Source organism: Bradyrhizobium sp. CB2312, from assembly GCF_029714425.1.
Lineage (GTDB): Bacteria > Pseudomonadota > Alphaproteobacteria > Rhizobiales > Xanthobacteraceae > Bradyrhizobium.
The window spans coordinates 57,672-171,333 of record NZ_CP121668.1; the positions used below are offsets into that span (position 1 = coordinate 57,672).

General features: G+C 65.1%; 104 protein-coding genes, 2 tRNA genes and 2 pseudogenes (1 of these 108 running past the window's edge). 53 read left to right on the plus strand and 55 right to left on the minus strand.

The window, feature by feature from the left end:
* The 3 genes from truB to pnp form a co-directional block, all read left to right on the plus strand.
* Nucleotides 1-293 carry the 3' portion of a tRNA pseudouridine(55) synthase TruB gene (gene truB, locus QA642_RS00255; protein WP_283082865.1) on the plus strand. It extends 826 nt beyond the left edge of the window, so the window shows 293 of its 1,119 coding nt (coding positions 827-1,119); its start codon lies beyond the left edge, outside the window; it ends in the stop codon at nt 291-293.
* Nucleotides 294-295: 2 nt separating this feature from the next.
* Entirely contained in the window at nt 296-565 is a 270-nt protein-coding gene (gene rpsO / locus QA642_RS00260; protein ID WP_008540131.1) for a 30S ribosomal protein S15, read from the plus strand.
* Nucleotides 566-1,028: 463 nt separating this feature from the next.
* Nucleotides 1,029-3,191, plus strand: coding sequence for a polyribonucleotide nucleotidyltransferase (gene pnp, locus QA642_RS00265; protein WP_283082866.1), 2,163 nt, complete (start codon nt 1,029-1,031; stop codon nt 3,189-3,191).
* A gap of 119 nt (nt 3,192-3,310) precedes the next feature.
* Here pnp and katG read toward each other — a convergent pair whose 3' ends face one another.
* Entirely contained in the window at nt 3,311-5,476 is a 2,166-nt protein-coding gene (katG, locus tag QA642_RS00270; RefSeq protein ID WP_283082867.1) for a catalase/peroxidase HPI, read from the minus strand.
* A 114-nt stretch (nt 5,477-5,590) separates the two neighbouring features.
* Here katG and QA642_RS00275 point away from each other — a divergent pair, with 114 nt between their 5' ends.
* The 3 genes from QA642_RS00275 (at nt 5,591) to QA642_RS00285 (ending at nt 7,650) form a co-directional block, all read left to right on the plus strand.
* Nucleotides 5,591-6,517, plus strand: a complete 927-nt coding sequence (locus tag QA642_RS00275; protein WP_283082868.1) for a hydrogen peroxide-inducible genes activator — start codon at nt 5,591-5,593, stop codon at nt 6,515-6,517.
* Nucleotides 6,518-6,595: 78 nt separating this feature from the next.
* A complete protein-coding gene (locus tag QA642_RS00280; RefSeq protein ID WP_283082869.1) occupies nt 6,596-7,057 on the plus strand; it encodes a GNAT family N-acetyltransferase in 462 nt (153 codons plus the stop codon).
* Complete coding sequence (locus QA642_RS00285) at nt 7,054-7,650, plus strand: glutathione S-transferase family protein (protein ID WP_283082870.1); 597 nt, start codon at nt 7,054-7,056, stop codon at nt 7,648-7,650. Before QA642_RS00280 ends, QA642_RS00285 begins: the two co-directional genes overlap by 4 nt.
* 107 nt (nt 7,651-7,757) lie before the next feature.
* Here QA642_RS00285 and fabI read toward each other — a convergent pair whose 3' ends face one another.
* The 3 genes from fabI to fabA form a co-directional block, all read right to left on the minus strand.
* Entirely contained in the window at nt 7,758-8,555 is a 798-nt protein-coding gene (fabI, locus tag QA642_RS00290; protein WP_283082871.1) for an enoyl-ACP reductase FabI, read from the minus strand.
* Nucleotides 8,556-8,693: 138 nt separating this feature from the next.
* Nucleotides 8,694-9,917, minus strand: a complete 1,224-nt coding sequence (gene fabB / locus QA642_RS00295; RefSeq protein WP_283082872.1) for a beta-ketoacyl-ACP synthase I — start codon at nt 9,915-9,917, stop codon at nt 8,694-8,696.
* A 39-nt stretch (nt 9,918-9,956) separates the two neighbouring features.
* Nucleotides 9,957-10,478 (minus strand): bifunctional 3-hydroxydecanoyl-ACP dehydratase/trans-2-decenoyl-ACP isomerase, encoded by a 522-nt coding sequence (fabA, locus tag QA642_RS00300; RefSeq protein ID WP_283082873.1) that lies wholly within the window; start codon nt 10,476-10,478, stop codon nt 9,957-9,959.
* Between the two features lie 355 nt (nt 10,479-10,833).
* Here fabA and irrA point away from each other — a divergent pair, with 355 nt between their 5' ends.
* Nucleotides 10,834-11,325 (plus strand): iron response transcriptional regulator IrrA, encoded by a 492-nt coding sequence (gene irrA / locus QA642_RS00305; RefSeq protein WP_283082874.1) that lies wholly within the window; start codon nt 10,834-10,836, stop codon nt 11,323-11,325.
* Between the two features lie 183 nt (nt 11,326-11,508).
* On the opposite strand, the gene QA642_RS00310 is transcribed toward irrA, so the two are convergent.
* Complete coding sequence (locus QA642_RS00310; protein ID WP_283082875.1) at nt 11,509-12,039, minus strand: SH3 domain-containing protein; 531 nt, start codon at nt 12,037-12,039, stop codon at nt 11,509-11,511.
* A 318-nt stretch (nt 12,040-12,357) separates the two neighbouring features.
* Between QA642_RS00310 and QA642_RS00315 the strand changes: the two genes are divergently transcribed.
* Nucleotides 12,358-13,359 (plus strand): D-glycerate dehydrogenase, encoded by a 1,002-nt coding sequence (locus tag QA642_RS00315; RefSeq protein WP_283082876.1) that lies wholly within the window; start codon nt 12,358-12,360, stop codon nt 13,357-13,359.
* 3 nt (nt 13,360-13,362) lie between these two features.
* Here QA642_RS00315 and QA642_RS00320 read toward each other — a convergent pair.
* Together QA642_RS00320 and moeB are read right to left on the minus strand one after the other, a co-directional pair.
* Nucleotides 13,363-13,482 (minus strand): annotated as a pseudogene (locus QA642_RS00320) (LysR family transcriptional regulator); the annotation flags it as partial.
* 38 nt (nt 13,483-13,520) lie between these two features.
* Entirely contained in the window at nt 13,521-14,324 is an 804-nt protein-coding gene (gene moeB / locus QA642_RS00325) for a molybdopterin-synthase adenylyltransferase MoeB (RefSeq protein ID WP_283082877.1), read from the minus strand.
* A 156-nt stretch (nt 14,325-14,480) separates the two neighbouring features.
* Between moeB and QA642_RS00330 the strand changes: the two genes are divergently transcribed.
* Together QA642_RS00330 and QA642_RS00335 are read left to right on the plus strand one after the other, a co-directional pair.
* Nucleotides 14,481-15,842, plus strand: a complete 1,362-nt coding sequence (locus QA642_RS00330) for a serine protease (protein WP_283082878.1) — start codon at nt 14,481-14,483, stop codon at nt 15,840-15,842.
* 123 nt (nt 15,843-15,965) lie between these two features.
* Nucleotides 15,966-17,447 carry an aldehyde dehydrogenase gene (locus tag QA642_RS00335; RefSeq protein ID WP_283082879.1) on the plus strand — a complete coding sequence of 494 codons (1,482 nt, stop codon included), beginning with the start codon at nt 15,966-15,968 and terminating at the stop codon, nt 17,445-17,447.
* Between the two features lie 70 nt (nt 17,448-17,517).
* Here the strand turns inward: QA642_RS00335 and ggt are convergent, their stop codons facing one another.
* A complete protein-coding gene (gene ggt, locus QA642_RS00340) occupies nt 17,518-19,197 on the minus strand; it encodes a gamma-glutamyltransferase (RefSeq protein WP_283082880.1) in 1,680 nt (559 codons plus the stop codon).
* 246 nt (nt 19,198-19,443) lie between these two features.
* On the opposite strand from ggt, the gene QA642_RS00345 reads away from it, so the two are divergent.
* Complete coding sequence (locus tag QA642_RS00345; RefSeq protein WP_283082881.1) at nt 19,444-20,187, plus strand: ParA family protein; 744 nt, start codon at nt 19,444-19,446, stop codon at nt 20,185-20,187.
* A gap of 265 nt (nt 20,188-20,452) precedes the next feature.
* Here the strand turns inward: QA642_RS00345 and mutM are convergent, their stop codons facing one another.
* Nucleotides 20,453-21,334, minus strand: a complete 882-nt coding sequence (gene mutM, locus QA642_RS00350) for a bifunctional DNA-formamidopyrimidine glycosylase/DNA-(apurinic or apyrimidinic site) lyase (protein ID WP_283082882.1) — start codon at nt 21,332-21,334, stop codon at nt 20,453-20,455.
* 81 nt (nt 21,335-21,415) lie between these two features.
* Between mutM and ubiE the strand changes: the two genes are divergently transcribed.
* The 12 genes from ubiE to QA642_RS00410 all read left to right on the plus strand — a co-directional run bounded on the left by ubiE (nt 21,416) and on the right by QA642_RS00410 (nt 39,709).
* On the plus strand, nt 21,416-22,177 hold the full coding sequence (gene ubiE / locus QA642_RS00355; protein ID WP_283082883.1) for a bifunctional demethylmenaquinone methyltransferase/2-methoxy-6-polyprenyl-1,4-benzoquinol methylase UbiE: 762 nt from the start codon (nt 21,416-21,418) through the stop codon (nt 22,175-22,177).
* Complete coding sequence (ubiB, locus tag QA642_RS00360; RefSeq protein ID WP_283082884.1) at nt 22,174-23,748, plus strand: 2-polyprenylphenol 6-hydroxylase; 1,575 nt, start codon at nt 22,174-22,176, stop codon at nt 23,746-23,748. Before ubiE ends, ubiB begins: the two co-directional genes overlap by 4 nt.
* 57 nt (nt 23,749-23,805) lie before the next feature.
* Complete coding sequence (gene coaBC, locus QA642_RS00365) at nt 23,806-25,257, plus strand: bifunctional phosphopantothenoylcysteine decarboxylase/phosphopantothenate--cysteine ligase CoaBC (protein WP_283082885.1); 1,452 nt, start codon at nt 23,806-23,808, stop codon at nt 25,255-25,257.
* Nucleotides 25,254-25,712: a dUTP diphosphatase gene (gene dut / locus QA642_RS00370; RefSeq protein WP_283082886.1), complete on the plus strand. Its 459-nt coding sequence runs from the start codon at nt 25,254-25,256 to the stop codon at nt 25,710-25,712. The genes coaBC and dut overlap by 4 nt, the downstream gene beginning before the upstream one ends.
* 292 nt (nt 25,713-26,004) lie before the next feature.
* Complete coding sequence (locus QA642_RS00375) at nt 26,005-28,509, plus strand: PAS domain-containing sensor histidine kinase (RefSeq protein WP_283082887.1); 2,505 nt, start codon at nt 26,005-26,007, stop codon at nt 28,507-28,509.
* Complete coding sequence (tsaE, locus tag QA642_RS00380; protein WP_283082888.1) at nt 28,506-30,038, plus strand: tRNA (adenosine(37)-N6)-threonylcarbamoyltransferase complex ATPase subunit type 1 TsaE; 1,533 nt, start codon at nt 28,506-28,508, stop codon at nt 30,036-30,038. The genes QA642_RS00375 and tsaE overlap by 4 nt, the downstream gene beginning before the upstream one ends.
* Nucleotides 30,039-30,115: 77 nt before the next feature.
* Nucleotides 30,116-30,433, plus strand: coding sequence for a PilZ domain-containing protein (locus tag QA642_RS00385; RefSeq protein WP_027563887.1), 318 nt, complete (start codon nt 30,116-30,118; stop codon nt 30,431-30,433).
* Between the two features lie 138 nt (nt 30,434-30,571).
* The gene (locus tag QA642_RS00390; RefSeq protein ID WP_283082889.1) at nt 30,572-31,294 is read left to right on the plus strand and encodes a nucleotidyltransferase family protein; all 723 of its coding nucleotides are present in this window, start codon (nt 30,572-30,574) and stop codon (nt 31,292-31,294) included.
* 218 nt (nt 31,295-31,512) lie between these two features.
* A complete protein-coding gene (addB, locus tag QA642_RS00395) occupies nt 31,513-34,659 on the plus strand; it encodes a double-strand break repair protein AddB (protein ID WP_283082890.1) in 3,147 nt (1,048 codons plus the stop codon).
* Entirely contained in the window at nt 34,653-38,162 is a 3,510-nt protein-coding gene (gene addA / locus QA642_RS00400; protein ID WP_283082891.1) for a double-strand break repair helicase AddA, read from the plus strand. The genes addB and addA overlap by 7 nt, the downstream gene beginning before the upstream one ends.
* Before the next feature lie 67 nt (nt 38,163-38,229).
* Complete coding sequence (trxA, locus tag QA642_RS00405) at nt 38,230-38,550, plus strand: thioredoxin (RefSeq protein WP_008540017.1); 321 nt, start codon at nt 38,230-38,232, stop codon at nt 38,548-38,550.
* A 145-nt stretch (nt 38,551-38,695) separates the two neighbouring features.
* Nucleotides 38,696-39,709 carry an ATP-dependent DNA ligase gene (locus QA642_RS00410; protein WP_283087121.1) on the plus strand — a complete coding sequence of 338 codons (1,014 nt, stop codon included), beginning with the start codon at nt 38,696-38,698 and terminating at the stop codon, nt 39,707-39,709.
* On the opposite strand, the gene QA642_RS00415 is transcribed toward QA642_RS00410, so the two are convergent.
* The 12 genes from QA642_RS00415 to aroA all read right to left on the minus strand — a co-directional run bounded on the left by QA642_RS00415 (nt 39,710) and on the right by aroA (nt 51,990).
* Complete coding sequence (locus tag QA642_RS00415; protein WP_283082892.1) at nt 39,710-40,450, minus strand: metallophosphoesterase family protein; 741 nt, start codon at nt 40,448-40,450, stop codon at nt 39,710-39,712.
* A 141-nt stretch (nt 40,451-40,591) separates the two neighbouring features.
* Complete coding sequence (locus tag QA642_RS00420) at nt 40,592-41,935, minus strand: folylpolyglutamate synthase/dihydrofolate synthase family protein (protein ID WP_283082893.1); 1,344 nt, start codon at nt 41,933-41,935, stop codon at nt 40,592-40,594.
* A complete protein-coding gene (accD, locus tag QA642_RS00425) occupies nt 41,932-42,873 on the minus strand; it encodes an acetyl-CoA carboxylase, carboxyltransferase subunit beta (protein ID WP_283082894.1) in 942 nt (313 codons plus the stop codon). The genes QA642_RS00420 and accD overlap by 4 nt, the downstream gene beginning before the upstream one ends.
* 113 nt (nt 42,874-42,986) lie before the next feature.
* Nucleotides 42,987-43,823, minus strand: a complete 837-nt coding sequence (gene trpA / locus QA642_RS00430) for a tryptophan synthase subunit alpha (protein WP_283082895.1) — start codon at nt 43,821-43,823, stop codon at nt 42,987-42,989.
* Entirely contained in the window at nt 43,820-45,037 is a 1,218-nt protein-coding gene (trpB, locus tag QA642_RS00435) for a tryptophan synthase subunit beta (protein ID WP_283082896.1), read from the minus strand. Before trpB ends, trpA begins: the two co-directional genes overlap by 4 nt.
* A complete protein-coding gene (locus tag QA642_RS00440) occupies nt 45,034-45,693 on the minus strand; it encodes a phosphoribosylanthranilate isomerase (RefSeq protein WP_283082897.1) in 660 nt (219 codons plus the stop codon). The genes trpB and QA642_RS00440 overlap by 4 nt, the downstream gene beginning before the upstream one ends.
* Before the next feature lie 64 nt (nt 45,694-45,757).
* The gene (locus QA642_RS00445) at nt 45,758-46,150 is read right to left on the minus strand and encodes a lipopolysaccharide assembly protein LapA domain-containing protein (protein WP_283082898.1); all 393 of its coding nucleotides are present in this window, start codon (nt 46,148-46,150) and stop codon (nt 45,758-45,760) included.
* Between the two features lie 71 nt (nt 46,151-46,221).
* Entirely contained in the window at nt 46,222-46,527 is a 306-nt protein-coding gene (locus tag QA642_RS00450) for an integration host factor subunit beta (protein ID WP_008539997.1), read from the minus strand.
* A gap of 171 nt (nt 46,528-46,698) precedes the next feature.
* Nucleotides 46,699-47,679: a signal peptide peptidase SppA gene (gene sppA, locus QA642_RS00455; protein ID WP_283082899.1), complete on the minus strand. Its 981-nt coding sequence runs from the start codon at nt 47,677-47,679 to the stop codon at nt 46,699-46,701.
* Between the two features lie 365 nt (nt 47,680-48,044).
* Entirely contained in the window at nt 48,045-49,751 is a 1,707-nt protein-coding gene (gene rpsA, locus QA642_RS00460; RefSeq protein ID WP_283082900.1) for a 30S ribosomal protein S1, read from the minus strand.
* Between the two features lie 266 nt (nt 49,752-50,017).
* Nucleotides 50,018-50,656 carry a (d)CMP kinase gene (gene cmk / locus QA642_RS00465; RefSeq protein ID WP_283082901.1) on the minus strand — a complete coding sequence of 213 codons (639 nt, stop codon included), beginning with the start codon at nt 50,654-50,656 and terminating at the stop codon, nt 50,018-50,020.
* Nucleotides 50,653-51,990 (minus strand): 3-phosphoshikimate 1-carboxyvinyltransferase, encoded by a 1,338-nt coding sequence (gene aroA / locus QA642_RS00470; protein WP_283082902.1) that lies wholly within the window; start codon nt 51,988-51,990, stop codon nt 50,653-50,655. The genes cmk and aroA overlap by 4 nt, the downstream gene beginning before the upstream one ends.
* A gap of 169 nt (nt 51,991-52,159) precedes the next feature.
* Here aroA and QA642_RS00475 point away from each other — a divergent pair, with 169 nt between their 5' ends.
* The gene (locus tag QA642_RS00475) at nt 52,160-52,567 is read left to right on the plus strand and encodes a TIGR02300 family protein (RefSeq protein WP_283082903.1); all 408 of its coding nucleotides are present in this window, start codon (nt 52,160-52,162) and stop codon (nt 52,565-52,567) included.
* A 91-nt stretch (nt 52,568-52,658) separates the two neighbouring features.
* Nucleotides 52,659-52,734 (plus strand) — tRNA-Ala (locus QA642_RS00480).
* A 77-nt stretch (nt 52,735-52,811) separates the two neighbouring features.
* Here the strand turns inward: QA642_RS00480 and QA642_RS00485 are convergent.
* On the minus strand, nt 52,812-53,270 hold the full coding sequence (locus tag QA642_RS00485) for a MarR family transcriptional regulator (RefSeq protein WP_283082904.1): 459 nt from the start codon (nt 53,268-53,270) through the stop codon (nt 52,812-52,814).
* A gap of 157 nt (nt 53,271-53,427) precedes the next feature.
* Here QA642_RS00485 and QA642_RS00490 point away from each other — a divergent pair, with 157 nt between their 5' ends.
* From QA642_RS00490 to QA642_RS00530, 9 genes are all read left to right on the plus strand, one after another.
* The gene (locus tag QA642_RS00490; RefSeq protein WP_018645071.1) at nt 53,428-53,853 is read left to right on the plus strand and encodes an organic hydroperoxide resistance protein; all 426 of its coding nucleotides are present in this window, start codon (nt 53,428-53,430) and stop codon (nt 53,851-53,853) included.
* Between the two features lie 176 nt (nt 53,854-54,029).
* Nucleotides 54,030-55,247, plus strand: a complete 1,218-nt coding sequence (locus QA642_RS00495) for a CaiB/BaiF CoA-transferase family protein (RefSeq protein ID WP_283082905.1) — start codon at nt 54,030-54,032, stop codon at nt 55,245-55,247.
* 390 nt (nt 55,248-55,637) lie between these two features.
* Nucleotides 55,638-56,954, plus strand: a complete 1,317-nt coding sequence (gene ugpB / locus QA642_RS00500; protein WP_283082906.1) for a sn-glycerol-3-phosphate ABC transporter substrate-binding protein UgpB — start codon at nt 55,638-55,640, stop codon at nt 56,952-56,954.
* Between the two features lie 48 nt (nt 56,955-57,002).
* Nucleotides 57,003-57,884 carry a sn-glycerol-3-phosphate ABC transporter permease UgpA gene (gene ugpA, locus QA642_RS00505; RefSeq protein ID WP_283082907.1) on the plus strand — a complete coding sequence of 294 codons (882 nt, stop codon included), beginning with the start codon at nt 57,003-57,005 and terminating at the stop codon, nt 57,882-57,884.
* Complete coding sequence (gene ugpE, locus QA642_RS00510; RefSeq protein ID WP_027561588.1) at nt 57,884-58,732, plus strand: sn-glycerol-3-phosphate ABC transporter permease UgpE; 849 nt, start codon at nt 57,884-57,886, stop codon at nt 58,730-58,732. The genes ugpA and ugpE overlap by 1 nt, the downstream gene beginning before the upstream one ends.
* Before the next feature lie 6 nt (nt 58,733-58,738).
* A complete protein-coding gene (locus tag QA642_RS00515) occupies nt 58,739-59,824 on the plus strand; it encodes a sn-glycerol-3-phosphate import ATP-binding protein UgpC (protein WP_283082908.1) in 1,086 nt (361 codons plus the stop codon).
* Between the two features lie 294 nt (nt 59,825-60,118).
* Nucleotides 60,119-60,544: an Hsp20 family protein gene (locus tag QA642_RS00520; protein ID WP_011083554.1), complete on the plus strand. Its 426-nt coding sequence runs from the start codon at nt 60,119-60,121 to the stop codon at nt 60,542-60,544.
* A gap of 50 nt (nt 60,545-60,594) precedes the next feature.
* Complete coding sequence (locus QA642_RS00525; RefSeq protein WP_007598581.1) at nt 60,595-60,867, plus strand: DUF1150 domain-containing protein; 273 nt, start codon at nt 60,595-60,597, stop codon at nt 60,865-60,867.
* A gap of 105 nt (nt 60,868-60,972) precedes the next feature.
* Nucleotides 60,973-61,467 (plus strand): GNAT family N-acetyltransferase, encoded by a 495-nt coding sequence (locus QA642_RS00530; RefSeq protein WP_283082909.1) that lies wholly within the window; start codon nt 60,973-60,975, stop codon nt 61,465-61,467.
* 102 nt (nt 61,468-61,569) lie between these two features.
* Here QA642_RS00530 and QA642_RS00535 read toward each other — a convergent pair whose 3' ends face one another.
* The 3 genes and pseudogenes from QA642_RS00535 to QA642_RS00555 form a co-directional block, all read right to left on the minus strand.
* Nucleotides 61,570-63,093, minus strand: a complete 1,524-nt coding sequence (locus QA642_RS00535; protein ID WP_349253825.1) for a long-chain fatty acid--CoA ligase — start codon at nt 63,091-63,093, stop codon at nt 61,570-61,572.
* Between the two features lie 98 nt (nt 63,094-63,191).
* A pseudogene (locus tag QA642_RS46470) lies at nt 63,192-64,319 on the minus strand (DUF5938 domain-containing protein).
* Nucleotides 64,320-64,357: 38 nt separating this feature from the next.
* On the minus strand, nt 64,358-65,161 hold the full coding sequence (locus QA642_RS00555) for an SDR family oxidoreductase (protein ID WP_283082911.1): 804 nt from the start codon (nt 65,159-65,161) through the stop codon (nt 64,358-64,360).
* Between the two features lie 280 nt (nt 65,162-65,441).
* Between QA642_RS00555 and QA642_RS00560 the strand changes: the two genes are divergently transcribed.
* Nucleotides 65,442-66,080, plus strand: coding sequence for a TetR/AcrR family transcriptional regulator (locus QA642_RS00560; RefSeq protein ID WP_283082912.1), 639 nt, complete (start codon nt 65,442-65,444; stop codon nt 66,078-66,080).
* Nucleotides 66,081-66,252: 172 nt separating this feature from the next.
* Here the strand turns inward: QA642_RS00560 and QA642_RS00565 are convergent, their stop codons facing one another.
* From QA642_RS00565 to QA642_RS00605, 9 genes are all read right to left on the minus strand, one after another.
* Nucleotides 66,253-66,486, minus strand: a complete 234-nt coding sequence (locus QA642_RS00565; protein WP_283082913.1) for a hypothetical protein — start codon at nt 66,484-66,486, stop codon at nt 66,253-66,255.
* A gap of 245 nt (nt 66,487-66,731) precedes the next feature.
* Nucleotides 66,732-67,193, minus strand: a complete 462-nt coding sequence (gene ptsN, locus QA642_RS00570) for a PTS IIA-like nitrogen regulatory protein PtsN (protein ID WP_008141251.1) — start codon at nt 67,191-67,193, stop codon at nt 66,732-66,734.
* A gap of 228 nt (nt 67,194-67,421) precedes the next feature.
* Complete coding sequence (gene raiA, locus QA642_RS00575; RefSeq protein ID WP_283082914.1) at nt 67,422-68,033, minus strand: ribosome-associated translation inhibitor RaiA; 612 nt, start codon at nt 68,031-68,033, stop codon at nt 67,422-67,424.
* Between the two features lie 170 nt (nt 68,034-68,203).
* Entirely contained in the window at nt 68,204-69,832 is a 1,629-nt protein-coding gene (gene rpoN, locus QA642_RS00580; protein WP_283082915.1) for an RNA polymerase factor sigma-54, read from the minus strand.
* 90 nt (nt 69,833-69,922) lie between these two features.
* Nucleotides 69,923-70,936 carry an LPS export ABC transporter ATP-binding protein gene (gene lptB / locus QA642_RS00585; RefSeq protein ID WP_283082916.1) on the minus strand — a complete coding sequence of 338 codons (1,014 nt, stop codon included), beginning with the start codon at nt 70,934-70,936 and terminating at the stop codon, nt 69,923-69,925.
* A 243-nt stretch (nt 70,937-71,179) separates the two neighbouring features.
* Entirely contained in the window at nt 71,180-71,905 is a 726-nt protein-coding gene (locus QA642_RS00590) for an LptA/OstA family protein (protein ID WP_283082917.1), read from the minus strand.
* Nucleotides 71,906-71,910: 5 nt separating this feature from the next.
* Nucleotides 71,911-72,630: an LPS export ABC transporter periplasmic protein LptC gene (lptC, locus tag QA642_RS00595; protein ID WP_283082918.1), complete on the minus strand. Its 720-nt coding sequence runs from the start codon at nt 72,628-72,630 to the stop codon at nt 71,911-71,913.
* Nucleotides 72,631-72,775: 145 nt separating this feature from the next.
* Nucleotides 72,776-73,390, minus strand: a complete 615-nt coding sequence (locus QA642_RS00600) for a ribonuclease D (RefSeq protein ID WP_235542212.1) — start codon at nt 73,388-73,390, stop codon at nt 72,776-72,778.
* 102 nt (nt 73,391-73,492) lie between these two features.
* The gene (locus QA642_RS00605; RefSeq protein ID WP_283082919.1) at nt 73,493-74,827 is read right to left on the minus strand and encodes a UbiA family prenyltransferase; all 1,335 of its coding nucleotides are present in this window, start codon (nt 74,825-74,827) and stop codon (nt 73,493-73,495) included.
* 305 nt (nt 74,828-75,132) lie between these two features.
* Here QA642_RS00605 and QA642_RS00610 point away from each other — a divergent pair, with 305 nt between their 5' ends.
* Entirely contained in the window at nt 75,133-76,404 is a 1,272-nt protein-coding gene (locus tag QA642_RS00610) for an MFS transporter (RefSeq protein WP_283082920.1), read from the plus strand.
* Between the two features lie 115 nt (nt 76,405-76,519).
* Here the strand turns inward: QA642_RS00610 and QA642_RS00615 are convergent.
* Nucleotides 76,520-76,606: transfer RNA gene (locus QA642_RS00615), tRNA-Leu, on the minus strand.
* Nucleotides 76,607-76,755: 149 nt separating this feature from the next.
* Here QA642_RS00615 and QA642_RS00620 point away from each other — a divergent pair.
* Nucleotides 76,756-77,721 carry a complex I NDUFA9 subunit family protein gene (locus tag QA642_RS00620; RefSeq protein ID WP_283082921.1) on the plus strand — a complete coding sequence of 322 codons (966 nt, stop codon included), beginning with the start codon at nt 76,756-76,758 and terminating at the stop codon, nt 77,719-77,721.
* A 142-nt stretch (nt 77,722-77,863) separates the two neighbouring features.
* Here QA642_RS00620 and QA642_RS00625 read toward each other — a convergent pair whose 3' ends face one another.
* From QA642_RS00625 to QA642_RS00635, 3 genes are all read right to left on the minus strand, one after another.
* Nucleotides 77,864-78,604 (minus strand): SDR family oxidoreductase, encoded by a 741-nt coding sequence (locus QA642_RS00625; RefSeq protein WP_283082922.1) that lies wholly within the window; start codon nt 78,602-78,604, stop codon nt 77,864-77,866.
* 3 nt (nt 78,605-78,607) lie between these two features.
* The gene (locus QA642_RS00630) at nt 78,608-79,933 is read right to left on the minus strand and encodes an FAD-binding oxidoreductase (RefSeq protein WP_283082923.1); all 1,326 of its coding nucleotides are present in this window, start codon (nt 79,931-79,933) and stop codon (nt 78,608-78,610) included.
* A 129-nt stretch (nt 79,934-80,062) separates the two neighbouring features.
* Nucleotides 80,063-80,869, minus strand: a complete 807-nt coding sequence (locus QA642_RS00635; RefSeq protein ID WP_283082924.1) for an undecaprenyl-diphosphate phosphatase — start codon at nt 80,867-80,869, stop codon at nt 80,063-80,065.
* Nucleotides 80,870-81,038: 169 nt separating this feature from the next.
* Between QA642_RS00635 and QA642_RS00640 the strand changes: the two genes are divergently transcribed.
* The 3 genes from QA642_RS00640 to QA642_RS00650 all read left to right on the plus strand — a co-directional run bounded on the left by QA642_RS00640 (nt 81,039) and on the right by QA642_RS00650 (nt 83,977).
* Nucleotides 81,039-81,731, plus strand: coding sequence for a glutathione S-transferase family protein (locus QA642_RS00640; RefSeq protein WP_283082925.1), 693 nt, complete (start codon nt 81,039-81,041; stop codon nt 81,729-81,731).
* Between the two features lie 142 nt (nt 81,732-81,873).
* Complete coding sequence (gene queG / locus QA642_RS00645) at nt 81,874-82,989, plus strand: tRNA epoxyqueuosine(34) reductase QueG (RefSeq protein ID WP_283087124.1); 1,116 nt, start codon at nt 81,874-81,876, stop codon at nt 82,987-82,989.
* 199 nt (nt 82,990-83,188) lie between these two features.
* Nucleotides 83,189-83,977: an acyl-CoA thioesterase domain-containing protein gene (locus tag QA642_RS00650; RefSeq protein WP_283082926.1), complete on the plus strand. Its 789-nt coding sequence runs from the start codon at nt 83,189-83,191 to the stop codon at nt 83,975-83,977.
* Between the two features lie 112 nt (nt 83,978-84,089).
* Here QA642_RS00650 and QA642_RS00655 read toward each other — a convergent pair whose 3' ends face one another.
* Complete coding sequence (locus QA642_RS00655) at nt 84,090-84,557, minus strand: nuclear transport factor 2 family protein (protein WP_283082927.1); 468 nt, start codon at nt 84,555-84,557, stop codon at nt 84,090-84,092.
* A 200-nt stretch (nt 84,558-84,757) separates the two neighbouring features.
* On the minus strand, nt 84,758-85,546 hold the full coding sequence (locus QA642_RS00660) for an alpha/beta hydrolase (RefSeq protein ID WP_283082928.1): 789 nt from the start codon (nt 85,544-85,546) through the stop codon (nt 84,758-84,760).
* Nucleotides 85,547-85,797: 251 nt separating this feature from the next.
* On the opposite strand from QA642_RS00660, the gene infC reads away from it, so the two are divergent.
* Complete coding sequence (infC, locus tag QA642_RS00665; RefSeq protein WP_080134054.1) at nt 85,798-86,337, plus strand: translation initiation factor IF-3; 540 nt, start codon at nt 85,798-85,800, stop codon at nt 86,335-86,337.
* 261 nt (nt 86,338-86,598) lie between these two features.
* On the opposite strand, the gene QA642_RS00670 is transcribed toward infC, so the two are convergent.
* Nucleotides 86,599-87,003: a hypothetical protein gene (locus QA642_RS00670; RefSeq protein ID WP_283082929.1), complete on the minus strand. Its 405-nt coding sequence runs from the start codon at nt 87,001-87,003 to the stop codon at nt 86,599-86,601.
* 273 nt (nt 87,004-87,276) lie between these two features.
* On the opposite strand from QA642_RS00670, the gene rpmI reads away from it, so the two are divergent.
* Together rpmI and rplT are read left to right on the plus strand one after the other, a co-directional pair.
* Complete coding sequence (gene rpmI, locus QA642_RS00675) at nt 87,277-87,477, plus strand: 50S ribosomal protein L35 (protein ID WP_008539890.1); 201 nt, start codon at nt 87,277-87,279, stop codon at nt 87,475-87,477.
* 80 nt (nt 87,478-87,557) lie between these two features.
* Nucleotides 87,558-87,917, plus strand: coding sequence for a 50S ribosomal protein L20 (gene rplT / locus QA642_RS00680; protein ID WP_027561620.1), 360 nt, complete (start codon nt 87,558-87,560; stop codon nt 87,915-87,917).
* An 8-nt stretch (nt 87,918-87,925) separates the two neighbouring features.
* Here rplT and QA642_RS00685 read toward each other — a convergent pair whose 3' ends face one another.
* Nucleotides 87,926-88,339: a hypothetical protein gene (locus QA642_RS00685; protein WP_283087125.1), complete on the minus strand. Its 414-nt coding sequence runs from the start codon at nt 88,337-88,339 to the stop codon at nt 87,926-87,928.
* Nucleotides 88,340-88,491: 152 nt separating this feature from the next.
* Here QA642_RS00685 and pheS point away from each other — a divergent pair, with 152 nt between their 5' ends.
* The 4 genes from pheS to QA642_RS00705 all read left to right on the plus strand — a co-directional run bounded on the left by pheS (nt 88,492) and on the right by QA642_RS00705 (nt 93,314).
* The gene (pheS, locus tag QA642_RS00690) at nt 88,492-89,574 is read left to right on the plus strand and encodes a phenylalanine--tRNA ligase subunit alpha (RefSeq protein WP_283082930.1); all 1,083 of its coding nucleotides are present in this window, start codon (nt 88,492-88,494) and stop codon (nt 89,572-89,574) included.
* A gap of 80 nt (nt 89,575-89,654) precedes the next feature.
* Nucleotides 89,655-90,119: an endonuclease domain-containing protein gene (locus QA642_RS00695; RefSeq protein WP_283082931.1), complete on the plus strand. Its 465-nt coding sequence runs from the start codon at nt 89,655-89,657 to the stop codon at nt 90,117-90,119.
* The gene (pheT, locus tag QA642_RS00700) at nt 90,116-92,524 is read left to right on the plus strand and encodes a phenylalanine--tRNA ligase subunit beta (protein WP_283082932.1); all 2,409 of its coding nucleotides are present in this window, start codon (nt 90,116-90,118) and stop codon (nt 92,522-92,524) included. Before QA642_RS00695 ends, pheT begins: the two co-directional genes overlap by 4 nt.
* A 19-nt stretch (nt 92,525-92,543) precedes the next feature.
* The gene (locus tag QA642_RS00705; RefSeq protein ID WP_283082933.1) at nt 92,544-93,314 is read left to right on the plus strand and encodes a sulfite exporter TauE/SafE family protein; all 771 of its coding nucleotides are present in this window, start codon (nt 92,544-92,546) and stop codon (nt 93,312-93,314) included.
* A gap of 176 nt (nt 93,315-93,490) precedes the next feature.
* Here QA642_RS00705 and QA642_RS00710 read toward each other — a convergent pair whose 3' ends face one another.
* The gene (locus QA642_RS00710; RefSeq protein WP_283082934.1) at nt 93,491-94,876 is read right to left on the minus strand and encodes an NAD(P)/FAD-dependent oxidoreductase; all 1,386 of its coding nucleotides are present in this window, start codon (nt 94,874-94,876) and stop codon (nt 93,491-93,493) included.
* A gap of 185 nt (nt 94,877-95,061) precedes the next feature.
* Between QA642_RS00710 and QA642_RS00715 the strand changes: the two genes are divergently transcribed.
* A complete protein-coding gene (locus QA642_RS00715) occupies nt 95,062-96,045 on the plus strand; it encodes a YiiX/YebB-like N1pC/P60 family cysteine hydrolase (protein WP_283082935.1) in 984 nt (327 codons plus the stop codon).
* A gap of 261 nt (nt 96,046-96,306) precedes the next feature.
* On the opposite strand, the gene QA642_RS00720 is transcribed toward QA642_RS00715, so the two are convergent.
* Nucleotides 96,307-96,582: a metal-sensitive transcriptional regulator gene (locus tag QA642_RS00720; RefSeq protein ID WP_007598521.1), complete on the minus strand. Its 276-nt coding sequence runs from the start codon at nt 96,580-96,582 to the stop codon at nt 96,307-96,309.
* A 50-nt stretch (nt 96,583-96,632) separates the two neighbouring features.
* On the opposite strand from QA642_RS00720, the gene QA642_RS00725 reads away from it, so the two are divergent.
* From QA642_RS00725 to QA642_RS00735, 3 genes are all read left to right on the plus strand, one after another.
* Nucleotides 96,633-99,083: a heavy metal translocating P-type ATPase gene (locus QA642_RS00725; protein ID WP_283082936.1), complete on the plus strand. Its 2,451-nt coding sequence runs from the start codon at nt 96,633-96,635 to the stop codon at nt 99,081-99,083.
* 201 nt (nt 99,084-99,284) lie between these two features.
* Entirely contained in the window at nt 99,285-99,728 is a 444-nt protein-coding gene (gene nikR, locus QA642_RS00730; protein WP_283082937.1) for a nickel-responsive transcriptional regulator NikR, read from the plus strand.
* Nucleotides 99,729-99,983: 255 nt separating this feature from the next.
* Nucleotides 99,984-100,724, plus strand: a complete 741-nt coding sequence (locus QA642_RS00735) for a sulfate transporter family protein (RefSeq protein WP_283082938.1) — start codon at nt 99,984-99,986, stop codon at nt 100,722-100,724.
* 6 nt (nt 100,725-100,730) lie between these two features.
* Here QA642_RS00735 and QA642_RS00740 read toward each other — a convergent pair whose 3' ends face one another.
* The 3 genes from QA642_RS00740 to nth all read right to left on the minus strand — a co-directional run bounded on the left by QA642_RS00740 (nt 100,731) and on the right by nth (nt 104,352).
* The gene (locus tag QA642_RS00740) at nt 100,731-102,359 is read right to left on the minus strand and encodes an MFS transporter (protein WP_283082939.1); all 1,629 of its coding nucleotides are present in this window, start codon (nt 102,357-102,359) and stop codon (nt 100,731-100,733) included.
* Nucleotides 102,346-103,485 (minus strand): HlyD family secretion protein, encoded by a 1,140-nt coding sequence (locus QA642_RS00745; RefSeq protein ID WP_283082940.1) that lies wholly within the window; start codon nt 103,483-103,485, stop codon nt 102,346-102,348. Before QA642_RS00745 ends, QA642_RS00740 begins: the two co-directional genes overlap by 14 nt.
* Before the next feature lie 78 nt (nt 103,486-103,563).
* On the minus strand, nt 103,564-104,352 hold the full coding sequence (nth, locus tag QA642_RS00750) for an endonuclease III (protein WP_283082941.1): 789 nt from the start codon (nt 104,350-104,352) through the stop codon (nt 103,564-103,566).
* 22 nt (nt 104,353-104,374) lie between these two features.
* Between nth and QA642_RS00755 the strand changes: the two genes are divergently transcribed.
* Nucleotides 104,375-104,908: a DUF2244 domain-containing protein gene (locus QA642_RS00755; protein ID WP_283082942.1), complete on the plus strand. Its 534-nt coding sequence runs from the start codon at nt 104,375-104,377 to the stop codon at nt 104,906-104,908.
* 54 nt (nt 104,909-104,962) lie between these two features.
* Nucleotides 104,963-105,859 carry a bifunctional helix-turn-helix domain-containing protein/methylated-DNA--[protein]-cysteine S-methyltransferase gene (locus tag QA642_RS00760; RefSeq protein WP_283082943.1) on the plus strand — a complete coding sequence of 299 codons (897 nt, stop codon included), beginning with the start codon at nt 104,963-104,965 and terminating at the stop codon, nt 105,857-105,859.
* Nucleotides 105,860-106,010: 151 nt separating this feature from the next.
* Here QA642_RS00760 and QA642_RS00765 read toward each other — a convergent pair whose 3' ends face one another.
* From QA642_RS00765 to dnaK, 8 genes are all read right to left on the minus strand, one after another.
* Nucleotides 106,011-106,634 carry a 2,3-bisphosphoglycerate-dependent phosphoglycerate mutase gene (locus QA642_RS00765; RefSeq protein ID WP_283082944.1) on the minus strand — a complete coding sequence of 208 codons (624 nt, stop codon included), beginning with the start codon at nt 106,632-106,634 and terminating at the stop codon, nt 106,011-106,013.
* 25 nt (nt 106,635-106,659) lie between these two features.
* Nucleotides 106,660-107,478 carry a 4-hydroxy-tetrahydrodipicolinate reductase gene (gene dapB / locus QA642_RS00770; protein WP_283082945.1) on the minus strand — a complete coding sequence of 273 codons (819 nt, stop codon included), beginning with the start codon at nt 107,476-107,478 and terminating at the stop codon, nt 106,660-106,662.
* 174 nt (nt 107,479-107,652) lie between these two features.
* Entirely contained in the window at nt 107,653-107,955 is a 303-nt protein-coding gene (locus QA642_RS00775; protein WP_283082946.1) for a DUF1330 domain-containing protein, read from the minus strand.
* Nucleotides 107,956-107,977: 22 nt separating this feature from the next.
* Entirely contained in the window at nt 107,978-108,688 is a 711-nt protein-coding gene (gene pyrF / locus QA642_RS00780) for an orotidine-5'-phosphate decarboxylase (RefSeq protein ID WP_283082947.1), read from the minus strand.
* Nucleotides 108,689-108,694: 6 nt separating this feature from the next.
* On the minus strand, nt 108,695-109,273 hold the full coding sequence (locus QA642_RS00785) for an NAD(P)H-dependent oxidoreductase (protein WP_283082948.1): 579 nt from the start codon (nt 109,271-109,273) through the stop codon (nt 108,695-108,697).
* 56 nt (nt 109,274-109,329) lie between these two features.
* Nucleotides 109,330-109,929: an rRNA adenine N-6-methyltransferase family protein gene (locus QA642_RS00790; RefSeq protein WP_283082949.1), complete on the minus strand. Its 600-nt coding sequence runs from the start codon at nt 109,927-109,929 to the stop codon at nt 109,330-109,332.
* Between the two features lie 88 nt (nt 109,930-110,017).
* On the minus strand, nt 110,018-111,145 hold the full coding sequence (gene dnaJ / locus QA642_RS00795; protein ID WP_283082950.1) for a molecular chaperone DnaJ: 1,128 nt from the start codon (nt 111,143-111,145) through the stop codon (nt 110,018-110,020).
* Nucleotides 111,146-111,388: 243 nt separating this feature from the next.
* Entirely contained in the window at nt 111,389-113,290 is a 1,902-nt protein-coding gene (dnaK, locus tag QA642_RS00800; RefSeq protein WP_025033017.1) for a molecular chaperone DnaK, read from the minus strand.
* Nucleotides 113,291-113,662: the final 372 nt, after the last annotated feature.

A 113,662-nucleotide genomic window follows, 5' to 3' on the forward strand; every position in this document is an offset into this window, starting at 1 on the left:
ATAGAGCCGCGTCCGGCGAGGGCAGCCTCGCCGACGCGCTTATGCCCGTTGAGACCGCGCTGGACGACATCCCGGCACTGGCCGTCACTCGGGCTGATGCGGCAAGGCTCCATCGGGGCCAAGCCGTTTTGTTGCGCGGACGGGATGCGCCCACTTGTAGCGGCACAGTCTATGTCACGGTGGCAGGCCGTCTTTTGGCGCTTGCTGAAGTCGGCAATGGCGAAATCATCCCCAAGCGTGTGTTCAACCTGACCGGCCTGACTGCCAGCCCCGGTCGCAACGAGAGAAATTGACGATGTCGATTGCCGCAGAACGCAAAGCGGAAGTCATCAAGACGAATGCCACCAAGGCCGGCGACACCGGCTCGCCCGAGGTTCAGGTCGCGATCCTGTCGGAACGCATCAACAACCTGACCAACCATTTCAAGACCCACGTGAAGGACAACCATTCGCGTCGCGGTCTCTTGAAGCTGGTCTCGACCCGCCGCTCGCTCCTCGACTACCTCAAGAAGAAGGACGAGGCGCGGTACAAGGCGCTGCTCGAGAAGCACAACATTCGTCGTTAAGTGTTCCTGCGCGCGCCATTGGCGCGCGTTTTCGCGTGGTTTCGAACGAAAGCACTTATTTAAAGGTTTTTGATCGAGGCTGCGTGCGCGTCGGATGCAGGCCCAAAGCGCGATAAGAATCGCACTTTGGATTGTTGTTTGAGCATGATCTTTCCGGAAAGCCCGCTTCGCACTTTTCCGGATCATGCTCGAGTGACGGCAAGCATCCGAGGCACGATCGGCGAGGACCGCGGTTCGGTGTTCGCGTTCGTGCCGACTGACAGTCCAGCAGCAATCCGGCGGCTGGGCACAACGGGCAAGGCGCCCGTATGACCCGAAAGGATGGACGCCATCCGACATCCAAAAACCATGGCAGGATCGCAGGACGCTGATCGCCCGCTTCGATCAGCGTCCCGCAATCTTGCGCATGGTTTTTGTTTTTCGAGCCGTCCCTTCTTTCGAGAACCCATGAAAGAAGACCTCTATGTTCAATAAGCATTCAGTCGAGATCGACTGGGGCGGACGCCCTCTCAAGCTCGAAACCGGCAAGATCGCGCGCCAGGCCGACGGCGCCGTCATCGCCACCTATGGCGAGACCGTGGTGCTCGCCACCGTCGTCGCGGCGAAGGCGCCGCGCGAGGGCGTCGACTTCCTGCCGCTGACCGTCGACTACCAGGAGAAGACCTACGCCGCGGGCCGCATTCCCGGCGGCTATTTCAAGCGCGAGGGTCGTCCGACCGAGAAGGAGACGCTGGTCTCCCGCCTGATCGACCGTCCGATCCGCCCGCTGTTCGTCGACGGCTGGCGCAACGAGACCCAGGTGATCGTCACCGTGCTCTCGCACGACATGGAAAACGATCCCGATATCGTCGCGATGGTCGCGGCCTCCGCTGCGCTGACGCTGTCCGGCGCGCCCTTCAAGGGCCCGATCGGCGCCGCCCGCGTCGGTTTTGCCAATGACGAATTCGTCCTCAACCCGACGCTCGACGAGATGGTCGACACCCAGCTCGACCTCGTCGTCGCCGGCACCGCCGACGCCGTGCTGATGGTGGAATCGGAAGCCAAGGAGCTCAACGAAGACGTGATGCTCGGCGCCGTGATGTTCGGCCACCGCCACTTCCAGCCGGTCATCAACGCGATCATCGATCTCGCCGAGAAGGCCGCCAAGGAGCCGCGCGAAGTCACCGTGATCGACAATTCGGCGATCGAAAAGGAAATGCTCGGCCTGATCGAGCAGGAGCTGCGCGCCGCCTACGCCATCCCGGTGAAGCAGGACCGCTATGCCGCGGTCGGCGTCGCCAAGGAAAAGGTGATGGCCCACTACTTCCCGGAGGGGCAGGAGCCGAAATACGACAAGCTGCGCGTCGCCGGCGTGTTCAAGGAGCTCGAAGCCAAGATCGTCCGCTGGAACATCCTCGACACCGGCAAGCGCATCGACGGCCGCGACGCCAAGACCGTGCGCAACATCGTCGCCGAAGTCGGCGTGCTGCCGCGCGCCCACGGCTCGGCGCTGTTCACCCGCGGTGAGACCCAGGCGATGGTCGTGACCACGCTCGGCACCGGCGAGGACGAGCAGTACATCGACGCGCTGTCCGGGACGTACAAGGAAACGTTCCTGCTGCATTACAACTTCCCGCCCTACTCGGTCGGCGAGACCGGCCGCCTCGGCGGCGCCAAGCGCCGCGAGATCGGCCACGGCAAGCTGGCCTGGCGCGCGATCCACCCGGTGCTGCCGCCGCACCACGAGTTCCCCTACACCACGCGCGTGGTGTCGGAGATCACCGAGTCCAACGGCTCCTCGTCGATGGCTTCGGTCTGCGGCGCCTCGCTCGCGCTGATGGACGCCGGCGTGCCCTTGAAGCGGCCGACCGCGGGCATCGCGATGGGCCTGATCCTCGAGGACAAGCGCTTTGCAGTGCTCTCGGACATCCTCGGTGACGAGGACCATCTCGGCGACATGGACTTCAAGGTCGCCGGCACCGAGCAAGGCATCACCTCGCTCCAGATGGACATCAAGATCGAGGGCATCACCGAGGAGATCATGCGCGTCGCCCTTGGCCAGGCCAAGGAAGGCCGCATCCACATCCTCGGCGAGATGGCCAAGGCGCTGACCGCTGCGCGCGCCGAGCTCGGCGAATACGCGCCGCGCATCGAGACCTTCAAGATCCCGACCGACAAGATCCGCGAAGTGATCGGCACCGGCGGCAAGGTGATCCGCGAGATCGTCGAGAAGACCGGCGCCAAGGTCAACATCGAGGACGACGGCACCGTGAAGGTCGCCTCCTCTGACGGCGAGGCGATGAAGGCCGCGATCAAGTGGATCAAGTCGATCGCGTCCGAGCCGGAAGTCGGCCAGATCTATGACGGCACCGTCGTCAAGGTGATGGAGTTCGGCGCCTTCGTGAACTTCTTCGGCTCCAAGGACGGCCTCGTCCACATCAGCCAGCTCGCGGCCAATCGCGTGCAGAAGACCTCCGACGTCGTCAAGGAAGGCGACAAGGTCAAGGTCAAGCTGCTCGGCTTCGACGATCGCGGCAAGACCCGCCTGTCGATGAAGGTGGTCGACCAGACCACCGGCGAGGACCTCGAGGCCAAGGACAAGGCCGCCGAGGGCGAGAAGGCCCCGCGCGAAGCGGCCGGCGAGTAAGCCTCGCCGCTGCATCAGAAACACGAAGGGCGGCCGACAGGCCGCCCTTTTTGTTTGTGTTTGATCCGGGAAAGCTGTGCCACCTCTCCCGCATGCGGGAGAGGTGGAGCGGCACCGCCTCACGCTGCGATGTCGTACCGGTCGAGGTTCATCACCTTGGTCCAGGCCTTGGCGAAGTCCTTGACGAACTTCTCCTTGGAGTCCGAGGTCGCATAGACCTCGGCGAAGGCGCGGAGCTGCGAGTGCGCGCCGAAGATGAGATCGGCGCGGGTGCCGGTCCACTTCACCGCATTGGTCTTGCGGTCGCGTGCCTCGTAGGTGCCGTCAGCCGCCGGCGTCCACTGCGCGCTCATGTCGAGCAGATTGACGAAGAAGTCGTTGCTGAGCGTACCTGCCTTGGCGGTCAGGACGCCGTGCTTCGAACCGTTCGCATTGGCACCGAGCACACGCAGGCCGCCGACCAGCACGGTCAACTCGGGGCCGGTGAGCCTCAGAAGCTGCGCGCGATCGACGAGCGCCTCTTCCTGCTGCAGGAACTGATGCTTCTTGCCCACATAGTTGCGGAAGCCATCGGCCCGGGGCTCGAGCGGCGCGAAGGACTCCGCGTCGGTCTGCTCCTGCGAGGCGTCCATGCGGCCCGGCGTGAAGCCGACCTTCACCTCGACGCCGGCATCCTTGGCGGCCTTCTCGACCGCGGCGGTGCCGCCGAGCACGATCAGGTCCGCAAGCGAGACCTTCTTCGCACCGGTGCTGAACTCCTTCTGGATCGCTTCGAGCTTGCCGAGCACCTTGGAAAGCTGGGCCGGCTGGTTCACCTCCCAATCCTTCTGCGGGGCAAGGCGGATGCGCGCACCATTGGCGCCACCGCGCTTGTCCGAGCCGCGGAACGTCGAGGCCGACGCCCAGGCGGTCGAGACCAGCTCGGAGACCGAGAGGCCCGAAGCCAGGATCTTCGTCTTCAGCGCGGCGATGTCCTGTTCGTTGGCCAGCTCGTGATCCACTGCCGGAATCCGATCCTGCCAGATCAGCGCTTCCTTCGGCACCAACGGGCCGAGATAGCGCTGGATCGGACCCATGTCGCGATGGGTCAGCTTGAACCAGGCGCGGGCAAAGGCATCCGCGAACTGATCGGGGTTTTCTAAGAAGCGACGCGAGATCTTCTCGTAGACTGGATCGAATCGCAGCGAGAGGTCCGTCGTCAGCATTCCGGGAGCGTGACGCTTCGACGAATCGTGCGCATCCGGTACCGTATTGGCGCCCGCACCACCCTTCGGCGTCCATTGGTGTGCACCACCAGGACTCTTGGTCAGTTCCCACTCATACCCGAACAAATTCCAGAAGAAATTGTTGCTCCACTTCGTCGGCGACGAGGTCCACGTCACCTCGAGACCGCTGGTGATGGCATCGCCCGCGCGGCCCGAAGCGTGCTTGCTCTTCCAGCCGAGGCCCTGATCCTCGAGTGCGCCCGCTTCCGGCTCCGGACCGACCAGCGACGGATCACCCGCGCCATGGGTCTTGCCGAAAGTATGACCACCGGCGATCAGCGCGACGGTCTCCTCGTCGTTCATCGCCATGCGGGCGAACGTCTCGCGGATGTCCTTGGCCGCCGCGACCGGATCCGGCTTGCCGTTCGGGCCTTCCGGGTTGACGTAGATGAGGCCCATCTGCACGGCGCCGAGCGGCTCGGCGAGTTGGCGTTCGCCGCTGTAGCGCTCATCGCCGAGCCAGGTGCCTTCCGGACCCCAATAGAGCTCTTCCGGCTCCCACACGTCGGCGCGGCCACCCGCAAAACCGAACGTCTTGAAGCCCATCGATTCCAGCGCGACGTTGCCGGCGAGCACCATCAGATCGGCCCAGGAAAGCTTGCGGCCGTATTTCTGCTTGATTGGCCACAGCAGCCGGCGCGCCTTGTCGAGGTTGGCGTTGTCAGGCCAGCTGTTCAGCGGCGCGAAGCGCTGCTGACCGGCACCGGCGCCGCCGCGGCCATCGGTGATGCGGTAGGTACCCGCGCTGTGCCAAGCCATGCGGATCATGAGGCCGCCATAGTGACCGAAGTCCGCGGGCCACCACTCCTGCGAATCCGTCATCAGGGCGGTCAGGTCCTTGATGACCGCATTCAGGTCGAGCGTCTTGAATTCCTTGGCATAGTCGAAGCCCTCGCCCATCGGATCGGACCGATCGGAATTCTTGTGCAGCATCTCGATGCTGAGCTGGGTCGGCCACCAGTCGCGGTTCACGCGCGTGGGTTTTCCGCCCGAAAACGGGCACTTCGAAGTGTCATCCATGATTACCTCCTCTGGTGGCGTCGAACTCGCGCCTTTGACCAGGTAGAAGCACTCTAAGCGTCGCCTCCTATCAGGGGAAGTTGACTTTAGTGATCGCTGCGATAGGATTTTCTGATGATCAATCTGACGCTGCGCCAGCTCCGCTATTTCGACGCGCTGGCGCGTCACGGTCATTTCGGCCGCGCGGCGGAGGCCTGCTCGATCTCGCAGCCGGCCTTATCTATGCAAATCAAGGAGTTGGAGGAAGCGCTCGGCGGCCTCTTGCTGGAGCGCAGCGCCCGGCAGGTGGCGCTGACCCGGTTCGGCGAGGAACTCGCCCAGCGCGTCCGCGACATTTTGCGCTCGGTCGACGAACTCGGCGATTTCGCCCGGGCGTCGCGGGACCGTTTTGCCGGCCGCCTGCGCATCGGCATGATCCCGACCATCGCGCCCTATCTGCTGCCCAAGATCACGAAAAATCTCACGCGCCTGCATCCGGAGCTCGACATTCGCGTGCGCGAGACGATGACGCCGCGGCTGATCCAGGAGCTGGTCGAGGGCCGGCTCGACACCGCCATCGTGGCGCTGCCGGTGTCGGAGCCCTCACTGACCGAGGTCGCCTTGTTCGACGAGAAATTCTTGCTGGTACGGCCGGGCTCCGATGAAGGCACCCCGGTGCCGTCACGCGAGATGATGCGGGAGATGCGGCTGCTGCTGCTCGAGGAGGGACACTGCTTCCGCGACCAGGCGCTGTCCTTCTGCAACATGCAATCGGCGCCACCGCGCGAGATGCTGGATGCGAATTCGCTGTCGACGCTGGTCCAGATGGTCAGCGCCGGCATCGGCGTCACACTCATTCCGGAGATGGCGGTGCCGGTGGAGACACGATCGGCCTCGGTCTCGCTGGCGCGCTTTCGCGACCCGCAGCCCTCGCGCACCATCGGCATGGTCTGGCGCAAGACCAGCCCGCTCGCGCGCCAGCTCCTGCAAATCTCCGAGGTGGTGTGCCTGTCGGCCGGCAAGGCGCGTCCGAAGCAAGCCGTGCGCAGCCAACGGGCCTGAAGCCGGAATTTTTCGAGACAGTCGGGATCATTCAAGTGACCTCCCGTGCATGGCGGGCCGATCGAACCGAGAGTACCGATGCCTGATCCGATCATCCGCCCCGCCCGCACCGACGAATATGACGAGATCGGCCGCGTCTGGATGGAGAGCTGGGTCTCGACCGGTCTCGCCGAAGCCAGCGACTTCCTGCTGGCGAACCTGCGCGCCCGGATCCGGCGCGAGATCGAGAACGGCTGGAGCCTGTACGTCGCCGACGACAACGGCACCATCGCCGCGATGCTGGCGCTGCATCTGCCAAAGCTCTATCTCGACATGCTGTTCGTCGGACCTGCATATCAGGGACAGTCACTCGGGCGGAAGCTGCTCGCCTTTACGCGCACGCAAATGCCAGACGAAATGTACCTGCGTTGCGTTCGTGAGAACGAAAAGGCCTGGCGCTGGTATGAGCGCGAAGGTTTTGTGTTCGAGAAGGAAGAGGTCGAACCGTCGAACGGGTTCATGATGAAATACTATCGGTGGAAGAAGGGAATCCCGCCATGATCAAGCTCTATTGGTCGCCACGCTCGCGCTCGTTCACGACGCTTTGGCTGATGGAAGAGAGCAGCCTTCCCTATGAGCGCGTGCTGACCGACATCTCGACCGGCGCGCAGAAGGCGCCGGACTATCTGAAGATCAATCCGATGGGCAAGGTGCCGGCGCTGACCGACGGCGATGCCGCGCTCGGCGAAGCCGCGGCGATCTGCGCCTACGTCGCCGACCGCTATCCCGAGACCAAGCTCGCGCCCGCTGTGACCGATCCGCGCCGCGCGCGCTATCTGCAATGGCTGTTCTTCTCGCCGGGCTGCATCGAGCCCGCCATCATCCAGATCTTCACCAAGATCGAGATCCCGACCTCGACCGCGGCGTGGGGCAGCGCGACGCAGGTGTTCGACGTGCTGGAGGTCGCGCTCGACAAGGGCCCGTGGATTCTCGGCGAGGATTTTTCCGCCGCCGACGTCACGGTGGGCTCGGGCCTGAATTTTGCGGTGCGCCTGTTCAAGATGGTGCCGTCGCGGCCGGCGTTCGATGCCTATTTGGCCCGCTGCATGGCGCGGCCGGCATTCCAGCGCGCGGAGAAGATCGCGGCGGGTTGAAGCGGATCTCGTAGGGTGGGCAAAGCGGAGCGTGCCCACCATCTGCAATTATTGAGAGATGGTGGGCACGTCGCTTGCGCTCCTTTGCCCACCCTACGGAATCGTGTCTATTCCGCCTTCAGATCGTCCGGCCTCGGCATCAACACGATGTTGTAGCCGGAATCGACATAGTGAATTTCGCCGGTCACGCCGCCCGACAGATCCGACAGCAGATACAGCGCCGAACCGCCGAGCTCGTCGAGCGTGACGCCGCGGCGGAGCGGCGAATGCTTCTGCATGAAGGCAAACATCGCGCGCGCCTCGCCAATGCCGGAGCCGGCGAGCGTGCGGATGGGGCCGGCGGAGATCGCGTTGACGCGGATGCCGCGCGGTCCGAAATCGGAGGCGAGGTAACGCACCGAGGCTTCCAGCGCCGCCTTGGCCACGCCCATGACGTTGTAATTCGGCATCGCACGCTCCGAGGCACCGAAGGTCAGCGTGATCATGCTGCCGCCCTCGGACATGAGCTCGGCCGCGCGCTTGGCCACCTCCGTGAACGAGAAGCAGGAGATCACCATGGTGCGCGAAAAGTTCTCGCGGCTGGTGTCGGCGTAGCGGCCCTTCAGCTCGTTCTTGTCGGCAAAGCCGATCGCATGGATCACGAAGTCGAGCTTGCCCCACTTTTCGCGGAGTGCCGCGAAGGTCGCATCGACGCTGGCGATGTCCTCGACATCGCAGGGCAGCACCAGGTCGACACCAAGCTGCTCCGCCAGCGGCTTGACGCGCTTGCCGAGGGCTTCGCCCTGGAAGGTGAAGGCGAGCTCGGCGCCGTGGGCATGCAGCGTCTTCGCCATGCCCCAGGCGATCGAATGATCATTGGCGATGCCCATGATCAGACCGCGCTTGCCTTTCATCAAACCTTCCATTGCCGAGCGGCTCCTATCATTCCGATGTCATCGCCCGCGCAGGCGGGCGATCCAGTATTGTAGAGACAGCAGTTATAGGCCGAGATGCCACGGCGTACTGGATGCCCCGCCTTCGCGGGGCATGACGGCGTGCTGGGATCACACATCCAGCCGGCTGAACACCAGCGTGGCGTTGGTGCCGCCGAAACCGAACGAGTTCGACAGCACGGTGCCGATCTTGGCATTGTCGATGCGCTTGCGCACGATCGGCATGTCGGCAAACACCGGATCGAGCTCCTGGATGTGCGCACTCTCGCAGATGAAGCCGTTGTTCATCATCAGCAGCGAGTAGATCGCTTCCTGCACGCCGGTCGCGCCGAGCGAGTGGCCGGTCAGCGCCTTGGTCGCCGAGATCGGCGGGCACCTCTCACCGGCGCCGAACACGCGGCGGAGCGCATCGATTTCCGGCGGGTCGCCTGCTGGCGTCGAGGTCGCGTGCGGATTGATGTAGTCGACCTTGGTCTTCACCGTCGACATCGCCATGCGCATGCAGCGCTCGGCGCCTTCGCCTGAGGGCGCGACCATGTCGTAGCCGTCAGACGTTGCGCCATAGCCGACGATCTCGCCGTAAATGCGCGCGCCGCGCGCCTTGGCATGCTCGAGCTCTTCCAGGACGAGGACTCCCGCGCCGCCGGCAATGACAAAACCGTCGCGGTTGAGGTCGTAGGGGCGCGAGGCGGTGGCGGGCGTGTCGTTGTATTTCGAGGACATCGCGCCCATGGCGTCGAACAGCACCGACAGCGACCAGTCGAGCTCCTCGCAGCCGCCGGCGAAGATGACGTCCTGCTTGCCGATCTGGATCGTCTCATAGGCGTTGCCGACGCAGTGGTTCGACGTCGCGCAGGCCGAGGAGATCGAATAGTTCACGCCCTTGATCTTGAACCAGGTCGCAAGCGTTGCCGACGCCGTGGACGACATCGCCTTCGGCACTGCGAACGGACCGACGCGCTTCGGGCCCTTGGTGCGGGTGATGTCGGCGGATTCGACGATGGTACGCGCCGAGGGGCCGCCGGAGCCCATGATGATGCCGGTGCGGATGTTGGAGACTTCCTCAGGCGACAGGCCGGAGTCCTGGATCGCCTGCTCCATCGCGACGTGATTCCACGCCGCGCCCTGGCCGAGGAAACGCATCGCACGCCGGTCGACCACCGTCGAAGGATCGAGGGTCGGCGCACCCGCGACCTGCGACCTGAAGCCGAGTTCGGCATATTTCTCAGCCCGCGAAATGCCCGACCTCGCCTCGTGAAGGCTCGCAAGCACTTCCTGGGTGTTGTTTCCGATGGACGAGACGATGCCCATCCCGGTGACCACAACCCGCCTCATGACAGCCTCGCCTTAATCGTTGTCTTCTTGCTAATGCGCTCAGCCCAGGCTCGTGCCCTGCTTGAACAGGCCGACCTTCAGTTCCTTGGCGCGATAAATAATCTGGTCATCGACCGAAAGCCACCCGTCGGCGATACCGAGCACCAGCTTTGAACGCATCACGCGTTTGATATCGACGTTGTACACAACCTTGCGGGCCTCGGGCAGCACTTGGCCGCCGAACTTCAATTCGCTGAGGCCAAGCGCACGGCCGCGACCTTCGCCGCCGACCCAACCCAGATAGAAGCCGACCATTTGCCACAGCGCATCGAGGCCGAGGCAGCCCGGCATCACCGAATCGTTCTTGAAGTGGCAGCCGAAGAACCAGAGATCGGGCTTCACGTCGAGCTCGGCGCGGACCAGGCCCTTGCCGTACTCGCCGCCGGTTTCACTAATTTCCGTGATGCGGTCGAACATCAGCATCGGCGGCAACGGCAGCTGGGCATTGCCCGGACCGAACATCTCGCCGCGGGCACATGCCAGCAGATCTTCGTATTCGTAACCGTTGCGCTTGTTCAGCATGCACGAGCCTCTGTTCTAATCCCGATTGAGCGGCGTTTTTTGGCGAAAATGGGCCCCGTCGCGATCGGAGAGCAACGCCAATTGCCACCGTCGGGCGCCGTTCCCGCAAGGCCGCCCAGAATGGACTGCGGGCCGGGCTTCCACGCCTGACCGCGCCAAAATTGGCTAGCGGAACCGCGCGCTCTCTAACACAGGCCATTTCGGTGGCAAAGCGCTGTCATGAAGGTAAAATGACGGGTGTCCTCGCCCAGTTCCAAGGTTAATTAGAAGCTCTCTAGTTGCGAGAAACTTGCATCTGCATCTATCTGTCCATATATTGCAGATAGATAGTGTCAATGCGTGCCGAAATCTGGAAATGAGCGAGAATACACCGCATCATCAAGACGACGATGCCCACACGGCGGCCCTTCTGTCCGGCCGCCAGCCGGCGCTGACCGGCTGTCCGTGGCACGACGTTAACGAAATGCTTCAGTCGGCCGGCCTTCGCCCGACGCGTCAGCGCATGGCGCTCGGCTGGCTGCTGTTCGGCAAGGGCGCGCGCCACCTTACGGCTGAAATGCTCTACGAGGAAGCGACCCTCGCCAAGGTTCCGGTGTCGCTGGCGACCGTCTACAACACGCTGAACCAGCTGACCGATGCCGGCCTGCTCCGCCAGGTCAGCGTCGACGGCACCAAGACCTATTTCGACACCAACGTCACGACCCACCACCATTATTACCTCGAGAACAGCCATGAGCTGGTCGACATCGAGGATCCGCATCTGGCGCTGTCCAAGATGCCGGAGGTGCCGGAGGGTTACGAGATCGCCCGCATCGACATGGTCGTGCGGCTGCGCAAGAAGCGCTGAGATCGTCCTAAGATCGGATTGAGATCGTCATGGCCGGGCTTGTCCCGGCCATCCACGTTCTTAGGGCGAGCGCGGAAGCGCGTGGATGCCCGGGACATAGGCGAGCGGAAGCGACGCCGTCCTTCGGACGGCTATGCCCCGGCATGACGGTGGAGGCAGCGGCCTTACCAAACCGCCTTCGGGTCAATTCACTTGCTCGTCCGAATAGACGCCCCAGAGGCGTTCCTGCTGGATCCAGCCGTCAAAACCGTTGCCGGTGACGCGGCACCAGCTTGCTACACACTTCTTGACCTGCGTGACGACGCCGGCCTGGAGCCTTGCTGCAACCGCACTGTCGGGATCGGCGCGATCGTAGATCGGCGCCAGGTCGTCCTTGTGCTTCATGGTGACGACCGCGGTGCGGCGGCCCGACAGCAGCGAATGATAGACCCAGCCCTCGGCGCCCTCGGAATCACGCACCCGGCGCCAGTTCTCGAACTCGGCGGTGATTTCGACCGGCAGGCCGGCGCGGGTATAGACCCAGGCGACGTCATTGTCCTTGGTCGGACCGGCGCGGACGTTGACGTGGTCGGACTTCAGGCTGACATAGCGCGGCACGGGCAGCCCGCTGGCGGTCTGGGGCGTGTTGTCCTTGGCCGAATGCGAGGGACCGACCGAGGCGCCCAACCAGGTGCAAACGAGGGCCATCACCGAACAAAAACGCCCCAACGCCATCAACCCGTCTCCTGTCGAAGACCCGGCCCGGCCGGATCCTCACGCCAAATTGCAATCTCTGCCGTGCACCCCGCCCGCCCCACGCGGGTGTTCCCGAAGCTGACCCGTGGTTCTTGTCTTGGCCCGGCCTTCTGCTAGAGAGGACGGGCACTTGAACAACCAGTTTGCCCCGATTTTCCGGCCGGAAATGTCGGGAGAGCTTGAAGGAAACGCCGGGGACGACACGGCAAGGGCAGTGTCGAACAACCGGGTTAATGAGGCCTGAACGGCCGGCCTTTGGTGACAGAGGCGGCAGCCAGCGCCTCATGAGGGCAGGACATGTCGGTGAAGAAAAAGCCCCTCGTCGTGGTGACGCGCAAGCTGCCGGACTCGATCGAGACGCGGATGCGCGAGCTGTTCGACGCGCGGATCAATCTCGACGACACGCCGATGTCGGCCGAGCAGCTCGCGGAAGCCGCGCGCACCGCCGACGTGCTGGTTCCAACCGTCACCGACCACATCACCGCCGACATCGTCAACCAGCCGGACTGCAAGCTCCGCCTGATCGCCAATTTCGGCAACGGCGTCGACAATATCGACGTCGAGGCCGCCCATGCCCGCGGTATCACCGTCACCAATACGCCGAAGGTTCTGACCGAGGACACCGCCGACATGACGATGGCGCTGATCCTGGCCGTGCCGCGCCGGATGATCGAAGGCGCCTCGATCCTGACGGAAGGAAAGCCCTGGCCGGGCTGGTCGCCGACCTGGATGCTTGGCCACCGCATCGGGGGAAAACGTCTCGGCATCATCGGCATGGGCCGCATCGGCCAGGCGGTGGCGCGCCGCGCCCGCGCCTTCGGCCTTCAGATCCACTATCACAACCGCCGTCCCGTCGCGCCGAAGATCGCCGAGGAGCTGGGCGCGACCTATTGGGAAAGCCTCGACCAGATGCTGGCGCGGATGGACATCATCTCAGTGAACTGCCCGCATACGCCGGCGACCTATCACCTGCTCTCGGCGCGCCGGCTGAAGCTGATCCGCAAGGACGCCTACATCGTCAACACCGCGCGCGGCGAGGTCACCGACGAGGACACGCTGATCAAGCTGATCGAAGGCGGCGAGATCGGCGGCGCCGGCCTCGACGTCTACGAGCATGAGCCTGCGGTCAATCCAAAGCTGGTGCGGCTCGCCAAGGCCGGCAAGGTGACGCTGCTGCCGCATATGGGCTCGGCCACCATCGAAGGCCGCGTCGAGATGGGCGAGAAGGTGATCATCAACATCCGCACCTTCCTCGACGCCCACAAGCCGCCGGATCGCGTGCTGCCGAGCATGCTTTGAGATTTACTTCCCGCGCCCTTCGCGCTTGCGCCAGTCCGCGACGAAATCGATGAAGGCGCGCAGCGCGGGCGGCGTTTGTCGGCGGCTCGGGTAATACAGGAACGGGCCCGGAAACGGCTCGCACCGCACCGGACTTCACGGCGACGAGGTAGCGCCAGCAATCAGGTGCGATGAGCGCTGAGGTCGGTGATCACAGGCCCGTCGCCATTGAGCGGATTGGCGGGATCGCGCGCGTAACGCAGCGTCTCGAAGCGCATCGCGCGCGCATCGATCATCAGGAGGCGGCCGATAAGGCCGTCGCCGAAGCCGACGATCTCGCGGATCGCCTCCAGCGCCATCATCGAGCCAAGCACGCCGGCGAGCGCGCCCATGACGCCGGCTTCCGCGCAGGCCGGCACGGTACCGGGCGGCGGCGCTTCCGGAAACAGGCAGCGATAGGTCGGGTTGAACTCGCCCTGCTCATTCCTCTCATGCGCGCGGATGGTGGTGAGCGAGCCGTCGAAGGTGCCGAGCGCCGCCGTGATCAGCGGCCGCTTCGCGAAGAAGCAGGCGTCGGAGACGAGATAGCGCGTCGAGAAATTGTCGGAGCCGTCGAGCACGAGGTCGTAGTCGCCGATCAGCGAGAGCGCATTGTCGGCATTGAGCCAGGTAGCGTGACCGACGAAGCGGACATGCGGATTGAGCGCGGCGATCCGTTCCGCCGCACTCTCGACCTTGTGCCGGCCGATATCGGGCGTGGTGTGGATCACCTGGCGCTGCAGGTTCGACAGCGAGACCACGTCGTCATCGACCACGCCGAGCGTGCCGACGCCAGCCGCAGCCAGATACATCAAAGCGGGCGCGCCGAGCCCGCCGGCGCCGATCACCAGCACGGAGGCGCGCTTCAACGCAGCCTGGCCGGGACCACCGACATCGCGCAGCACGATGTGGCGGGCGTAGCGTTCGAGTTCGTCCGGGCTCAGCATCCTTCGTTCCTCTCAACCCTCACGGTGAGGAGGCGCCAACGGCTCCTCAGGATGAGGGTTTGGCCCTTATTGCAGGCCTGAACCACCCCAACATTGTTCGCGACCAACGAGATGTGCTTCAATGCCATGGCGTTCAATGGGCTGGCTGGATTTGTCATGAGATCGATGTTTGCGGCAACACTGATGTTGGCGTCTGCCACGGCTGCGAACGCCCAAATGACGACGCCACAGGTCCCCGGCACCAAGCCGAAAGTCGTCCAGACCGTTCCGATCAAGCCGCCCGCCCTCCAGACGCCATCGGAGACCGCGGACGGCATGACGCAGGGAGAGCGGCTGGCGCTCCAGTCCGATCTCGCCTGGGTCGGCCAATATAACGGTGCCATCACCGGCGATGTCAGCACGCGGATGGTCGAGGCCATCAAGGAATACCAAAAGCTCAAGGGTGGCAAGCCGACCGGCGTGCTCAACCCGCAGGAGCGCGCCGCGCTCGCCGAGACCGCGCGGCGGAAGCAGGACAGTGTCGGCTGGAAGATCGTGACCGAGATGACCAGTGGCGCGCGGCTCGGCATTCCCGCAAAACTGGTGCCGCAGCAAGTGACCGACGCCAACGGCTCGAAATGGACCTCGCCGACCGGCACGGTGCAGGTACTGCTCAGCCGCCGCAAGGAGGCGAACCCGACCACCGCGAAACTCGCGGACGCCGAGAAGAAGGAGCCGGCCGGACGCAAGGTCGACTACACCGTGGTCAAGCCCGACTTCTTCGTGTTGTCGGGATTGCAGGGCCTGAAGAAGTTCTACGTGCGCGGCACCTTCAAGGGCGACGAGGTCCGCATCATGACGATCCTCTACGATCAGGCCACCGAGAACACGGTCGAGCCGGTCGTGATCGCGATGTCGAGCGCGTTCAATGCGTTCCCGTCAGGACTGCAGGCCGGGCCGCCGCCACGCAAGACCGTCGAATACGGCACCGGTATCGTCGTCAGCGACGACGGCGCTATCGTCGCCGATCGCCTCGTCACCGACAGCTGCCTCGCGATCACCATTGCCGGCTATGGCAGCGCCGACCGGCTCGCCGAGGACAAGGAGCACGATCTGGCGCTGCTACACATCTACGGCGCGCGCGGCCTGAAGCCGCTCAGCCTCGCCGGAGGCGGGATGAAGACGGGTGTCGATATCATCGGCATCGCCGATCCCCAGAGCCAGGGCGGCGCGGCGGGCGTCTCGAGCCTCAAGGGCGCACTGGCGCCGGTCACATCAAGCGATTCCGCGCTCTCTCCTCCACCCGCGGTCGGATTTTCAGGCGGCCCGGCGATCGACGGCGACGGCAAGTTCGCCGGCATTGCGTTGTTGAAGCCGGCAATGGTCGCGGGACCCGCGACGGCAGTGCCGGCATCGCAGGCGGTAATGGTCTCCGCGGAGACGGTGCGCGATTTCCTGAAGGCGAACGCGGTCGCGGCGAACGGCACATCGACCGACGCGAAGGCCGCCGTCGTGCGCGTGATCTGCGTACGGAAGTAGACTGGCGCGACAAGCGCAGGGCAGCCGCAACTTTTGTGAGTGGCTTCGCCGCAACGAAGTCATGGAAGCCGTGATAGCCTCCCCTCCAGCCGCAATCATAATGCGTCCGGTCGGGAGGACTTCATGAAGACCTATCAGCTCTACATCAACGGCCAATATGTCGACCCCGCCAATGGCGAGTGGTTCGACACGGTCGATCCTTATCAGGGCAAGCCCTGGGCAAAAATTCCCCGCGGATCGGCTGCCGACGCCGACAGGGCCGTGAAGGCCGCCAATGAGGCGATGTGGCGCGGCCCGTGGGCGAAAATGACGGCCTCCGCGCGTGGCAAGGTCATGCGCAAGCTCGGCGACCTCGTTGCTGCAAACGCGGAACGTCTTGCCGAGATCGAAGTGCGCGACAACGGCAAGCTGATGGCGGAGATGCTGGGTCAGCTTCGATACCATCCGGAATGGTGGTGGTACTTTGGCGGACTGGTCGACAAGCTGGAAGGCGGCCTCGTGCCGATCGACAAGGCCGACACCTTTGCCTACACGACGCATGAGCCTGTCGGCGTCGTCGCCGCGCTGACCGCCTGGAACTCACCGCTACTCTTTGTGGCGTGGAAATGCGCCGCAGCCCTCGCCGCCGGGTGCGCCGTCGTCGTCAAGCCGTCGGAATTCACCTCGGCCAGCACGCTCGAATTTGCGGCGCTGACGAAGGAAGCAGGTATTCCCGACGGCATCTTCAATGTCGTCACGGGCTTCGGCCCCGAGATCGGCAGCGAGCTGATCTCGCATCCCGGCGTCGCCAAGATCACCTTTACCGGCTCGGACACGACAGGCGCGCGGGTTTACGAGACCGCCGCGCGCAGCCTGAAGCGCGTGTCGCTCGAGCTCGGCGGCAAGTCGCCCAACATCGTGTTCGAGGACGCCGATCTCGCCGCGGCGGCCGCCGGCGCCGTCTCCGGCATTTTCGCCGCGACCGGCCAGACCTGCATCGCCGGATCGCGCCTGCTCGTACAGCGCTCGATCAAGGACAAGTTCGTGGACCGCCTGCTGGAGCTCGCGCGCTCGGCCAAGATCGGCAATCCCATGCAGGCTGACACCAACATCGGCCCCGTCACGACGCCCGCACAGTACAAGAAGATCCTCGACTATATCGACATCGCCAAGGCCGAAGGCGCGCGCTGCCTGCTCGGCGGCAAGCCGGCTACAGGCGAAGGCATCATCGGCGGCCAGTTCGTCGAGCCGACGATCTTTACCGATGTCGACAATACGATGCGAATCGCGCGCGAGGAGGTGTTCGGTCCGGTGCTCTCGATCATCGCCTTCGACACCGAGGAAGACGCCATCCGCATTGCCAATGACACGATCTACGGCCTGGCGGCAGGCATCTGGACCCGCGACCTCGCGCGCGCCATCCGCGTGCCAAAGCAGCTGCGTGCCGGAACCGTATGGGTGAACACCTATCGCGCCATCAGCTACATGATGCCATTCGGCGGCATGAAGTACTCCGGCGTCGGCCGCGAGAGTGGGATCGACGCAGTGCGCGAATATCAGGAAACCAAGAGCGTCTGGATCTCGACCGCGACGGACGTGCCGGCCAATCCGTTCGTGATGCGGTAGCGAAACGCGATGTCGCGGTCTTCACCTCTCCCGCTTGCGGGAGAGGGAGCGCTGACCTTCCGCGTGTTTGCTAGCTCAGCCTGAATCGTATCCCGCTCTTCGCGAGCCCACCCGAGATCCCAACTGGCGTGCCGTCGGCACGCCAGCAGGCGGCGCCGGTCATGGTGCCGTCGTCGTGGAAGGCGATGCCGTTCATGCCGCCGGCGACCGTAGCGACCGGTTGCACCTCGTGGCCGAGCGCGGCGAGCCCTGAACGCACGGTCTCCGGAATGGTCTGCTCGACCTCCAGCGCATTGCCCTCGGTCCAGACCCGCGGCGCCTCGACGGCTTCCTGCAAGCTCATGCCGTGGTCGATCAGATTGACCAGCGCCTGCATCGCGCTTGGGAAGATGCGCTTGCCGCCGGGCAGGCCGAGCGCATAGCGCAGCTTGCCGTCACGCAGCGCCATCATCGGCGACATCGAGGTCGTCACGCGCTTGCCAGGCGCCAGCGACAGCGCATGGCCCGGACGCGGATCGAACAGGTTCATGTAGTTGTTGGCGATGGCGCCGAGCCCCGGGATCATGATCTTGGCACCGAACAGATTGTTGATGGTCTGCGTGGTCGCGACCACGTTGCCGAAGCTATCTGCCGCCGTCATATGGGTGGTGTGCGCGCCTTCGAGCTGGGACACGCCGGCACCCCAGGCCTGCGCCCGTGCCGGATCGATGGCGCGGCGGCGCTCTTCTGCGTAGGCTTTTGACGTCAGCTTCTCCACGGGCACGCCGACATAGTCAGGATCTCCGCTGGCGGCGGCGCGGTCGGCGAAGGCGATCTTCAGCACTTCGGCAAGGTAGTGGATAGTCTCGGGCGTGCCGAAACCGAGGCCGCCGATGTCATATCCTTCGAGGATGTTCAGCATCTGCGCGATATGCACGCCGGAGGCCGCTGGCGGCGGCGGGCCAAAGATGGCCCAGCCGCGATAGTCGGCGCGGATCGGCTGCCGCTCGACGGTCTTGTAATTGCTGAGGTCGTGGCGGCGGATGAAGCCGCCGGTCTTCTCCATATAGTCGACGAGAGCGTCGCCGAGCGGACCCTCATAGAGGGCCTCCTCGCCGTGGTCGGCGATGTAACGGAGCGTCTCGGCATATTCCGATTGCACCACCCGCTCGCCGACCTTCAGCGGCTCGCCATCAGGCAAGTAAATCGCCGCGATCGGCTTGTCCTTGCGCATCTCGGCGGCGCTCTCGCTGATGCATTCGTGCAGATAAGGCGTCGCCGCATAGCCGCGCGCGGCGTGCTTGATCGCGGGCTGCATGACATCGGCGAGCGGCATGGTGCCGAACCTTTGCAGCGTCTCGCACCAGGCCTTGAGCGAGCCCGGCACTGCGACCGCCTTCGGGCCGTTGAGGTTCTCGTTGCCGACGGTATCGAACACGTCATGCGCCGAGCCCGGTTTCGAGGTGTAAGTGGTGTCACGCACCGCGGCCGGCACGGTGCTCTGACCGTCGATGAAGCGGTGGCTGCCGTCGGCCAGCCGGATATGCGCCATGCCGCCGCCGATGATGCCGACCATCATCGGCTCGACCACGGTCAGGGTGAACAGGGTGGCGATCGCGGCATCGATGGCGTTGCCGCCGGCCGCGAGCATCTCGGCGCCGGCGCTGGAGGCCAGCGGGTGGTTGCTGACCACCATGCCGCGGCTCGAGACCGCCGGCATCTTCTGGCATTCAAAGGTCGTTGCCGTCCGGTCGCGCCAATTTCCGCTCATGCCGCCTGCCCTTCTTGTTCACGACGTCGAGCACATCATGCGCGCAAGTACGGGTCCAGTGTTGGTACGGATTGGCTGGCATTCCCGATTCTGCCATCATTGTTACCGTTGATTCAGACATCCGCGGTCCCCTTTGGATCGGGCAGGGCACGTCCTGAGCGAGAAGAGCTCAGCATCGAGAAGCGATGCACGTTCGCGTGTGGCGTTACCCCAAAGACCCAGGCATTCCAAAGGAATTAAACTTCCATGCATACGATCGTACTGGCCACCCAAAAGGGCGGCAGTGGCAAGAGCACGCTCGCCATCGGCCTCGCGCTGGCAGCCAAGCAGGCCGGCTTCACCGTCCGCCTGATCGAGACCGACCCACAGGGCACGCTGTCGAACTGGTTGCGCCGGCGAAATACGGACGACGTCGTCGTCGAGCCGATCTATCACGCCGCCGATTTCGAGCCACGCCTGAAGATGCTGGCCGACAGCGGCCTGCAGCTGGCGATCGTCGACACCGCGGCCGGGCTGTCCGCCGTGACCACCGCCGCGATCCGCCATTCCGACCTCTGCCTGATCCCGTCCCGCCCGACCGTCGCCGACATCGAGGCGACCGTCTCCACCCTCAGCGTCGCGCGCGCCTGGAAGCGGCCCTACAGCTTCGTGCTGAACCAGACGCCGATTCGCGGCCAGCGCATCGACAACGCTGCGGGCGCGCTCGCCGAGGAAGCCGCGCTCGATCTCGCCGAGGTGCTCGCGCGTCCCCTGATCGTGATGCGCAACGACCACCAGGACTCGCTCGCCTCGGGCCTCGCCGTCAGCGAGTTCGCGCCGAACGGCAAGTCGGCGGACGAGATCCGCGGCCTCTGGCGCTGGATCGAGAACCGGCTCGAGCTCGAGGCCACGACCAATGTCCTGATCGACCAGGTCATCTCGGCCGCCAACGGCGTGTTGCACGTCGCTGCCGGGTTTGCGGCGGACGAGACCACGACACTGGCGTCCTGAGCGGGGCGATCGCTCAGGCCGCAGGCGGGCTCTTTGCTGTCCGGCGAATGAGCCCAAGCGACGAAGCATCTGGCCACCAGCCCGGCCGGATTGCTTCGCTTCGCGTGTTTGGCGAAGGCTCTATTCACCCGTCATTGCGAGCGCAGCGAAGCAATCCAGAATCCCTTCGCGGAAAGACACTGGATTGCTTCGCTGCGCTCGCAATGACGGCGCGGTGGGGTCATCGCCTTCGCCGAGACTCGCGACCTCCCGGCTGCGATCCCTCTCACTTCTGACATTTCGGACACCAGAAGGTCGACCGGCCATTCTGGGTGAAGCGCTTAACGGTGCCGCCGCAGCCGGGCGTCGTGCATTTCTCGCCCTCGCGGTCGTAGACCTTGAAGGAGTGCTGGAAATAACCGAGCTCGCCCGAGGTCTGGCGGTGATCGCGCAGTGACGATCCACCGGCCTTGATGGCATCGTTCAGCACGGTGTGGATCGCACCGACCAAACGCTTGGCATGATCCGTCGGCTCGCCCTTCTTGGTGGACAATGTCGCGGCAATGCGCCTCGGCGACAGATGTGAGCGGTGCAGCGCTTCGCAGACATAGATGTTGCCGAGACCCGCGACCACGCGCTGGTCGAGCAGCGCCGCTTTGAGGCTCGTGGTCTTGCCTTCGCAGGATCGCGCCAGCATCGCAGCGTCGAATTCGTTGCCGAGCGGCTCGGGTCCAAGCCCGCGCAGCAGCGGCTCATCCTCGAGCGCATTGCGCGCGATCACCTTCATGTAACCGAAGCGGCGCGGGTCGTTGAACACGATGTCGGCGCCGGAGGACATCCGAAACAGCACGTGGTCGTGTGCCGAATCCTTGCCCTTGGGATAGTGAAACTCGCCGGGTGCCGCCTCGTTGTCCGGCTTGACGACGCGGAACGAGCCCGACATGCCCAGATGCATCAGCAGCACGTCGCCGGAGGCAAGATCCGCCATGAGATATTTTGCGCGGCGGCCGAGGCCCGTGACGACCTGCCCCTTGAGCCGGGCCACGAAGTCCGGCTGGAACGGAAAGCGCAGATCAGGCCGGCGGGCCTCCGCCTTGAGGATTTTTGCGCCCTCCATGACGGGCTGAAGGCCGCGGCGGACGGTCTCGACTTCGGGCAATTCAGGCATGGTCAGGCATTCACCTTATGAGGGCGGTGTGATAGCGCCATTGCGGCGGGCGCGCTATGGTCCGCCTCGTGGAGTAGAGTAATGGATCGGCCGGGCGAAACCACGCATTTTGGCTTCAGGGACGTGCCCCTGGGGGACAAGCAGACGCTGGTGAACGATGTGTTTCACAGCGTGGCGTCGCGCTATGACCTGATGAACGACCTGATGTCCGGTGGCCTGCACCGGGTCTGGAAGGACATCATGATCAACACCCTCAATCCACCCAGGGGCGACCGGCCGTTCGCGCTGCTCGACGTCGCCGGCGGCACCGGTGACATCTCGTTCCGCGCCGCCAAGGCGGCCGGTGCGGGCTTCCATGCCACCGTCTGCGACATCAATCCCGGGATGCTCGACGTCGGCCGTGAGCGCGCCGTCAAGCAACATCTCGACGCCCAGGTCGATTTCGTTGAAGGCAATGCCGAGGCGCTCGCCTTCGCCGACCGCAGCTTCGATGCATATACGATCGCTTTCGGCATTCGCAACGTACCGCGGATCGACCTTGCGCTGCGCGAGGCCTATCGTGTGCTGAGGCCCGGCAGCCGTTTCCTGTGCCTGGAATTCTCCACCGTCGAGGTGCCCGGGCTCGACCGAATCTACGATCTGTTCTCGTTCAAGGTGATCCCGCCGCTCGGCCGCATGGTGACCGGCGATGCCGAATCCTATCAGTATCTGGTCGAATCGATCCGCAAGTTTCCAAAGCCCAACGCCTTCGCCGACATGATCCGCGACGCCGGCTTTGCCCGCGTCAGCTGGCAGACATTGTCCGGCGGCATCGTCGCTCTACATTCGGGCTGGCGTTTGTGATCTCTGCCTTCACCCACATTGCGCGCCTCATCCGCGCCGCGTTCGTGTTCGCGCGCGAGGGCGTGTTCGGCTCGGTCGATCCCAGCCTGGTGCCGCCGCCCGGCCAGCTCGCGCTCAAGCTGGCGCGCATCGTCGAGCGGCGAAGCGTCAAGCAAGGCCCGCGGATCTCCCGCGCGCTGACGCGGATGGGCCCGGCCTATCTCAAGCTCGGCCAGTTCCTGGCGACGCGCCCCGACGTGGTCGGCTTCAACATGGCGCGCGACCTGGAAAGCCTTCAGGACCGCCTGCCGCCATTTCCGCAGGCGGAGGCGGAAGCTGCCATCGCGACCTCGCTGGAGCGGCCGCTCAAGGACGTGTTCGTCAGCTTCGGTCCGGCGGTCGCGGCCGCCTCGATCGCGCAAGTGCATCGCGGCGAGGTACTGCGCGACGGCATTCGCAAGCCTGTCGCGGTCAAGGTGCTCAGGCCGCACGTTGCCGCGCGCTTCCGCCGCGACCTCTCCGACTTCTTCTTCGTCGCGCACAAGGCCGAGACCTATTCGGCCGAGGCGCGGCGCTTGCGCCTGATCGAGGTCATCAACACCATGTCGCGCTCGGTCGCGATGGAGATGGACCTGCGGCTGGAGGCCGCCGCGCTGTCCGAGATGGCGGAGAACACGCAGGGCGATCCCGATTTCCGCGTACCGACCGTCGACTGGGACCGCACCACGCACAACGTGCTGACCATGGAGTGGATCGACGGCATCGCGCTGAACGACCACAAGCGCCTGGAAGAGGCGCAGGTCGATCTGCCCGATCTCGGCCGCAAGGTGATCCAGAGCTTCCTGCGTCACGCGCTGCGCGACGGCTTCTTCCACGCCGACATGCATCCGGGCAATCTGTTCCTGGACGAGGCCGGCCGCCTGGTCGCGGTCGATTTCGGCATCATGGGCCGGCTCGGCATGAAGGAGCGGCGCTTCCTCGCCGAGATCCTGCTCGGCTTCATCACCCGCGATTATCGGCGCGTTGCAGAAGTGCATTTCGAGGCGGGCTATGTGCCCGCGCACCACTCGGTCGAGAATTTCGCGCAGGCGATCCGCGCCATTGGCGAGCCGATCCACAACCGCACCGCCGAGGAGATTTCGATGGCGCGGCTGCTGACGCTGCTGCTCGAGGTCACCGGCCTGTTCGACATGACGACGCGGCCCGAATTGATCCTGCTGCAGAAGACCATGGTGGTGGTCGAGGGCGTGGCGCGCGCCTTTGATCCCAAGCTCGACATCTGGAAGATCGCCGATCCCGTGGTGCGCGAGTGGATCGAGCGCAATCTCGGACCGATCGGCCGGGTGCAGGGCGCGCTGGCCGGCGGCGGCGACCTCGCCCGCCTGCTGATGCGCCTGCCCGACATTGCCCAGCGCTCGGTCGCGGTGCTCGAGCAGCTCGAGACCATGACCCGGGAGGGCATCCGCCTGTCGCCGGAGAGCATCGCGGCCATGGGCCGCAGCGAGGGCCGCAAGAACCGTTGGCGCACCGTGGCGCTCTGGATCATCGCCGCGACGTTCATCGGGATCCTGATCGCCGTCCGGAATCTGTGATTGCATTGCAATCACGCGGATGATAGCATCGCTATCATTCCGTGCTGGAGGGGCGTCATGGCAAGCCTGACCATCCGCAAGCTCGATGAGGGCGTCAAAACCTATCTGCGGCTGCGCTCGGCCAGGAACCGTAGGTCGGTCGAGGAAGAGGTCCGCATCATCCTGGGCGAGCTGGTCCAGGGCCATGAGGAGCCGCTGACGCCGATGGCCGCTCCCCCGGATCATGCGCCGGCTCCTGCCTCCCAGCGCACCGGCGCCGTCCCAGAGGCCAGCGTCACCCTGATCATCGGCGGCGGCATCGCGGCCTATAAATCGCTCGACCTGATCCGCAGGCTGAAGGAACGGCGTGTCGAAGTCCGCTGCGTGCTGACCAAGGCCGCGCAGCAATTCGTCACGCCGCTCGCGGTCAGCGCGCTGTCGCATGAGCGCGTCTATACTGACCTGTTCGATCCCCAGAGCGAGTTCGACGCCGGCCACATTCGTCTGGCGCGCGACTGCGATCTGATCGTGGTGGCTCCGGCGACAGCAGACCTCCTGGCCAAGATGGCCAACGGCCATGCCGACGATCTCGCCAGCGCCATCCTGCTCGCGACCAACCGAAAGATCCTGCTGGCGCCGGCGATGAATCCGCTGATGTGGAACAACGCGGCGACGCGCCGCAATGTCGCCCAGCTCCAGCGTGATGGCGTGGTACTGATCGGGCCGAATTCCGGCGAGATGGCCGAGGCGGGCGAGGCTGGTGTCGGCCGCATGTCCGAGGCGATCGAGATCGCCACCGCCGCCGAGCGGCTGCTGCGGCCGCCGGTGCCGCGCCCGCTCGCCGGCAAGCGGGTGCTGATCACCGCGGGGCCGACCCACGAGCCGATCGATCCGGTGCGCTACATCGCCAACCGCTCCTCCGGCAAGCAGGGTTTTGCGATTGCCGCCGCAGCACAAGCCGCGGGCGCCGAGGTGATCCTGGTCAGCGGCCCGGTCGACCTCGACGATCCCGCCGGCGTCACCGTCAAGCATGTCGAATCGGCGCGACAGATGCTGGAGCAGGTGCAGGCGGCGCTCCCCGCCGACATCGCAATTTTCGCCGCTGCCGTGGCCGACTGGCGCGTCGCCAATGAAGGCGAGCAGAAGCTGAAGAAGACGGCCGCCGGCATGCCGCCGCTTCAATTGGTCGAGAATCCCGACATCCTCGCCACGATCTCGAAACTGACCGACCAGCGCCCGCCCCTGGTGATCGGCTTTGCCGCCGAGACCGAACACCTCATCGACAACGCGAAGTCAAAACTGGCCCGCAAGGGCTGCGACTGGATCGTTGCCAACGACGTCTCGCCCGCAACCGGCGTGATGGGCGGCGACCGCAACACCGTGCATCTGATCAGCCGCAAGAATGGTGAGGAGGATGGCGAGATTGCAGTTGATTCCTGGCCGGTGATGACCAAGGAACAGGTCGCCATCGAGCTGGTCGCGCACGTCGCAAAAAGCGTGACCGGCAAATCCCTGGAGTCCGCATCTTGAGCACGAAAGTCACGGTCGAACTGCAACGCCTGTCGCATGCCGAAGGCCTGCCGCTGCCGGCCTATCAGACCGCGGAGGCCGCCGGGCTCGACCTGATGGCTGCAGTACCGGACAGCGAGCCGCTGACGCTCGCGCCCGGCCAATATGCGCTGGTGCCGACGGGCCTTGCGATTGCGCTGCCACCGGGCTTTGAGGCGCAGGTGCGGCCGCGCTCGGGTCTCGCGGCCAAGCACGGCGTCACCGTGCTGAACTCGCCGGGCACGATCGACGCCGACTACCGCGGCGAGATCAAGGTGATCCTGATCAACCACGGTGCCGTGCCGTTCGTGATCAAGCGCGGCGAGCGCATCGCGCAGATGGTGATCGCACCCGTGGTGCAGGCCGCGCTGGTTCCGGTAGCGAAATTGTCGGAGACGGATCGTGGCGCCGGCGGGTTTGGTTCGACAGGGCGCTAGCTTCTTACCTCTCCCGCGCTTGTCCGTCGAAGCCTTGGCGAAGGTGGGGAGGGAGCGCACCTGCATCGCGGGAATGACTCGCCAATCTTCATTGCCGCTAACACACGGCAATTGCAGCAGAATCACCCGCAGAACTACGTGAGCCTGGAACCCCGCGCCCCGCATTTTTTTGAGGCCGCCTTTGCGTTCACGATCTGGACTCTTACCGCTGGAGTCGCGGTGGGGGTATTGTCGTTTGATTCGCGTGCGGCGGGGGTCGCTGCGCGCAAATCCGTGCGGTCTTGGGGCAACTATGTCAGGCGTGATCGTGTCGATGCGTCGGACGCTGCTGTCGTGCACATCGTTGGCGCGCAACAGCTTGTTGGGAGGCGCTCTCGCAGCGCTGCTGCCGGCTGCGCCGGCTGAGGCCGCCGACCTCGTCGACACCCTCTCCACATTGCTGGATTTCAACCGGCAGGAACTCGCGGTGCTCGCCACTGCGCTGGCCCTGCTCGGCTTCTCGGTGATGGCCGCGATCCTGCTGATGCGCACGCGCGTGCGCACCGCGGACAACGAGGCGCAGCTGCGCGCGCGGATCGGGGAACTCCAGCTCCAGGCCGACCGCTACGGCGCGCTGCTGTTCGCCGAGCCGCAGATCATGATCTCCTGGCCCGCCGGCGACAACCGCGCCCAGATCACCGGCGACATCTCGATGGTGCTGCCGCGCGATTCCTCGCCGCAGCGCGTGCTGGCGTTCGGAACCTGGCTGCCGCCGGAGCCTGCACTGCAGATGGACCACGCGGTCGATGCGCTGCGCGAGCGTGGCGACGGGTTCCAGCTGACGCTGACCACCGCGCATGGCCATACGCTGGAGGCCATCGGCCGCGCCATCGGCGGCCAGGCCATTGTCAGGATTCGCGAACTGTCCGGACTGCGGCGCGATCTGGCCGAGACCCATCTGCGCTACAAGGCGCTCTCCGACGAGACCGAGATGCTGCGCGGCTTCGTCGCTGCCGCACCCTGGCCGATCTGGGCCAAGGCCGCGAGCGGCGCGCTCACTTACGCCAACCCGGCCTATGTCCGCGCGACCGAGGCCGCCAGCATCGCCGATGCCCACGCGCGCAAGCTCGAGCTGCTCGACAGCGCCGACCGCAGCGCGATGGAGCGGGGACTGAAGGACGCGGCCAGTTTCACCTCGCGGCTGCCGATCGTCGTCAGTGGCGAGCGGCGCATGTACGACGTGCGCGCGGTGAATGTCGGCAGCGGCAGCGTCGGCATCGCGATCGATGCCAGCGAAGCGGATGCGCTGAGCTCGGCGCTGGTGCGGATGGCCGAGGCGCATCGCCGCACGCTCGACCAGCTCTCCTCCGGCGTTGCGTTGTTCGACGGCCAGCGGCGGCTTGCCTTCTACAACGATTCCTATCGACGGCTGTGGGACCTCGACCGCACCTTCCTCGACGCCAGCCCCGACGATTCCAGCGTGCTCGACCAGCTCCGCGCCGCGCGCAAGCTGCCGGAGCAGCCTGATTTCCGCGCCTGGAAGGCCAAGCTGCACGAGGCCTATCGCGCGGTCGAGGCCGCCCATGACACCTGGTACCTGCCCGACGGGCGCGCGCTCTCCGTCGTCACCACGCCGAATCCGGAAGGCGGCGTCACCTATCTGTTCGACGACGTCACTGAAAGCCTCGATCTCGCCCGCCGCTTCGACGGCCTGATCCGGGTCCAGCGCGAGACGCTGGACAGCCTCGCCGAGGGCGTCGCGGTGTTCGGCAGCAATGGCAAGGCCCAGCTGTTCAACCCGGCCTTTGTCCGGATGTGGAAGCTCTCCAGCGACGCAATGCGCGACGAGCCCCACGTCCAGACCGTCGAAGGCTGGTGCCATCAGCTGTTCGACGACCCCGTGGTCTGGCGCCAGATCCGGGAAGCCATCACCTCGATCGAGAATCGCGGCGACGTGCCGCTGAAGCTGGAGCGCAAGGACGGCAGCGTGCTCGACGGCATGATCCGCCCGCTGCACGACGGCGCGACCATGCTGACATTCCAGGACATCACCGACACCGAGAATGTCGAGCGCGCCCTGCGCGAGCGCAACGAAGCGCTGGAGGCTGCCGACCAGATGAAGGTGGATTTCGTCCACCACGTCTCCTACGAGCTGCGCTCGCCGCTCACCACTATCATCGGCTTCGCGCATTTCCTCAGCGATCCCTCGACCGGGCCGCTGACGCCGAAACAGGCCGAATATCTCGACTACGTCACCAAATCGACCAACGCGCTGCTGGCGCTGACCAACAACATCCTCGATCTCGCCACCATCGACGCCGGCGCGATGAAGCTGGAACTTGGGCCCGTCGACGTCAGCAAGGCCATCGAGCTCGCCGCGGAAGGTATTCAGGACCGGCTCGCCACCGACCGCATCCGCCTCAAGGTCGAGATCGCGCCCGATATCGGCAGCTTCGTCGGCGACGAGAAACGCGTGGTGCAGGTGCTCTATAACCTCCTCGCCAACGCCGTCGGCTTTTCTCCACAGGATTCCACCGTCGGCATCAGTGCGCGGCGCACCGAGCGCAGCGTGGTCTTCACCGTGACAGATTCCGGGCCCGGAATACCCGCCGACATGAAGGACAAGGTGTTCAACTGGTTCGAAAGCCGCTCGCAGGGCTCGCGTCACCGCGGCGCCGGGCTCGGCCTGTCGCTGGTGCGCTCCTTCGTCGAGCTGCATGGCGGCAAGGTGCGGGTGGATTCGATCGTCGGCCGCGGCACGGTCGTGATCTGCGATTTCCCGACCGACCAGGCGGCGCATCGCGACGCCGCCGAATGATCGCGTCAGCCACATTCTCCGTCGCGCTTCACAACGAGACGGCCACCGCGCAACTGATGGCCGATCTCGCGCTGCTGGTCGGCCCCGGCGACGTCATCACGCTGACCGGCGATCTCGGCGCCGGCAAGACCGCAGCCGCCCGCAGCCTGATCCGCTACCTCGCCGGCGACGACGAGCTGGAAGTGCCGAGCCCGACCTTCACGCTGGTGCAGGGCTACGAGCTGCCGCCCTTCCCCGTGATGCATGCCGATCTCTACCGCGTCGAAGAGGAGAGCGAGCTCGAGGAGATCGGGCTGTCGCCGCTCCCCGAAGCGACGCTGGTGCTGATCGAATGGCCGGAGCGCGCGCCGTCGGCGATACCCGAAGACCGCATCGACATCGCGCTGACGCATCGGCCGGCGCTGGGCTCGAACGCGCGCGCGGCCGACATCACCGGTTACGGCAAGGCCGCCGCCACTGTCGCGCGGCTGCAGGCGCTGCGTGCATTCCTCGATGCGTCAGGCTACACGGACGCAGCGCGCAAGCGCATGGCGGGTGACGCTTCGACGCGCTCCTATGCGCGGCTGCTGCGCGACGACGAGATCGTCATCCTCATGAACTTTCCGCAGCGGCCTGACGGCGCCGCGCTCTACAACGGAAAGTCCTACAGCGCGGCCGTGCATCTCGCCGAGAACGTCAGGCCGTTCGTCGCCATCGACGAAGGCCTGCGCGCGCAAGGAATTTCGGCGCCGGCGATCCACCATGCCGATCTGGACCATGGCTTCCTGATCACCGAGGATTTCGGCAGCGAAGGCGTGATCGAGGGCGATCCACCGCGCCCGATCCTCGAGCGCTACCAGGCCGCAACCGACGCGCTCGCCATGCTGCACGGCAAGACGCTGCCGGAGACAGTGCCGCTGGTGGATCAGACCTACACCATTCCCGTCTTCGACGCCGAGGCGTTGCTGATCGAGATCGGCCTGATGCCGGAATGGTATCTGCCCGACCGCAACGCGCCGCTGAGCGCGGCGGCGCGCGCGGAATTCTTCGGGATGTGGCGCGAGCTTTTGAAGAAGCCGCTGGCCGCGCCGAGAACCTGGATCATCCGCGACTACCACTCGCCCAATCTGATCTGGCTCGCGGACCGCACCGGCATCGAACGCGTCGGCGTGATCGACTTCCAGGACGCCGTGCTTGGCCCGCAATCCTACGACGTCGTCTCGCTGCTGCAGGACGCCCGGATCGACGTGCCCGAGAATGTCGAGCTGACACTGCTGTCGCGCTACATCAAGGCGCGCCGCTCCGGCTATGCGAGCTTCGACGCGGCAGGCTTTGCCGAGCTCTACGCCATCATGTCGGCGCAGCGGAACACGCGCCTGCTCGGCACCTTCGCCCGGCTCAACCGCCGCGACGGTAAGCCGCATTATTTGCGCCATCAGCCGCGGATCTGGACCTATCTCCAGCGCTCCCTCGCGCATCCGGCGCTCAGCTCCTTGCGCGACTGGTACCTCACCAACGTGCCGCCGCCCGGTGCCCCTGCCGGAACCTGATTTACCGCCTGTTAGCCATCCCATCGGTATCATCGCCCGCAGTCAGCCGGAGAATTACGAGGCTGGAGCAAGGGCAGATGGCGGTGAAGACGGACCAGCGCGGCAACAGCCGGGTTGTTTTCGAACGCGGGATTCCGGCCCAGATGATGGGGATCGACGGGACCTGGCGGCGCGACTGCACCATGGAGGACGTCTCCGAGAGCGGCGCCAAGCTGACCATCGACGGCTCGGTCGAGGGACTCCACCTGAAAGAATTTTTCCTGCTGCTGTCGTCAACCGGACTCGCATACCGGCGCTGCGAGCTGGCCTGGGTCAATGGCGACCAGATCGGCGTCAATTTCCTCAAGCTTGGCGACAAGAAGAAAAAGGCGCGTTCCACATCCGTCGGGGCGTAACGGCAACACCCGTCGTACAACCGTCACGGCGGCTGGTTAAGGCGGTTCAGATGCGGTGCGGTTCAGCGAACTCCGTGCTAGGATTGCTGCGAACGCGAAATCGATAGGTCAGAGAAAGAAGATCTGAGAAAGCAATTGATGTCCGTCAAACCGACCAAAGCCATGGTGCTCGCCGCAGGATTCGGCCTGCGCATGCGTCCGTTGACGGATAAGATGCCAAAGCCCCTGGTGCGGGTGGCCGGCCAGCCGCTGCTCGACCATGTGCTCGACAAGCTCGGTCAGGCCGGTGTCACCGATGCCGTTGTCAATGTGCACTATCTGCCGGACCAGATCATCGACCACACCGCGTCCCGCAAACATCCGCGCGTGACCATCTCGGACGAGCGCGACCAGGTGCTCGGCACCGGCGGCGGCGTGGTCAAGGCGCTGCCGCTCCTCGGCGACGCGCCGTTCTTCCACGTCAACTCCGACACGCTGTGGATCGACGGCGTGCGCTCCAACCTGGCGCGGCTTGCCGAAAATTTCGATCCCGCGCGGATGGATATCCTGCTGCTGATGGCGCCGACCGCGACCAGCATCGGCTATAGCGGCCGCGGCGATTACGGCATGACGCCCGACGGTGCCCTGCGCAAGCGCAAGGAAAAAGAGATCGTTCCGTTCGTCTACGCCGGCGCTGCGATCCTGTCGCCGGCGATCTTCGCCGATGCGCCCCCGGGCGAGTTCTCGCTGACAAAGATGTTCGACCGCGCCAATGAGCAGGAGCGCCTGTTCGGCCTCCGCCTCGACGGCGTCTGGATGCATGTCGGCACGCCCGACGCGGTGCACGCCGCGGAAGAGGCGTTTTTGGAGAGCGTGGCGTAGTCCCCTCCGACCACGGTGCCGTAGGGTGGGCAAAGCGAAGCGTGCCCACCATTCGACCTGAGAAACTCGATGAGAGACGTGGGCACGGCGCTATCGCGCCTTTGCCTGCCCTATGAGACCTGTTCCTGGTCGGCGAACAGCGGGGACGACTCGCGTCCAGACCATGACCATTCGCGCCCTCCTCCCTATATTGCCCTGATCCCCGAATCAGGCAGCTCATGCGCGTCGTCAGCATTCCACTCTCAGTTCCGTTCCTGCGCACGGTCGTCGCGAGCCTGCTCGACGGCCGGCTGGTCAACGGCTTCGAGGCGCGCAAGGAACCGGCGCGGCTGGCCGACGCCACGCTGTATTTGCCGACACGGCGCGCCATGCGCGTCGTCCGCGAGATCTTTCTCGACGAGATGAAGGCGGATGCCGTGGTGCTGCCGCGCATCGTCGCACTCGGCGACATCGACGAGGACGAGCTCGCCTTCACTGAGGACGGCGAGCAGTTTTCGGGCCTGGCGCCGCTCGACATTCCGCCGCGACTCGGCGAGCTGGAACGGCGGCTGACACTGGCGCAGCTCGTCGCGGCCTGGGCCAAGGGCCCGGTGCTGTCGCCGCAGGTGGTCGGCGGTCCCGCCTCGACGCTGGCGCTCGCCGGCGATCTCGCCCGCCTGATCGACGACATGGTGACGCGCGGCGTCGACTGGAGCGCGCTCGATGGCCTCGTGCCTGATAACCTCGACCGTTACTGGCAGCACTCGCTCGAATTCTTGCGCATCGCCCGTATCGCCTGGCCTGGCCATCTCGCCGAGATCAACCGCATCGAGCCCGCGGCGCGGCGGGACCTCCTGATCGCAGCGGAAGCAAGGCGCCTGACCGCGCATCCCCATGGCCCCGTAATCGCGGCCGGTTCGACCGGCTCGATGCCCGCCACCGCGAAATTCTTGCATGCAGTCGCTTCGCTGCCGCATGGTGCGGTGGTTTTGCCGGGCCTCGACACCGATCTCGACGCCGATGCCTGGCGCACCATCGGCGGCGTGCGCGATTCGCTCGGCAAGTTCGCCGAACATCCGGCGTCGAACCATCCGCAATATGCGATGCACGCGCTGCTCGATCGCTTTGGCATCAAGCGCAGCGACGTCGAGATCCTCCAGCCGCCGGCCGATGGCGGCCGCGACCTGCTCGCTTCCGAATCGATGCGGCCATCGGCCAAGACGGAAGTCTGGCACGACCGCTTGAGGCAGCCGGATGTCGCCGCGAAGATCGCGGGCGGCATGAAGAACCTCGCGGTCGTCGAAGCCCCCAATCCCGAGATGGAAGCGCTCGCGATCGCCATCGCGATGCGCGAGGCGCGGCATCTCGACAAATCGGCGGCGCTGGTGACGCCGGATCGCGCGCTGGCGCGGCGTGTCATGGCAGCGCTGACGCGATGGGATCTCGATTTCGACGATTCCGGCGGCGACGTACTGATGGAGACCTCCGCCGGCGTTTTCGCGCGCCTTGTGGCGGAAGCCGCGACCTTTGGATTGGAGCCGCCGACGCTGCTGGCGATGCTGAAACATCCGCTGTGCCGGCTCGGCCGCGCGCAAGGTGTATGGAAAGCGGCGATCGAGGGCCTCGAGCTCGCAGTGCTGCGCGGCACGCGTCCGCCTGCGGGCACCGGCGGTCTCCTGCGCGAGTTCAACCGCTTTCGCGACGAGCTGACAAAACTGTGGCGCAGCGAGGTCTCCGCGCTCCACAAGGCCGAGCTCCGCGCACGCCTCAAGGCCGAAGATCTCGACCGCATTCAGGCGCTGATCGATACCTTGCAGAAAGCCTTGGCGCCGATCGAGAGCCTGCCGCCGTCGAAGCCATACGACTTCGCCGAGCTCGCGCACCGGCATCGCGAGATCATGATCGAGCTGTCGCGCGACGAGCAGGGCATTCCGCTCGCCTTCGAGGAACGCGAGGGCCTCGCACTCGCAGCGGCCTTCGACGATCTCCTGCGCGGCGGCACCACCAGCGGATTGATGGTGCCGCTGCCTGATTACGCCGACGTCTCTCAGACCGCCTTCAGTGATCGCGCGGTGCGGCGGCGCGACAAGCCTGGCGCCCGCCTGCAGATCTACGGTCCGCTGGAATCGCGCCTGATGCAGGCCGACCGCGTCATCGTGGGCGGACTGATCGAGGGCGTCTGGCCCCCGGCGCCCCGGATCGACCCCTGGCTGAGCCGGCCGATGCGGCATGAGCTCGGCCTTGATTTGCCGGAACGCCGCATTGGCCTCTCCGCCCACGACTTCGCGCAATTGCTCGGCGGTGATGAGGTGATCCTCACCCATTCCGCCAAGGCAGGCGGCGCGCCGGCGGTCGCCTCGCGCTTCCTGCATCGGCTCGAAGCCGTCGCAGGGGACGATCTCTGGAAAGCGGCCATTCGCGCCGGCGAAAAATACGTGCAGTTCGCGGGCGCGCTCGACCAGCCCGCCGAGGTCAGGCCGATCAAGCAGCCCGAGCCGCGGCCGCCGCGCGCGACGCGGCCGCTCAGCATGTCAGTCACCGCGATCGAGGACTGGCTGCGCGATCCCTACACGATCTACGCAAAATACATCCTGCGGCTCGACGCGCTCGATCCCGTCGACATGCCACTGTCGGCCGCCGACCGCGGCTCGGCGATCCACGATGCGATCGGCGAGTTCACGGAGACCTATGCCGCGCATCTGCCCGACGATCCCGCCCGCGTGCTGCGCGCGATCGGCGAAAGGCATTTCGCGCCGCTGATGGAGCGGCCCGAAGCGCGCGCACTGTGGTGGCCGCGCTTCCAGCGCATCGCGCGCTGGTTCGGCGAATGGGAGACGGCGCGGCGCGATGCGATCGGGTCAATCACGGCGGAGACGCGTGGCGAGATCTCGATCAGGCTCGACAATGAGCGCAGCTTCCGCCTCTCTGCCCGCGCCGATCGCATCGAGCGGCGCCAGGCCGGCGGCTACGCCATCCTCGACTACAAGACCGGCCAGCCGCCGACCGGCAAGCAGGTCCGCATGGGCCTGTCGCCGCAGCTGACGCTGGAGGCCGCGATCCTGCGCGAGGGCGGTTTCCCCGAGATCGACGCCGGCGCGTCCGTGAGCCAGCTCGTCTATGTCCGCCTCAGCGGCAACAATCCGCCCGGCGAAGAGCGTATCCTCGAGCTCAAATACAAGCCGGGCGACGAGCCGCAGCCGCCGGACACCGCAGCTGCGGAAGCGCGGGCCAAGCTGGAGGCGCTGATCCGCGCTTTCGAGGATGAGAACCAGCCCTACACCTCACTGAACCTGCCGATGTGGACCAACCGCTACGGCGCCTATGACGACCTCGCCCGGATCAAGGAGTGGTCCGCAGCCGGCGGCCTGGGGATCGAGGAATGGTGAAGCTGCCTCGCCCCATTCCCGATGAGGTGCGCGCGCGGCAAGCGCGTGCGTCCGATCCGACAGCATCGGCCTTCGTGTCGGCCAATGCCGGCTCGGGCAAGACGCACGTGCTGGTGCAGCGCGTGATCCGCCTGCTGCTGTCGGGCGTGCCGCCGGAAAAGATTCTCTGCATCACCTTCACCAAGGCGGCCGCCGCCAACATGGCCGAGCGCGTGTTCACCACGCTCGGTCACTGGGTGACGCTCGATGATGCCGGGCTCGATGCCGCGATCCGCGCCGTCGGCATCCCCCACCCCAGCACAAAGCTGCGCCGCGACGCGCGAAAGCTGTTTGCCTGCGCGCTGGAGACGCCGGGCGGCTTGAAGGTGCAGACCATCCACGCGCTGTGCACCCGCCTGCTCCAGCAGTTTCCGTTCGAGGCCAACGTGCCCGCGCGCTTTGCCGTGATCGACGAGCGCGACCAGACCGACATGATGGAGCGCGCCAATCTGAAGGTGTTATTGGAGGCCGCGCGCGACCCGGAGACCGTGACCGGCCGCGCGCTGCTGACGGCGATGGCGAGCGCCGCCGACGTGACCTTCAAGGAAGTCGTGCGCGAAGCGTGCCTGAGCCGTGACCATTTCATGGCCTGGATGGACGAGGCCGGCAACGCCGCGGCCGCGGCCGAACAGATGGCGGCCGTGTTGGGCGTGGATACAAGCGACCGCATCGAGGACGTCGAGACGGAGATTCTCGACGGCCCGTTCCTGCCCCGCTCGCGCTGGGACGACATTGCCTTCGCACTGGAGGACGGCAGCAAGTCCGACAACGACCAGGCCAGCCGCCTCCGCGAGGCAAAAGGGTTTTCCGGCGCGGCGCAGGTCGATGCCTATCTCTGCGTCTTCCTCACCGACGACAAGCTGCCGCGCAAGGCGGTGCTGACCAAGAAATTCGGCGAGCACAATCCATCCGTCGCCCGCCTGTTCGAGAACGAGGCGCAGCGCCTCGCTGGACTGATCGAGAAGCGCCGCGCGGTGACCATGCGCGACCGCACCGCGGCGCTGCTGCATATCGCGACCGCGGCCGCCGCAAACTACCGCCGCGAGAAGCAGGAACGCGGCCTGCTCGACTACGACGACCTCATCGACAAGACGTTGGCGATGCTGAACCGCGTCTCCTCGGGCTGGGTGCACTACAAGCTCGACCGCGGCGTCGATCACGTGCTGATCGACGAGGCCCAGGACACCAGCCCGCGGCAATGGGACATTGTCGCGCATATCATCTCGGAGTTCACGGCCGGCGAAGGCGCGCGCGAGGGGCTGAATCGCACCGTCTTCGCCGTCGGCGACGAGAAGCAGTCGATCTTTTCGTTCCAGGGGGCCGCTCCCCACGAATTCGACGCACGCCGGCGCGAGCTGCATCGCAAGTTCACCGCCGCCGGGCTGAAATTCGATCCGGTCGCCTTCACCTATTCGTTCCGCTCGGGCGCGGCGATCCTGCATTCGGTCGACCACGTCTTCCGTGAGCCGCAGATCTACAAGAGCATCCATTCGGTCGAGATCGGCCATCCCCTGCACAACGCGCTGGCCGACGCCGGCCCGAGCGTGATCGAGCTGTGGGATCTTGCGGAAGCCGATGACAGGCAGGAGATCGAAGGCTGGCGCGCACCGTTCGACGGCGTTGCCGCCACCAGCCCTGAGGTCAAGCTCGCGCGCCGCATCCAGACCGAGATCAAGCGGCTGGTCGAGAGCGGCACGCTGACCGGGCACGCAGGGGAGCGCCGTCCCTTGCGTTACGGCGACATGCTGATCCTGGTGCGCCGGCGCGGCAATGCATTCGATGCGGTGATCCAGGCGCTGAAGCACGCTGGCGTCCCGGTCGCCGGCGCGGACCGGCTCAAGCTCACAGAGCATATCGGCATCATCGATTTGATGAACCTCGCCGACGCGCTGCTGCTGCCGCAGGACGATCTTGCGCTTGCGGTGGCGCTGAAGAGCCCGCTGTTCGGGCTCGATGACGACGATCTGTTTCAATTGGCCCATGGCCGCAAGGGATCGCTGCGGCGCGCGCTCGGCGAGCATGCGGCGGAAAGCGAGAAGTTCGCGACGGTGCTGCGGCGCCTGGAAGCCTGCGAAATCCGGGCCCGCGAGGAGACGCCGTTCGCCTTCTACGCCTGGCTGCTCGGCGGCGACAGCGGCCGCGCGCGCATCCTGCGCCGGCTCGGCCACGAGGCTAACGACGCGCTCGACGAATTTCTGGAGCTGGCGCTGAACTATGAGCGCAAGGCGCCGGCCTCGCTGCAAGGTTTCATGGCCTGGCTGCGCTCGGCCGACACCGAGGTGAAGCGCGATATGGAAATCTCGCGCGACGAGGTGCGGGTGATGACCGTGCACGGCGCCAAGGGCCTCGAGGCCTCAGTCGTGTTCATGGTCGACACCACGTCGTCACCCGCAGATTCGCAGCGGGTGCGGCTGATTCACGTGCCGCGCGGCAATGGCGGCGAGGTCGTGGTCTGGGCCGGCCGCAAGGCCGATGATCCCAAGCCGGTTGCCGACGCGCGCAAGGCGATGCTGGAAGAAACCGAGGACGAGTATCGCCGCCTGCTCTATGTCGCGATGACGCGCGCGGCCGACCGGCTGATCGTCGGCGGCTGCATGCCCGGCAATATGAGGACGGTGCGGAAGCTGAGCTGGTACGACCTGATCGACACCGGGCTCACCGGCTCGGGCCTGGACAAAGAGACGATCGAGACGCCGCTCGGCAAGGTGACCCGATTCGCCCGGCCCGAGGATGTCGCGGCTCTGGGCAAGCCCGCCACGACCGTGGATCAGACGATCGCATTACCGGACTGGCTGCGAACGCCCGCGCCGCGCGAGATGATCGAGGACGATCCCGTGCGCCCCTCCGGCCAGTCCGCCGAGGAGGGCCGCAGCGTACGATCAGGCGAATCGGTCCAGTCCCGCGCGCTGGCATTGCAACGCGGCACGCTGGTGCACCGGCTGTTGCAATCCCTGCCTGGCATTGCCACCGAGCGCCGGCGCGAGGCCGCGCTCGGTTTCATGGCGCGCAACGCCTCGGACTGGCCGGAGGCCGACCGCACTGCGCTCGCCGACAAGGTGCTCGCCCTGATCGCCGAGCCGCGCTTCGCAGCCGTCTTCGCCACGGGCAGCCGGGCGGAGGTCGCCATTGCCGGCCGGCTCGACCGGCCGGGGCGGCCGCCGGCGCTGGTGTCGGGCCAGATCGACCGGCTGGTCGTGCGTCCGGATGAGGTTTTGATCGTCGATTTCAAGACCAACCAGTCGGCACCCAAAAGCGCCGCCGAGGCGCCCGCCACTTATGTCCGGCAGCTTGCGCTGTACCGGGCAGTGCTGGCGCGGCTTTATCCCCAAAAGCCCATCCGGGCCGTCCTGCTCTGGACCGAGGCCCTTGAATATATGGAGATTTCGGCCCCCGCGCTGGACGCGGCGCTGGCATCCCTTCATCTCGGTGTGAGCGTCCTTGACCCGGCAAGGGGCCGTTCATAGGTTGACGCCATGATCCCGCGCGCGATTCCCATCCGCGCCGATTCTTTCAACCGAGTGAGGTACTCCAATGGCCGTTAGCAAGGTTTCCGACGCCGATTTCGAAGCCGAAGTGCTCAAGGCGAACGGCCCCGTGGTCGTCGATTTCTGGGCCGAATGGTGCGGCCCCTGCCGCATGATCGCCCCCGCCCTCGACGAGATCGCTGGCGCGATGGGCGACAAGGTCAAGATCGTGAAGCTCAATGTCGACGAGAGCCCGAAGACCGCGTCCAAGTACGGCGTGATGTCGATCCCGACCCTGATGATCTTCAAGGGCGGCGAGATGGCCTCCCGCCAGGTCGGCGCGGCGCCGAAGGCGAAGCTGCAGCAGTGGATCACCTCCGCGGTCTGACCCACCTCGCTTTGCGATTATTTTTGACAACGGCCGGCGAAATGCCGGCCGTTTGCGTTGACGGGACGTGTCCTGCGTATGACGAGTCCCGCCCTTGCCCGCCCCTTCTGCGAAACGTGCGCGAAAGTCCGCCTCCCTCGTGGCGATGGAGGCGAAGTCGGTCGACGCCATCCCGCGCAGCAAGGCGTGGCAGTACGAGCCGAAATGGGATGGTTTTCGCTGCCTGCTGTCGCGTGATGGCGCTCACGTCGATCTGCGCTCGAAATCCGGCGAGGATCTCGCGCGCTATTTTCCCGAGATCGTCGCCGCGGCGCTGGCGCTGAAGGCGGATCGCTTCACGCTCGACGGCGAGATCGTCGTGCCGCAGGGCAAGGGCTTCTCCTTCGACGCGCTGCTGCAGCGGATCCATCCCGCCGCAAGCCGCGTGACGAAGCTCTCGCAGGAGACGCCGGCGCTGTATCTCGCCTTTGATCTGCTCGCGACCGCCAGGGAGAAGAAGCTTGCCGAAAAGCCGCTGAGCGAGCGGCGGCCGGCGCTGGAAGCATTTGCCAAGGCCAATTTGAAGGGCAGCATCTTCCGCCTCTCGCCGACGACGCCGAGCTACGCCACCGCGAAAAAATGGCTGGCGCAATCCGGCGACGGCTCGGACGGCGTCATCGCCAAGCGCATCGACCTGCCCTATCAGGCGGGCAACCGCGACGGCATGCAGAAGATCAAGAAGTTCCGCAGCGCCGATTGCGTGGTCGGCGGCTTCCGCTACGCCACCAACAAACTCGCAGGCCGAAAAGTCGTCGGCTCGCTGCTGCTCGGCCTCTACGACGACAAAGGCCTGCTGCACCATGTCGGCTTCACCTCGGCGATCAAGACCGAGGCGAAGCCGGACCTGACCGACCGGCTGGAGGCATTGATCAGCGCGCCCGGCTTCACCGGCAACGCGCCGGGCGGGCCGAGCCGCTGGTCCACCGAGCGCTCGGCCAAGTGGTGCCCACTCGAGCCGAAGCTCGTGATCGAGGTCCGCTACGACCATTTCAGCGGCGAGCGTTTTCGCCACGGCACCTCGATCCTGCGCTGGCGCCCCGACAAGGCCCCGCGGCAATGCACCTTCGATCAGTTGAAGCAGAAGGCGGCCGATCCCATGAAGCTGCTGAAAGCGACGTAGCTATTTGATCCACCCTGTCGCCAGCGCGTTCGCGAGCTCGGGCTGATTGTTCCGGCGGGCGAGCGCCGCCATCGCCTCGTGATCATACGCGACATGGCGGAACGTTACCTGCCAGGCACCGTCAGCGAGTTCGAGGATCGCATAGCGCGCGTGCGGCGTACCGGCCTCGACGACATGCGGGAACGGGTGCTTGTCGCCATAGCCGGGGCTGCCGACGCTGCCGGGATTGACGATCAGCCGGCCATCGCGAAGCCGCACCGCGCGGGCGAGATGCGTGTGGGCGCAAAGGATCAACGACTGTGCGATGCCGTGCGCGAACTGCGCGATCCGGTCGAGCGGCGATAGCGCGACGGTGCCGTCGGGATGCACGGTGTCGAGCCAGTAGATCTCATCATTGTCCGGTGTCGCGTGGCAGAGGAACACCTGTTCGCGGAAGACGCGTGTCATCGGCTGTGCACGCAGCCAGTCGAGTTGCGCGGCATTGAGCTGCGCGTGCGCAGGCCGATCCCACGAGCCCATCTTCTCCGGCGGACGGTCGAGCAGATAGCGGTCGTGATTGCCGAGCACATGGACGGCGTCGAGCTGCATCAGGATCTCGATCGTCCGCCGCGCATCGAGCGGACCGCTCAGCATGTCGCCGAGATTGACGATGTCGGAGATGCCTTGGGCGCGGATGTCGGCGAGCACCGCCTCCAGCGCGAGGTAGTTTCCGTGGACGTCGGCGATCGCGGCAAAACGCATCGTTATCCTCACTTTCGTGCCCCGGACGCAGCGCAGCGTGGAACGGTGCGCTGCAGGGCCGGGGCCCATGTCGCGGCATGCTGGGTCCCGGCTCAGCGGAGCAGCGTTGCACGCTGCACCGCGTCCGGCACACCAGACCGACTATGCAGGAGGCGTGCCGTTGATGGCGAGCACGTGGCCGGCGAGATAGAGCGAGCCGGTGATCAGGATGCGCGGCGGCACCTCGTAGGCCAGCTTCGCCAGGGCGCGGAGCGCGGCCTCGATGCCGGGCGCGGGCTCGACGCGCATGCCGAGGCTGCGCGCGGCGTCGGCGAGGCGGTCGACCGGCATCGCGTTCTCGGTCTCGGGAATCGGCACCGCGATGATGTGACGGGTGAGGCCGGCGAAATTGGCGAGAAAGCCCTGCGCGTCCTTGTTGGCCATCATGCCGGCGATCACCACCAGCGGCCGCGACACCCGCTCCTCGAGATCGCCGAGCGCGGCGGCCGCGACGCGCCCGCCTTCCGCATTGTGGCCGCCGTCGAGCCAGATCTCCGAGCCCTGCGGTCCCCAGGAGAGCAATTCGCCCGAGGTGATGCGCTGCATCCGCGCCGGCCATTCCGCACCGACGATGCCGGCTTCGAACGCCGCGTGATTGATCCTGAAATTCGCGATCGCGCGCAGCGTCGCGATCGCAAGACCCGCATTGTCGAACTGGTGGCGGCCGAACAGGCGCGGCGCCGCCAGATCCATCAGGCCGCGCTCGTCAGAATAGACCAGGCGCCCATGCTCGACGTTGACGTGCCAGTTTTCGTTCGCGGCAAACAGCGGCGCGCGCATGCGCTTGGCTTGCGCCTCGATCACAGCCATCGCTTCACCCGGCTGCTCGGCTGAGATCACGGGCACGCCGCGCTTGATGATGGCGGCCTTCTCGCCGGCAATCGACGTCAGCGTGTCGCCGAGGAAATCCATGTGGTCCATGCTGATCGGGGTGATCACGCAGGCCGCCGGCGCATCAATCACATTGGTCGAATCGAGCCGGCCGCCGAGGCCGACTTCGAGAAGCACGACATCGGCCGGGTTCTGCGCGAACAGGTGAAACGCCGCCGCAGTCTTCAGCTCGAACACCGTCGCGGCCTCGCCGGCATTGACGCGCTCGACCTCTTCCAGCGCCGCGCGCAGCTCGTCGTCGCTGACGAGCACGCCGCCACCGACGCGACCGAGCCGGAAACATTCGTTGATGCGGACGAGATAGGGCGAGGTGTAGGCGTGAACGCGCAAGCCGGCGGCCTCCAGCGTCGCGCGCAGATAGGCCAGCGTCGAGCCCTTGCCGTTGGTGCCGGCGACGTGGATCACCGGCGGCAGCTTGCGTTCGGGGTGTCCGAGCCGCTCGAGCAAGCGGTGCATCCGCTCAAGGCCCAGATCGATGCGCTTCTGATGCAGGGCCGACAACCGCCCGATCAATTCATCGAGCGGTTTCTTTGCGCTGTCAGGGGATGCGTTCACGCGTGGGGTGCGGCTGGCGCCGTCTCAGCGGCCGATACGATCTGCGCTGGGCTGACGACTGGCTGCACCGGCTTCGAGGCGCCATCCTGCGCCGGCGCCTTGGTCAGCAGGCGGCAGAGCCGCGCCAGGGTCGGGCGCAGCTCGTGGCGATGCACGACCATGTCGACCATGCCGTGCTCCTTCAGATATTCGGCGCGCTGGAAGCCTTCGGGCAGCTTCTCGCGAATGGTCTGCTCGATCACGCGCGCACCGGCGAAACCGATGAGCGCGCCCGGCTCGGCGATCTGCACGTCGCCCAGCATCGCATAGGACGCGGTGACGCCGCCGGTGGTCGGATTGGTCAGCACGACGATGTAGGGCAGCTTTGCCTCGCGCAGCATCTGGACCGCGACCGTGGTGCGCGGCATCTGCATCAGCGACAAAATGCCTTCCTGCATGCGGGCACCGCCCGATGCGGCGAACACGATGAACGGCGACTTCTTCTCGACCGCAAGCTCCAGCCCGCGCACGATCGCTTCGCCCGCAGCCATGCCGAGCGAGCCGCCCATGAAATCGAAATCCTGCACGGCGACGACGACAGCCGCGCCCTCGAGCTTGCCGTAGCCGACCTTGATCGCGTCGTTGAGGTTGGTCCGCGCCCGCGCATCCTTGATGCGGTCGACATATTTCTTCTCGTCGCGGAACTTGAGCGGATCGGGCGTCACGTCAGGCAGCGCGACATCGAACCAGGTCTCGTTGTCGAAGATCGACTTCAGACGCGCCACCGCGCCCATGCGCATGTGGTAGTTCGAGCCAGGAATGACGAACTGGTTGGCCTCGACGTCCTTGTAGAACACGAGCTGCCCGGAATCCGGGCACTTGATCCACAAATTCTCGGGCGTCTCCCGCCGCAGCATGTTGCGGATTTTCGGCCGGACCACATTGGTAAGCCAGTTCATGGTTTGCTCCGATGTGCGACCCCGCCTCGCGGGATCGCCTGAAGGACTATATGGCGGCCGGGCCGCTGCCGGGCAAGCCGTCGTGTCGTCCGCTTTGGCAGCGGAATTATGGCCTATTCGGCCGCCTGTTTCGCAGCCCTAACGCCCTGGGCCAGGGCCGCCGTCAGCTCAGCCACGGCGTTAACGGTTTTGGCGGTGGCGCGGCCCTCGGCATCGAGGCTGTTCTTCAGCGCATCGACCAGCGCAGTGCCGACCACCGAACCATCGGCCTTCTCGGCGATGGCGCGCGCCGCCTCCGGCGTGCGGATGCCAAAACCAACGCAGATCGGCAGCTTGGTATGCCGCTTGATGCGCGCGACAGCTTCACCGACGGCATTGGCGTCCGCCGCCGCTGCACCGGTGATGCCGGCGATGGAGACGTAATAGACAAAGCCTGATGTGTTCGCGAGCACCGCGGGCAGGCGCTTGTCGTCGGTGGTCGGGGTCGCGAGGCGAATGAAGTTCAGGCCCGCCTTCAGCGCGGGAATGCACAGCTCGTCGTCTTCCTCCGGAGGCAAATCGACGATGATCAGGCCGTCAACGCCGGCCGTCTTGGCATCAGCCAAAAACTTGTCGACGCCGTAAATGTAGATCGGATTGTAATAGCCCATCAGCACCAGCGGCGTGACGTTGTCGTCCTTTCGGAAGGCGCGCACGAGTTCCAGCGTCTTCTTCAAGGTCATGCCGTTCTTGAGCGCGCGCAGACCTGCCGCCTGAATCGAGGGACCATCCGCCATCGGATCGGTGAAGGGAATGCCGAGTTCGATGACGTCGGCGCCTGATTTCGAGAGCGCCTTGACGATCTCGAGCGACGTCGCCGGATCGGGATCGCCGGCCATCACATAGGTGACGAAGGCCGCGCGGCCTTGCTTCTTCAACTCGGCGAAACGAGTGTCGATACGCGTGGTCACTTGCTCTTGCCCCTCAGGATGTCGCCGACCTGCGGGACGTCCTTGTCGCCGCGGCCGGAGAGATTGACGACCATCAGGTGGTCTTTCGGCCGCTTCGGCGCGAGCTCCATCACCTTGGCGATGGCATGCGCCGGCTCGAGCGCGGGGATGATGCCTTCGAGACGCGACAGCAGCTGGAACGCGGCGAGTGCCTCGTCGTCGGTCGCGGAGAGATAATTGACGCGGCCGATCTCATGCAGCCAGGAATGCTCGGGGCCGATGCCGGGGTAGTCGAGGCCGGCCGAGATCGAATGCGCGTCCTGGATCTGGCCGTCTTCATTCATCAAGAGATAGGTGCGGTTGCCGTGGAGCACGCCGGGACGGCCGCCCGCGATCGAGGCCGCATGCAGCTGCGTCAGACCATGGCCGGCGGCTTCGACGCCAAAGATCTCGACGGAGGGATCGTCGAGGAACGGGTGGAACAGGCCCATCGCGTTCGAGCCGCCGCCGATACAGGCAACGAGCGAATCCGGCAAGCGACCCTCGACCTCCTGCATCTGCGCCTTGGTCTCGTTGCCGATGATCGACTGGAAGTCGCGCACCAGTGTCGGATAGGGATGTGGGCCCGCGACCGTGCCGATGCAATAGAAGGTGTTGTGCACGTTGGTGACCCAGTCGCGCAGCGCCTCGTTCATCGCGTCCTTCAGCGTGCGCGTGCCCGACTGCACCGGAAGCACCTTTGCGCCCAGCATCTCCATGCGGATCACGTTGGGCTGCTGCCGCTCGACGTCGACGGCGCCCATATAGACCACGCATTCGAGGCCAAAGCGCGCGCACAGCGTCGCGGTGGCGACACCGTGCTGGCCGGCGCCGGTCTCCGCGATGATGCGCTTCTTGCCCATGCGCCGCGCCAGCATGATCTGGCCAAGCACGTTGTTCACCTTGTGCGAGCCGGTGTGGTTGAGCTCTTCGCGCTTGAGGTAAATCTTGGCGCCGCCGAGGTGCTCGGTGAGACGCTCGGCGAAGTAGAGCGGCGAGGGCCGGCCGACATAGTTCTTGAGATAGCCGTTCATCTCGGCCTGGAAGGCCGCATCGGCCTTCGCGGCGGTGTAGGCCTTCTCCAGATCGAGGATCAGCGGCATCAGGGTTTCGGCGACGAAGCGTCCGCCGAAGATGCCGAAATGGCCGCGCTCATCGGGGCCGCTGCGATAGGAATTTGGTTTGGCGATGTTCATCGAACGCTCAACTCTTGAGTGGCGCGCGCGGCGCGAATGAAGGCCTTGATCAGCTCGGGATCCTTGACGCCGGGTGCGCTCTCGACACCGGAGGACACGTCGACGCCGCCGGCGCGGGTAACGCGCAGCGCTTCGGCAACGTTGCCGGCGTCGAGTCCGCCCGAGACCATGTAGGGCAATTTCAGATCGAGATTTTCCAGGAGGTGCCATTCGAACGGCTCGCCCAGGCCGCCGGGCCGGGTCGCATCCTTCGGCGCGCGCGCGTCGAACAGGATACGGTCGGCGACCGCCGCATAGCCGGGCAGCACGGCGAGATCGGCCGCGGTTGCGACCGGCACCGCCTTCATCACCGGGCGGCCGAACCGCTGCTTGATGTCGCGCAGCCGCGCCACGCTCTCCTTGCCGTGCAGCTGGAAGATGTCCGGCGACAGCGCATCCATGATGTTGTCGAGCGTGGCGTCATCGGCATCGACGGTGAGCGCCACCTTGAGCGCGCGCCGCTTCACCTGGCGGCCGAGGTCACGGCCGGCTTCCAGCGACAGATGCCGCGGCGACGGCGGAAAGAACACGAAGCCCACCATGTCGGCGCCGGCGTCGAGCGCGACGTCAAGCGTCTCGCGCGTGGACAGGCCGCAGATTTTGACGAGCAGGGACATGGTCTCGAAGCGGGTAGCGGCCGCAAGGGGCGCCGGGAAACGGGTTTTTCGGTCGGGGCCGCTTCTACAACGTCGCGCGCTGCTTGTCTCGCCCGATAGGCCCGTAAAGGCCTACCCCCGCGGGGACGGGGAGGCGCTGGGATTCGGGCTTTGCGGCGGCCATCTGGGCCCGCAGATCGGCCAGCTCGACCCGGGCAGCCCGCGCATCCGCATCGTTCCGCCGCGCCGCGCGGCGCCAGCGCCGCTGGCCGAACCAGACCGCACAGCCGCCGGCGACAACCCCGATGGCGGCCACCAGGATCAGCAGCAGGAACAGCGGCAGCGTCACCGCGAAGGACGGATCGTCCGTGACGAAGGGATCGAGGGAGACCGTGACGAAATGCCGGTTGGCGACGGCGAAGGTCACCAGGAGCAGGCCCAGCGGAATCACGATCAGCGCGGTCAGGAACTTTCGCATCGCGATCGCTCGTCTTGAATCAAGCTTGCTGCCGCATCATGCGGCCGTTCGGTTAAACGCCGACGACAGCCTTAGTCTGCAGCGCCGGGATCCGGATGGTCGCGGTTCAGCCGCTCGCGCATTTCCTTGCCGGTCTTGAAGAACGGAACGCTCTTCTGGTCGACGGGCACATGGGCGCCGGTGCGCGGATTGCGCCCGGCGCGTGCAGGGCGATGCTTGACCGAGAAGGCACCGAAACCGCGCAGCTCGACGCGGTCACCGCGCGCGAGGGCCGCTACGATCTCTTCGAGAATCGCATTCACAATGTTCTCGACATCCCGCTGGTACAAATGCGGGTTGTGCTCGGCGATACGCTGAACAAGTTCGGATTTGATCATCGAGAGATAGGACCCGGAAGCGTGCGGATGACCATTTCCGTGAAAATACTGTGATCTGTCAAGACGCTAAATCAAGGTTGAGCGTCGGGAAAATACGTGACAAATGCCGGAAAAGCAGGCTGACCGCCCACCCGTCAGACGGGAAAATCCTCCAGGCCTCGCCCGGTTCCGTCAATTCGACCCCGCCGGCTGCCACAGGGCCAGCATTCCATCGATTCCAACCCGATCCACGGCCTGCACAACGCCAGTTTGCCCGATCTGATGCGCAATCGAGCCTAAACCAAGCGCTTCCAGCGTCACGGCGGCCGCAGTCTTGAGGAACGGCAGATCGCCAAAGCGCGGCTGGAGCTTGTAATCGCGCACCGAAAGACCCTTCTTGACGCCCTTCTGCTCGACCAGCCAGGTCACCGCCGTCTTCTCGTCGCCGATCTGGTCGATCAGCTTGAGGTCGATCGCCTGGCGTCCGGTGAAGACGCGGCCGTCGGCGACTTTTTCGAGCTGCGTGTCATCCATGCCACGCCGGTCCTTCACCAGGCCCTTGAACCAGGCATAGGAATCCTTCACCAGCGCATCGAGCGCGGCCCTCGCCTCGGGGCTGGTGGGCTCAAAACCGTTCGGCGCGGCCTTCAGCGGCGAGGATTTGACCTCCTCGACCTTGACGCCGATCGTCTTCAGGAGCTCGGCGACGTTGGGATACTGGAACAGCACGCCGATCGAGCCGACCAGCGAGCTCTGCTGCGCGATGATATGGTCGCTCGCGATCGCGGTGATGTAGCCGCCGGAGGCGGCAAGGCCCTCGACCACGACGACGAGCGGCTTCTTTGCCTTGAGCCGCACGAGCGAATCGTAGAGCTGCTCGGAGCCGGCTGTCGTCCCGCCCGGCGAGTTGATGTGAACGATGACGGCGGCGGCCTGCGAATTCTCCAGCCGCTCCAGCGCCTGCGTGCGATCAGAGTCGCTGCGGATCAGGCCTTCGATCTGCACCCGCGCAATCGAGCCGGCGGCTGCGAATGTGCCGCGCGCGCCGGGCGTTGCGACCAGCGCGAAGCCCGCGATCGCGGCGATCGCGATCAGCGCGGCCATCACGCGCCAGAACGTCAGCTTGCGGCGGATCCTGCGGCGATCGACGATGATGTCCGAATCGAGCGACATCGGAATATCTCCAAATGAAAGGCGCGTCCAAGAAGGCCTGGCGCGTTGTGCCGTCACAGCGTGACGATTGGCTTATCTCGATACATCAATTGCGGCGCATTTTGAAGAAAACAAGGCTGGCACTGCGTGGCCCCGGGACACAGCCACGCAATCGGTGTCGTCCCCGCGAAAGCGGGGAGCCGTAACCACAAGGTGGAGTCGTTGCGCGGAACGGGTAACTCCAAGTCTTCGTCAAACTACTTCCTGTAGCTATGGGTCCCGGGCTCGCGCTCCGCGCGCCCCGGGACGACAGCGGAGTATACAGCAACAACAAAAAAGCCCCGGCTTTCGCCGGGGCTTTGATGTCAGCAAAACAGACGTTTCGCTTACTTGCTGTCGCGGTTCTTGAGCGCGGTGCCCAGGATGTCGCCGAGCGTCGCACCCGAATCGGAGGAACCGTACTGCGCGATGGCTTCCTTCTCTTCGGCGACTTCGAGCGCCTTGATCGACACCTGGACCTTGCGGGCCTTCTTGTCGAACTGGATCACGCGGGCATCGACCTTCTCGCCGACGGCGAAGCGTTCGGCGCGCTGGTCGTTGCGGTCACGCGCGAGCTCCGAGCGCTTGATGAAGGTGGTGAAGTCGGTACCGGCGATCTTCACCTCGATGCCGCTCTCCTTCACTTCGAGCACTTCGCAGGTCACGACCGCGCCCTTCTTGACATCGCCCGGCTCAGCGAAGGGGTCGCCTTCGAGCTGCTTGATGCCGAGCGAGATGCGCTCCTTCTCGACGTCCACATCGAGCACCACGGCCTTCACCACGTCGCCCTTCTTGTAGTTGTCGATCACCTGCTCGCCCGGAAGCTTCCAGTCGAGATCGGAAAGGTGGACCATGCCGTCGACGTCGCCCTCGAGACCCAGGAACAGACCGAACTCGGTCTTGTTCTTGACCTCGCCCTCGACCACCGAACCGGTCGGGTGACCTTCGACGAAGACCTCCCAGGGGTTGCGCATGGTCTGCTTGAGGCCGAGCGAGATGCGGCGCTTGACGGAATCGACTTCCAGCACCTGCACGTCGACTTCCTGCGAGGTCGACACGATCTTGCCGGGGTGCATGTTCTTCTTGGTCCACGACATCTCGGAGACGTGGATCAGGCCTTCGATGCCCGGCTCGAGCTCGACGAACGCACCGTAGTCGGTGATGTTGGTGACGCGGCCGGTGAAGCGGGCACCCAGCGGGTACTTGGCTTCGATGCCCTGCCACGGATCGTCCAGCAGCTGCTTCATGCCCAGCGAGATGCGGTGCGTCTCGTGGTTGATCTTGATGATCTTGACCTTCACGGTCTGGCCGATCGAGAGCACCTCGGTCGGGTGGTTGACGCGGCGCCACGCGATGTCGGTGACGTGCAGCAGGCCGTCGATGCCGCCGAGATCAACGAACGCACCGTAATCGGTGATGTTCTTGACCACGCCGTCGATGACCTGACCCTCTTCGAGGTTCTGCACCAGCTCCTGGCGCTGCTCGGCGCGGGTCTCTTCGAGAACCGTGCGGCGGGACACCACGATGTTGCCGCGGCGGCGGTCCATCTTGAGGATCTGGAACGGCTGCGAGTTGTTCATCAGCGGCGCAACGTCGCGGATCGGACGGATGTCGACCTGCGAGCGCGGCAGGAACGCCACGGCACCGTCGAGGTCGACGGTGAAGCCGCCCTTGACCTGGTTGAAGATGACGCCGTTGACCTTCTCGTTGTTCTGGAAGGCCTTCTCGAGCTTGCCCCAGCTCTCCTCGCGGCGCGCCTTGTCGCGCGACAGCACGGCTTCGCCGAGGGCGTTCTCGATGCGATCGAGGAACACTTCGACCTCGTCGCCGACCTTGATCTCGCTGTCACGGCCGGGGCCGGAAAATTCGCGCAGGGCGACGCGGCCCTCGGTCTTCAGGCCGACGTCGATGACGGCCATGTCCTTTTCAATTGCAACCACCTTGCCCTTGACGACGGAGCTTTCCTGCAGGTTGCCACCTGCGAAGGACTCGTCGAGCATCGCGGCGAAATCGTCGCGCGAGGGGCTATAGGTATCAGCAGAAGTCGAAGCCATTTGTTCTCCAGTTGCGGATGTCTTGCCGGCCGTTGGGTTTAAGGGCGCATCGCACACGCAGTGTCGGAAGGTCCGCAAAACCTTCGAGCGACCGCTCGTTGCCCGGGCCTTGCGGCCAGAACAACGGAAGCGAGCCGGCTGAGGCCCGCGCATTCGATACGTGGAATTCTTGTGTCCGGAGCTGGATGCGACGGCTCCCGAAACGGGAACCGAGGTATCGACCTCAAAGAGCGGGAGCGGGCGCTTCCTCCAATGACGGCCGCGGCTTAACCCCGCGGACGGCCCGCTCGGACGGCCTCGATAATGTCGATGGCGGCCCGGACGCCGCCTTCTATATCCAGTTGGGAGTTATCTAGCAAGTAAGCATCCGGGGCCGGTTTTAGAGGCGCAATCGGCCGGTTCTTGTCGCGTTCGTCGCGCTGGATGATGTCCGCGAGCACAGCCGCCTCGTCCGCCTGCTCGCCCCTTGCCCTGGCCTCCATGGTCCGCCGCCGCGCGCGAACCCGGGGGTCGGCGACCACGAAAATCTTCACGTCTGCATGAGGACAGATCACGGTTCCAATGTCCCGGCCGTCCAGCACGGCGCCGGGCGGATCGGCGGCAAATTGCCGCTGGAAATTGAGCAGGGCTTCACGAACCCTGGGGATGGCCGACACGATGGAAGCGCCCTCGCCGGCCTCCTGGGTCTTCAGCGCGGGGTTGCCGAACTTTTCGGGATCGAGTTCCAGCGCAGCCTGGACCGCGGCCGCCTCATCCCGGAGATCATGACCCGACTGCATCAGGGCATAGGCCACCGCGCGATAGATCACGCCGGTATCGAGATGACGATAGCCGTAATGATGGGCGAGGCGCTTGCCGAGCGTCCCCTTGCCCGAGGCGGCGGGACCGTCGATGGCGATGATCATGAAAACTCGGCCCCTAGCGCACGCATCATCGGGATGAAGTCCGGGAAACTGGTGGCGATGAAGGCGGTGTCGTCGACGGTCACGGGCTGGTCGGAGGCACAGCCCATCACCAGCGCGGACATCGCGATGCGATGATCCATATGGGTCGCGACAGTGCCGCCGCCGGGTACATGACCGCGGCCCTCGACGATCAGATCGTCGCCGGAGATCTCGACCTTGACGCCGTTGACGCGGAGCATGTCGGCCGTGGCTTCGAGACGGTCGGACTCCTTGACGCGCAGCTCCTGCAGGCCACGCATGATGGTCGTGCCCTCGGCGAAGGAGGCCGCCACCGCCAGCACGAGATATTCGTCGATCATCGAGGGCGCGCGCTCCGGCGGCACCTCGACGCCACGCAGTTTTGACGCGCGCACGCGCAATTGCGCCATCGGCTCGCCGGCATCGCCCCGCACTTCGCTCTCCTCGATCGAGGCGCCCATTTCGCGCAGCGTGGTGAACAGGCCGGTGCGCAGCGGATTGGTCATGACATCGGACAACACGATGTCGGAGCCCTCGACGATCAGCGCCGCGACGATCGGGAAGGCGGCCGACGAGGGATCGGCGGGCACGACGACGTTGGCTCCATGCAGCTCAGGCTGACCGACGAGCGTAATGCGGCGGCCATGCTGGCCTTCCTGCACCGAGGTGATGTCGGCGCCAAAATGCTTCAGCATCAGTTCGGTGTGGTCGCGGCTGGCCTCGCTCTCGATCACGGTCGTGGCGCCCGGCGCGGCGAGGCCCGCCAGCAGCACGGCCGATTTGATCTGGGCCGAGGCGACCGGGGTCTTGTAGGTGATCGGCAGCGGATCGCGCGCGCCCTGGACGGTCAGTGGCAGGCGGCCACCCTCGCCGCCGGAGACGACCCTTGCGCCCATCTTTTCGAGCGGATCGAGGATCCGGCGCATCGGACGGCTGCGCAAGGAGGCGTCGCCGTCGAAAATCGCCGAGATCGGGCAGCCGGCGACGGCGCCCATAACCAGCCGGCAGCCGGTGCCCGAATTGCCGAAATCCAGCGCCGTCTTGGGCTGTGCAAAGCCTCCGACGCCCACGCCCTGGACCTTCCAGGCGAAATCGCCGGTGCGCTCGACCTGGGCGCCGAGGGCCTGCATGGATTTGGCGGTGTTGAGGACGTCCTCGCCCTCGAGGAGGCCCGAAATCCCGGTCTCGCCGACCGCGAGCGCGCCCAGGATCAGGGCGCGGTGGGAGATCGACTTGTCCCCGGGCACCCGTACTTTCCCGGTCAGGGGACCGCTGGCGCGCGACCGAAGGGGCGTCGGCTTGTCGGAATGGGTCACGTTATGTCCTTGGATAGGCCCGAAATATCCCTGCGGGGCTCGCGGGGCAGGTACCACATGGTCTCCCCGGCGTCACGGGCATGTCTTTCTCCCGTAATGCGCTATTGACAGCGGGCCGCCAACTAGCCAAGTGAAGCACCGCTTTTCAGACATTCCCAGGATTCCTGCCGTGGCCAAGTCCGAACTCGGAACCAAACGTATTTGCCCGACCACGGGCAAGAAATTCTATGATCTCAACAAGAATCCGGTGATCTCGCCCTATACCGGCGAGGTGGTTCCGATCGCCCCGGTTGCCCCTGCTCGCGCGCCCCGTGGCGCGGAAGCCCGCAGCATGGCCCAGGACACCGCGCCGGAGCCGGCCGAGGCCGAAGAGTTGGTCTCCCTCGAGGAGGCCGATGCCGAGGAGAACACCGGCAAGGTCAAGGCCGTCGTGCCCGAATCGGAGGACGATATCGAGGTCGACGAGACCCTCGACGACGACGATGACGATGATTCGACCTTCATTGCCGACGAAGAAGAGGGCGATGAGGACGTGACCGACATCATTGGTGATGTCGGAGGTGATGAAGAGACTTGAGATCAGCCCTGATCTGTGAAAAAGGGAGCACCGCGCGAGTCGGAAGGCTCGCCAGTCGGGAGTGATCCCCCAGGATCATCCCAGGACTTAAGGGGCCATAGCTCAGCTGGGAGAGCGCTTGCATGGCATGCAAGAGGTCGGCGGTTCGATCCCGCCTGGCTCCACCACGCTTCGCCCTTCGGGCTACGCGTGGCGCAGCCGCGCGGAGAAGCCCGAAGGGCGTAGGCGGGCTCCAACGAATTCCCTACTCCCCGATCACCGCATTCAGCCGGTCCCTCAGCGCGACGATCTCGTCCTTCATCGCCACCAGCTCCGACACCGAGCAGTCCGACGCCGCCAGGATCGACTGCGGCACGCTGCGGGCCTTTTCCTTCAGCGCGTGGCCCTGCGGCGTCAGCGCGATCAGCACCTGCCGTTCGTCCTCGCTGGAGCGGGTACGCCTGACCAGATGAGCGGCCTCTAACCGCTTCAAGAGCGGCGTCAGCGTGCCCGAATCCAGGAAAAGCTTCTCCCCGATGTCCTTGACCGGCACGTCGTCGCGCTCCCACAGCACCAGCATCACCAGATATTGCGGATAGGTCAGGCCGAGCCGGTCGAGCAGCGGCTTGTAGACGCGGTTGAAGGCATGCGCGGCCGAATAGACCGCAAAGCAGATCTGGTTGTCGAGGCGCTGCGGGTCCAGCGCCGGCACTTTCCGAGGCATAACGAATCTCACGAGGTTTCTTCCATTCTGGGGCCGGCCGGCGGCATATTCAATTGCGGACAATTAAATGTGAGGCCGCACAATTTCAATTGCGCACAATCTAATTGTCTGCGATATAGGGCGCGTCCCAACCCGGAAACCCCCAAGGGAGACGAAAATGTCCGTGAACGTCCTCTACAAGACCAGCGCAAAAGCCACCGGCGGCCGCGACGGCCATGCTGCGACCCTCGACGGCGCGCTCGACGTCAAGCTCACCACGCCGAAGGAGCTCGGTGGTGGCGGCGGCGCCGGCAACAATCCCGAGCAGCTGTTTGCGGCCGGTTATGCCGCCTGCTTCATCGGCGCGATGAAATTCGTGGCCTCGCAGGGCGGCCCGAAGGTTCCGGCTGACGCCTCCGTCACCTCGACCGTCGGCATCGGCCCGCGCTCTGAAGGCGGCTTCGGCCTCGACATCGACCTCGCCGTCTCGCTGCCGGGCCTTGCCCGTGCTGAGGCCGAGGCGCTGGTCGCCAAGGCGCACCAGGTGTGCCCGTACTCCAATGCGACGCGCGGCAATGTCGACGTTCGCCTGACGGTCGTCTGATCAAAGGGCGGATTGGCTGGCCCGGGATCCCCCTCGGGCCGGCCGCTTCTGCTTGATTTGCCACGCCGCGGGATTGCCGTGCGGCCGTGCATGCGGCCCTACGCCCGGCGCCATTGCTGGCGCAAACAAACCTCGCTAGGCCTGTGATCAAACGACCGACACAGGGAAGCGAAGGCATGACTGAAGCCGCCAGTTCTGGAGCAGCATTGGGCGCAATGAGCGGGCTGCGCGTCATCGATCTCACGCGCGTGCTCGGCGGTCCCTACTGCACCCAGATCCTCGCCGACCACGGCGCCGACGTCATCAAGGTCGAGCCGCCCGCGGGCGACGAGGTGCGCGAATGGGGCCCTCCCTTCCACGAGGAGGATGCGGCCTATTTCGTCGGCATCAACCGCAACAAGCGCTCGATCGGCCTCGACCTCGCTGCCGAGGGCGGCCGCGTGGTGCTGCTGAAGATGCTGGAGACGGCCGACGTCCTGATCGAGAATTTCAAGCCGGGCACGCTGGAGAAATGGGGCATCGGCAACGAGGTCTTGCGCGAAAAGTTCCCGCGCCTCGTGCATTGCCGGATCTGCGGCTTCGGCGCCGACGGCCCGCGCGGTGGCAACCCGGGCTATGACGCCATCATCCAGGCCATGACCGGCATGATCGCGGCGACCGGCTCGCCCGAGAGCGGACCGATGCGGATCGGCGTGCCGCTCGTCGACATCACCACCGGTCTTTACGCCGCGATCGGCATCCTGATGGCGCTGTCGGAGCGGCAGCGCTCCGGCAAGGGCCAGTTCCTGGAGACGACGCTGTACGAGACCGGCCTTGCCATCATGCATCCGCACACGGCGAACTATTTCATGCATGGCAAGCCGCCTGGCCTCACCGGCAACGAGCACCCGAACCTCGTGCCCTACGCGATCTTCCCGACGAAGACCGACAACATCTTCATCGGCGTCGGCAATGACGGCACCTTCCGCAAGCTCGCCAAGGAGATCGGCAAGCCCGAGCTCGGCACCGATCCGCGCTTTGCCCGCAACAAGGACCGCATCGCCAACCGCGAGGCGCTGCGCGCCGAGCTTGCCGCCGTGTTCAGCCAGCACGAGGCCGAGCCGCTGTGCAATCGCCTGCTTGCGGCGGGTCTGCCCGCAGGCCCGGTGCAGAAGATCGACCAGGCGTTGACGAACCCGCACACGATCGCGCGCGGCGATGTCATCGAGAAGGACTGGTACAAGGGCGTGGCCTCGCCGATCCGGCTCGATCGCAGCAAGCCGAGCCTGCGCCGCCTGCCGCCGAAATTCAGCCAGCACGCGGCCGAGGTGCTGGGCGAGTTCGGCTACTCCAAGTCCGAGATCGACGCGATGGTCGAAAAGGGCACAGTCTGCGGCCCCGAGCGGAAACGCTAGTCGATCAGAACAAATCGAGCGGCCACGTAGGTGCGCTCCCTCCCCCGCCTGCGGGGGAGGGCTGGGGAGAGGGTGTCTCCGCAACAGGACAACTCCCTAGAGGACAGAGCCCTCACCCGCGCTATGCGCCGACCTCTCCCGCAAGCGGGAGAGGTTTTCGAACTCGCGGCCCGATTGTCCGCCTCATCACCCAATGCCGCACTGCGGCGCGGGCCGTGCATGGGCACCGCGAACGGCGCAGGCCCGTCCGTGGCGCCTTCGCCTATTTGACGACTTCCCTTTTGGCCGCGCTTGCTGCTTTCGTTTCTCCCGCTTACACAGTCATGTGAACGTCATATGGCGCTGCTAGCGCAAGCGCCTCTTCATTGACGGGCAAGGGAGGTTTTCTTGATGGCTCTTCGACATTTTGGCGCGGCTGCAGCTGTTGCACTCACGGTTGGTCTCGGCGCCTCGCCGGCCCTGGCCGTGACCGAAATCCAGTGGTGGCATGCGATGACCGGCGCCAACAACGACGTCATCGTCAAGCTCGCCAACGACTTCAACGCGTCGCAGAGCGACTACAAGGTGATCCCGACCTACAAGGGCAACTACCCCGATACAATGAACGCCGGCATCGCTGCGTTCCGCGCCGGCAACGCCCCGCACATCATGCAGGTGTTCGAAGTCGGCACCGCGACCATGATGGCCGCGACCGGCGCCGTGAAGCCGGTCTACAAGCTGATGGCCGAGACCGGCGAGAAGTTCGATCCGAAGAACTACCTGCCCGCGATCACCGGCTACTACTCGACCTCGAAGGGCGAGATGCTGTCGTTCCCCTTCAACTCGTCGTCCACCGTGATGTGGGTCAATCTCGACGAGCTGAAAAAAGCCAATGTCGAGATCCCCAAGACCTGGCCTGAAGTGTTCGAGGCCGGCAAGAAGCTGAAGGCCGCCGGTCACGACACCTGCGGCTTCTCCGGCTCGTGGGTCACCTGGGTCAATCTCGAGCAGCTCTCGGCCTGGCACAACGTGCCGCTCTCCAGCAAGGCCAACGGCCTCGACGGCTTCGACACCGTGCTCGAATTCAACGGCCCGCTCCAGGTCAAGCATCTCGAAAACCTGGTCGAGCTGCAGAAGACCAAGGTCTACGACTACGCCGGCCGCACCAACACCGGCGAAGGCCGCTTCACCTCGGGCGAATGCCCAATCTACCTGACTTCGTCGGCGTTCTTCGGCAACGTCAAGGCGCAGGCCAAGTTCAACTTCACCGCCGTGCCGATGCCCTATTATCCCGACGCCAAGGGCGCGCCGCAGAACTCGATCATCGGCGGTGCTTCGCTCTGGGTCATGGGCGGCAAGCCGGCCGACGATTACAAGGGCGTCGCGAAATTCCTGACCTTCCTCTCCGACACCGATCGTCAGGTCTACATCCACAAGGCCTCGGGCTATCTGCCGATCACCAAGGCGGCCTACGCCAAGGCGAAGGAAGAAGGCTTCTACAAGGACCAGCCCTATCTCGAGACCCCGCTGCTCGAGCTGACCAACAAGGAGCCGACCGAGAATTCGCGCGGCCTGCGCCTCGGCAACATGGTTCAGCTGCGTGACGTCTGGTCGGAAGAGATCGAGCAGGCGCTGGCCGGCAAGAAGACCGCCAAGCAGGCGCTCGATGCCGCCGTCGAACGCGGCAACACGATGCTGCGGCAGTTCGAAAAGACCGCCGTGAAGTAAGGCGACTGCGGCAGGCCGGTCGCCCGGCCTGCCGCTCCCCGGGGCATCATGCAAAAGCAAGCCATTTTCCAATCGAGGCTATTGCCCTACGCGCTGGTTGCCCCGCAACTCGCGATCGTCCTGATTTTCTTCTACTGGCCGGCCCTGCAGGCGGTGATCCAGTCGTTCCTGCTCCAGGACGCCTTCGGCCTGTCGTCGAGCTTCGTCTGGTTCGACAACTACATCGAGCTGTTCAGGGATCCCGCCTATTTCGCAACGATCGTCCGGACCTTCTTCTTCTCGTTCGCGATCGCGATCTCGTCACTGTCCTTCGCGCTGCTGCTCGCCGTGATGGCTGACAAGCCGCTGCGCGGCTCGATGCTCTACCGCACGCTGCTGATCTGGCCCTATGCGGTGGCGCCGCCGGTCGTCGGCGTGCTCTGGATCTTCATGCTGCATCCCTCGCTCGGCGTGCTCTCGCGCTATCTGCGCGGCCTCGGCATCGACTGGAATCCGCTGCTCGACGGCAACCAGGCCGCGGCGCTGGTCATCCTCGCCGCCGCCTGGAAGCAGATTTCTTATAATTTCCTGTTCTTCCTCGCCGGCCTCCAGAGCATCCCGAAGAGCGTGATCGAGGCCGCCGCGATCGACGGCGCGCGTCCGATGCGGCGGTTCTGGACCGTGATCTTCCCGCTGCTGTCGCCGACCATCTTCTTCCTGCTGGTGATCAACATCGTCTACGCCTTCTTCGACACGTTCGGCATCATCGACACCATGACCCGCGGCGGACCCGGCACGTCGACCGTCACGCTGGTCTACAAGGTCTATTCGGACGGCCTGCTCGGCGGCAATCTCGGCAGCTCCGCGGCGCAATCGGTGATCCTGATGATCATGGTCATCGTGCTGACGGGAATCCAGTTCCGCTTCGTCGAACGCAAGGTGACCTACTGATGGTCGAGGAAGAGGGCTTTCGGCGCTACGTCGCCCACATCATCCTCTGGATCGGGATCGCGATCGTCGCATTCCCGGTCTACATCGCCATCGTCGCCTCGACCCAGGACAACGCGCTGATCGCCAACGGCCAGATGTCGCTGCTGCCGGGCGGTCATTTCTTCGAGGTCTATTACCAGACCATCTTCGTCGGCACGAGCGGGTCGACCCGCGAGCCGGTCGGCAACATGATGCTTAACTCGCTGGTGATGGCGCTCGCGATCGCAATCGGCAAGATCGCGATCTCGATCATCTCGGCCTATGCGATCGTGTATTTCCGCTTTCCGTTCCGGATGGCGATCTTCTGGATCATCTTCATCACCCTGATGCTGCCGGTCGAGGTGCGCATCTATCCGACCTACAAGATCGTCGCCGACCTGCACATGCTCGACAGCTATGCGGGCCTGGCGCTGCCGCTGATTGCCTCGGCCACCGCGACGCTGCTGTTCCGCCAGTTCTTCATGACTGTGCCGGACGAATTGCTGGAGGCCTCGCGCATCGACGGCGCCGGTCCCCTGCGCTTCTTCTGGGACACCCTCTTGCCGCTGTCGCGCACCAACATGGCGGCCCTGTTCGTGATCCTGTTCATCCTCGGCTGGAATCAATATCTCTGGCCGCTGCTGATCACCACGCGCGACGATATGCAGACCATCCAGGTCGGCATCCGCAAGATGATCACCACCACCGACGCGCTGACCGAATGGCCGATCGTGATGGCGACCGCCGTGCTGGCCATGCTGCCGCCGGTGTTCGTCGTCGTCGCCATGCAGAGATTGTTCGTGCGCGGCCTCGTCGAAACCGAGAAATGAGTTTTCATGGCTAACGTCACCCTGCGCAACGTCCGCAAGACCTATCAAGGCGGCTTCGAAGCCATCAAGGGCGTCAACGTCGATGTCGGCGACGGCCAGTTCTGCGTGCTGGTCGGCCCCTCCGGCTGCGGCAAGTCCACACTGCTGCGCATGGTCGCAGGGCTCGAGACCGTCACCGGCGGCGAGATCGACATCGGTGGCCGCGTCGTCAACCAGGTCGAGCCCGCCGATCGCGACATCGCGATGGTGTTCCAGAACTACGCGCTCTATCCGCATATGAGCGTCTACAACAACATGGCCTATGGCCTGCGCAACCGCGGCATGGCCGAGGCCGAGATCAAGACCCGCGTCGAGCAAGCCGCGCGCGTGCTCGAGCTCTCCGCCATGCTGGAGCGCAAGCCGCGGCAGCTCTCCGGCGGCCAGCGCCAGCGCGTCGCCATGGGCCGCGCCATCGTGCGCCAGCCGAAGGTGTTCCTGTTCGACGAGCCGCTCTCCAACCTCGACGCCAAGCTGCGCATCGCGATGCGCGTCGAGATCCGCAAATTGCAGCGCCGGCTCAGCACGACGTCGATCTACGTCACCCACGACCAGCTCGAGGCGATGACACTGGCCGACGTTCTCGTCGTAATGAACGGCGGCCAGGTCGAGCAGGTCGGCAATCCCCTCGCGATCTACGAGAAGCCGGCGACGACTTTTGTGGCTTCCTTCATCGGCGCACCGCCGATGAACCTGATGTCGACGCGTCCCGACGAGATCAAGTCGCAGCTCGGCGGCAGTGCTGTTGAGGCCGGCATTCTCGGCATCCGCCCGGAGGATTTCGTCATCACCGACGAGACACCAGCGGGCGGCGTGGCGCTGCCGTTAACGGTCGAAGCCATCGAGCGCGTCGGTGCCGAAACTTTCGTCTACGGCTCCCGCGAGCAGGAGGACCAGCGCGTCGCCGCCACCCCGGGCGAGCTGCCGCCCGGTGAGGTCATCGTCCGCATTCCCGGAACCGAGGCCCCTGCCATCGGCGCGAGGATCCGCGTCGCGGCGATCCGGGCGAAGCTGCATCTGTTCAGCGGCGACGGGCGGAAGCGGATCGAGGCCTGACGGGTACCGGGGGGCAGACCGAGAAAACGTCCGAAAACAACCCCATGCACAGTAGGAGGGGTCCTGTTTTCATTGAGATAAATCGCCCGCAAATTCGTCATGCCTGCGCCTTCGGGGGTATGACGAATTGTAAGCATTTTGTGCGATGGCAGAGCCCTGGGCGGCAAGCGCCCCATCCACAGGCCCCCGGCTACGTCCTTGAACCGACACGGGGATATGACCATATTGCTGACCAAGGGGTGCCTTGATCGGGCCCCGAAGCACCAAAGTCGCTTCGAGAGGACTTTGTAAACTATGTCTCGTGTTCCCACGCTTTCCAGTCCGTTCCTTCTGGGCTTCGACGAGATCGAGCGCGTGCTCGACCGCGTCGTCAAAGGCGCCGACGGCTACCCTCCCTACAATATCGAGAGGTGTGACCGCTCGGACGGCCAACCCGAGCGTTTGCGCATCACGCTGGCGGTCGCCGGCTTCACCCGCGACCAACTCGATGTAACCATTGAGGAAAACCAGCTCGTCATTCGCGGGCGGCAGCAGGACGACAAGACCCGGCAATACATCCATCGCGGCATCGCCGCGCGCCACTTCCAGCGCACCTTCGTGCTGGCGGAGGGGATGCTGGTGCTGGGTGCGGATTTGAAGAACGGGTTGTTGTCGATCGACCTGGCCCGGCCTGAACCGGAGAGGATCGTTAAGACAATCGCTATCAATGAGCACGAATAATGGAACGAGTAGCGGACTCGACCGCTTAGTTCTTTAGAGGAGTCGAGACCATGAGTGAAGGTCACGTTGCGTTCGAATACGAAGCCAAGAATGTCTCTCCGGAGACGCTGGCAACCCTTGGCGAAGGCCATATCGCCTATGTGAAGCAGATCCGCTCCGAGGACGTTCCGGGCCTGTTTCCCGAGGCGCCGAAGATTGCGCCGGGTCTCAAGCTTTTCGCGCTCCACGCCGCCGACGGCACGCCGATCATGCTGACCGACAGCCGCGAAGCCGCGATCGCCAACGCCTGGAGCAACGAGCTGCAAGCCGTCAGCGTGCACTGAGCGCGCATCGCACGACTAGAGATTTGGCGGGCATGCCTTCAGACGAAGGCATGCCCGTTTTCATTTGTGAGGGGCTGCTGCTAGACGGTGGTCATGGACCAGCCCATGCCCATCCCGATTGCGATATCCGAGTTGTCATCCGGCGAAGCGCTGGCCGAGACGATGCTGTCTCTCAACAACAGCCATGCAGAGGAATTGTCGTGGCTTGAGCGCGAGCGGCTGCAAGACCTGGTCGCGCAAGCCTTCTACGCGCGCAGGATCAGCCATCTCGATGCGTTCCTGATCGCACTTGATCAGGACGGGCACTACGACAGCCCGAACTTCCTGTGGTTTCGATCCCGCTACGCGCGCTTTGTCTACGTCGACCGGATCGTGGTCGCAGCATCCGCGCGCGGCATGGGATGCGCGCGCCGGCTTTACGCCGACCTGTTCGATCGCGCGGCCGAAGCCGGACACGATCGCATCGTCTGCGAAGTGAATCGGCAGCCGCCGAACCCGGCGTCGGATGCGTTTCACGCCGCCCTGGGATTTGCCGAGGTCGGCAGCGCCAACATCCACAATGGCAGCAAGACGGTGCGCTATCTCTCGCGCACCCTCTGACCACACTCAAAGAAAGCGGTTGGGCAGCCTTGGGCCGCAGTTGTGGCCGACAGCACCGAATAGATCGCGGACGCCTCGCGCGAGGCGCACAGGCAAGCCCAATCAGGTCAATCGCGCTCGGATGTCCGGTTTCAGGACCTTCCCGACCTTTGAGCGCGGAAGATCGTCCCAGACTTCGATCTGCTTCGGCGTCTTGACGCTGCCGATCTGTTCCTTGACGAAGGCGGCGAGCACCGCGGGGTCAATCCGCTGGCCGGCGCGGGGCTGCACCACGGCCACGATCCGTTCGCCCCACTTCGGATCGGGCAGCCCGATCACGGCGCAATCCTGCACCGCCTCATGCGCCCGCAGCGCGTTCTCGACCTCGATCGAGTAGACGTTGAACCCGCCGGTGATGATCATGTCCTTGGCGCGATCGACGATATAGAGGTAGCCGTCGTCGTCGATGTAGCCGATGTCGCCGGTGTGGTGCCAGCCATGCGCGGAGGCCTCCGCCGTGGCCTCGGGATTCTTGTAGTAGCCCTGCATCACCAGCGAGCCGCGGACCACGATCTCGCCGCGCGCGCCTGATGGCAGCAGATTGCCGTCGCCATCCATGATGCCGGCCTGCACCAGCGGGCTGATCCGCCCGGCCGAAGCGAGGCGCTCCATCGCGATGGTGCCGTCGGCATTGTAATGCTCATCTGGTGCCATCATCGAAATCATCATCGGCGCTTCGGTCTGACCGAACAACTGCGCCATCGGCCCGATACGCTGGAGCGCCTCCGCAAGCCGCGCGGCCGAGATCGGCGCCGCGCCGTACCAGAAGCATTGCAGCGAGCCGAGGTTGGCGGAGTCGAGCCTGGGATGATCGAGCAGCATGTAGATCACGGTCGGCGGCAGGAAAGTGTGCGTGACGCCGTAGCGCTCGATCAGATCGAGGAATTCGGCGATGTCGGGGTGATGCATGATCACGATGCGGCCACCGAGCGCCATGATCGGGAAACACAGCACGCCGGCCGCGTGGGTCAAGGGCGCGAGCGCGAGATAGACTGGACGGCCCTTGAAGGGATAGCCCATCAGCGTCAGGGCCGTCATGGCCTCGATGTTGCGGCCCGACAGCATGACCCCCTTCGGCTTGCCGGTGGTGCCGCCAGTGCCGGGAATCATCGCGAGATCGTCGACCGTCTCGCATTGATAGGGGTCGTCGGCGAGGCCGGCGAGCCAGCTGTCAAACGAGGGCGCGAAGGGCAACTCTGCATCGAGGCAGACGAGGGCGCGCAGCTTCGGCAGCTCTGCACGCACCGCTTCGACCATCGGCGCGAAGCTTGAATGAAACAGCAGCAGGCTGCAGTCGAATTGGTCGAGGATGATGCGGTTTTCGGCCGCCTCGTTGCGCGGATTGATCGGGCACCAGACCGAGCCGGCACGGAAAAGGCCGAACACGCACGCAAAGGCGACCGGATCGTTGCCGGAGAGAATCGCAACCTTCTCACCGGGCGCGATACCCGATCGCGCGAGCCCGCGCGCGATGCGATAGCTGAGCTGCTGCACTTCGCCATAACTGAGGTCGCGCCCATCCATGGTGAGGCACGGCGCATCGGGGCCGAGCGAGGCACCTTTGTCCAGGTAATCGATGAAGCGCATGGTCGCCCCCGAAGCATCGTAAGGTTGGTTAGATGCGAGCCGCGGCGAAGGTCCACCTCTCCCTTGGGAGAGGTGAGGAACGATCGCCGCCGCGTCTCCTAATCGTGTACGGTTAGAACAGGCTTGCTGACCAGACCAAAACTGCGCAATTGCCCGAGCAGCTCGTGATGGCCGAACGCCTGGCAGCCGGAGGCGAAGCCCACGCGCTTGGGCGGCTGCTGCAGCAAGTGCGCGGCGGCATAGGCCTGCAGCAAGCCGGTCTGCTTGTAATTGCTGTTGCCGTTGATGACGCAGTGCGCGCCCCAACGGGCCGGAGGCATGCACCGAATCCAGCGACTTGTTGACGCGCGGGTTCTCGCGCGGCGGCATGGTGTTCATGACGCCGGCGGCGGTCTGCGCCAACGCGGCGTAGCGGTCGTCGGGGTTCATGTCCTTGGTCGCTTCCAGCGCGGCGGCGACGATCTGCGGCACGCCCAGCATCAGGGCGCGATTGAACACGCCGCCCAGCACCTTGACGTTGGCCACGCGCGGATCGCGCTTGAACCACACCGGATGCGAGGTGCCGCCCCAGGGCAGCGCCAGCGCCAACTCATGCTGGCCGGGGATGGCGAGGTTGTAGAGGCCGGCATCCACCTGATGCTCGACATATTTGTTCTGATCCAGATAGTAGGCCTTGGCCATTGCGGCATTGACCAGGATGGTCTGCGTCGAGGCGATGGTCGGGCTGCCGCCCCAGAACACCGCGATATCGAGGGTATCGAGGCCGGGCGTCTCCAGGCACAGCTGCGCGGCGATTTCGCCGGTGGTGTACATCTGTGCGATGCCGGGCGCGAGCAGCAGGCCGGCATTGGCGAACTTCGCGCCCCACTCCTGCTCGAGCGTGATCAGCCAGTCCTGCTCGCCTGTCGTGTCGGTGTAATGGCATCGGGAAGCCCAACACGCCTGCACCACCTCGCCGCCGAATCTGGCGAAGGGCCCACGGTGTTGAGCACCACCGAGGCGCCGTTGAACAATTCCGACAGTGCGCTCACGGTGTGCGGCACTTCCACCACCTCGTAGTCGGCGGTCTCGATGCCGGCGACGTTCGCCTTCATCGCGGCGTTGAGTTTCCCGGCGCTGCGGCCGGCGGCGATGAAGGGAATGTTGTACTCGCGTAAGTATTCGCAGACCAGCCGGCCGGTGTAGCCGGACGCGCCATAGACGATGACGGGCTTCTTCGCGCTCATTGCGTTCCTCCGAAATGTTCGTTGTCAGGTTTTTTGGCTCACATGCCCATGCCGCCATCGACCGGCAGTCCGATGCCGGTGATGAAGCGCGCCTCGTTCGAGCACAGGAACACCGCGGCGTCGGCGATGTCGCCGACCTCGGCGAGCTTGCCGAGAGGCGTCTGCTCCACCACCGAGCCGACCGCGGCGTTGACGTCGGGCGCGAGGCCGATCTTCACGATGTCGTTGGCCAGCTGCAGGCCCATGTCGGTCGGGATCAGGCCGGGATAGATGCAGTTGACGCGCACGCCATAACCGAGCTTGCCGGCCTCCATCGCAGCGACCCGTGTCATGCGATCGACCGCGGATTTCGTGCCGGAATAGACCGCGATGCTCGGGAAGGCGATCGTCGCCGCGACGGAGGCGATGTTGACGACCGCGCCGCCCTTGCCCGCCGCTCCGCCCGGCCGCATCGCGCGGAAGGCGTGCTTCATGCCGAGCACGGTGCCGACGATGTTGACGTCGCACATCCGCCGCGCATCCTCGGCTCTGATCTCGCTGACCAGCGAGGTGATCTCAATGCCGGCATTGTTGATGAGGATGTCGTAGCCGCCGAGGGTGGCGACAGTCTTGGCCACCGCCCGCTCCCATTGCGCGTCGTCGGTGACGTCGAGCTGGACGAAGCCCGTCGCGACATCTTCCTTCGCGATAGCAGCTGCGCTGGCGCGGCCGGCCTCCTCCAGAATGTCGGCGATCATGATCGAGGCGCCGGCGCGCGCCAACGCCTGCGCGATAGCCGCGCCGATTCCCCTCGCACCGCCGGTGACCAGGGCTTTCCTGCCCGCAAGGCTCTTCCCACCCATGACGCACTCCTCCGTTGCTGGTGATTGATTCGTGCTGCGCCACCAGGCGCGCACCAGGTCGATGGGCGCAGGCCTTTCGGCGGCACCCAGCGAAGCGTTCCTCCATGGCCGGACGTCTTGACGACTGTCCAAATTATTGGCGGGAGCCTCCGCCAGAATCTTGACACTTGTCAAGATCGAATTTGACAGTTGTCTAAGGAAGTGGTTGTGAGGAGGCGGAGCTATTCCGCGGTCGACGCGGTTCAAGTCCTTGAAAAAACGGGACTGAGGAAAGGACGACATGGCGCGGCAGATGACAGGGGCGGCCCGGCGTGTGGCCGATGCGGCCGAGGTGCTGCGCGACGAGAAGTTCAACGCGCGGCGCATCGAGCTTGCCGAGGCCGCGCTCGAAACCCTCGGAGAGCTCGGCTTCGCCCGCACCAGCCTGCGGGAGATCGCGCAGAACTCGGCGTTCACGCACGGCGTGTTCCACTATTATTTCAGCGACAAGCTCGACCTGATCTGCTGCTGCGTGCGCCACTACAAGGCGAAGTGCGTGACGCGATATGACGAGGTCGTCGCAACGGCAACGAGCCGCGACGAATTGACGGAGGGCTTCCTCGCCAAGCTCGCAGCAACGCTGCAGAACGAAGCCCGTATGCACCGGCTGTGGTACGATTTGCGCTCGCAGGCGATGTTCGAGGCGGCGTTCCGCAAGGACGTGCTCGAGATCGACAAGAGCCTGGAGGCGATGATCTGGCGCATCGCCTCGCGCTATGCCGAACTCGGCGGCAAGCGGCCGGCGTCGTCACCGGCTGCGCTCTATGCGCTGTTCGACGGCCTGTTCCAGAGCGCGCTGCTCCGGCACCTCGCGGGTGACAAGACGGCGGCTCCCGAACTGCTCGACGAAGTCCGGCGCCTGCTGCCGACCGTGTGCTGAAGCGCGGGCAGCGCCCGCGAAGCTTCCGCATCGTCATTGCGAGGAGCACTTGCGACGAAGCAATCCAGAATCCCTCCGTGGAAAGATTCTGGATTGCTTCGCTACGCTCGCAATGACGGAGTGTGAGGTAACGGCGTGCTCAACTCTCATGTCCTGGACGCGGCGCAGCGCTTCAGTTCGCGACCTCTTTGATCGTCGCGACGATCATGAAGACCAGCATCGCGAACCCGAACGCAAGCATGACCCAGGTGATAAGCACGCAGCCTTCGAAAGTTGTCTCGTTGCTGGCGCGAGTTACGTAGCCGTTGCGGCTCCAGATTTTTCCTTTCGTGCTGGCAAGCCGTAGCTGCCACGCAATGCTGGTCAGCCACCCGATCATTCCGGCGAATACGAGGAATGTCAGCAAGGAAGGACTCTTGGGAAGCTCGCGGCCAAGTCGCGAAGACTTCTGACTGGACCGACGCACGAGAGTAAGCGTGCCCGTTATCATTTGTAACGACAATTTCGTACCGTCATGCCCGGGCTTGTCCCGGGCATCCACGTTCCTGGTTCGATGAGGCAAGCCGTGGATGGCCAGGACAAGCCCGGCCATGACGACGCAGATACTTCAGCTTTAAGGAGCCTTAAGATGTGGAGATTGGAACCGACGTCTTACGCCGCGGTCGCCGGCGGCAGGGCCAGCACCGAATAGATCGCCTGGGCATCCCGCGAGGCGCGGAGCTTCTTGGCGATGTCCTGGTCGCGCAACAGGCGGGCGATGCGGGCGAGGGCCTTGAGGTGATCGGCGCCGGCGCCTTCGGGGGCGAGCAGCAGGAAGACGAGATCGACGGGCTGGCCGTCCATCGCCTCGAAATCGATCGGGCGATCGAGCCGCGCGAACAGGCCAAAAATCTTTTCCAGCTTGGGCAGCTTGCCGTGCGGGATGGCGACGCCATAGCCGACCGCGGTGGTGCCGAGCTTCTCGCGCTGGAGCAGCACCTCGAACACGGAGCGTTCGTTCTGCCCGGTCAGCTCGGCGGCCTTGGCCGCAAGTTCCTGAAGCGCCTGCTTCTTGCTGTTGACCTTCAATGCCGGGAGAATCGCCTCGGGTGCGACCAGATCGGTAATCGGCATGGAAGCTTTCCGAGGTGAATTAAACCGTCAGGTTCCGATTTGGCCAGCGTGGGGATAACCGCGCCGGGCCGGCGTCGAGAAGGTGAAGCAGGAGGGAGACTTAGCCAGTCCCTAGACCCTGATGTGGGGCGCTTCTACTCCAACGCAATCCCGGTGCCAACTCCCGCGTAAGGCTTTGCCCCGGTCATTGTTAAGGGCTGCGGATGGTACGGGGTCCGGCTGGCCCCCCTATTCCCCGGCCTTGCCGCCGGCATTCCCGCCCGGTGGGTCGATCCAGCCGACATTGCCGTCGGCACGCCGGTAGATGATGTTCACCCGGCCGCTGGACCCATGCTGGAACACCAGGCAGGGCGCCCCGGTCAGGTCCAGTTCCATGACGGCCTCGCTCACCGAGAGCTGCTTCAGGGCGGTGGTGGCCTCGGCGATGATCACGGGGCTGTAGCCGGTGACCTCGTCGTCGTCCTCCCCCTCGCCTGGCGCTTCCAGCACGTAAGCCGTGGCGTCGAGGGTAGCCAGCGCCGCAGAGGCGACATGGGCCTTGCGGGCGGAGCGGTCCTTGAGGCGGCTCTTGTAACGCTTGAGCCGCTTCTCGATCATGATCAGCGCCTGGTCGGCACTGGCATAGGCGTCCGGCGCGTTCGAATCGGCCTCCAGCGTAACTCCCGAATCGAGATGCAGCGCGCAGTCGGTGCGAAAGCCGAAGCCGTCCTTGGAGAGCGTGATGTGGCCGGAATAATTGCCGTCGAAATATTTGCGCAGGACCTCTTCAGTCCGGTCGGTCACGCGGCCACGCAGGGCCTCGCCGACGCTGACGCTCTTGCCCGAAATCCGAAGAGTCATGGTGATGCCTCGCTTGGTTTGCGCCCGGCTACGGTGACGCGTCATCGTAGCTGGGGTTGTTCCCTGCGCATGATCTTTTCGGAAAACCGCCGTACACTTTCCGGATCATGCGCGTGCTTGGATCGGTCGCGATGGGGGGATGAGAGTAGCGCGATTTCGCGCCAGCGCAATCAGGCCGGTTCGGTGTTGCGGGAGCGGTCGGACAGTGCGTTGGAGAGGACGTTACCAAGGGCGCTCTGCTTGTCGCGGCGGCGTTGCACCGAGGAGGGAATGCGCATGGCTTCGCGGTACTTCGCGACCGTGCGGCGGGCAATATCAATGCCCGAGGCGCGCAAGCGTTCCACGATGGTATCATCCGACAGGATCGCCGAGGGTTCTTCCGAATCGATCAGCTGCTTGATGTGGTGGCGCACCGCTTCGGCGGAATGCGCTTCGCCGCCGTCGGCCGACGCGATCGACGCCGTGAAGAAATATTTCAATTCGAATGTGCCGCGATTTGTCGCCATGTACTTGTTGGCGGTGACGCGCGACACCGTGGATTCATGCATCTGGATGGCGTCGGCGACCGCCTTCAGATTCAGCGGCCGCAGATGCGCGACGCCATGGGTGAAGAAGCCGTCCTGCTGGCGCACGATCTCGGTCGCAACTTTCAGGATGGTGCGGGCGCGCTGATCCAGCGCGCGCACCAGCCAGGTCGCATTCTGGAGCGCGTCGGTGAAATAGGACTTGTCGCCGTCCTTGCCGATCTTCTTCGATAGCTCGGAATAGTAGGTCTGGTTGACAAGCACGCGCGGCAAGGTGTCGCTGTTGAGCTCGACATGCCAGCCGCCGTCGGGACCCGGGCGGACATAGACGTCGGCCACCATGGTCTGCAAGCGGGCCGAGCCGAACTTCATGCCGGGCTTGGGATTGAGGCGGCGGATCTCGCCGATCATGTCGGCGATGTCCTCGTCGTCGACGCCGCAGAGCTTGCGCAAGCTCGCGATGTCGCGCTTGGCCAGCAGATCGAGATGCTCGACCAGGGCCTGCATCGCGGGATCGTAGCGGTCGAGCTCGCGGAGCTGGATCGCCAGGCATTCGCTCAAGTTGCGCGCGCAGACGCCGGGCGGATCGAATTTTTGCAGCACGGCAAGAACGTCGTCGACGTCCTTTTGCGATGCGCCAAGACGCTCGGCGGCCTGGCCGAGATCGGGCGGCAGATAGCCGGCCTCGTCGACGAGGTCGATCAGGTACTGGCCGATCATGCGCTGCGCCGGCGCGGAGAAGGCGACCGAGAGCTGCTCGGCGAGATGGTCCGACAGCGTCATCTCGGCGGCGACGAAGGCTTCGAGATTGTAGTCCTCGTCACCGGAGGCGCCGCCGCCCCATTCGGTGTAGACGCTTGGCGCGGCGTCCTGCGCGTTGCGCGCGGCAGCCTCGGCCGGCTCCTCGGAGAAGACGTTGTCCAGACCCGTGTCCAGGGTCTGCTCGATCTCGGCGCGGGTGCCGAGATCCTTGCTCATCCATTCTTCCTGGCCGGGCTCGAAAGCGTCGCCGCTGCCGCCAAAGCCGTCATCGCCGCCCTGGCTGCCTGAATCCTCGCCATCGTGGTCGCTGAACTGGCCGGCCTCGGCCGGGGCCTCGCCGCCGGGAGCCTCGTCACTGGCCCGCTCCAGCAGGGGGTTACGCTCGAGCTCCTCCTCCACGAAGGTCGTGAGATCGAGATTGGACAATTGCAGCAGCTTGATCGCCTGCATCAGCTGCGGCGTCATGACCAGCGACTGCGATTGCCGGAACTCTAATCTCTGCGTAAGCGCCATCTAACAAGAACCGTTCCCAAAAATTGGTCCGATTCTTGCTTATCTTAGTCCTGACCCGATGTACACGCCTTGACTAAAAGGAAAAAAGGGCTAGAGGCGGAATTCCTCGCCAAGGTAAAGGCGGCGAACGTCGGGATCGGCGACGATCTCGTCCGGGCTACCCTCCGTCAGGATTTCACCGGCATAGACGATATAGGCGCGATCGGTGAGGCCGAGCGTCTCGCGCACATTGTGGTCGGTGATCAAGACGCCGATGCCGCGATTGGTGAGATGGCGGACGAGGTCCTGAATGTCGCCGACCGCGATCGGATCGATGCCGGCGAAGGGCTCGTCGAGCAGCATGTAGTTCGGACGCGTGGCCAGCGCGCGCGCGATCTCGACGCGGCGGCGCTCACCGCCCGATAGCGCGATCGACGGCGATTTGCGCAGGCGCGTGATGTTGAATTCGTCGAGCAGCGAATCGAGCTGCTGCTCGCGCTTCTTGCGCGAGGGCTCGACCACTTCGAGCACGGCGCGGATGTTCTGCTCGACGGTGAGGCCGCGGAAGATCGAGGCTTCCTGCGGCAGATAGCCGATGCCGAGCCGCGCGCGCTGATACATCGGCAGCTGGGTGACGTCATGGCCGTCGAGCTCGATCGCACCGCGGTCGGCCTTGATCAGGCCAGTGATCATGTAGAACACGGTGGTCTTGCCGGCGCCGTTCGGGCCGAGCAGGCCGACGGCTTCGCCGCGGCGCACATAGATGCTGACGCCGCGCACCACCTGGCGGCTGCCGAACGCCTTTTCCACGCTATGCACAGCCAGGAAGCCGGGACGGCGCAGCAGCTGCGGCCCGCCGGCGCCGTTTGGCTTCGCGGCGCTCCTGACGGGGTGAACCGCGCGCGGCGGCTCGGCCTGGTAGTCGGCGGGATAATCGGCTTGATAGCCGCCCTGGAACTGGTCGGGCGCGCGCATCGGCTGGTCACGGGCGATCGGCGGGGCGTCCCGCACCGGGCTGGTCACGAGGCCCCCGACGCTGTCCCCGAGCGCGGTGATGTCACGCGCAAATCCTGGCCGGCCGCGTTTGGCGGGGCGCCGACGGAACATGCTGAATAGATCGACCATCCCCGCCTTCCAGCCTTTCGCGGTGTTTGCGCGGTGTTTGCGCAGCGTTCGCGCGATCTGCCGCGCCGGCCTTTCGACTAGCCGACGCAGCATGAATGAAGGGATGTCTCATGCCCAGTGAAACACGCCCGAAAAGCGGCGGATCCCGCTTCGAAGCCCTGCGCGTAGATACAGTCTCACCGCACAAGCTTCAACCTCGGATCGGCGGCATCCGGCCCAAGACCCTGAATTTACTTTCAGAATTTACTTTTTGCCGCCGCCGGGCAACAGCGAGGGCGGGGCCGCGCCGGGCTTAGCCGGACCGCCTGAACCGCAATCACTGCCGGCGCCCTGCGGCAGCAGGACCTGAACGCCCCGGCCGCTGTCGGATTCCACGCGGGACACGCCGGTGGTCATGTCGACGGTCAGCCGGTCGCCGCGCATGACATTCTTGCATTGTGTCATGACCACCTGGCCTGCGCCGCCGCCAAACATGGTGATGAGGTTGGTCTTGGTGTCGAACACGGCGGTCTCGCCTGTCACCACCTGGTCCTTCTGGGTGACCACGACATTGCCGCGCGCCTCCAGCCGCTTGATCGAGGAGCTGCCGCCCGGGCCCGGCGTTGCCGACTGCATCGGCGCACCCTTGGCGCCCTTCGCCGCGGGCTGCGGCGCGGCCGGCTTGTCGCCGCCGCCGGAATCGTAAAACACCACCAGCGTCTTCGAGGTCATGGTGGTGTCGCCCTGGATGACCTTCACATTGCCGGAGAAGGTCGCCTCCTTCTTCTTGTCGCGCATCTCGAGCGAGGCGGCCTCGATCTGGATCGGCTGATCGCGATTCTGCGAAAAGCCCTGCAGCGCGTTGGGCTGGCCCTGTATCGTGCTCTGCGCGATCGCTGCACCTGCCGTCAGCGCAATGCCGAGGGCAAGCGCGGCCGCGCCGAGGATGGCGCGCCCTTTGTCTTCGCTGCGCGGAAAAAACCTGATCATGAAAATCATCTTGAATTAGCGGACTTGCTCTTTAATTTCGCCGGCGGTGGCGCCGGCTGCTCGACGGGGGCCGCGGCATCATCCGTGCTGATCTTGTCCAGATGCATCACGACATTGCCCTCGAAGCGGATGACGTCGCCGCCTTCCATAATTCGCAAGCGATCGGCGGTCAGCGTGCCGTTGGTCAGCTTGACGTCGACGCGCTCGTCCGAGGAGACCGTGCCCTTGCCCATGTCGACGAAGGCCGAGTTCAGCCGCGCCTCATAGCCGGTCGAGGTGCGCAGGAAGATGTCCTTGTGCAGATCGAGCTGCTGCTGCTTGTTGTCGAAGCGGCCGGTGCGGGCATCGAGGAACAGGGTCGATTGGTCCTCCATCAGCACCTTGGCGCGCAGATCGGCGAGATCGACATGATCGGGGTCGGTGATGTCCTGCGTCGCGGCCTTGGCCCAGAGCTCATAGGGCCGCTGGTCCGGCGTGAAGCCGGACATATGCGGCGATTCCATCGTGATCTTGGTTCCCGTCACCACGAGGTTTCCGGAGTCGAGCTTGATCGGGATCTGGAACGGATTGAGGAAGGTCGAGACGGCGACGATCGCGGCCAGGGACACGATCACGGTCACCGGCACCGCGATGCGCAGAATCCGTACCAGGCGGCTGTGGCGCGCCGCGCTGGCAAACTTCGCCGCAAGCGCGGCGTCGTAGGTGGGATTCTGGGCCGAATTCACTGCTGCTCCAGAGTGTCGCTCGCTCTGTCCGGTTGAGGTTCGCCCCATTGTACCCGGCGCCGCCACGATATGCAGCCGGCGACAGGCCGTTACGAAAGTGTCCGAAACGGGGCGGCGGCCCTGAGGTCAGCCGCCGCGCGCGGCCTCAGGAATGCGCAAAAATGTCCTCTTCGGCCCAGCCCTGGAGGTCGAGCAGGGCGCGGGTCGGCAGGAAGTCGAAACAGGCCTTGGCCAGCGCTGTGCGGCCCTCCCGCACCAGCATGGCATCGAGCCGCTCGCGCAGGGCATGCAGATGCAGCACGTCGGAGGCGGCATAGGCGAGCTGCGGCTCGGACAGGCTGTCGGAACCCCAGTCGCTGGACTGCTGCTGCTTGGAGAGATCGACGTTGAGCACCTCGCGCACGAGGTCTTTCAGGCCGTGGCGGTCGGTATAGGTGCGGGTCAGGCGGGAGGCAATCTTGGTGCAATAAATCGGCCCGGTCATGACGCCGAAGGTCTGGTAGAGCACCGCGACGTCGAACCGAGCGAAGTGGAAGATCTTCGTGATGGCGGGATTGGCCAGCAGGGCCTTCAGGTTCGGCGCGTCGGTGTGACCCTTGGGGATCTGCACGACGTCGGCGCTGCCGTCGCCGGGCGAGAGCTGCACCACGCAGAGCCGGTCGCGGTGCGGGTTGAGCCCCATGGTCTCGGTGTCGATCGCCACCGCCGAGGTGTAGCGGGACAGGTCGGGCAGGTCGCCGCGGTGCAAGCGTACGGTCATGGCGGGTCAAAACCTCAATCGAATCGGTTTGTCGGCATCATAGGCTAATCGGATGGCCCGCGATGTAGCCACTGGAGGCGGGCCGCGCAAGCGCCTGACAGCTCAGATCGCCGCCAGCATGATGCAGATCATCGCCGCGACCGTGATGCGGCTGGGGCCGTCACGGAAGGCGTAGAGGATCGGATCATCAGGCATCTCGCGGCGATGCGCCATCATCAGGGCGCGGCCGAACCAGTACAGCAGCAGCGGGTTGAGCAGCCACAGCATCCAGGGCCGGCTATAGAGCGGCGTCACCGCCGTTGACGACACATAGAGCGAGAACACCGTCACCGCGTTCATCGCGCTCGCCGCCGCCATCGCGGCGATGACATGGAGGTCGGTGATCCTGTAGTCGCGGTTGGAGGGATCGGCGAGGCCCGCGCTCTCGCGCATGCTGAGCTCGCTGAAGCGCTTGATCAGAGCGAGCGAGGTGAACACGAACAGCGAGAAGATCAGCAGCCATTCCGACAGCACGACGCCGACACCGACCGCGCCGGCGACGATGCGCAAGCTGTAGAGCCCGGCGAGCGTGACGACGTCGACCAGCATCTTGCGCTTGAGCACGAGCGAATAGGCGATGGTGGTGGCGAGATAGGCGCCGAGCACGCCGAGGAACAGCGGTGAGATGCAGAGGCTGGCGGCGATCGCGAACAGCCACAGGGCAGGGATAGCAAGCAGTGCGGAGGAGATCGGCAGATCGCCCGAAGCAAGCGCGCGATGGCGTTTGGTCGGATGCTGCCGGTCGGCGGCGAGATCCAGGAGGTCGTTCATCAGATAGGCGCCGGACGCACAGGCCGAGAAGGCCATGAATGCCAGCAGCGCATAGCCGAACGTGGCGAGATTCATCTGATGCGCGGTGATCGCAGGCACGAACACCAGCGTGTTCTTGGCGTATTGATAGACGCGCAGCGCGTTGGCCCAAATCTTCAGACTAGAAGTCTTCAGGCTGACGCTGCGTTGGCCACGACCCTCGACGCGCTCGATGGACGTGCGATCGAACGGCAGCCTGTTGCCCGCAGCGAGATCGCTGGGTGCAACGACGCCATCAAAACCGAGATGCGCGGCGATGCCCGCGGCATGACGCGCGAGGCGGCTGGCTACCAGATAAATCTTCTCGCCCCGCGCGCGCGCCGCCAGCGCCTGGTTCAGCACGCCGGAATCGTAGGGCAGGTGGGCGTAGTCGATGTCGGCCTGCGCGAGGACATCCGTGAGCGCCGCCATACCTGGGCGCCCGCCGGCGCCGAAGCGCGCCAGCACGCGGCCGGGGCTGGAGAACAGCGCCTCCATCAGCAGCTCGGAGCGCAGCAGCGCGCCTTCGAGGTCGATGACAAGCGTCCGCGCCGCCGCGGCCGATGGCTCGGGCACGCCAAAATCATACGGCCGGGCAGGCTGCTCCATCCGAAAACGCTCTCAACTGCCGCAAAACTGACCGACGCTCAGGCCGGGGAGCAGGGAAATGGACGCCCGCGAGCCTAGGGGGCATTCGCTAAGGGCGACTTAATTTGGCCGGAGAACGCGGCCGGCCCCGGCGGGACGGTCAAGTCAAGTCGGTGTGTCGGGCTGTTGCGGGGATCCCACAACCGGGCGTGAGCTTCGTGTTCCGGCACAGCCTTTGCCGTGTGCCCCGTGGAAATCCTCACCATTCACCCTATCTGCCAGTTTCGCGCGACGTCCTGCCGCGCCCATCCGCGAACCAGGTGCCCATGACCGAACAGACGTTAGCTGCGCCGATAGACGATCAACAGGAACGGCAACGCGGCTTTTCGCGCTACCAGTCGCTCCTGATCGCGCTGCTCGCCTTCACGCAGTTCACGATCATCCTCGACTTCATCATCATGTCGCCGCTCGGCGCCATCCTGATGCCCGCGCTCAACATCACAGCCGGGCAGTTCGGCATCGCGGTGTCGGCCTATGCGTTCAGCGCGGGGCTTTCGGGGATTCTCGCCGCGGGCTTTGCCGATCGCTTCGATCGCAAGCGCCTCTTGCTGTTCTTCTATGTCGGCTTCACGCTCGGCACCCTGCTCTGCGCTGTCGCGCAGAACTACCATGTGCTGCTGCTCGGCCGGATCGTGACGGGGTTGTTCGGCGGCGTGATCGGCTCGGTCGTGCTCGCCATCATCACCGATCTGTTTCCGCTGCATCTGCGCGGCCGCGTGATGGGCTTCGTCCAGACCGCGTTTGCCGCGAGCCAGGTGCTCGGCATTCCCGCAGGGCTGTTTCTCGCCAATCACTGGAACTGGCATGTCTGTTTCGTTGCGATCGTCGGCCTGTCGATCGCGGCGATCGCGGTCATCATCTTCGCGATGGAGCCGGTCGACGCGCATCTGAAGCTGAAGCAGGACCGAAACCCGTTCCACCATCTGATCGCGACGGTCTTCGAGCCGCGCTACACGCTGGCCTTCGCGGTCACGACCTTGCTGGCGACGGGCGGCTACATGCTGATGCCGTTCTCCAGCGCCTTCACGGTGCACAATCTCGGCATCGACATCACGCATCTGCCGACGATCTATCTCGTGTCCGGCCTGTTCAGCATCGTCACCGGGCCGCTGGTCGGCCGCGCCAGCGACAGGTTCGGCAAATACCCGACCTTCGTATTCGGCAGCGTGGTGTCGGTGATTATGGTGTTGATCTACACCCATCTCGGCCACGTCTCGCTGACGACCGCGATCCTCGTCAACGTGCTGATGTTCGTCGGCATCTTCTCGCGCATGATCCCCTCGCAGGCGCTGATGACGGCGATCCCCGATCAAAGCCAGCGCGGCTCGTTCAGCGCGATCAGCGCCTCGCTCCAGCAGCTCTCCGGCGGCCTCGGCTCGGTCCTCGCCGGCGCCATCATCGCGCAGGCGCCTGACGGCTCGCTGCTCCATTTCGACCGGATCGGCTACGTCGTATGCGCGTCGGCGGCCGTCGCGCTGGTGGCGATGTATTTCGTGCAGAAGGCGGTCGCGGAGCGGGCGGGGAAGCGGGTGGTGTGAGGGGGCGGGCAGGGCCGGTCTCATAACGACCCACGCAGCAGCGATGCCGGGAATCGCCGGCCTGCTATCTCTACCGACCGGAGGTCGCTCGATTTTGGGTCCAAACCCCGCAAAATGGTGCCCAGGAAAGGACTCGAACCTTCACGGCCGTTAAGCCACTGGCACCTGAAGCCAGCGCGTCTACCAATTCCACCACCTGGGCATGCCGTTTGGGGCACGGAGGCGGTTACTACGGTTCGGTGACGCCGTTGTCAATTCATGCCTGCCCGGTTTTGGCGATGCGGATTGCGCATCGCAAACCGGCCCGATACAAGCCTGATAATACGCACTCTTCCTGCAGGATTGGACCCCATGGCATCGAATCTGGACACGCTGGTCACGGTTTTCGGCGGATCGGGATTTTTGGGCCGGAATGTCGTCCGGGCGCTGTGCCGGCGCGATTACCGGGTCCGTGTTGCGGTGCGGCGGCCGGAACTAGCCGGGTACCTCCAGCCGTCCGGCAAGGTCGGGCAGGTCCATGTCGTCCAGGCCAATCTGCGCTACCCGGCTTCGGTCGAGGCGGCGCTGCGTGATTCGCATGTCGTGATCAATCTCGTGGGCGTGCTGGCCGAAAGCGGCGCTCAGACTTTCGACGCCGTCCAGGCCAAGGGCGCCGAGACGGTCGCCAAGGCGGCCGCGGCGGCGGGCGCCCAGCTGATCCATGTCTCGGCGATCGGCGCCGACGCCGAATCGCCCTCGCGCTATGCCAAGGCCAAGGCGGCCGGCGAGGCCGCCGTGCTGGCCGCGGTGCCGTCGGCGACGATCTTCCGCCCCTCCGTGATGTTCGGCCCCGAGGACCAGTTCACCAACCGCTTCGCGGCGCTGGCGCGGATGTCGCCTGTGCTGCCGCTGATCGGCGCTGAGACGAAGATGCAGCCGGTCTATGTCGGCGACGTCGCCACCGCGATCGCGGATGCGGTCGACGGCAAGGCCAAGGCGGGCGCGACCTATGAGCTCGGCGGGCCGGAGGTGCTGACCATGCGCGAGATCATCGAGGCCATTCTGGCCATCGCCAACCGCAAGCCGGCGCTGATCCCGCTGTCGTTCGGCCTCGCCCGCTTCCAGTCCAACTTCCTGCAATTCGCGCCTGGCGCGTTCAAGCTGACCCCGGACCAGGTCACGCTGCTCGAGCGCGACAATGTCGTGTCGGAAGCCGCGAAGGCTGCAGGGCTCACGCTGGAAGGGCTCGGCATCGCCCCCGATTCGCTGGAGGCGATCGCCCCGCAATATCTCTGGCGCTTCCGCGCCGCCGGGCAATTCCAGCGCATGAGCGTGTGAGACGTCTCTCTCCGTCGTCATGGCCGGGCTTGACCCGGCCATCCACGCGCTTCCGCATGTGCAGCAAGACGTGGATGCCCGGGTCAAGCCCGGGCATGACGAGTTTGTGGGACGGGGCGAGGGAGCAGACCACCGCCGCACCTCAAAACTTCAGCTTCTTGAACACCGCCTCCGGCAGCGTCTTGATGATCAGCATCACCAGACGCCATTTGCCGCTGACATAGACGACTTCGGTTTTCTTCTCCACGGCCTGAAGGATCGCATCGCCGACGACAGGCGCCTCGACCGTGAGCGGGCCGATCAGCTTCATGCCTTCCGTCATCTTGGTGCGGACGAAGCCGGGTTTGACGGTGACGACATGCACGCCGCCACGGCTGGCGCGGGCGCGCAGGCCCGACAGGAACGCGGAGAAGCCTGCCTTGGCCGAGCCGTAGACATAGTTCGAGGCGCGGCCGCGATCGCCGGCGACCGAGGACACGCCGACGATCGTGCCAGCGCCGCGTGCCAAAAACTTCTCCGCGAACAGGCCGAGGATCAACGACGGGCCTTCGTAGTTGGAGCGCATGATCGTGGTGGCATGCGCGAGATCGCTCTCGGCATTTTGCTGCACGCCGAGCAAGCCGACGATCGAGATGACGACGTCAGGCAGCGCGGGAAGGGCGGCGACAAAACCATCGAACGAAGCGGTGTCGAGCACATCGAACTTATGGAGATTGGCCTCGACGTTGTAGCGCGCGCGCAAATCGGCGGCATCAGGCTCCAGCGCGGCCACGTCGCGGCCTGCGAGTCCAACATCGTATCCGGCCTTGGCAAAGGCGCGCGCGGCGGCGCGTCCGATATCGGAGGAGCCACCGAGCACCAATGCAGTCTTGCGTGACGTCACGGCTTACACCTCATCGAACAGGCGTTGCGAAAGCTTGGAACGGATGGCGCCGTTGAGATCGAGCGATTTGCGGATCGCGTTGAAGCGCGGCAACGCGGGATAGCCGGCCTCGAACGTCGCGCGCGACTGGCGCGCGTCTTTTGCGAGATAGAGCCGGCCGCCGGCCGCGACGACGAGACGGTCGATCTCGTCGAGAAAATTCAGGATGTCGCCCTTGACGGGGAAATCCAGCGCCAGCGTGTAGCCGGGCAGCGGGAACGACAGGATGCCGTCGCCCTGGCCGAGCTTCTTGAGCACCGCGAGGAAGGAGGCATCGCCGCGCCTTGCGACGCGGTCGAGGATCTCGCCCAGCACGGCGCGGGCATTCCGTTCCGGGATCACGCATTGATGTTGGAGGAAACCGCGCTTGCCATAGATGCGATTCCAGTCGGCGATCGCGTCGAGCGGAAAGAAATACGGATAGAGCGAGACCACATGGCTGCCGCCGGCGCGCCGCGCGCCCATGCGGTAGTAGAGCTCGTTGAAGGCGCGGATGCTGAAGCGGTTCAGCGTCATCGACGGCAGGTCGACGGGCACGGCGAGGTTGGGATTCTTGCCGACGGGAAATGCAGCGGCACCTTCCGCTAGCTCGTCTCTGCTGGCGTGCTCACCGAGATAGATCAGGGAACGGCCGAGATCGCGCCCGCGCGCGGCGCAATCGATCCACGCCACCGAGTAGGTTGCAGCATCGCCCGCATCCAGCGCGCGCATCGCAGCGTCGAGATCGGATGCCGAGATCACGCGCTCGCGGATCCAGCCCGTTTCCACCGGCCGCAGCCGCATCGTCGCTTCGAGGATGATTCCGGTGAGACCCATGCCGCCGATGGTCGCAAAGAAGGCATCGGAATTTTGCTCGCGCGAGACCTCGATGGTCTGGCCCTGACCGGTGCGCAGCAGGATGCTGTCGACATAGCGGCCGAAGCCGCCCTCGCAGTGGTGATTCTTGCCGTGCACGTCGGCGGCGATCGCACCGCCCACCGAGACGAAGCGCGTGCCGGGCACGACGAAAGGCAGGAAGCCGCGCGGGCCAAAGGTGTCGATCAAATCCGCGAGCTGCACGCCGGCTTCGAGACGGATGCGACCGGTTGCGGGATCGAACGACCTGATCCGGTCGAACCCGGTCATCCCGATGGTCCTGACGGCGCCGATCGCGGCATCGCCATAGGCTCGGCCGTTGCCCCGCGCCACGGAACCGGCCACCACGGCGTCGCCCACCGCCGCGAACGAGCGCGGCCGCAGCACGTCGCTATCGACGACCGGGAAACGTCCCCAGCCGCTGACGAGGGTCATGGTTCAGCTCCTGTGCCGGGCGCGCGCCGCCCTGCTCCGGAAACTGCCTACCGGTCAAAAGCTGATATTGCGTTGAGGCGTATCGGGAAGTTGCAAAGGTTAACGGCGTAGCACGGATGGAGTACGAGCCTACCTGCCCAGCGCCAGCGCGATCAGGCCGAGGGTGCCGACGATGACGCGCCACCAGGCGAACACCACGAAACCGTGGCGGGTGACGTATTCCAGGAACGTCTTGACCACGATGATCGCGGTGACGAACGACACCACGAAACCGATCGCGACGATGCCCATGTGGTCCATCGTCATCTCGGAGCGGTTCTTGTAGAAATCGTAGGCGAACGCGCCGATCATGGTGGGAATGGCGAGGAAGAACGAGAACTCCGCCGCCGCGCGCTTGTCGGCACCCAGGAACATCGCGGCGACGATGCTGGCGCCGGAGCGCGACACGCCCGGGATCATGGCGACGCACTGCGCGATGCCGATATAGAGATACATCAGCAGCGGAAACTTCGTGGCGTCATGCTCGCGCGGCTTGAGGTCGAGCTTGTCGACCCAGAGCAGGATGGCGCCGCCGACGATCAGCGTGAAGCAGACGACCCAGGGATTGAACAGCACGCTCTTGATGTATTTACCGGCGACGAGGCCGACGACGACGGCCGGCAGGAACGCCACCAGCACGCCGATCACGAAACGGCGCGCATAGGCATCGCCCGTGAACAGGCCGATCGCGACATCCCAGAGCTTCCTGAAGTAGAGCCCGACGATCGCGAGGATCGCACCCAACTGGATCAGAACCGTAAACGAATCCCAGAAGGCGCCTTCACCGAGGCCGAAGAAGCGCTCCGCGAGCAGCAGGTGGCCGGTCGAGGACACGGGAAGGAACTCGGTCACACCCTCGATGATGCCGAGGATCACTGCCCGTATTGCATCTGACATATTTACGGTCCATTTCGGCTGGAAAAGCGGGGCTCTTCTCGCCTATTCCCCTAAATGCTGCAATCGCAAAATGCGCCGTCACACTCTTGCTTCGCAGTTTTGGGGAACTAGTGTGGCGCCGCACAAACATTGATGGATTCTTAAGCACCATCAAATAGTCAAAGGCTTCATGTTTACGCTGTTCCATCATCCGTTCTGTCCGCATTCGCGCTTCATCCGCCTGATCGCGGGCGAATACGGGCTCGATCTGAAGCTGATCGAGGAGCGCAGCTGGGAACGGCGCGAGGCATTTCTGCTGCTCAATGCGGCCGGCACGACGCCCGTGCTGGTGGACGACGAGCAGCCGCCGATCCCGGGCGCGGCCATCATCGCCGAATATGTCGATGAGGCCTATGGCGCCGGGATGGGACCCAAGCGCCTGATGCCGGAGACCACCTTCGAGCGCGTCGAGGTGCGGCGGCTGATGGCCTGGTTCAACGAAAAGTTCTTCGAGGAGGTCTCGCACCCGCTCGTCACCGAGCGCATCTACAAGCGCTTCATGAGCGAGGAGAATGGTGGCGGCCCGCCCTCGGCCGACGTGATGCGCGCGGCCAAGGCCAACGTGCGCTATCATCTCGCCTATATCGGCTGGCTGGCGCAGACGCGTAACTTCCTCGCCGGCGACCGGCTCAGCTACGCGGATCTCGCCGCCGCGGCGCATCTCTCGGCGATCGACTATCTGGGCGACGTGCCATGGAGCGAGGACGACGCAGCAAAGGCGTGGTACGCGCGGGTGAAATCCCGCCCGTCGTTCCGTCCGCTGCTGAGCGAATGGCTGGCCGGCGTGCCGGCGTCGCGGACTTACGTGGACCTGGATTTCTGAGGATGAGCGTCATGCCCGGGCTCGTCCCGGGCATCCACGTTCTTTCTATTCCTGTGAATTCGCAAAGACGTGGATGGCCGGGACAAGCCCGGCCATGACGGCGTCAGTCGTGGATGCGTCGTTGAACAAATTCGACCCAGACATGGATCGGCTGCGCACCGCGCTCGAAGAGCAAGCGCACGCGCTCGGCTTCGACTGCATCGGCATCACAGAGCCTGGCACGATCGAAAAGGCCGGAGCGCATTTCCTCGAATTCATCGCCTCGGGCGGCCATGGCGACATGGACTGGCTCGCGAACCAGCCGGAGCGCCGGCTCGATCCGCGCGGGCTTTGGAGCGACGTGCGCAGCGTCATCATGCTCGGCGTCAATTACGGCCCCGACTCCGATCCGCTGGCGATCCTGAAACAACGCACGCGCGCGGCGATATCGGTCTATGCGCAGGGCGACGACTATCACGACCTGATCAAGAAACGCCTGAAGGCGCTGGCGCGCTGGCTGGTCGCAACCGCGCCGTCGCAAGTGAAGGTGTTCGTCGACACCGCAGCGGTGATGGAGAAGCCGCTGGCGCAAGCCGCGCAACTGGGCTGGCAGGGCAAGCACACCAATCTGGTCTCGCGCGAGTTCGGCTCGTGGCTGTTTCTCGGCGCGATCTACACCACGCTCGAGCTGCCGCGCGATACTGCCGAGATCGATCATTGCGGCTCGTGCCGGGCCTGCCTCGACATCTGCCCGACCGCGGCGTTTCCCGAGCCCTACAAGCTCGATGCGCGGCGCTGCATCTCCTATCTCACCATCGAGAACAAGGGACCGATCCCACACGAATTCCGCAAAGCGATGGGCAACCGCATCTATGGCTGCGACGATTGCCTCGCTGCCTGCCCCTGGAACAAGTTCGCGCAGGAGGGGCGGGAAGCAAAACTCGCCGCGCGTGAGGAATTGCGCGCGCCTGGTCTTGCTGAGCTGGCACGGCTTGATGATACCGCGTTCCGCGCGCTGTTCACGAAGTCGCCGGTGAAGCGCATCGGCCGCGATCGGTTCTTGCGGAATGTGCTGATTGCGATTGGTAATTCCGGCGAGGTGGCGCTGGCGGAAGAGGCGCGGCGGTTGCTGGAGGACGAGAGCGCGCTGGTGCGCGGGGCGGCGGTGTGGGCGCTGGGGCAACTTTTGTCGCGCGAGGAACTCGCGGCGACGAAGCTGGATAGGCTCAAGCACGAGTCGGACGAGGCCGTGCGTGAGGAGTGGCAGGCCGCGTCCTAGCTCTCCGCTGTCATGCCCCGCGAAGGCGGGGCATCCAGTACGCCGCGGGTTCTCGACTGAACCACTGCCGTCTCGGAATACTGGATCGCCCGCCTTCGCGGGCGATGACACCTGTGTTGTGGCTGGCTCGCGCGCCCGCCCTCACCACCCTTGATTTCCGCGCCCATTCCCTCAAAAGTCGCGCATCATGACGACAAACATGCCTTTCTTCACCCGCAACAGTGATACATTCCATCCGACGGAAGTGGCCAATGGCCCGTGGGATCCGAAATCGCTGCACGGGCGCGTCATCATCGGGCTGCTTGGCTTCGCCATCGAGGAGCGTCATTCGGGGCCTGAATTCGTGCCGGCGCGGCTCACCGTCGACATGTTTCGGCTGCCGACCATCGACAAGCCGATCCAGGTGACGACGCGGCTCGTGCGCGATGGCCTGCGCATCCGCGTGGTGGAAGCAGAGCTCTTCTCCGGCGGCGTCAGCATGGCGCGCGCCTCGTGCCAGCTGCTGCGCAAGACACAAAATCCCGACGGCAATGTGTGGTCGCCGCCGAACTGGGACGTGCCCAAGCCGGCAGACATTGCAAAGCCGACCGATCCCAGGCTCGGCATGAACGGCAAATGGACGACGCGCCCCATTGTCGGCCACATGGGCTCGCTCGGTCCGCGCCGGCTATGGATGAGCGAGGTGCGCGAGCTCGTCGCGGGCGTGCCGATGACGCCGTTCGTCCATGTCGCCGTTGGCGCCGACTTCGCCAGCCCATTTGCCAATGCTGGAGACAAGGGGCTCGGCTACATCAATAGCGACGTCACGATCTATCTGCACCGCCTGCCGGTGACGAACTGGATCGGCTTCGACGTGGTGAACCATCAGGCCACCGAGGGCGTGGCGATCGGCGAATGCTGGCTCTATGACGAAGAGGGCCCGATCGGCACCGCGACGGTCGCCGCACTGGCGCAGCGCAAGCCGATGGCCAAGATACCGCCGCCGTGACCGTCATTCCGGGGCGTGCGAAGCACGAGCCCGGAATCCATACTCCCGATCGTGGTTATGGATTCCGGGCTCGCGCCAAGTGGCGCGCCCCGGAATGACGAGGAGGATGCAGCTACACCAAATGCCGCTTCATCTCCGGCCGTGCCTTCAGCTCCGCGCCCTGCTTGGCGACGATCTTCGCGATCCGCTCCGGCGTGAACTTCAGATCGACGAATGCCGGCGCGGTGTTGGCGACCTCGTGATATCTAGCGATCTTGCCGTCGCGCAGCGTCATGATCGCGACGCCCTCGAACATTGCCCGCGCGCCGTTCGCTTCCGGCAGGGTTGATTTGTAGCTGAAGGTGTAGCGCGCATAGAGCGTGCTGCCGTCCGATACGGGATCATGCATGTCCCAACGGAAATCGGTCGCCGTGCGATAGAACCAGTCGTCGATCATCGCCGCGATCTTCTCGCGGCCGGCGAAGGCGCCGTAGAAGACGTCGTGATAGACGCCGTCCTCGGTGAACAGCTCGGCAAAGGCGCGGCCATTGCGCTGCTCGACCGCATCGCAGAAGGCGCGCAGCATGGCGGCGGTGGTCATTGAATTGCCTCCCGGTGCTTCTTGTTGTGCCCTCTCCCCTTGTGGGAGAGGGCAGCTCCGCTCGTCGACGCGCATTCACTTGGGTGAGGGGTTGCTTCGGCGAGTCCAATTCTCAGTCGGGCTCGTGGAGAGAACCCCTCATCCGGCTTCGCTTCGCGAAGCCACCTTCTCCTACAAGGGGAGAAGGGAAGAGAAACATCTCACCCGATCTCGGCCACCGCGGCAAGAATGCGCGCGATGTCCTGCGGGCGGGAGAGGCGGTGATCGCCGTCCTGGATCATGGTCAGCACGACGTCGTCGGCCGGCAGGCGATGCGTCAGCGCGAAGGCGTGCTGCCAGGGCACATCGGGATCCTGCGCGCCTTGCAGGATACGCACGGGACAGCCGAGATCGATCGCGCTGCCGAGCACGAGATGATTGCGGCCCTCCTCGATCAGGTTCCGCGTGATCGGGTAGGGCGAGCCGTCGCCGTATTCCGACGGCCGCAGCCAGAAGCCCTTGGTCTCGATCTCCTTCTTCACCGCGGGCGAAAAGTTCTTCCACATCAGCTCCTCGGTGAAATCGGGCGCCGGTGCGATCAGCACGAGGCCCGCCAGCGACGCTTGACCGGAACGCTTCCTGATCTCGCGCGCGAGCAGCAGCGCCATCCAGCCGCCCATGGAGGAGCCGATCAGGATCTGCGGACCCTCGCAGAACCGCTCGAACACCGCGACGCTGTCCTCGAGCCAGCTGCCGATGGTTCCATCGGCAAAATTGCCACTGGATTCACCATGACCGGAATAGTCGAACCGGACCGCGGCACGGCCGTGCTCCCCGGCCCAGGCATCCAGCGCGATGGCCTTGCCGCCCTGCATGTCCGATTTGAAGCCGCCGAGCCAGACGAGCCCAGGTCCTTGTCCGCGCCGGCTGCGCACTGCGATTTTGCGCGCGGATGGACCCTCGCCCACATCGATGAAGTCGAGCACGGCATCGGGAATTGCGTCGGTCATGGAACGTTTACTCTGGCTGTGCGGTTTCAGCAGGTCGGGCCGCGTGCGATTGAGTAACCGCTGCCGGCATTGTCCCTTTGGGACGCTTGCGGAACAGAAGCAAGGTGTCTATGTCGATCAGCGTGCCGACAGGCGTGGCCCAAATGCCTCGCATTTGAGGGTTTTTCGCCTCTGGCACACGCGACTTGCTTGCCCGCAAACGCTTCTTCCTTCAAAATAGCCGCTTCTTTCACAACTTTGGAGAACCACCCATTCGCCGTCCTAATAAAGCTCCGCCCGCTGCCAGCAAAGACGGGCCGCGCATCAATGATGATATCCGCAATGCGCAGATCCAGCTGATCGACCAAACCGGTGATAACAAAGGCACGGTCGAGACCGTCGTCGCCATCCGGATGGCCCAGGAAGCTGGCATGGATCTGGTCGAGATTTCGCCGAATACCAGCCCTCCCGTCTGCAAGATCATGGACTACGGGAAGTACAAGTATTCCGCTCAGAAGAAAGCTGCGGAAGCCCGCAAGCGACAGAAGACCGTCGAGATCAAGGAGATCAAGCTCCGCCCGATGATCGACGATCACGATTACGACGTGAAGATGCGCGCGATGCAGCGGTTCTTCGAAGAGGGCGACAAGGTCAAGATCACGCTGCGCTATCGCGGCCGCGAAATGGCGCATCAGGAGATCGGCACCAAGCTTTTGGACAAGATCAAGACCGACGTCGCCGAGCTCGCCAAGGTCGAGCAGGACGCGCGGTTCGAAGGCCGCCAGGTCGTCATGGTGCTGGCGCCGCGCTGAGGCTTTTTCAGGGGACTTGAGAATTCAGCGGCCCGTCCGGATCTCCGGCGGGCCGTTTTGTTTTGGAGCGCGTTGTCGGAAATATCCCCCGCCGCGAACTCGCTGCACCTCTCCCGCTTGCGGGAGAGGTCGACACGCGAAGCGTGGCGGGTGAGGGCTTTTCCCTCTTGGGGGTTCTCGATCGCGGAGACACCCTCTCCCCGACCCTCCCCCGCAAGCGGGGGAGGGAGCGCACCGCCTTCGTGGCAACGGCTCGTTCCACTACGTCCGCGTCGCCTGCCAGGTGCCGCTGCACTGGTCGCCGGAGATGATGCCTTTCCAGGAGCCGGCGCCGTTCAGGCCGGCGAGGCGGCCGCCGCCGCTCGCATGGGACGCGCCGACCGAGACCTCGACCGCGACCGCGCCGGTGCGGTTGACCCGGCCCGAGACCCGGCCGCCGCCGGCGGACGACACCCGGCTGCCTGTCACGGTGAAGGGGACGCTATAGCCGGAGCTGCAATTGCCCCGGGTGGTGGCGAAAGTGACGTTCCAGATGCCGTCATAGCCACCGACACGCGCGTCGGCAGTTGACGGCAGCGCCGCGGTGGCGAGCACGGCGAACAGCGCCAGATGGCGCGGGCGGGCGAAATTGGTCAACGACGAAAGAAATTGCGGGAAATGGGCCATTTTGGTCCTGCTCCGAGCGACACGGCTGGGACATGAGGGTGACAACTTGCAATAGTCGGCGAGCCGGTTCCCGCGGTTCATCGTTGCCAATCGGCCTGTCCTCTGTCATAAGCCCAGCCTTCATCGCCCGGCTGATTTAAGGGCTGCCGTGGCGGTGTTCGTGCGGGTGTCGCGCTTGTTCGCGAAAACCTGAGCACAATCAACGCTCTAACGAGCAATTTTGACGGCCAGCCGCCTTCGCGGGCGGATTTCTGTGGCCATTAGGAGAGCCAAATGCCCAAGCTGAAGACCAAATCGGGCGCTAAAAAGCGCTTCAAGGTGACTGCCACCGGCAAAGTGATGCACGCCCAGCGCGGCAAGCGTCACGGCATGATCAAGCGGACGAAGAAGCAGATCCGTCAGCTCCGCGGCACCCGCGTGCTGTTCAAGACCGACGGCGACAACGTCAAGAAGTACTTCTTGCCGAACGCCTGATCGCGTCCACGATCACTGCCATCCGTGCCGCGCATCCCGCGGCAATCCGATAACCGAAGTCATCTCTGAAGGATTTTGTCATGTCTCGCGTCAAACGCGGTGTGACCGCCCACGCCAAGCACAAGAAAGTCTACAAGGCCGCCAAGGGCTTCTACGGCCGCCGCAAGAACACCATCCGCGCCGCCAAGCCGGCCGTGGAGAAGGCCCAGCAATACGCCTTCCGCGACCGCAAGCGTAAGAAGCGTACCTTCCGCGCGCTCTGGATCCAGCGCATCAACGCTGCCGTCCGTCCGTTCGGCCTGACCTACAGCCGATTTATCGACGGCATGGCCAAGTCCGGGATCACCGTGGACCGCAAGGTGCTGTCGGATCTCGCGATCAGCGAGCCCGCCGCGTTCCAGGCGATCGCCGAGAAGGCCAAGGCTGCTCTCGCGGCCTGAAGCTTGCGCTAGCGAGCCTTCTGGCCCGCAGCCTTCAGCGCGCGTTGCGAGTAGCGCTGGGCGACCTCCGCCCGGCAAAAAGCTGCGAACGAGAGATACATGGTGCCGGACTTGTTCCGGTACTTGAGGTCGCATGCGCGCATCTCGCGTTTGTAAGCCTGCTGCTGCGCCGTGCTGAGGCCAGGCATGAAGTCCGCCTCGCATTTCTTCTCGACGGCGGCGCCGAGCTGAACATCGCCGCTCGCGGTCAATTGGCAATCCTGAAACAGCTTCATCGCGCTTGCGCAGCTCTTCTGGGCGCCGATCGCCTCGACAACCTCGTCCAGCGTCATGGATTTATCCATGCAGACCATGGCGCGCGCAGGGGTGCCTGCAAACGACAGAACGACGGCCAGAACAGCCAGGCAGGATTTCGAAAGCATCGCAAAGGTCTCCTCGTATCCCCGTTGGTGCCGGGCCCCCGCGTGAGGTTCAACCCTGCCGTCCATCAGCCCGAAATGACCGGCTTTTTGCTTGACGTTACGGCCTTCGGGCGGCGACAACCCAGCCGAATTTTGGCAGCAAGGATTTGACTGTGTCCGACCTCGCAACGCTCGAAACATCCATTCTCGACCAGATCGCCGCCGCCGGCGATGAAGCCGCGCTCGAAGCGGTGCGCGTCGCAGCGCTCGGCAAGAAGGGCTCGATCTCCGCACTGCTTGCCACGCTCGGCAAGATGTCGCCGGACGAGCGCAAGACGCAAGGCGCGGCGATCAACCAGGCCAAGGACAAGGTCACCGAGGCGCTCGCCGCACGGCGCGACGTGCTGAAATCGGCGGCACTCGATGCGCGGCTTGCTTCGGAGACCGTCGACGTCACCCTGCCGCTGCGTGATGCGCCGGCCGAGGCCGGCCGCATCCATCCGCTGAGCCAGGTCTGGGACGAGCTCACCACGATCTTCGCCGACATGGGTTTCTCGGTCGCGGAAGGCCCCGATATCGAGACCGACGACTACAACTTCACAAAACTGAATTTCCCGGTCGGCCACCCCGCCCGCGAGATGCACGACACCTTCTTCTTCCATCCGAAGGAGGACGGCTCGCGCATGCTGCTCAGAACCCACACCTCGCCGGTGCAGGTGCGCACCATGCTGAGCCAGAAGCCGCCGATCCGCGTGATCTGCCCGGGCCGCACCTACCGCATCGATTCGGATGCGACCCACACGCCGCAATTCCACCAGGTCGAAGGCCTCGTGATCGACAAGCATTCGCATCTCGGCCACCTCAAATGGATCCTGCACGAGTTCTGCAAGGCGTTCTTCGAGGTCGACCACATCAACATGCGCTTCCGCCCGTCGTTCTTCCCGTTCACCGAGCCGTCGCTGGAAGTCGACATCCAGTGCCGCCGCGACAAGGGCGAGATCCGCTTCGGCGAAGGCGAGGACTGGCTCGAGATTCTCGGCTGCGGCATGGTGCATCCGAACGTGCTGCGCGCCTGCGGTATCGATCCCGACGAGTACCAGGGCTTCGCCTGGGGCATGGGCATCGACCGCATCGCCATGCTGAAATACGGCATCGCCGATTTGCGCCAGCTGTTCGACAGCGACGTCCGCTGGCTGTCCCATTACGGCTTCAAGCCGCTCGAAGTGCCAACGCTTGCCGGAGGGCTGAGCACGTGAGAGCGCTGCTCGGCCATACGATGACTCTCTCCGTTCCCTCCCCCCTTGTGGGGGAGGGTCAGGGAGGGGGGTAGCCGCGGATGCCGCACGCAGTTGTGAGCGAGCGTCAGCGCAGCCGGGCGAAACAGCTTCGCCGAGCAATGACGCGCGCCGAAACACTGCTGTGGCGCTATCTGAAGGCCAATCGAATGGATGGGGTTGGCATCCGTCGCCAAACGCCAATCGGAAACTACATCGCCGACTTCGTGTGCTTCTCCTCGAAGCTCATCATCGAGCTTGATGGAGAATCCCACGATTTCGAGGAACGTCAGAAGAAGGATGAGCGTCGCGACGCCTTCTTCGCAGCCGAGGGCTTTCAGGTTCTGCGCTTCACCAACGATCAGGTGATGACGAACCTCGAGGGTGTTGTTGAGGCAATTCGCCAGGCAGCTTCCGCCGGAGCCCGCGGCTCACCCCCCTCCCTGACCCTCCCCCACAAGGGGGGAGGGAACACTGACACCGCCCAAAGTAACTCCACCGACAAGAGCCGAGGCACACAGCCATGAAATTCACCCTCTCCTGGCTGAAGGATCATCTCGACACCGACGAGCCCTTGGAAAAGCTCGCCGACAAGCTGACCATGATCGGGCTCGAGGTCGAGAACATCGAGGACAAGGCAAAGGCGCTGAAGCCGTTCACGATCGCGAAGGTGATCTCGGCCGAGCAGCATCCGAACGCCGACCGGCTGCGCGTCTGCATGGTCGATACCGGTGACGGTGGCGCGCCGGTGCAGGTCGTGTGCGGCGCGCCGAATGCGCGCGCTGGGCTCGTCAGCGTGTTCTCACCGCCCGGCACCTACATTCCCGGCAAGGACATTACGCTGGGCGTCGGCACGATCCGCGGCGTCGAGAGCCGCGGCATGCTGTGCTCGGCGGCGGAGCTGCAGATTTCCAACGACCATGACGGCATCATGGAATTGCCGGCGGACGCGCCTGTTGGTGCGGGCTACGCCGAATGGGCCACGCTCGGCGATCCCGTGGTCGAGATCAATCTGACGCCGAACCGCCAGGACTGCACCGGCGTGCACGGCATCGCGCGCGATCTTGCCGCCGCCGACATGGGCAAGTTCAAGGACCCGACGATCAAGCCGATCAAGGGCGAATTCCCGTGCCCAGTGAAGGTCACGGTGGAGGACGCGACGCTCTGCCCGGGCTTCGCGCTGCGTCTCGTGCGCGGGGTGAAGAACGGCCCATCGCCAGACTGGCTGCAGAAGCGGCTGACTGCGATCGGTCTGCGTCCGATCAACGCGCTGGTCGACATCACCAACTTCATGACCTACGACCGCGCGCGCCCGCTGCACGTGTTCGACGCCAAGAAGGTGAGGGGCAATCTCGTGGTGCGACGCGCGCGCGACGGCGAGACCCTGCTGGCGCTCGACGGCCGCACCTACAATCTCGATCCCGCCATTTGCGTGATCGCGGACGAGCACGGCGTCGAATCGCTCGCCGGCATCATGGGCGGCGAAGCCTCGGGCTGCGACGAGAACACCACCGACGTGCTGATCGAATCGGCGCTGTGGAACGAGATCAACATCGCCCAGACCGGCCGCAAGCTCGGCATCAATTCCGATGCCCGCTACCGCTTCGAGCGCGGCGTCGATCCGGCCTTCATGGTGCCGGGCCTAGAGCTTGCGACCAAGCTCGTGATGGAGATGTGCGGCGGCGCGCCGTCCGAGAACGTCGTGGTCGGCAAGGCCTTTGGCGACGACCGCGTCATCGATTTCCCTGTGACGGAAGTGAAGCGCCTCTCCGGCATCGAGGTGCCGCAGCCAGAGATGAAGCGCATCCTGACCCATCTCGGCTTCATGATGGCGGGCCCCGGCCCGGTCGTGAAGGTCGCCGTGCCGTCCTGGCGCTCCGACGTGCATGGCAAGGCCGACATCGTCGAGGAGATCGTCCGCATCTTCGGCGTCGACAAGGTGCCGATGACGCCGTTCGAGCGCGGCGACGACGCGCGCAAGCCCGTGCTGACCCCGCTTCAGCTCCGCACCCGCCGCGCGCGGCGCGCGCTGGCGAGCCGCGGCATCGTCGAAGCGGTGACGTGGTCGTTCATCACCAAGACTGCAGCAAAATTGTTCGGCGGCGGCCAGCGCGAGCTCGAAGTCGCCAATCCGATCGCGGCTGATCTCTCCGACATGCGCCCGACGCTGCTGGCGGGGCTGATCGCGGCAGCACAGGCCAACGCCGATCGCGGTTATGGCGACGTCGCGCTGTTCGAGGTCGGTCAAATCTTCAAGGGCGATCGCCCGCAGGATCAGTTCATGGCGGCGAGCGGCGTGCGCCGCGGCCTTGCGTCCTCGGAAGGCCTCGGACGGCACTGGACGGGCTCGGCGCAGGCCGACGTGTTCGACGCCAAGGCCGATGCGCTGGCGGTGCTGGCGGCGGCCGGCGCGCCGATGCAGGCGCTCCAGATCGTCGCCGGTGGCCCGGCCTGGCTGCATCCGGGACGTTCCGGCACGATCCAGATCGGCCCGCAGAACGTGCTCGGCTATTTCGGCGAGGTGCACCCGCGCGCGCTCGAGGCGCTTGGCGCCGACGGCCCGCTTGTCGTGTTCGAGGTGATCCTCGACCGCATTCCCGAGGCGAAGAAGAAGCCGACCCGCGCAAAACCGTTGATCGAGCTGTCGGCATTCCAGCCGGTGTCGCGCGACTTTGCCTTCATCGTCGACCGAGCCGTGAAGGCCGGCGACATCGTGCGCGCCGCGCAAGGCGTCGACAAGAAGCTGATCACCGGCGTCAACGTTTTCGACGTCTACGAGGGCAAGGGCATCGAGGACGGCAAGAAGTCGATCGCGATCGCGGTGACGCTCCAGCCACGCGAGAAGACCCTGACCGACCAGGATATCGAGGCCGTCGCCGCGAAGATCGTGGCGGAGGTCACGAAGAAGACTGGTGGCACGCTGCGAGCATGATGCTCTGGAATGGCAGAGCATGAGTATCGCCGACTTCCTCCCGAAGGACGTCAGCCTCACCATTGCGATGGCGCTCTGCGCCGTCGCTTTTGTTTCCGGCACCGCGCGCGGCTTCTCAGGCTTCGGCTCGGCGCTGATCTTCATGCCGCTGGCGAGTAGCATCGCCGCCCCGCGGCTCGTTGCGGCTTTGCTGCTCGTGATCGATTTCGTCGCCGCCGCGCCGCTGCTGCCGGATGCGTGGCGGAAGGCGGACCGAAGAGCGACCGCCGTGATCGTGCTGGGCGCGCTGACCGGCGTTCCCGTCGGCACCTATTTCCTCAGCGTGCTCGAGCCGATCACCACGCGCTGGATCATCTCCTGCTTCGTCGCAGCGCTGCTGCTTCTGCTGCTGTCGGGCTGGCGCTATCGCGGCAAGGACCACGCCTGGCTCTCGGTCGGCATCGGCGGTCTCTCCGGCTTCTGTAGCGGCCTCGCGCAGACCGGCGGGCCGCCGATCGTCGGCTACTGGCTCGGCCGCCCGATCGCGCCGATCGTCGCGCGCGCCAACATCTTGCTGTTCTTCGGCGCGTCTGATTTCTTCTCGATGGTGAGCTATGCGACGACCGGGCTGATATCCCGCGAGTCGCTCGTGCTCTCGCTGATCGTCGGGCCGGTCTATGCGCTCGGCGCCGCCTTCGGTGCCTCGCTGTTCGGCCGCGCCAGCGAGAAGGTGTTTCGCGGGATTTGCTACGGGCTGATTGCGATGGCGGTGATTTTTGGACTTCCAGTGCTGGACGGGGTTTTGCGCTAGCCAGCGCTGTCGTCCCTGCGAACGCAGGGACCCATAACCACAGGAAGCGGTTATGGGGCGAACTGATAACTCCGAATCTTCGTCAAACCTCTCCCTGTGGTTATGGGTCCCGGATCGGCGCTCCGCTTCGCTGCGCTTGTCCGGGACGACAGCGGAGATTGTTGCGGCTTATTGCCCTATTCCCGCGGTGCCCGCCGCTTCTTCGTCGACTGCGTCGGCACCTCCTGCTCGTCCCTGATCGCGCCGATCTTGCGCAGGGCCGCATCGGCGGCGCGCTCGCCGCTTTCCCAGGCGCCATCGACGGTGCCCCACAGCGTCTCGTGGGTGGCTTCGCCGGCGAGAAACATGCAGCCGACCGGCTCGGCCAGGACCTTGCGCGAGAGCTGGCCGCCGGGTGAAGCCGCCGACATCGCGCCCATGACGTAGGGCGAGGCATTCCAGCGCGTCGCGCTGGTCTTCTGCACGGCGGACGCGGCCTCGCTGCCGAACAGTTTCGTGATCCACTCCTTCGCGAAGGCGGCCATCGCCTTCTCGCCCTGCTCGGAAAGATCGCGGCCGAACGAGCCGCCGACGTCGATCGAGCACAGCGAGGATCCGCCGATATTGGCGTACATCAGTGCGGTACGCGTCGAGCTGCTCTGCTCGATCAGGATGTCGTCGCGGGAAAGTCCGAGCGGATTGCCGGGCAGTTGCAGCACAATGTGATCGTAGCTGCCGAGGCTGAGCTTCGAGGCCGCGTCGAGGGTCCGCTTCGGGATATCAGGACCGAACTTGATTGCGCCCGAGGTCAACACATTGGTGGAGACCGTGATGATGGCGGCGCGCGCGGCGATCTTGCCGCTCGGCGTCTCGACGCTGACGTCGCGATTGCTCCAGACGATCCGGCTCGCCGGCGTCGACAGCGCCACCGGTGCCTGCTCGCCGAGCCTAGTGATGAGCGTGCCGAGCCCCTGGCGGCAGGCGATCGGCGCGTTGCGGTCCTGCGCGCGGGCCTTGTCGATCGCGGACAGCTCCTTCAAATCCTTGCCCGCAAAGCTCGCGCCCAGCATGAACTCGGTCGCGCCCGCCCAGTCGCCGAGATCCTTCGGCAGCACGGACGCGCAGGAGGTATCGAGCTTGCCGCGCCCGGCCTCGTCGATGGCGCGGTTGGCGCGCACCAGCGCAGCCAGAAATTCCTCGGTCTCGCCCGCCCGCGCGTTGCGGCGGCCGATGCGCATCTTCTGACCCGCCGGCGCCTGCACCACCTCGAACCCGGCGGCGCGCGCGAGGCGGATCATCGGATTGGTTTCGGGATTGTGCATCCAGCGCGCGCCGCGGTCGAACGGCGTGTCGAAGGTCGTGCTATCCGTGATGCAGCGGCCGCCGATCTGCGACGCCGCCTCCACCACCACGACCTTGCGATTGGCCGCCATGATGCGCCGCGCCGCAGCGATTCCCGCCGCTCCCGCACCGATCACGACAATGTCAGCCTCGCGTGACAGTGGCGCCGCGGTCGCGCGCAGGACCGGCGCTGCGGCAAAAGCCGCCGACGCCGATAGGAAACTGCGGCGCGTGATTGTCATGTCATGGTTTCCGGAGACTTGCGGCGAACGGGAACAGCAAGCGAACTTGCCGCATCTGATGTTGCACAGCAACCATCATGGTGAATCAATCGTGCTTGAACTCACAGAGCCATGAACCGAATTGCAACAGGTTTCGACCATGATACAGATAGAAAAAAGACGGCCAGAAAGGCCCGGGGGAGTTCATGGGGACGGTCCTAGATTCAGTCGGCAAACTGATTGCTGCGTACCTCTCGAAGGAGGTGCCGGGCTATGAGCCGTTCACGCCGAGCGACCCCGAGCACCTGCGCGGCGTCATCGAGCCCGGCGACGTGCTGCTGGTCGAGGGCAACAACCGTATCTCCGGCATCATCAAATATCTGACGCAGTCGACCTGGTCGCATGCCGCGCTCTATGTCGGCCCGATCGAGGGCGCCGAAGAGGCGAACGGTGAGCCGCATGTGCTGATCGAGGCGAATATCGGCGAGGGCGTCACCTCGGCGCCACTGTCGAAATACTTCCCGTATCACACCCGCGTCTGCCGCCCGGTCGGGCTGTCCCATGAGGACCGCACCACGGTCTGCCGCTATGCGATCAACCGCATCGGCTTCGGCTACGACACCAAGAACATCGTCGATCTGATGCGCTTCCTGTTCCCGCTGCCGGTGCCGCAGCGCTGGCGGCGGCGCATGATCGCGCTCGGCTCGGGCGACCCGACCAAGATCATCTGCTCAGCGCTGATCGCGCAGGCGTTCGACGCGGTGCGCTATCCGATCCTGCCCAAGATCACCAAGGCCGGCAGCCGTGCCGCGCGCCGCGAGATCCTGCACATCCGCGATTCCTCGCTCTACATGCCCCGCGACTTCGACATCTCGCCCTATTTCGAAGTCGTCAAACCCACCATCGTGCACGGTTTCGACTACACCTCCCTGCACTGGGCCGACAAGCAGAAGCCGCTCGAGGAGGTAGCGGGCACGTTCAGTGTGTTTCCAGAAACGCTCCGTGCGCCGCCGCTCGTTCCTGAAGCGATTGACGAAGAGACGCCGGCTGAAGTTCCGGCTGAGGAAGTGAGCGCGCAGCCGGCGGAGATGGACGGGCGCGCTATCGTCTCCAGGCATTTCCCGCTGCTGAAGAGGTTGGCGATGTACCGCCCGCGGCGGCGCGGTCGCAAGCGCGAGATTGCGGCATAGCCCCGCTGTCGTCCCTGCGAACGCAGGGACTCATACCGCGGAATCTATCGGTCCGGGGCGGTAGACGTACCGAACAACCAGTCTTCGCCAAACTTCTCCCTGGGGTTATGAGTCCCTGCCTTCGCAGGGACGACGCCTGTGAGGGTGGGGCGATCTTGCTTCAACAACCGTCATTGCGAGCGCAGCGAAGCAATCCAGAATCCTTCCGCAGAGGTATTCTGGATTGCTTCGTCGCTACGCTCCTCGCAACGACGGGGAGCCCTACCGCTCCGCCCGTCCGATCACCGCCATCAGCTCCGCGATCTTCTCGCGCTGATCGGCCTTGTCGCCGCTGGCGATGGCGTGCTCGACGCAATGGGCGACGTGATCCTTCAAAACCTCTTCCTCGACCCGGCGCAGTGCGGCGCGCACGGCCGAGATCTGCGTCACGATGTCGATGCAATAGCGGTCCTCCTCGACCATTTTCGAGAGGCCGCGAACCTGGCCCTCGATCCGGCCGAGGCGTTTTCCAACGGATGCCTTGATGTCCTTGCGCATGAGGTCTATATACCCCTACCGGGTATAGGTTACAAGGCCGGAGTGCGGACATGAGCGACGCCAACCACGAGCATCATCACGACACGGGAACGCATTCTGGATGCGGCTGTTCCACGAAAGCCCCGGCCACCAAGCCCGCGGCATCCTCGTGCTGCGGCGGACATGGCGATGACACCGGCCACGGCCATCATCACGCGCATGACCACGGCGCCGCGAAAGTCCTCGATCCCGTCTGCGGCATGAGCGTCGATCCCGCGACCTCAAAGCACCACCTCACACATCACGGCGAGACCTTCCATTTCTGCTCGGCCGGCTGCCGCACCAAATTCGCCGCCGATCCCGCAAAATATCTCGCTAAGGACAAGGCACCCGAGCCGGAGAGGCCCGCGGGGACGATCTACACCTGCCCGATGCATCCGGAGATCCGCCAGGTCGGCCCCGGCACCTGCCCGATCTGCGGCATGGCGCTGGAGCCGGAGGTGGCGAGCCTGGAGACGGGCCCCAACCCTGAGCTCGCCGACATGACGCGGCGGTTCTGGATCGGCGGCGCGCTGGCGCTACCGGCCGTGGTGCTGGAGATGGGCGGCCATCTCGCAGGGCCTCACAACTGGATCGATCAGTCTCTCTCGAACTGGATCCAACTCGTGTTCGCAACGCCGGTGGTGCTATGGGCCGGCTGGCCGTTCTTCGTCCGCGGCTGGCAGTCGCTGGTGACGCGCAACCTCAACATGTTCACGCTGATCGCGATGGGCACCGGCGTTGCGTATGTCTACAGCCTGGCCGGCACGCTCACGCCGCAGATTTTCCCTGCCACCTTCCGCGGCCATGAAGGCGCGGTGGCGGTCTATTTCGAGGCGGCGGCCGTCATCACCGTCTTGGTTTTGCTCGGCCAGGTGCTGGAGCTGCGCGCGCGCGATGCGACCTCCGGCGCGATCAAGGCGCTGCTCCAGCTTGCGCCAAAGACGGCGCGCCGCGTCGACGCCGACGGCAATGAGCACGAAGTCGAGATCGACACGCTGCATGCCGGCGACTCCTTGCGCGTGCGTCCCGGCGAGAAGGTGCCGGTCGACGGTGTCATCCTGGAGGGGCGTTCCTCCCTCGACGAATCGCTCGTCACCGGCGAATCCATGCCGGTGACCAAGGAGACGGGCGCCAAGGTGATCGCCGGCACGCTGAATCAATCCGGCAGCTTCATCATGCGCGCCGACAAGGTCGGCCGCGAGACACTGCTGTCGCAGATCGTGCAGATGGTCGCCGACGCGCAGCGCTCGCGCGCGCCGATCCAGCGGCTGGCCGACCAGGTTGCCGGCTGGTTCGTGCCGACCGTCATCGTCGTCGCGATCGCCGCCTTCGCGGCCTGGGCCTGGTTCGGGCCGGAGCCGCGGCTCGCCTTCGGCCTCGTCGCCGCCGTCAGCGTGCTGATCATCGCCTGCCCGTGTGCACTCGGGCTCGCCACGCCCATGTCGATCATGGTCGGCGTCGGCCGCGGCGCGCAGGCGGGCGTGCTGATCAAGAACGCCGAGGCGCTGGAGCGGATGGAGAAGATCGACACGCTGGTGGTGGACAAGACCGGCACGCTGACCGAGGGCAAGCCGAAGGTGGTCGCGATCGTCGCTGCGAGCGGCTCTGCGGAGGACGACATCCTCCGCATGGCGGCCAGCGTCGAGCGTGCCAGCGAGCATCCCCTGGCCGATGCGATCATGCGCGCGGCGAAGGAGAGGCAGCTCAGCCTCGGCCAGGTCGAAGCGTTCGACTCGCCGACCGGCAAGGGCGCGACCGGCAGGGTCGACGGCAAGACCATCGTGCTCGGCAATGCCAGATACCTGACATCGATCGGCATCGACACCAAGGCGCTCGACACTGAGGCCGAGCGGCTGCGCGGCGACGGCGCGACCGTGATCAACATGGCTGTCGACGGCAAGCTCGCCGGCCTGTTCGCGATCGCCGATCCGGTCAAGGCCTCGACGCCGGAGGCGCTGAAGGCGCTGGCGGCCGAGGGCATCAAGGTGATCATGCTGACCGGCGACAATCGCACCACGGCGGAAGCGGTGGCGCGCCGGCTCGGCATCGCCGAGGTCGAGGCCGAAGTGCTGCCGGATCAGAAGAGCGCGGTCGTCACAAAACTGCAAAAGGCCGGCCGCAGCGTCGCGATGGCCGGCGACGGCGTCAACGACGCGCCGGCGCTGGCGGCGGCCGAGGTCGGCATCGCCATGGGCACCGGCACTGATGTCGCGATGGAGAGTGCAGGCGTCACCCTGCTGAAGGGCGACCTCACCGGCATCGTCCGCGCGCGAAAACTATCGCAGGCGACGATGAGCAACATCCGGCAAAACCTGTTCTTCGCCTTCGTCTACAACGCCGCCGGCATCCCGATCGCCGCCGGCATCCTCTATCCCACGTTCGGCCTCCTGCTGTCGCCGATCATCGCCGCAGCGGCGATGGCGCTGTCCTCGGTCAGCGTGGTCGGGAATGCCTTGCGGCTGCGTGCGACGCGGCTGTGAAGCGTAGTAACCGCACGAAGGTGCGCTCCCTCGCCCCGTTCTTACGGGGAGAGGGTTGGGGTGAGGGGCTGTCTCCGCAATCACAGTGAGAATTGGACTCGCGGAGAGTCCCCCTCACCCGGAATTCAAGCTACGCTTGAATTCCGACCTCTCCCGCAAGCGGGGCGAGGTAAGAGGAGCGAGACGCGCGGAGAGGACCTGATGCAGCGAATTACGATCACGATCGAGGACGATCTCCTGGCGGAGATCGACGCCGCGGCCGAAGCGCGCGGTTACCAGAACCGTTCCGAGATCATCCGCGATCTCGCCCGCGCCGGGCTCCAGCAATCCACCGAGGATACCGCGCAGACCGGTCAATGCGTCGCCGGCCTCGTCTATGTCTACGACCACGCCGCGCGCGATCTGTCGAAACGCCTGGTGCAGGAATTCCATGGCCACCACGACCTCGCGCTCGCGACCCTGCACGTTCATCTCGACCACGACAATTGCATGGAGATGACGGCGCTGCGTGGCGATGCCGCCGAGGTCAGGCATTTCGCCGACCACATCATCGCCGAGCGCGGCGTGCGTTACGGCCGGGTGATGATGATCCCGACCGGGGAGGGGAAACCGAAGGCGCGGAAGCACGGGCACCGGCACGAGTAGGCATAGGCCGCGCATGCGGTGCCGACCCCTCTCCCCCTGTGGGAGAGGGTGGCTCACCGCGGAGCGGTGAGACGGGTGAGGGGTATCTCTCCGCGAGCACCAACTCATATTTGAGCTCGTGGAAACAACCCTCATCCGGCGCTTCGCGCCACCTTCTCCCACAAGGGTAGAAGGGAAGAGGCCGCAGCCGCCCGCCCTTGCCGAAGCCGCATTCGGTGTCTACCTCTCGCGAGGTGTTTACGTGAAAGGTCCCCCATGCTGGATGCCGCCGCAAAGGCGCTGTCGCAATTGATCTCGCCCCCGATGCGCTCGATCCTGTGGCGATCGATCGGGCTTGCGCTGGTGCTGATCACCGTGCTGGCGATCGGCTTGCAGCGGCTGCTCAGCTGGTTTGCGACCTCGGGGGAGGTCTGGCTGGAAGGCCTGCTCGGGCCGGGCTGGCATTCCTCGCTGGAAGTCCTGGCCTGGATCGTCTCGATCGCGGCCGGCCTCGGCGTCGTGTTCGGCGGCGTGTTCCTGATGCCCGCGATCACCTCGCTGGTGGCGAGCCTATTCGTCGACGACGTCGCCGACGTCGTCGAGCGCGAGCATTATCCCGCCGAACGGCCCGGCGTGGCGCTGCCGTTCAACCAGGCGATCTTCGAAGGCATCAAGACCGCGCTGCTGACGATCCTGGTGTATCTCGCCGCCCTGCCGCTGGTGCTGTTCGCCGGAGCCGGTTTCCTGATCTTCTTCCTCGCCGCCGCATGGCTCTTGGGCCGCGAATATTTCGAGCTCGCCGCGATGCGCTTCCGGCCGCCGGAACAGGCCAAGGCGATGCGGCGCGACAACGCCGCGACCATCTTCACCGCCGGCCTGTTCATCGCCGCCTTCGTCTCGATCCCGGTCGTGAATCTCGCGACGCCGATCTTCGGCATGGCCTTCATGGTCCACATGCACAAGCGCCTGTCCGGCCCGCGGCCCGAGCTGATCGAGCCGGCGCGGCAGATGCGGTGACGACGATTACGCGGCCTTCACCCCGCATTTGCGCAGCACCGTCTTGGCGAAGCCGAATGGTTCGGGGCTGAACGGGCCCGGCCGGGCGCGAGTGACCAGCACGATGACGCCGAGCCCGGCGATCGCCAGCCAGAAGCACAGCCAGAAGCCGTCGATATAGGCCAGCACATTGGCCTCGCGCTGCACGAAGCCCGCGAGCGTTCCGATCGCGCGCGCCTGCGCCGAACCCGTTCCGTGGGCAGCAAAATAATCGGTCAGCTGCTTCAGGGCCTGCGTCACGTCGATGTCGCCGTTCAGCACGTGCTGGCCGATATAGAACGAATGAACCTGCTCGCGAACACGCAGCCAGGTTCCCATCAACGCCACGCCGATCTCGGCGCCGCCGAGCCGCATGATCTGGATGTAGGCGGCAAAGGCGGTGGCGCGGCTCGGATCGGCGTTGGACAGCAGCGTGATGATCAAGGGCAGCAAGGTCAGCGACTGCCCGATCGCCAGGAGCAGCACGATGCCGATGAAATCTTCGCGCGCCCAGTCGTGGGTCAGTTGGGTCCCCCATAGATTGGCGGCAGCGAAGCAGGCAAATCCGACGACGACCACCGTACGCGTATCGAAATGCCGCAACAGCCAGATCGAGATCGGCACCAGCACGAACATCGGCAGCGCGCCATAGGTCAGCAACAAGAGACCGCTTTGCTCCGGCCTGAGCAGAGCGACATTGCCGAGGAAGTTCGGCACAAGCGACGAATTGGAGAGGCTGGTCAGCGTGTAGAGCAGGATCAAGACCAGGCCCAATCCGATGTTGCGCGAGAACAGCACATCGACATGCGCCCAGGGCTGGCGCACCAGCGATTCGTTGATCAGGAAGCCCGCAAACAACACGGCTCCGCCAACGAGCAGAGCCATCACCGTCCCGTTGCCGAGCCAATCGAGACGATTGCCCTGGTCGAGGCCGGCATAGATCATCGAAACCGATGTGCCGAGCAAAAGCATGCCGCCCCAATCGGCCTCGCGCAGCAGCGCGCGGTTCACCGGCTCGCTCGGCGTGCCCAGATAGACCATCAGGCCCATCAGCGGCGCGACGATCACGCTCTGCCAGTAGACCCATTCCCAGCCGAGATGATCGACATAGAAGCCGACCAGCGAGCTCGAGGTATCAAACGCAAAGCCGACGCGGATCGAATAGAGCGCGATCGCCGGCAACCACCAGCGCATCGGCAAATTGCGAAAGATGATCATCAGCGTCGCCGGCACGAAGGTGCCGAGGAGGAGGCCATGCACAACGCTGAGCACGATCAGCGTCTGAAAATCGTGCACGAAGGGAACGACCAGCGAGATCACGGCATAGATCAAACTCGGGATGCCGAGCACGCGACGCAGGCCGAACACGGTCGCAAGCCACGGCACCGCGGGCGCGATCAGGATCTGCGATCCGATGCCGGCGGTAGACAGCCAGGCGCCCTCGTCGAATGAGAGCGAGAACGCGCCGCGTAGATCCGGCAAGCCGACTGTGGTCAGGCGGCTGTCGACATTGGTGAGGAACGAGCCGAGCAGCACCGCCGCGACGGCAAACAGCGGCTGAGGCGCGATACCGCCGAGCGAGACCGGTCCGCGGCGGGCATCGTCACTTTCTGCCATCGCCGCTCTTCGTGTCGATGCTTGTGACGACCGACATGCCCGGCACGAGCCGCGTCAGCAGCGGCTGGTTGTCGTCGAACTGGATACGCACGGGAATGCGCTGCACCACTTTCGTGAAATTGCCGGTGGCGTTGTCCGGCGGCAGCAGCGCCACCTGCGCGCCAGTGGCAGGCGCTATGCGTTCGACCCTGCCGCGCAGCCTTTCGCGCGGAAAGCTGTCGACGGTGATCTCGACCGGCTGGCCCGGCTGCACGTGGGTCAGCTGGGTCTCCTTGTAGTTCGCGATCACGTAGACCTTCGGCAGCGGCACGACGTTGATGAGGTTGGTGCCGATGTTGACGTAGTCGCCGGGCTGCACCTGGCGCTCGCCGACGACGCCGTCGAACGGCGCGGTGATCTTCGTGTACCCAAGCTTCAGCTTCGCACTTGCCAGCGTTGCCTTGGTGGCGTCGAGATCGGCCGCGCGCTGCTTCTTGGTGCCCTGCAAGACTTCGAGCTGGTGCTGCTGGGCCGCGATCACGGCGCGGCTCGCGCGCACATCGGCCTGCGCCTTGGCAAGACCCGCGACCGCCTGCTCGAGCCGCTGCCGTGTTCCGGCTTCGGTCTGCGACAGCGATTGCTGGCGCACCTGCTCCTGCTTTGCCTCGACCTCGATCGCCTCTGCCGACAGCCGCGCGGCCTCGGCCTGCGCGATCGTCGCATATTGCAGCTCGATCTGGTTGGCGAGATTGTCGAGCACGGCCTGGGCCGCCGCAACGGCAGCTTCGGACTGCGCGACCTGCGCCTGGTAATCGGCGGGATCGATCTGGATCAGGAGATCGCCGGCCTTGACGCGCTGGAAGTCCGTGACTGCGACGGTCAGCACCTCGCCGGAGACGCGGCTCGCGAGCCGCGTCAGGTCGGAGCGGACGTAGGCATCGTTGGTGGTCTGGACCACGGCATTGCCGACCCATTCGTCAAAGCGCAGCGTCGCCAGCGCGACGAAGCCGAGCGCGACGACGACGGCGAACAGCGGGATCGCGAGCCGGCTCCAGAGCGAGCTGGCCGGTGGCTGCGTGGGCTTGGGCGGTGCGGCGGGAGCGGGAGCAGCGGCAGGCGGCGGTGCGATCTGTTCCTGTTGGCTCACGACATGCCCCTAGAGCGCTTCACTCTCACCGCGGTCATTCCGGGACGGTCCGAAGGACCGGACCCGGAACTTGCCGCCTCACACTGTCTTCTCCGGCCAGCGGCAGAGATCGTTGATCAGGCAAACCTCGCAGCGCGGCTTGCGCGCGAGGCAAGTATAGCGGCCGTGCAGGATCAGCCAATGATGGGCGTGCAGCATGAACTCGGCCGGGATCACCTTTTCGAGACCAAGCTCGACGTCCAGCGGCGTCTTGCCGGGCGCGATCCCGGTGCGGTTGCCGACGCGGAAGACATGCGTGTCCACCGCCATGGTGTGCTCGCCAAAGGCCATGTTGAGCACGACATTGGCGGTCTTGCGTCCCGCACCGGGCAGCGACTCGATCTCCGCGCGCGTGCGCGGCACCTCGCCGCCGAAATCGCTGAGCACCTTGGCCGACAGCGCGATCACGTTCTTCGCCTTGGTGCGGTAGAGGCCGATGGTCTTGATGTACTCGCGCAAGCGTTCCTCGCCGAGGTCGAGCATCTTCTGCGGCGTGTCCGCGACCTCGAACAAGGCGCGCGTCGCCTTGTTGACCCCGGCATCGGTCGCCTGCGCCGACAGCACCACGGCGACCAGTAGCGTGAACGGATTGACGTGCTCGAGCTCGCCCTTCGGCTCCGGATTGGCCTTGCGGAAACGGCTGAAGACCTCGTGGATCTCCGCAGGCGTCCAGGGTCTTGTGGCTTTGAGCGATTTCTTGGCGGGACCCGATTTCTGAGAGGAAGCCCATTTCTTAGAAGAGGCCTTGGGCTTCGCGACAGCCGGCTTTGCCTTTTTCTTCGGCGCCGGCGCTTTGCGCGGGGCCGGCTTGCGGGTGATTTTTGCCATGATCGGGATATACTGAGGGACGATGAGCACAGGCAACGAAATTGAGCGCAAGAGCTCTGAAGATCCGCGCGAGGTGCTGATCTTCTCCGCGCTGCTGACGCCGCACCGCTCGCTGAACCGCACCGGCTTCCTCGCCGTGATGCTGTTCCTGAGTGTCGTCAGCTTCGTCACCGGCCTCGTCTTCCTGATGATGGGCGCCTGGCCGGTGTTCGGCTTCTTCGGGCTCGACGTGCTGGTGATCTGGTGGGCCTTCAAGGTCAATTTCCGCGATGCGCGGGCGAGCGAGGAGATCGTGGTCACGCCGTCCGAGCTGCGCGTGCGCCGCGTCAGCCATCGCGGCCAGGTCGCCGAATGGACGTTCAATCCGCTCTGGGTCCGCCTCGACCTGGAAGTCGACGAGGATTTCGGCATCGAGCATCTCTATCTGATCTCGCGCGGCCATCAGATCCAGATCGCGAGGTTCCTGGGACCGGACGAAAAGGCAAGTTTTTACAAGGGCTTGGTCGAGGCGCTGAACGCCGCCAAGCGCGGGCCGACTTACAACCCGGTGACTTGAACTCAGTCAGAAATCGGGTGGTTTCGAAGCCGGCCCTCTCCTACATTTCCAGTCATGATGACACTCGCCATACATGACCAGCGCCTGGCCAAGCCGGGCCCCCTGAACGCCGCGCTGCGCGACTATGATTCCGTGCGCCGGGCGATCGCGTTCATCTCGGAGAATTGGCGTGCGCAGCCAACCATCGAGGCGATGGCGGATGCTGCCGGCGTCACGCCGGATGAGCTGCACCATCTGTTCCGCCGCTGGGCCTCGATCACCCCGAAGGCTTTCATGCAGGCGCTCACCCTGGACCACGCCAAGGGCCTGCTGCGGGACTCCGCGAGCATCCTCGACGCGGCGCTCGACTCAGGTTTGTCGGGACCGGGCCGGCTGCACGATCTCTTCGTCACCCATGAAGCGATGTCGCCGGGCGAATGGAAGAACGGCGGCGCGGGTCTCACCTTGCGCTACGGCTTCCACCCCTCGCCGTTCGGCACCGCGATCGTGATCGCGACCGATCGCGGCCTGTCGGGCCTCGCCTTTGCCGATCACGGCGAAGAGAAGATCGCGCTCGCCGACATGACGCGGCGCTGGCCGAACGCGACCTATGTGGAAGATCACGAAGGCACCGCGCCGCTCGCAGCGCGCATCTTCGACACCAAGATGTGGCGGCCCGACCAGCCGCTTCGCGTGGTCCTGATCGGCACCGATTTCGAGGTGCGGGTGTGGGAGACGCTGCTCAAGATCCCGATGGGCCGCGCGGTGTCGTACTCGGACATCGCCTGCAACATCGACAGGCCGAAGGCCTCGCGCGCCGTTGGCGCTGCGATCGGCAAGAATCCGGTCTCCTTCGTCGTGCCCTGCCACCGCGCCCTCGGCAAGAGCGGCAAGCTCACCGGCTACCACTGGGGCATCACCCGCAAGCAGGCGATGCTGGGCTGGGAAGCCGGGCGGCTGGGGATGCAGTAGGAACTGCAAGCACAGTGCCGTAGGGTGGGCAAAGGCGCATTGCGCCGTGCCCACCATCTTTCTCAATCACTAACGGAGCGTGGGCACGCTTCCGCCTACGCTCTTCGAGCTACGGCGGACAAGTCGCTTTGCTCACCCTACGAGACCTTCGTTAGCCCGCCAGATCCAGCTTCGAGGCCACGGTCGAGTCTGCATTCAGCCGGTAGATGATCGGCACGCCGGTCGCGAGCTCGCGCTTCAAAATCCCTTCGGGCGAGAGCTTTTCCAGCACCATGATCAGCGCGCGCAGCGAGTTGCCGTGGGCGGCGACCAGCGTGCGTTTGCCGTTGAGCACGCCGGGCAGGATTTCCTGCACATAGTAAGGCAATGCGCGCGCCAGCGTGTCCTTCAGGCTTTCGCCGCCGGGCGGCGGCACGTCGTAGGAGCGGCGCCAGATCAGCACCTGATCTTCGCCCCACTTCTTGCGCGCGTCGTCCTTGTTGAGGCCGGAGAGATCGCCATAGTCTCGCTCGTTCAGCGCGAGGTTTTTCGAGGTCGGCAGACCTTCTTGGCCGAGCTCGCCGAGGATGAGATCGAGCGTATGCTGCGCGCGCGTCAGCACCGAGGTGAAGGCGACGTCGAACACGAGCCCCTGCGCCTTCAGCTTGCGGCCGGCTTCGGTGGCTTCCTTCACGCCGAGCTCGGTGAGGTCAGGGTCCTTCCAGCCCGTGAACAGGTTCTTCAGATTCCATTCGCTCTGGCCATGCCGTACCAGCACGAGAAGACGTTCGCTCATTGACTGTTTCCGTTGCTTGCTTTGTTCAGATGTCGGCGAGACCGAGCACGTCGGCCATGGAGTAGTGCCCCGGCTTCTTGCCATGCGCCCACAACGCGGCTTTGAGCGCGCCGTGCGCGAACAGCATGCGGTCTTCGGCCAGATGCGTCAGCGTGAGCCGCTCGAACGGGCCGAGGAAGTTCACGCTGTGCTCGCCGGCGACGGTGCCGCCGCGCAAGGAAGCGAAGCCGATCGCACCCGGCTTGCGCGCGCCGGTGATGCCGTCGCGACCACGTTCCGAATGCGCCTCGTCGAGCGGGATGCCGCGACCTGCCGCGGCCGCCTCGCCCAGCATGAGCGCAGTCCCGGAGGGCGCATCGACTTTCATGCGGTGATGGGATTCGACGATCTCGATGTCAAAGCTCTCATCGAGCGCCTTGGCGACGCGCTTGACCACCGCGGCGAGCAGATTGACGCCGAGGCTCATATTGCCCGACTGCACCACGACGGCGCGGTTGGTGACGCTCTTGATCACGGCGTTGTCGGAGCCCGACAGCCCGGTGGTGCCGATGACATGGACGAGGCCGCGCTCGGCGGCGATCGCGACATTGGCGATGGTGGCCGCCGGCACGGTGAAATCGAGGATGCCGTCGGCCTCCTTCGACATCGCCCAGAGATCGGCGGAAAGCTTGATGCCGTTGGCGGGGAGCCCTGCGAGCACGCCGGCGTCCTTGCCGAGCAGCTCCGAGCCCGGCGCCTCCAGGGCGCCCGCCAGCACCGCGCCTTTGCTCTCGGCAATCACCCGCGTCAGCGTCCGGCCCATCCGGCCGCCGGCTCCAGCCACAATCAAGCGCATGTCCGACATGGTCTGATCCTCTCTCGGGCCGTTGTAGCGGGGGGATGCAGTTCCGGCAACCGAGGGGACAACCTCCACCGTCATGCCCGGGCTTGTCCCGGGCATCCACGAAAGCCGAATATGGAGGCGAAGACGTGGATGGCCGGGTCAAGCCCGGCCATGACGGAGCTGGTCGCGTCGCTACTACGGCTGGGGGCCGTCATAGCCCTCGATGATGATGAGATCGGCGATCGAGTGCGGCTGGCGCACCTTGATGTTGGCCTGGTATTCCGGCGAGTTGTAGCAGGCGATCGCCGTCTCGTAGTCCGGGAATTCGATCACCACGTTGCGGGTGCGGCTCGCGCCTTCGACGGTGGTGAACTTGCCGGCGCGGACGACGAAGCGGCCGCCCCATTTCTTGAAGATCGGACCGTTGGCGACGGCATAGGGCTTGTAGCCCTCGTCATTGTTCACGTCGACGCGTCCGATCCAGTAGCCCTTTGCCATTGTTCTTCTCCTTGTTTGTTCGTTAGCCAAGCGCTTGCGCGATCTCGGTCTGGATAGCTTCAGCAACCGCCCTGGGGTCGGCGGCTTCCACCACCGGCCGCCCGACGACGAGATAATCCGCGCCCGCGGCAATCGCGCGACCGGGCGTCATGATCCGCTTCTGGTCGCCTGTGGCCGATCCGGCCGGGCGGATGCCGGGCGTGACGAGATGCATCTGGTGACCGACGATCTTGCGAAGGCTGCCGACTTCCTCGGGCGAGGACACGAGGCCATCGACGCCGAGCACCTGCGCCTGCTGCGCGCGCGCCTCGACCAGCTCCGAGACACCGAGCCGGTAGCCGGCCGCGTGCAGATCGTCCTCGTTGTAGGAGGTCAGCACCGTGACGGCGAGGATCTTCAGCTGCGAGTTGCCGCGGCCTTCGACGGCGCCCTTCATGGTCTGCGGATAGGCATGCACGGTGAGGAAGGTCGCGCCCAGCTTCGTGATGCTCTCGACGCCCTGCGTCACGGTGTTGCCGATGTCGTGCAGCTTGAGATCGAGAAAGACCTTCTTGCCCTTGTCGGCGAGCTTGGCGACGAGCGGCAGGCCGCCGGCGTAAGCGAGCCGATAGCCGATCTTGTAGAAGCTGACGCTGTCGCCGAGCCGAGCGATCATCGCCTCCGCGGCATCGACGCTGGGCAGATCGAGCGCGACGATCAGGCGGTCTTTCGGGACGATCTCGGCTGGCGTCATGTCACCTCACATCATGCGTTGGGAAATGTCGATCAACTGCGCGACCAGCTGCTTCAACGCGGCGATATCGCCCTCGTTCTTCAGCCTGTCCATATCGTCATAGGCCTGGTCGGCAAAGGCGAGCGTGAGTTGGCTGGCAATGACATTGGCGTGGCAGGAGGTCAGGATCAGCCTGAGCGCCTGGAGCGCGCGCGCAGCGCCGAGCCGGCTCTGCGATGCGCCGGCGAGCGCGAAGGGGCGGTTGCGGAACACGTCGCCGCGCGCCTCATTTAGCTCCTGCACGCGGCTGACCCAGTCGATCGCGTTCTTCAGCAGCGGTGGCACCGAGGCGTTGTATTCGGGCGTGACGAGCAAGACCCCATGATGCGCGCCGATCATGCGCTTGAGATTGATGGCGTGCTTGGGAATGCCTGACTTGGCCTGGAGATCACCGTCGTAGATCGGCAGCGGGAAATCGGCGAGCGAGATGCGCGTGACGTCGATGCCGGCCTGGGCGAATTCATAAGCGGCTACCGCCGCCAGCTTCGCATTATGCGAGCCGGTGCGCAGCGAGCCGGGAATGACCAGGATTTTGGGTGCGGGCATCCGATCCAATGCGTGCGGCGAAACGAGCCCGCCGCGCAAAGGAGATGCCGGCGGAATTAGTCCTTGCGATACACCCAGACGCGGGCCGGCGGAAGGTTCATCCAGATCCGTTCCGAGGCCTCTGTGGACACGCCGGGCAGCGATTTCGGGATCGGCGGCACCACTGCATAGGTGAACTGGACGAACGGCGCGCCGGGCGAGAGTGCCGTGAAGGCATCGCGGATCAGCCGCAGCCGCGTCAGCATCGGTTTTGTCACCAGCGGCAGGCCCGAGACGACCGCGCTTGCCGGCGCGCTCAGCACATTCCAGAGCGTGTCGCGCAGGCGATAGGCATCGCCCTGCACCACCTTGGCTTGCGGGTAGCGGTCGCGCAGCAGGGCGCAGAAGCCGGGATTGTATTCGACGAGGACGAGGCGCTTCTGGTCGACGCCGCGCTCGACCAGGGCCGAGGTGATGGCGCCGGTGCCGGGCCCGAGCTCGACCACCGGGCCGTCCGAATCGATATCGACGTAGTGCGCCATGGTCCGCGCCAGCAGCTTGCCCGACGGCATCACCGCGCCCATGTGCAGCGGCTTTTCGATCCACGACCTGAGAAAACGCACCTCGTCGTCAAGACGGGGCTTCTTCAACGCACGCGCGGACGATGGCAAGGGCATGTCTGGACCGGACGGGACCGCGTGACCGCGGCGTGTCAGAAAATGGTCATAAACAGGTATAGGCCGAAGGCGGGCCGGTCAAGACGAGTCAGTTCGCCCGATTACTGAAGAGATCCTTGACCTTGGCGAAGAAGCCGACGGATTCCGGCTGAGTATTGCCCGAGGAGAGCTTTTCGAACTCGGCCAGCAATTCCTGCTGCTTCTTGGTGAGGTTCTGCGGGGTCTCGACCGCGACCTGGACGTACATGTCGCCCATCTGGCGCGAGCGCAGCACCGGCATGCCCTTTGATGCGATGCGGAATCGGCGGCCCGACTGGGTTCCAGCCGGCACCTTCACCTTGGTCTTGCCCTTGTCGATGGTCGGCACCTCGAATTCGCCGCCAAGGGCGGCAGTCACCATCGAGATCGGCACCCGGCAATGAAGATCGGCGCCATCGCGCTGGAACAGCTGGTGCAGGGCCAGCGACAGGAAGATGTAGAGGTCGCCGGGCGGACCGCCGCGGACGCCGGCCTCGCCTTCGCCGGCAAGCCTGATCCTGGTGCCGTCCTCGACTCCGGCGGGAATGTTGACGGAGAGCGTGCGCTCGCGGGTCACGCGGCCCTGGCCCGCGCAGGACGGGCAGGCATCCTCGATCATCTGGCCGCGGCCCTGGCAGCCGTGACAGGTGCGCTCCAGCGTGAAGAAGCCCTGCGACTGCCGCACACGGCCGGCGCCGCCGCAGGTCGAGCAGGTCTTCGGCTTGGTGCCGGCCTTGGCGCCGATGCCCGAACAGGCCTCGCAGGTGACCGAGACCGGGATCTCGATCTGCGCGGTCTTGCCGCCGAAGGCTTCCTCGAGCGTGATCTCCATGTTGTAGCGCAGATCGGCCCCGCGCTCGCGGCCGCCGCGGCCGCGCTGTCCGGCCATGCCGAACAGATCCTCGAAAATGTCGGAGAAGGAGGAGGCGAAGCCCGCGCCGAAACCGGCACCGCCGCCAGGGCCGCCCTGCTCGAAGGCCGCATGGCCGAAGCGGTCATAGGCGGCGCGCTTGTCCTTGTCCTTGAGGACCTCGTAGGCCTCGTTGATTTCCTTGAACTTGACCTCGCTGGTGTCGTCACCGGGATTGCGATCCGGGTGGAACTTCATCGCCAGCTTGCGGAAGGACGATTTCAGGACGGAATCGTCAGCGGTGCGTTCGACTTCGAGGGTTTCGTAATAGCAGCGCTTGGTGGACATGGCAGGCTCGGTCTATCCAATCGCGAGTCAAGTCGGAGCGAAACAACGTCGCCACGCGACGATATAGGCAGCCTTCTGATTTGCGGCAGAGGGCTGCATGGCAGCGTTGAGCATAGATGCTGGGAATTGATTGATGGTAACGGGCATTCCGCCCGCCCGTCCCGACACGATAGCCTCCCCCCTGAGGGGGGAGGCTAGTGAAGCGTGTGGGGTCCAAGCCGTCCGCATCACACCCTCTTGGGGTTAGGCGGACTTCTTGTTGTTCTTGTCGTCGTCGACTTCGGTGAATTCCGCGTCGACGACGTCGTCCTTGGCCGCATCCTTCTTGGCGTCGGCCTCGGCCTGCTGCTTGTACATGGCCTCGCCGAGCTTCATCGAAGCCTGGGCCAGCGTCTGGGTCTTGGCCTTGATCGCCTCGGCATCGTCGCCCTTCAGCGCTTCCTTGAGGTCGCTGACGGCGTCCTCGATGGCGCGGCGCTCGCTCTCGGCGACCTTCGAACCGTGCTCGGCCAGGGCCTTCTCGGTCGAATGCACCAGACCATCCGCCTCGTTCTTGGCGGTGACGGCCTCGCGGCGCTTCTTGTCCGCCTCGGCATTGGCCTCGGCGTCCTTGACCATCTTCTCGATGTCGGCTTCCGACAGACCACCGGAGGCCTGGATGCGGATCTGCTGCTCCTTGCCCGTGGCCTTGTCCTTGGCCGAGACGTTGACGATGCCGTTGGCGTCGATGTCGAAGGTCACTTCGATCTGCGGCATGCCGCGCGGGGCCGGCGGAATGCCCATCAGGTCGAACTGGCCGAGCATCTTGTTGTCGGCCGCCATCTCACGCTCGCCCTGGAAGACGCGGATGGTGACCGCGTTCTGGTTGTCCTCGGCGGTCGAGAACACCTGGCTCTTCTTGGTCGGGATCGTGGTGTTGCGGTCGATGATGCGGGTGAACACGCCACCCAGCGTCTCGATGCCCAGCGACAGCGGGGTCACGTCGAGCAGCAGCACGTCCTTGACGTCGCCCTGGAGCACGCCGGCCTGGATCGCGGCACCGATCGCCACGACTTCGTCCGGGTTGACGCCCTTGTGCGGCTCCTTGCCGAACAGCTGCTTCACGACCTCCTGGACCTTCGGCATGCGCGACATGCCGCCGACCAGCACGACCTCGCCGATCTCACCGGCGGTAACGCCGGCGTCCTTCAGCGCCTTGCGGCAGGGCTCGACGGTCTTCTGGATGAGGTCGTCGACCAGCGCCTCGAACTTGGCGCGGGTGAGCTTCATCGTCAGATGCTTCGGGCCGGTCTGGTCCGCGGTGATGAAGGGCAGGTTGATCTCGGTCTGCGTCGTCGACGACAGCTCGATCTTGGCCTTTTCAGCGGCTTCCTTCAGGCGCTGCAACGCGAGCTTGTCGTTGCGCAGGTTGATGCCCTGCTCCTTCTGGAACTCGTCGGCGAGGTAGCCAACGAGACGCATGTCGAAGTCTTCGCCGCCGAGGAAGGTGTCGCCGTTGGTCGACTTCACCTCGAACACGCCGTCGCCGATTTCGAGAATGGAGATATCGAACGTGCCGCCGCCGAGGTCGTACACGGCGATGGTGCCGGCCTTGGTCTTGTCGAGGCCATAGGCGAGGGCGGCCGCGGTCGGCTCGTTGATGATGCGCAGCACTTCAAGGCCCGCGATCTTGCCGGCGTCCTTGGTCGCCTGGCGCTGGGCGTCGTTGAAGTAGGCGGGAACGGTGATGACGGCCTGGTCGACCTTCTGACCGAGATGGGCTTCCGCGGTCTCCTTCATCTTCTGCAGGATGAAAGCGGAGACCTGCGAGGGCGAGTAGGTCTGGCCGTCGGCCTCGACCCAGGCGTCGCCGTTGGAAGCCTTCACGATCTTGTACGGAACGAGCTTCTTGTCCTTCTCGACCATCGGGTCGTCGTAGCGGCGGCCGATCAGGCGCTTCACTGCGAAGAACGTGCGCTCGGGATTGGTGACGGCCTGGCGCTTGGCAGGCTGGCCAACGAGGCGCTCACCGTCGTCCGTCACGGCGACGATCGAAGGCGTCGTGCGCATGCCTTCGGAATTCTCGATAACTTTGGCGTTTTTGCCATCCATTACGGCGACGCACGAGTTCGTGGTGCCGAGGTCGATCCCAATGACCTTTCCCATGGTCCTGATATCCTTCTTTTTGCGGCAGGTTGGCTGGGCCCAGAAGGCACCCGAACCGAAACCCCCTAAGATCAAACATCCGCGATATTGCGATGATTGAGGCTCATATAGGAGGGGGGGAGGGGGCCGCAAGGACCGAACGCAAGTTTCGGCCGTGAAAACATTGGGTTTTGGAAGATCATATCCGGGCTCAACCGCCCTTGCGGGTGAGGAAATATTAACAGGTTCGGCGGCCTGCCCGCCCCCGCCACCGTGATCCGCCCCGCCCTGTTACCGGCGGGCCAAACCCGCTACAAGGCGGACCGGCCGGACAGCCTCGCCATCGGGCTGCCTCGCGCGACAAAGGGCCCGATCGCCGACCATCGAACGGCC

Excerpts from the sequence above, each read along its gene's own strand:
- rpsO (WP_008540131.1), top strand. The coding sequence starts at position 296 with ATGTCGATTGCCGCAGAACGCAAAGCGGAAGTCATCAAGACGAATGCC.
- pnp (WP_283082866.1), top strand. The coding sequence starts at position 1,029 with ATGTTCAATAAGCATTCAGTCGAGATCGACTGGGGCGGACGCCCTCTC.
- katG (WP_283082867.1), bottom strand. The coding sequence starts at position 5,476 with ATGGATGACACTTCGAAGTGCCCGTTTTCGGGCGGAAAACCCACGCGC.
- QA642_RS00275 (WP_283082868.1), top strand. The coding sequence starts at position 5,591 with ATGATCAATCTGACGCTGCGCCAGCTCCGCTATTTCGACGCGCTGGCG.
- QA642_RS00280 (WP_283082869.1), top strand. The coding sequence starts at position 6,596 with ATGCCTGATCCGATCATCCGCCCCGCCCGCACCGACGAATATGACGAG.
- QA642_RS00285 (WP_283082870.1), top strand. The coding sequence starts at position 7,054 with ATGATCAAGCTCTATTGGTCGCCACGCTCGCGCTCGTTCACGACGCTT.
- fabI (WP_283082871.1), bottom strand. The coding sequence starts at position 8,555 with ATGGAAGGTTTGATGAAAGGCAAGCGCGGTCTGATCATGGGCATCGCC.
- fabB (WP_283082872.1), bottom strand. The coding sequence starts at position 9,917 with ATGAGGCGGGTTGTGGTCACCGGGATGGGCATCGTCTCGTCCATCGGA.
- fabA (WP_283082873.1), bottom strand. The coding sequence starts at position 10,478 with ATGCTGAACAAGCGCAACGGTTACGAATACGAAGATCTGCTGGCATGT.
- irrA (WP_283082874.1), top strand. The coding sequence starts at position 10,834 with ATGAGCGAGAATACACCGCATCATCAAGACGACGATGCCCACACGGCG.
- QA642_RS00310 (WP_283082875.1), bottom strand. The coding sequence starts at position 12,039 with ATGGCGTTGGGGCGTTTTTGTTCGGTGATGGCCCTCGTTTGCACCTGG.
- QA642_RS00315 (WP_283082876.1), top strand. The coding sequence starts at position 12,358 with ATGTCGGTGAAGAAAAAGCCCCTCGTCGTGGTGACGCGCAAGCTGCCG.
- moeB (WP_283082877.1), bottom strand. The coding sequence starts at position 14,324 with ATGCTGAGCCCGGACGAACTCGAACGCTACGCCCGCCACATCGTGCTG.
- QA642_RS00330 (WP_283082878.1), top strand. The coding sequence starts at position 14,481 with ATGAGATCGATGTTTGCGGCAACACTGATGTTGGCGTCTGCCACGGCT.
- QA642_RS00335 (WP_283082879.1), top strand. The coding sequence starts at position 15,966 with ATGAAGACCTATCAGCTCTACATCAACGGCCAATATGTCGACCCCGCC.
- ggt (WP_283082880.1), bottom strand. The coding sequence starts at position 19,197 with ATGAGCGGAAATTGGCGCGACCGGACGGCAACGACCTTTGAATGCCAG.
- QA642_RS00345 (WP_283082881.1), top strand. The coding sequence starts at position 19,444 with ATGCATACGATCGTACTGGCCACCCAAAAGGGCGGCAGTGGCAAGAGC.
- mutM (WP_283082882.1), bottom strand. The coding sequence starts at position 21,334 with ATGCCTGAATTGCCCGAAGTCGAGACCGTCCGCCGCGGCCTTCAGCCC.
- ubiE (WP_283082883.1), top strand. The coding sequence starts at position 21,416 with ATGGATCGGCCGGGCGAAACCACGCATTTTGGCTTCAGGGACGTGCCC.
- coaBC (WP_283082885.1), top strand. The coding sequence starts at position 23,806 with ATGGCAAGCCTGACCATCCGCAAGCTCGATGAGGGCGTCAAAACCTAT.
- QA642_RS00375 (WP_283082887.1), top strand. The coding sequence starts at position 26,005 with ATGTCAGGCGTGATCGTGTCGATGCGTCGGACGCTGCTGTCGTGCACA.
- tsaE (WP_283082888.1), top strand. The coding sequence starts at position 28,506 with ATGATCGCGTCAGCCACATTCTCCGTCGCGCTTCACAACGAGACGGCC.
- QA642_RS00385 (WP_027563887.1), top strand. The coding sequence starts at position 30,116 with ATGGCGGTGAAGACGGACCAGCGCGGCAACAGCCGGGTTGTTTTCGAA.
- QA642_RS00390 (WP_283082889.1), top strand. The coding sequence starts at position 30,572 with ATGTCCGTCAAACCGACCAAAGCCATGGTGCTCGCCGCAGGATTCGGC.
- addB (WP_283082890.1), top strand. The coding sequence starts at position 31,513 with ATGCGCGTCGTCAGCATTCCACTCTCAGTTCCGTTCCTGCGCACGGTC.
- addA (WP_283082891.1), top strand. The coding sequence starts at position 34,653 with ATGGTGAAGCTGCCTCGCCCCATTCCCGATGAGGTGCGCGCGCGGCAA.
- trxA (WP_008540017.1), top strand. The coding sequence starts at position 38,230 with ATGGCCGTTAGCAAGGTTTCCGACGCCGATTTCGAAGCCGAAGTGCTC.
- QA642_RS00410 (WP_283087121.1), top strand. The coding sequence starts at position 38,696 with ATGGAGGCGAAGTCGGTCGACGCCATCCCGCGCAGCAAGGCGTGGCAG.
- QA642_RS00415 (WP_283082892.1), bottom strand. The coding sequence starts at position 40,450 with ATGCGTTTTGCCGCGATCGCCGACGTCCACGGAAACTACCTCGCGCTG.
- accD (WP_283082894.1), bottom strand. The coding sequence starts at position 42,873 with ATGAACTGGCTTACCAATGTGGTCCGGCCGAAAATCCGCAACATGCTG.
- trpB (WP_283082896.1), bottom strand. The coding sequence starts at position 45,037 with ATGAACATCGCCAAACCAAATTCCTATCGCAGCGGCCCCGATGAGCGC.
- QA642_RS00440 (WP_283082897.1), bottom strand. The coding sequence starts at position 45,693 with ATGTCCCTGCTCGTCAAAATCTGCGGCCTGTCCACGCGCGAGACGCTT.
- QA642_RS00445 (WP_283082898.1), bottom strand. The coding sequence starts at position 46,150 with ATGCGAAAGTTCCTGACCGCGCTGATCGTGATTCCGCTGGGCCTGCTC.
- QA642_RS00450 (WP_008539997.1), bottom strand. The coding sequence starts at position 46,527 with ATGATCAAATCCGAACTTGTTCAGCGTATCGCCGAGCACAACCCGCAT.
- sppA (WP_283082899.1), bottom strand. The coding sequence starts at position 47,679 with ATGTCGCTCGATTCGGACATCATCGTCGATCGCCGCAGGATCCGCCGC.
- rpsA (WP_283082900.1), bottom strand. The coding sequence starts at position 49,751 with ATGGCTTCGACTTCTGCTGATACCTATAGCCCCTCGCGCGACGATTTC.
- cmk (WP_283082901.1), bottom strand. The coding sequence starts at position 50,656 with ATGATCATCGCCATCGACGGTCCCGCCGCCTCGGGCAAGGGGACGCTC.
- QA642_RS00485 (WP_283082904.1), bottom strand. The coding sequence starts at position 53,270 with ATGCCTCGGAAAGTGCCGGCGCTGGACCCGCAGCGCCTCGACAACCAG.
- QA642_RS00490 (WP_018645071.1), top strand. The coding sequence starts at position 53,428 with ATGTCCGTGAACGTCCTCTACAAGACCAGCGCAAAAGCCACCGGCGGC.
- QA642_RS00495 (WP_283082905.1), top strand. The coding sequence starts at position 54,030 with ATGACTGAAGCCGCCAGTTCTGGAGCAGCATTGGGCGCAATGAGCGGG.
- ugpB (WP_283082906.1), top strand. The coding sequence starts at position 55,638 with ATGGCTCTTCGACATTTTGGCGCGGCTGCAGCTGTTGCACTCACGGTT.
- ugpA (WP_283082907.1), top strand. The coding sequence starts at position 57,003 with ATGCAAAAGCAAGCCATTTTCCAATCGAGGCTATTGCCCTACGCGCTG.
- ugpE (WP_027561588.1), top strand. The coding sequence starts at position 57,884 with ATGGTCGAGGAAGAGGGCTTTCGGCGCTACGTCGCCCACATCATCCTC.
- QA642_RS00515 (WP_283082908.1), top strand. The coding sequence starts at position 58,739 with ATGGCTAACGTCACCCTGCGCAACGTCCGCAAGACCTATCAAGGCGGC.
- QA642_RS00520 (WP_011083554.1), top strand. The coding sequence starts at position 60,119 with ATGTCTCGTGTTCCCACGCTTTCCAGTCCGTTCCTTCTGGGCTTCGAC.
- QA642_RS00525 (WP_007598581.1), top strand. The coding sequence starts at position 60,595 with ATGAGTGAAGGTCACGTTGCGTTCGAATACGAAGCCAAGAATGTCTCT.
- QA642_RS00530 (WP_283082909.1), top strand. The coding sequence starts at position 60,973 with ATGCCCATCCCGATTGCGATATCCGAGTTGTCATCCGGCGAAGCGCTG.
- QA642_RS00535 (WP_349253825.1), bottom strand. The coding sequence starts at position 63,093 with ATGCGCTTCATCGATTACCTGGACAAAGGTGCCTCGCTCGGCCCCGAT.
- QA642_RS00555 (WP_283082911.1), bottom strand. The coding sequence starts at position 65,161 with ATGGGTGGGAAGAGCCTTGCGGGCAGGAAAGCCCTGGTCACCGGCGGT.
- QA642_RS00560 (WP_283082912.1), top strand. The coding sequence starts at position 65,442 with ATGGCGCGGCAGATGACAGGGGCGGCCCGGCGTGTGGCCGATGCGGCC.
- ptsN (WP_008141251.1), bottom strand. The coding sequence starts at position 67,193 with ATGCCGATTACCGATCTGGTCGCACCCGAGGCGATTCTCCCGGCATTG.
- raiA (WP_283082914.1), bottom strand. The coding sequence starts at position 68,033 with ATGACTCTTCGGATTTCGGGCAAGAGCGTCAGCGTCGGCGAGGCCCTG.
- rpoN (WP_283082915.1), bottom strand. The coding sequence starts at position 69,832 with ATGGCGCTTACGCAGAGATTAGAGTTCCGGCAATCGCAGTCGCTGGTC.
- lptB (WP_283082916.1), bottom strand. The coding sequence starts at position 70,936 with ATGGTCGATCTATTCAGCATGTTCCGTCGGCGCCCCGCCAAACGCGGC.
- QA642_RS00590 (WP_283082917.1), bottom strand. The coding sequence starts at position 71,905 with ATGATCAGGTTTTTTCCGCGCAGCGAAGACAAAGGGCGCGCCATCCTC.
- QA642_RS00600 (WP_235542212.1), bottom strand. The coding sequence starts at position 73,390 with ATGACCGTACGCTTGCACCGCGGCGACCTGCCCGACCTGTCCCGCTAC.
- QA642_RS00605 (WP_283082919.1), bottom strand. The coding sequence starts at position 74,827 with ATGGAGCAGCCTGCCCGGCCGTATGATTTTGGCGTGCCCGAGCCATCG.
- QA642_RS00610 (WP_283082920.1), top strand. The coding sequence starts at position 75,133 with ATGACCGAACAGACGTTAGCTGCGCCGATAGACGATCAACAGGAACGG.
- QA642_RS00620 (WP_283082921.1), top strand. The coding sequence starts at position 76,756 with ATGGCATCGAATCTGGACACGCTGGTCACGGTTTTCGGCGGATCGGGA.
- QA642_RS00630 (WP_283082923.1), bottom strand. The coding sequence starts at position 79,933 with ATGACCCTCGTCAGCGGCTGGGGACGTTTCCCGGTCGTCGATAGCGAC.
- QA642_RS00635 (WP_283082924.1), bottom strand. The coding sequence starts at position 80,869 with ATGTCAGATGCAATACGGGCAGTGATCCTCGGCATCATCGAGGGTGTG.
- QA642_RS00640 (WP_283082925.1), top strand. The coding sequence starts at position 81,039 with ATGTTTACGCTGTTCCATCATCCGTTCTGTCCGCATTCGCGCTTCATC.
- queG (WP_283087124.1), top strand. The coding sequence starts at position 81,874 with ATGGATCGGCTGCGCACCGCGCTCGAAGAGCAAGCGCACGCGCTCGGC.
- QA642_RS00650 (WP_283082926.1), top strand. The coding sequence starts at position 83,189 with ATGCCTTTCTTCACCCGCAACAGTGATACATTCCATCCGACGGAAGTG.
- QA642_RS00655 (WP_283082927.1), bottom strand. The coding sequence starts at position 84,557 with ATGACCACCGCCGCCATGCTGCGCGCCTTCTGCGATGCGGTCGAGCAG.
- QA642_RS00660 (WP_283082928.1), bottom strand. The coding sequence starts at position 85,546 with ATGACCGACGCAATTCCCGATGCCGTGCTCGACTTCATCGATGTGGGC.
- QA642_RS00670 (WP_283082929.1), bottom strand. The coding sequence starts at position 87,003 with ATGGCCCATTTCCCGCAATTTCTTTCGTCGTTGACCAATTTCGCCCGC.
- rpmI (WP_008539890.1), top strand. The coding sequence starts at position 87,277 with ATGCCCAAGCTGAAGACCAAATCGGGCGCTAAAAAGCGCTTCAAGGTG.
- rplT (WP_027561620.1), top strand. The coding sequence starts at position 87,558 with ATGTCTCGCGTCAAACGCGGTGTGACCGCCCACGCCAAGCACAAGAAA.
- QA642_RS00685 (WP_283087125.1), bottom strand. The coding sequence starts at position 88,339 with ATGCTTTCGAAATCCTGCCTGGCTGTTCTGGCCGTCGTTCTGTCGTTT.
- QA642_RS00695 (WP_283082931.1), top strand. The coding sequence starts at position 89,655 with ATGCCGCACGCAGTTGTGAGCGAGCGTCAGCGCAGCCGGGCGAAACAG.
- pheT (WP_283082932.1), top strand. The coding sequence starts at position 90,116 with ATGAAATTCACCCTCTCCTGGCTGAAGGATCATCTCGACACCGACGAG.
- QA642_RS00705 (WP_283082933.1), top strand. The coding sequence starts at position 92,544 with ATGAGTATCGCCGACTTCCTCCCGAAGGACGTCAGCCTCACCATTGCG.
- QA642_RS00710 (WP_283082934.1), bottom strand. The coding sequence starts at position 94,876 with ATGACAATCACGCGCCGCAGTTTCCTATCGGCGTCGGCGGCTTTTGCC.
- QA642_RS00715 (WP_283082935.1), top strand. The coding sequence starts at position 95,062 with ATGGGGACGGTCCTAGATTCAGTCGGCAAACTGATTGCTGCGTACCTC.
- QA642_RS00720 (WP_007598521.1), bottom strand. The coding sequence starts at position 96,582 with ATGCGCAAGGACATCAAGGCATCCGTTGGAAAACGCCTCGGCCGGATC.
- QA642_RS00725 (WP_283082936.1), top strand. The coding sequence starts at position 96,633 with ATGAGCGACGCCAACCACGAGCATCATCACGACACGGGAACGCATTCT.
- nikR (WP_283082937.1), top strand. The coding sequence starts at position 99,285 with ATGCAGCGAATTACGATCACGATCGAGGACGATCTCCTGGCGGAGATC.
- QA642_RS00735 (WP_283082938.1), top strand. The coding sequence starts at position 99,984 with ATGCTGGATGCCGCCGCAAAGGCGCTGTCGCAATTGATCTCGCCCCCG.
- QA642_RS00740 (WP_283082939.1), bottom strand. The coding sequence starts at position 102,359 with ATGGCAGAAAGTGACGATGCCCGCCGCGGACCGGTCTCGCTCGGCGGT.
- nth (WP_283082941.1), bottom strand. The coding sequence starts at position 104,352 with ATGGCAAAAATCACCCGCAAGCCGGCCCCGCGCAAAGCGCCGGCGCCG.
- QA642_RS00755 (WP_283082942.1), top strand. The coding sequence starts at position 104,375 with ATGAGCACAGGCAACGAAATTGAGCGCAAGAGCTCTGAAGATCCGCGC.
- QA642_RS00760 (WP_283082943.1), top strand. The coding sequence starts at position 104,963 with ATGATGACACTCGCCATACATGACCAGCGCCTGGCCAAGCCGGGCCCC.
- QA642_RS00765 (WP_283082944.1), bottom strand. The coding sequence starts at position 106,634 with ATGAGCGAACGTCTTCTCGTGCTGGTACGGCATGGCCAGAGCGAATGG.
- dapB (WP_283082945.1), bottom strand. The coding sequence starts at position 107,478 with ATGTCGGACATGCGCTTGATTGTGGCTGGAGCCGGCGGCCGGATGGGC.
- QA642_RS00775 (WP_283082946.1), bottom strand. The coding sequence starts at position 107,955 with ATGGCAAAGGGCTACTGGATCGGACGCGTCGACGTGAACAATGACGAG.
- pyrF (WP_283082947.1), bottom strand. The coding sequence starts at position 108,688 with ATGACGCCAGCCGAGATCGTCCCGAAAGACCGCCTGATCGTCGCGCTC.
- QA642_RS00785 (WP_283082948.1), bottom strand. The coding sequence starts at position 109,273 with ATGCCCGCACCCAAAATCCTGGTCATTCCCGGCTCGCTGCGCACCGGC.
- QA642_RS00790 (WP_283082949.1), bottom strand. The coding sequence starts at position 109,929 with ATGCCCTTGCCATCGTCCGCGCGTGCGTTGAAGAAGCCCCGTCTTGAC.
- dnaJ (WP_283082950.1), bottom strand. The coding sequence starts at position 111,145 with ATGTCCACCAAGCGCTGCTATTACGAAACCCTCGAAGTCGAACGCACC.
- dnaK (WP_025033017.1), bottom strand. The coding sequence starts at position 113,290 with ATGGGAAAGGTCATTGGGATCGACCTCGGCACCACGAACTCGTGCGTC.